This is a genomic window from Streptomyces sp. NPDC100445, from assembly GCF_044759735.1.
Classification (GTDB): Bacteria; Actinomycetota; Actinomycetes; order Streptomycetales; family Streptomycetaceae; genus Streptomyces.
The window spans coordinates 1-115343 of sequence record NZ_JBIVZV010000009.1 but is presented as its reverse complement, the minus strand read 5'-3'; the positions used below and the strand labels follow the sequence as shown (position 1 = coordinate 115343).

Below are 115343 nucleotides of genomic sequence, written 5' to 3'. Positions count from 1 at the left end.
GCTGTTCGCGCTGCCCATCCTGATCCTCTTCATCTTCCTCCAGCGCAAGGCAGTCAGCGGTCTCACCGACGGCGCCGTGAAGGGATGACGCCCCGATGACCACCATCCCCACCACCGCCTCCGGCAGCGGCTCCACCGCGGGCGACACCCTCGCCCGGGACGCCCTCGCGGTGCTCCAGCCCGGCTTCGACGGCACCACCGCCCCCGACTGGGTGCGCCGCCGCATCGACGAGGGCCTCGCCTCCGTCGCCCTGTTCGGCCGCAACGTCGTCAGCGAGGAGCAGGTCACCGCCCTCACCGCCCAGCTGCGCGCCGAACGCGACGACCTGCTGGTCGCCATCGACGAGGAGAGCGGCGACGTCACCCGACTCGACGTGCGCACCGGCTCCTCCTTCCCCGGCAACCACGCCCTCGGCGCCGTCGACGACCCCGGCCTCACCCGGGCCGTCTCCCGCGAACTGGGCCGGCGCCTGGCCGCCTGCGGCGTCAACTTCGACTGGGCGCCCTCCGCCGACGTCAACGCCAACCCCGACAACCCCGTCATCGGCGTCCGCTCCTTCGGCGCGAGCCCCGACCTGGTGGCCCGGCACACCGCCGCCTGGGTCGAGGGACTCCAGTCCACCGGCGTCGCCGCCTGCACCAAGCACTTCCCCGGGCACGGCGACACCAACGTCGACTCCCACCACGCCGTACCCCGCATCGACGTCGACGCCGACACCCTCTACGCCCGCGAACTGCCGCCCTTCCGCGCCGCCATCGCGGCCGGCACCCGGGCCGTCATGAGCGCGCACATCCTCGTCCCGGCCCTCGACCCGGACCGCCCCGGCACCCTGTCCCGGCGCATCCTGACCGAGCTGCTGCGCGGCGAACTGGGCTACCAGGGCCTCATCGTCACCGACGGCATGGAGATGCGCGCCATCTCCGGCACCTACGGCCTGGAACACGGCGTGGTCCTCGCCATCGCGGCCGGCGCCGACGCCATCTGCGTGGGCGGCGGACTGTGCGACGAGCGGACCGTGCTGAACCTGCGGGACGCGCTCGTGGCCGCCGTGCGCTCCGGCGAACTGCCCGAGGAGCGGCTGGCCGACGCGGCCGGCCGGGTGCGGGCGCTGGCCGCCTGGACCGCCGCCGCCCGCGGTGACGCGGAGCGCACCCCGGCCGACCCGGAGATCGGCCTGGTCGCGGCCCGCCGCGCGCTGGCCGTCACCCGCTCCGGCGCCGCCGCACCCCTCACCGCCCCCGTCTACACCGCCCAGTTCAACCCGGAGCCGAACATCGCCGTCGGCGACCAGACCCCCTGGGGCGTCGCCGCCGAACTCCAGCGGCTGCTGCCCGGCAGTGCCGCCGGCTCCTTCACCGGCGAAGACGCCGGTGCCGCCGCCCTCGCCGCGGCCGGCGGACACCGGATCGTCGCCGTGGTCCGCGACGCGCACCGGCACGACTGGATGCGCTCCGCGCTCGACACCCTGCTCACCGCCCGCCCCGACACCGTCGTGGTCGAGATGGGCCTGCCGCAGGACCCGCCCCGCGGCGCCCTGCACATCGCCACCTACGGCGCCGCCCGCGTCTGCGGCGTCGCGGCGGCCGAGGCCGTCGTCGCCGGCTGATCCCCGGCCGCGCCGGGCCGCCCGCCCCCGGGCGGGCGGCCCACTCCTGCCTCCCCGCGGCACCCGGCGGCCCACCGCGCTCCGGCGCTTGCCACCGGCACATGTCTCACGCCCGACCCGAAGGTGTTCCCGTTCCACCCCGGAGTGATCGCATGCAGACACCCGCCCCCTACCTGCACCGAGCGGCGACCGGCCGCCCCTACTTCAGCGCCGACGGCGAGACCTACCTCGCCCCCACCCCCCTGCGCGACCTCGAGAAGACCCAGCCCCTGCGCGTGCTGTCCGAGGAGGACCTCGCCTTCTGGCAGACGTACGGCTACGTCGTCGTCCGCGAGGCCATCACCCCCGGCGAGGCAAAGGAACTGCTGGACTTCGCCTGGGAGTTCCAGGGCCTGGACCCCGACCGTCCCGACACCTGGTACACCGAGCCGGAGTTCCGCTCCGAACTGGACCGGCACCTCTACATCTACGGCTTCGTCGAGGCGTACCACCACCAGCTGCTCTGGAACAGCCGCCAGAACCACCGGGTCCACGGCGCCTTCGCGGACGTCTGGGACAGCGACGAACTCTGGGTCACCCTGGACCGGCTCAACCTCAACCCGCCCAACCGGTCGACCCGTTCCCGGTCCCTGATCGAGCCCACCGACGAGGGCTTCGACATCGAGCTGCACTGGGACGTCGACACCACCCTCGCGGTGCTGCCGCAACGGGTCCAGGGCATCATCGCGCTCAACGACACCCGGCCCGAACTCGGCGGCTTCCAGTGCGCGCCCGAGCTCTTCCGCCGCTTCGAGGAGTGGCGCGTCGCCCAGCCCCCCGGCCGCGACCCGGTACGGCCCGCGATCGACCGCTCCGAGTTCCCCGTCGTCCGCCCCGACCTCCAGGCCGGCGACCTGCTGATCTTCAACGGGCTGCTCGCCCACGGCGTCGCGCCCAACCTCTCCGACAACGCTGTCCGAGCCGTCCAGTACCTGTCGATGATGCCCGCGCTGGAGGAGCACACCACCCTGCGCGACTCCCGCGTGGAGTCCTGGCGCACCCTCGCCACCCCCGACTGGAACGCCACCCTGCTCGGCGACGCCCGCACCCCCGAGGCCCTGCGCTACGGCCCCGCCGAACTGGACGGCCTCGGTCGCAGGCTGCTCGGCCTCGACTCCTGGGCCCCCGTGGCAGGCGACCGGTGAACCGCGTCTGCCTCGCCCTGCCCACCAACCGGTCCTGCTCGCCCACCCTCACCGCCGTACACGCCGAAGCCGTGTACGCCGCCCGCCACTTCGGTGCCGACGTCCAGCTGCTCGTCCTGGACTCCGCCGACGAGCGCACCCGGGCCGGGCACGCCCGCACGGTCGCCGCCCTGCCCCCGGAACCGGGCGTCACCGTGCACCACCTCGACGAGGAACGGCAGCGCGCGTGGCTGCGCCGCACGATCACCCGCGCCGGCCTGCCCGACCCCGACCGCCTGCTCCGCCTGATGCTCCCGTCCGCCGTCTCCTACGGCGCCTGCACCAACCGCGCCTTCCTGCTGGCCGCCGCCCTCGGCTGCCACTCGGTGCACCGCAGGGACTCCGACAGCGCCTACCAGGTCCACGCCGGCGAACCGGTGTTCCCGGTCCACCACGAGTTGCCCTGGCTGGGCCGGCCCGCCGCCGACGCCTCGGCCGCCGGCACCGCCACCGACCTCGCCCCGGCCCTGGCGCACCGCCCGGTCTCCCTGGCCGGGGCCTCCTTCATCGGCGAACTCTCCGTCGACATCGCGGAGATACGCCGGCTGGACGAAACCGTCTACCACGACGTGGTCGGCCTCTGGGCGCCCGGCGACTGGCCCGAGGAGCGCACCCGCGCGCTGGTCGAGGAGTCCTTCACCGGCGCCGGCACCGCACCCTTCACCGGGGACCGCTCCACCCTCACCGTGGTCGACCCCATGCGCGTCGACATGTGCAACGTCGCCTTCGACCGGTCGGTCTACGAACGCGTCCCGCTGCCCCCCGCCACCGACACCATCGGCAGCGACTACTTCCTCCTCCACCTCGTGCACGACGCCCGACTGCCCGGCATCCTGCACAACCGGCACATCGCCAACTTCCACACCCCCGAACGCCGCACCGACACCGGATTCCCCGCCTACCAGCGGCGGTTCGTGAAGTTCCTGCTGTCCATGCTCTACTTCCACCACGTCTACGACCGGATGGCCGCCGAGGGCGACCGCCTCCTGGACGCCGGTTCCCGCGTCCGCCCCGAGGCCGTCACCGCCCTGCTGCGCGAGAGCACCGGACTCGACCGCGCCGAGAACCTCTGGCGGCTCGACCGCGTCGACACGGCATACCGCAAACTCGGCGGACGGTACGCGGCCTTCGCCGACCGGCTCGCGGCGGAACGCGGCCGGTTACTCGACACGGCCGAGTCCGACATCGCGGCCTTCGCCGACCTGACCGAGGCCTGGCCGGCACTCGTCGAGGCGGCCCGCGCATGAACATCCCGCACCGGCAGGGGGAACCGCGCCCGCGACCGGACATGGACGGCCACCGCGCACATCTCCCCGGCACCCGCGGCGACACCCTCGCCACCGCGCTGGCCGACGCGGACACGGACCGCATCGTCTACGACCTCGGCGGCGTGGCGCGTCAGTACGACGAGCTGCTGGCCGAACTGCCCGGGACCCGTGTCCACTTCGCCCTCAAGGCATGCCCCGTGGACGACGTCCTGCGCCTCCTGGCCGCCCGCGGCGCCGGGTTCGACGCGGCGAGCCCCGCCGAGATCGCCCAGGCCCTCGCCGCCGGCGCCCCCGCCGGCCGCGTCCACTACGGCAACACCGTCAAGTCCGACCACGACATCGCCGAGGCCCACCGCCTGGGCATCCGCGACTTCGCCACCGACAGCGTCGAGGACGTCACCGCCATCGCCCGGCACGCCCCCGGCGCCCGCGTGTTCTGCCGCCTCGCCACCAGCGGGCAGGGCGCCCTGTGGGGCCTGAACCGCAAGTTCGGCTGCACCCCGGACGACGCCGTCCGCGTCCTGGAGACGGCCCGCGCCGCCGGGCTGACCCCCGCCGGACTGTCCGTGCACGTCGGCTCGCAGCAGATGACCGGCGAGGCCTGGCAGGAGGCGTTCGACACGCTCGCCGGGACCCTGACGGCGCTGGCCGCGCGCGGGATCGCACCGGACCACGTCAACCTCGGCGGCGGGCTGCCCGCGCTCGGCTACCGGGACCGCCACGGCGAACCCCTAGACCCGCCCCTCGACAAGATCTTCGCCGTCATCCGCGAAGGCACCGACCGCCTGCGCGGCCTCACCGCCGCCCCCCTCGCCGTCGTCATGGAACCGGGCCGCCACCTCGTCGCCGACCACGGCGCCGTCCGCGCCCACGTCCTGCGGCTGACCCGGCGCCGGCAGCCGGACGGCGAGGACAGCCACTGGCTCTACCTGAGCTGCGGGAAGTTCAACGGCCTGTACGAGATGGACCAGGTGACGCACCGGCTGGTCTTCCCCACCCACCACGAGGACACCGACCACGTCCGGGCGGTCGTCGCCGGCCCCACCTGCGACAGCGACGACGCCTACGGCGGCGGCCGGCACCCCGTCCCGGTGCCCCGCGCCGCAGCCTCCGGCGACCCCGTCTGGATCCTCTCCGCCGGCGCCTATGCCACCAGCTACACCACCCAGGGGTTCAACGGCATCGACCCGCTGCCGTGCGTCTGCGTGCCCGGCACCACCCCCGACGCCCCCGCAGCACGGCACTGAAAGGACACCCCATGCGCATACGGGGGATCACCGAGGCCGACTGGCCGCGGCTGGCCGCCCTGGAGAGCGAGGCGTACACGGACCTCTCCCTCGCGGAGGGCGAGGAACTGCTGCGCTCACGGGCCCGCGCCTCGGCCGGCACCTGCTTCGTCCTCGACCACGACGGCCGGCCCGAGGGCTACGTCCTCGCCCTGCCCTACCCGCCGTTCCGCTGCCCCGACCCGGCCCGCCCCGAGCGGACCGTCCACCGCACCACCAACCTGCACCTGCACGACCTCGTCGTCAGCGCCCCGCTGCGCCGCCGCGGGCTCGGCACCCGGCTCGCACACCACCTGGCCGGTGCGGCCCGCGCCCAGGGCTTCGCGACCATGTCGCTCGTCGCCGTCGCCGGCAAGGAGGCGTTCTGGCGGGCCAACGGCTACCGCGCCCACCGCACGGCGCCCGTCCCGCCGGGTTACGGCGCCGACGCGGTCTACATGTCGGCCGCGCTGGCCACCGCACCCCGCCCGCACCAGGCCCGGGAGGCCGTGTGACACCCGAACCCTCCTTCACGCGCGCCAAGTGGTCCATCGCGGCGCTGTTCTGCTTCCTCGGTCTCCAGTACGGCACCTGGGTCGCCCGCCTGCCCGCGCTCAAGACCCGCCTCGACCTGGGCGCCGGCGAGATCGGCCTGCTGCTGATGGCCTGCGGCGCCGGCGCGGCGGCCTCCTTCCCGCTCGTCACCGCCCTCATGCGGCGGCTCGGCTCCCGGCGCCTGTCCCTCGCCTCCGCCGCCTGCCTGATCGCCGTCCTGGCCGCCCTGTCCGTCGTACCGGACTACCCGCTCGCGCTGCTCGTCGTCGCCGTCGACGGCGTCGCGGTCGGCTGCCTCAACGTCGCCATGAACGCGCAGGGCGCCGCGCTGGAGAGCGCCCACGGGCGTACGGCCATGTCCCAGCTGCACGCCACCTTCAGCGGCGGCCTGCTCGCCGCCGCGCTGATCGCCTCCGGTGTCACCGCCCGGACCTCCTCCGTCACCGCCCACTTCGCGCTGGCCGCGGCCCTGCTGCTGCTCCTGCTCGGCGCCGCCCGCCCGGGCCTGCTGGCGCACCGGGAACCGGCCCCCGCCGCCGGTGACGGGCCGGCGCGGGCCGCCCGCCGCCGCCTCCCCTCCGGCACGACCCTCCTCCTGGGCTGCGCCATGGCGTTCGGCACGATCACCGAGGGCGCCATGAACGACTGGTCGACGCTCTACCTGAAGGACGAGGTCGGGGCGTCCGCGGCCGTCGCCCCGCTCGGCATCGCCGTGGTCTCCGTGATGATGCTACTGGCCCGCCTCCGGGCGGACCGCTGGCGCAGCCGCTGGGGCGACGGACGCGTGGTCCGCGCCGGCAGCGCGGTGGCCGCCGGCGGCCTGGCCGTCGCCCTGCTCACCGGGGGAGTGGTGCCCACGCTGCTGGGCTTCGCCTGCGTCGGCCTCGGCGCCGCGGCGATCACCCCGTGCGTGTACGTGGCGGCGGCCGGACACGGCTCCGGCGCCCTCGCGCTGGTCGCCGCGATGGGCACCACGGGCCTGCTGGCCGGCCCCGCCCTGATCGGGTTCGTCGCCGGCGCGGCGAACCTGACGGCGGGCATGGCCACCGTCGCCGTCTCTGCGCTGATCGTCACCCTGACCGCCCTGCGCATCCCGTGGCGGACCCACGCCACCGACCCCGAACCCACTCCCGGAACCGACCCGGAGCCCGACCCCGGCCACCTACCGGGCGAGGCCCCGGCCCCGGCCGGGTGACGGGGGGAGCGTAGGGGCCCGGCGGGTACCCCGGCGACGCGATTCCGGCACTGGTCGGGGGAGCGTACGGGTCCGGTGGGGGTCGGTGGTGCGTTCCTGGCACCGGCCGACTGTTGGGGGAGCGCACGGACCCGGCGCGAACCGGCGTCGCGTCCCCGGCACCACCGGCCGACTGCATACGGGCCCGGCGTCGAGTGGCGGCGCATCCCCGGCGCAGGCCGGGTGACCGGGGGAGCGCACGGGCCTGGCGGGAACCGGTGGCGCACCGGTACCCGCCGGGTGAGGGCGGGGGGAAGGCCGCCGCGCGGTCCGGGACGGCGTGCCGACCGCCGTCCGGGGCGGTAGCGTCCCCCTAGGGGCCGACGTCACCGGCGCGGTGTCCCGCGCCGCCGGCCCGAGCCCCACCGCGGTGACTTCCCGGAGTCGCCGCTGCCAGGCTGGAGGCGCCTCGTGACGAGTGCGGGTGGTGGGGCGACGGACGCGGAGGCGCGCGACGCCGCGTTCGCCGACACGGTGCGCCGGGCGGGCGCCTCCATCGGCGCCCTCTACCTCCTCACCCCGGACGGACAACAGCTCGCCCTGGACGTGCTCTACGGGGCACCCGCCGACTTCGCGGCCCCGTGGGCCCGGATCTCGGTCGGCGCGCCCGCGCCGGTGGCCGACGCGCTGCGCGGCGACCGCATGGTGTGGGTGGCCAGCCAGGAGGAGATGGCCCGCGGTTACCCGCGCACCGCGATGGCGCTGCCGTACCCGCTCGCACTGGCCGCCGCGCCCGTCACCGGCATCCGCCGCTGGGGGGTCCTGCTGCTGATGTGGCCGGCCACCCGGCCGCCCTACATGACCCAGCGGGAGCGCGGACACATCGCCGCCGGCTGCGGACGCCTGGCCCGGCTGATCGAGGAGGCCGTCGACCACGGTGGCCTCCCGGTCGCCGGCGACCGGCCGCGCGTGCCCGCCGCCGACCGGGTACGCCGCTCCGCGGGCCCGGAGATGGCCGCGGCGGACTTCGTCGAGCGGCTGCCCGGCGGCAGCTGCGCCCTGGACCTGGACGGCAACTTCACCTACCTGAGCGCGGGAGCCTGCGACCTGCTGGGCCGCGACGCCGGTGAGCTGCTGGGGACGCTGCCCTGGCAGTCCCTGCGCTGGCTGGACGAACCGGTCTACGAGGACCGCTACCGCGCCGCCGTCATCAGCCGCGAACCCGTCGTCTTCACCGCGTGCCGCCCGCCCGACCGATGGTTGGACTTCCACCTCTACCCGGACGCCAGCGGCATCAGCGTCCGCATCGTCCCCAGCGGCGGCCGAAGACCGTCCTCGCCGGCGTCCCCGTCGTCCTCCCGCACCGTCCCGGCGACTCGCGCGGGCCGCCTCTACCAGCTCATGCACCTGGCGGCCGCGCTGACCGAGGTCGTCGGCGTCCAGGACGTCATCGACCTGGTCGCCGACCAGGTGATGCCCGCCTTCGGCGCCCAGTCCCTGGTGCTGTCCGCCGCCGACGCCGGACGGCTGCGGATCACCGGCTACCGCGGCTACGACCCCGGCACCATCGAGCGGCTCGACGGACTGCCCATCGACACCCCGTTCACCCCGGCCGGACGGGTCCTGCGCAGCGGCATCCCCCTGTTCTTCGCCGACCAGCGGGAGATGCGGCGCAGCTACCCCGAGGCCTCCGGGATCAGCGGCAAGCAGGCCTGGGCCTTCCTGCCGCTCATCGTCTCCGGTCGGCCCGTCGGCTGCTGCATCCTCTCCTACGACCAACCCCGCGCGTTCCCGGCCGAGGACCGCGCCGTCCTGACCTCGCTCGCCGGCCTCATCGCCCAGGCCCTGGACCGGGCCCGCCTCTACGACACCAAACGCGACCTCGCCCACGGCCTCCAGCAGGCGCTGCTCCCGCGCACCCTGCCCACGGTCATCGGTCTGCGGGTCGCCGCCCGATACCTGCCCGCCACCCGGGGCATGGACATCGGCGGCGACTTCTACGACCTGATCCCCCTCGGCGACAGCGCCGTCGCGGCCGTCATCGGCGACGTCCAGGGCCACGACGCGGCGGCCGCCGCGCTCATGGGGCAGGTCCGCACCGCCGTCCACGCCCATGCGGCCTTCGGCGGCACGCCGGACCAGGTGCTCGCCGGCACCAACCGGCTCGTCACCGATCTCGCCCCGGACCTGTTCACCAGCTGCCTCTACGCCCACGTCGACCTCGCCGGCCGCCGGGTGACCCTGGCCAGCGCCGGCCATCCGCCCCCCGTCGTACGGCTGCCCGGGCACGGTGCCCGGCCCCTCGTCGTGCCGCCCGGGCCCCTCCTGGGCATCGATCCCGACGCCGCCTATCCCGTCACCGAGATCCCGCTCACCCCCGGACTCATGCTGGTCCTCTACACCGACGGCCTCGTCGAACGCCCGGGAGCCGACCCCGAGGACTCCATCGCCACCCTCGCCCACCACCTCGCCCAGTCCCGCACGGACGACCTGGAGGCCCTCATCGACATCCTCGTCGGCAAGGCCGGCACCAGCTGGCAACGCACCGACGACATCGCCCTGCTGGTCCTCCAGGAGGGGTCCTTCAGTCGTCGAGGAGTTCGGTGAGGGCCAGAGCGGGGTCGTGCCGGGGCGGTCCGGCGGGCCACCAGGTGCCGGACCGTTCGCGGTACGGGTACCAGCGGCCGTCTCGCCCGTACCGCAGCTCCAGGCCCCGCCCGGACAGCGTCCACCGGTTGTCGCGGACGACGAGTCCGGGCGGCTCCTCGTCCTCCCAGCCCGTGGTGAGCGCCGTGCGCGCCCGGGCGACGTCGGCCTCCCGGGGCCGCCACGCCTCTTCGAGCACCGCCAGTCCGGCGGCTCCGCCGCACCAGCCGGTGGAGCCCGCGCGCCTGGTAGTCGCGCAGGGGCGCGGCGAGCCCGGCGGGCTGCCCGACGGGCGCGTCCCCGGCGGGATCGGTCAGCAGCGCGCGCAGGGCCCGCGGCCAGGGGCCGTCGGCGACGGCCACCTGCTCGCCGCGGATCTCCGCGTACCCGGTGAGGGCGACCGCGAGCGCCTCCACGGCGGTGAGCGCGGGCAGCACGCGGTCCCGCAGGTCACGGGCGAGACCGGGACCGACGAACACCCGGCCGCCGCGCACCCGCACCACCGGCCGCCCCGCGTCGGCGACGGCCGCCGTCTCCTCCTCGGTCAGCGGGTCCCCGTCGAGGCAGAACCGCCGGCGGAGCGCGACGGTGCCGCCCCCGCCGAGGAAGGAGCGCATGTCGGCCGGCGGGTCACCGTCCGCACCCACCGTGACCCGCGCGGTCAGCCGCCGCGCCGCCTCCTCCGGCCAGTGCACGTCGACGCCGTGCGCCCGCAGCCTGGCCGCCGCGCCGCCCAGCAACTGCCCGAACTCCTCGTCGAAGAGGTCGAGTCGGCGGGGCACCGGCAGCAGCCGGGCGAGCGGTTCCCACACGGCGGCGGCGCGGCGCACGGCGAGGACGGTGTCGGCCCGGGCGACCGGTCCGAGGGCGTGCGGGGCGCCGTCGAACAGGTCCGTGGCGGTCAGTTCCACGGTCGGGTCCGCGAGATCGGACACCAGCGGGACGACCTGGCCGGCCGGCGCGCCGTCCGCCCCGTCGCCCAGCCGCACGGCCAGCGAGACCCGCACCCCCGAGTCGACGCCCACCGCGATCCTTTCCGCCCAGGAGCGCAGGTGCGGCACGTGCTGGGGCTCGGCGGCGGCGTACGCGGCCCGGCCGGTGGCCGCCTCGGCGGCGGCGGTGCGCGGCAGCGTGTCGACGACGGCGTCCAGGAAGGCGCGCAGCGCTGGTTCCGCGGGCGGCAGCAGCTCGGTCCCGGGCAACGGCACGGCGAGGGCCTCCGGCGGGGCGGCGGCCGCCAGCTCGCGCAGGCGCAACACGTCCGCGGGGTCGAGCGGGCCGACCCGCCAGGCGTCGTGGCCACCGGCGGACACGCCGGGGAGGAGTCGCTCACGGGCGGCCAGATGCAGCGCCGACGCGGTGGCCGCACCCCAGAAGGCCGCCGCGGGGTGCACCGCCGCGTCGCCGTACTCGCGCCGGGCCAGCGCCAGGACCGGCAGCGCGTCACCGACGGACAGCCGCACGACGGGGACCGGGCGCGGCCCTTGCGCCGTGACGAGCCGGGCCTCAGCCGCGACGGTGCCGGGCAGTTGGGGCAGATCGCCGGGCAGTTCGGGCGGATCCCCGCCCTCCGGATCCCAGAAGGCCATCCGTCCGGTACGGGGAGGGTCACCCGGCTCGAAGGCGACCACGTACCGCGTCAGCCGGCCGGCGCACTCACGCCCGATCCGCACCATGGACCCCGTTTCACATAGTCAAGCTTGACTACTGATCTTCAGGGAAGCTAACGCCGGTCGGGTGATTAGTCAAACTTGATTAGAGGAAAGGGTGGCGGCTGGATCAACCGGGGTGGCGGGCGAGGTGGCTCGGCGTCGAGCCCGCCGGAATCCCCCGCGCCGGTCACTCCCGGCGCGCTCCGCTGCGCAGGCCCGCCATGACCAGGTCGAGGAGTCTGGCGGCGCGGGGGCGCCAGTCGTCACCGGGGTCGAGCTGCCACAGGCCCGCGATGGCGAGGAGGAAGTCGTCCGCGGTGACCGCGGGGCGGATGGTGCCCGCCTCCTCGTTGGCCCGGAGCAGCAGTTCCGCCGCGTCCGCCACCGGGGTGGGGGACGGTTTGGCGGGACCGCCGGGCGCGCCGGTGACCTGCCGTATCGCGTCGGCCAGTCCCGCCTTGGCCATGGCGAACTCCGCGAGTCGGTCCATCCAGGCGCGCAGGGCCTCGTCGGGGGCGCGGGTGGCGAGCAGGTGTTCCGCGTTCTCCGCGACCTGCCGCATCTCATGGCGGTAGATCTCCAGGACGAGGGATTCGCGGTTGGGGAAGTTGCGGTAGAAGGTGGCCTGCCCGACGCCGGCCTTCTTGGCGATCTGGCTCAGCGGGGTGCCGGCGCAGCGCGACAGTTCGGTGAGCGCCACCTCCAGGATGCGCTCGCGGTTGCGCTGTGCGTCCGAGCGCCGGGCTGAGTCCTTGTCCTGCGGCACTCGTCCTCCTCGAGGCGTGGCCGAACCTCGCCCTTGCTAAGCGGACAACTGTCCGTTACGTTTTTCTTGAGCGGACAGTTATCCGGTTACGTTCACCATAGCGGCGTCGGCGGCCCCACGGGAGCCGTCGGCCGCCCCCGTGGGACCCCGCTCCCCGCACCTTCCCCGCACCTGCGTTTCGCCCCGCCCCGCGGCACCACCGCACGACGTACTCCCCGCGCCGCCTCTCCGGCCGCCGGCCCACCGTCCGTCCCGGAAATGCGAAAGAAGCAGCTCATGGCCTCATCGACGTCCAGTGTCATCACCTTGAGGATCAACGGAGAGAAGCACACACTGCCCGTCGACCCCCGCACCACCCTGCTCGACGCCCTGCGCGAGCGCCTCGATCTCACCGGCACCAAGAAGGGCTGCGACCAGGGGCAGTGCGGGGCCTGCACGGTGCTGCTGGACGGACGCCGGTCCGTGGCCTGCCTCCAGCTGGCCGTGGCGGCCGAGGGCCGGGAGATCACCACCATCGAAGGCGTGGCCGACGGCGACCGGCTGCACCCCGTCCAACAGGCCTTCCTCGACCTGGACGGATTCCAGTGCGGCTACTGCACACCGGGCCAGATCTGTTCGGCGATCGGCATGCTCGAGGAGCACGCGGCGGGCTGGCCGAGCGCCGTCACCGAGGACGTCCGCCCCGAAGCGGCGCCCCCACCCCTGACCCCGGAGGAGATCCGCGAGCGGATGAGCGGCAACCTGTGCCGCTGCGCCGCCTACGTCGCCATCGTCGACGCGGTGGGCCGCGCCGCCGGGACCCGGCCGGACGAGGGACGCGTGCAGCCCGCGACGGGCACCGAGGAGGCTGTGGCATGAGGGAGTTCGACTACCAGCGGGCGCACGACGTCGCCGGGGCCGTCGCCCTGCTCGGCACCGATCCGGACGCCCGCTACCTCGGCGGCGGCACCAACCTGGTCGACCTGATGAAGACCGGTGTCGAGCGGCCCGCGCGCCTCGTCGACATCCGCGAACTCCCGCTGGACGCCGTCGAGATCACCCCGGAGGGCGGGCTGCGGATCGGGGCCACCGTCACCAACGGCGACCTGGCCGCCCACCCCGAGGTGCGGCGCCGCTACCCCGCGCTCGCCCAAGCGGTGCTGGCCGGTGCGTCCGGCCAGCTGCGCAACATGGCCACGGTCGGCGGCAACCTGCTCCAGCGCACCCGCTGCGGCTACTTCACCGACGTCTCCCAGCCCTGCAACAAGCGGGTCCCCGGCAGCGGTTGCCCCGCCGTCGAGGGCGAGCACCGCAACCACGCGATCCTGGGCGCCTCCGACCACTGCGTGGCCGTACACCCCTCGGACATGGCCGTGGCCCTGACCGCCTTCGACGCCGTGGTCCGGTTCGAGACGGCGGACGGACCCGGACAGCTGCCGCTCGCCGACTTCTACCTGCCCGTCGGGGACACCCCGCACCGGGAGACCGCCCTGCCGCCGGGCGCGCTGATCACCGGCGTGACGCTGCCGCCCGCCCCGGTCGCCGCCCGCTCCCGCTACCGCAAGGTCCGCGAGCGCGCCTCCTACGCCTTCGCCATCGGCTCCCTCGCCGCCGCGCTCGACGTCCGGGACGGCGTCGTCCGGGACGCGCGCCTCGCCCTCGGCGCCGTCGCCTCCCGTCCGTGGCGGGCCGCCGCGGCCGAACGCGTCCTGATCGGCGCGCCGGCCACCGCCGAGACCTACGCCGCCGCGGCGGACGCCGAGCTGGCGGCGGCACGGCCGCTGCCGCACAACGGACACAAGGTGCACCTCGTCCGCAACCTGGTGGTGTCCGTCCTGACCGAACTCACCGAGGAGGCCGCACGATGAGCGCCGTCACCACCGGAACACCCGCGCAGGCGCCCTCCGTCGGCACCGGACACACCCGGGTCGAGGGCAGGGACAAGGTCACCGGAGCGGCCCGCTACGCGGGCGAGGTGCCCTTCACCGACCTCGCCCACGGCTGGCTGGTGCTGTCCACGGTCGCGCGGGGCCGCGTCCGCGCCCTCGACACCGAGCCCGTCCTCGCCATGCCGGGCGTGATCGCCGTACTGGACCACCGCAACGCCCTGCGCCTGGACACCGACTACACCGGCCTGCTGGGCATGCGCCCCGACCCGACCTGCGCGGTATTCCAGCACGACCGGGTGCCGCATCGCGGCTGGCCGGTCGCGCTGGTCGTCGCGGAGACCTCCGAGCAGGCCCGGGAGGCCGCCGAGACGCTCGTCGTGCACTACGAACAGGAGCCGCACGACAGCGTGTTCACCGGCGAGCGGCCGGACGCGTACCCGCTGGACGGCCACATGCCGGCGGTGACGGAGAAGGGGGACCTCGACGCCGCGCTCGCCTCCTCGCCCGTCGTCGTGGACGCCGAGTACACCACCCCCGAGGAGCACCACAACCCGATGGAGCCCCATGCGGCGACCGCCCGCTGGGACGACGGGCAGCTCGAGGTCGTCGACTCCAACCAGGGCGTCACCTGGGTCGCCGGCGAACTCGCGAACCTCTTCTCCCTGGACCCGGCCTCCGTGCGCGTCCGCTCCGAGCACGTCGGCGGCGGCTTCGGCAGCAAGGGGGTCCGCGCCCACCAGGTCGCCGCCGTGATGGCCGCGACCGTCCTGCACCGGCCCGTACGGGTCGTCCTGACCCGTCGCCAGATGTTCTCGCTGGCCGGCTACCGCAGCCCCACCACCCAGCGCGTCCGGCTCGGCGCCGACACCGCCGGACACCTGCGCGCCCTGGAACACCGGGCCGTCAGCGCCACCTCCACGGTGCACGAGTTCATCGAACCGAGCGCCGGGGTGGCGCGGGTGATGTACGACGCCGAGGCCCACCACACCGCCAACCGCCTCGTACGCCTCGACGTGCCCACCCCCACGTTCATGCGCGCCCCGGGCGAGGCACCCGGCTCGTTCGCGCTGGAGGCGGCGCTCGACGAACTCGCCGAGAAGTGCGGCCTCGACCCGGTCGAGCTGCGGCTGCGCAACGAACCGGACAAGGGCCCGGTGTCCGGCCTGCCGTTCACCGGCCGCCACCTGGCCACCTGCTTCCGGGAGGGCGTCCGTCGGTTCGGCTGGGCGGACCGGGACCCGCGTCCCGGGGTGCGCCGGGACGGCCGCTGGCTGCTCGGCACCGGTACGGCCGCCGCCTCCTTCCCGGCGGGCGCCGCGCCGTCCACCGCCGCCGTCACCGCGCACCCGGACGGCGCCTTCACCGTGCGGATCTCCGCGGCCGACATCGGCACCGGCGCCCGGACCGCGCTCACCCTGGTCGCCGCCGACGCGCTCCAGGTGCCGCCGGAGCGCGTCCGGGTGCGCATCGGGGACAGCGCCTTCGGCCCCGCGATGATCGCCGGCGGCTCCATGGGCACCCGCTCCTGGTCCTGGGCCGTCCAGGCCGCCGCCGGTGACCTGCGCGAACGGCTCGCGTACGGCGCCGACATCCCGCCGGAGGGCATCACCGTACGCTCCGACACCACCGCGGCCGTCGCGGCGCTGCCGCCCGCCGAACGCCACTCCTACGGCGCGCAGTTCGCGGAGGTCGCCGTCGACGTCGGCACCGGCGAGGTGCGGGTGCGGCGCATGCTCGGCATCTTCGCGGCGGGCCGCATCGTCAACCCGCTCACCGCCCGCAACCAGTTGCTCGGCGGCATGATCTGGGGCATCTCCATGGCCCTGCACGAGGAAGCCGTCCGGGACCGCGCCTCGGGCGGCCATGTCGGCGCCGACCTCGCGGGCTATCACGTCGCCACCCACGCCGACGTGCCCCGTGTCGAGGCGGACTGGCTCGACGACACGGACCCCGACGACCCGGTCGGCATCAAGGGCATCGGAGAGATCGGCATCGTCGGCGCCGCGGCGGCGATCGCCAACGCGGTCTGGCACGCGACCGGCGTACGCCACCGCGACCTGCCCATCCGGCCGGACCGCGTGCTGTCGGCCGCCACGGGAGCCCCGGATGCTTGATCTGGCCGCGGAACTGCGCCGGTGGACCGAGGAGGGCCGGGAGTTCGCCGTCGCCACCGTGGTGTCGGTCACCGGCAGCGCGCCGCGCGGTCCCGGCGCGGCCCTCGCCGTGGACAGCGCCGGCACGGTCATCGGCTCGGTCTCCGGCGGCTGCGTGGAGGGCGCGGTGTACGACCTGTGCCGTGAGGCGCTGCGGACCGGGGACAGCGTGCTCGAACGGTTCGGCTACAGCGACGACGACGCCTTCGCCGTGGGGCTGACCTGCGGCGGGACGATCGACGTACTGGTCACTCCGGTGGCCGCCGAGGCCCGCGTGCGCACCGTCCTCGGGTCGGCGCTGTCGGCCGCCGCGCAGGGCGAGCCGGCGGCCCTCGCCCGGGTCGCCCGGGGCCCCGCCGAACTCCTCGGCCGGGCCCTGCTGGTCCGCTCCGACGGCACGGTCGAGGGCACGCTCGACGACCGGCCGGAGCTGGACCGGGTGGCGGCGGCCGAGGCCCGAGCCCGGCTGGAGGCGGGCCGCACCGGCACGGTGGAGCTGTCGGCGGACGGAACGGGAGGGGGCGGCTTCCACTGCCCCGGCGGCCTGACACTGCTGGTCGAGTCCAACGTGCCGCCCCCGCGCATGATCGTCTTCGGTGCGGTGGACTTCGCGGCGGCGCTGGCCCGGGCCGGCCGGTTCCTCGGCTACCACGTCACCGTCTGCGACGCCCGGCCGGTCTTCGCCACGCCGGACCGCTTCCCGGACGCCGACGAGGTCGTCGTCGACTGGCCCCACCGCTACCTGCGGTGCACCGCGACCGACGCCCGTACGGTCCTGTGCGTGCTCACCCACGACGCGAAGTTCGACGTACCACTGCTGAAGATGGCCCTGCGGATGCCGGTCGCGTTCGTCGGGGCGATGGGTTCACGCCGCACCCACGAGGACCGCAACCGGCGCCTGCGCGCGGAAGGCGTCACCGATCGCGAACTGTCCCGGCTCCGCTCACCGATCGGCCTCGACCTCGGCGCCCGCACACCGGAGGAGACCGCCCTGTCCATCACGGCGGAGATCGTCGCCACCCGCCACGGTGGCACGGGAGCCCCGCTGACCGACGCGACCACCCCGATCCACCACACCCCCCACCCGGCGGTCGCCTGACACCCCGATGAGCCCGGAACGGGCCCGGCGGACCTCGCAGCCGCTGCCCGGAGTCCCCGCGGAAGGCGTGCCGTCCCGCACCTGTCGAACTTCCCGCTCGCCCGGCTCGTCCGGATGCGAGCCCGCAAGAAGCACGGCCGACCGTACTTCTGCCGGGGCAACCGCCTGGGCTGCGCAGACCGCAGGTGATCGACTGAAGGCAGGCGCGGACGCCCCGGGCACCCGCTGCCGCACGGCCACCGGCCGGGCGGTGCAACTGGGAACCGCGGGACATCAGCAGCACTCTTCTTCAGCCGACGGCACAGGGCCGCGGCTCCGCACCACTCACGGGGAACTCGCCATGAACACCAAGCGCTCAACCTTGCTCGCCGTCGCGGGCACGGTCTTCGCGCTGTCCCTCACCACCTGCCAGGCGACACGGACGGCAAGCCGGCGTCCTAGGGCACCGCTCCGGCCGCCGCTTCGGCGTCCTCCTCGGCGACCGTGGCGGCGGGGAATGAACTGACCGCCGCCCCGCCGCCCCGCCGCCTTCGGGCTTCCGCACGGCCATCACCGTGAGGACGGCGCGGCCTAGGACCGCGAGCTGGCAGTGGCATCGGCGGACAGGCGGGTCCGGCAGGGGCGTCGCCCCCGGGGCAGGTGAGCTGCACCGTCCAGAAGGGTCCGTCGTGCCCGTGACCGCCGTGAACGACGTGGCCGAGTGCGGAGCTGACCGCCGCCGAACTCCCAAGGAGGGCGTCAGGGGAGACGGCGCCAGGCCGAGCCCCGTACCTTCCCAAGGTCACTGTGGGAGCCCTGCCGTCCATGACCGGGCGACAGGGCTCAGGCTTGGCGTACGACCGTCAGGCCTCCCCGACGAACCCCGCCCACGCCTCACGCGACACCCGGACGACGGGTCCGGTCACCGCCTTGGAGTCACGGATGTGTACGGATCTCGTGTCCGCAGCTATCTCGACGCACTGACCGCCTTCGGTTCCGCTGTAGCTGCTCTTGAACCAAACGAGGTCCGACGTGACGGTTGAGGACTCAGCGTTGCTCATAGCGATCCCAACAACCCTTCGATCAACTTCAGCGACTCTCGCGGAGTGAGAGCTTGCGATCGGATAATCCCATAGCGGGCGGCGGCGAGAACCGTCTGCTCCGGGTCGGTCTCGAGGGTGCTGGTCGCATGTGCCTCGGAGTATACGAACTTCGTGCTGTCCTTCTGTGTGAGCACGGTGAACGGTCCATTCACGCCCGCGTTGTCCTCGCAATCGACCGGCATGACTTGGATCTCCACGTTCCGCTTGTCGCCGATCAGCAGAAGATGCTCCAACTGGCCCCGTAGTACTTCCTTGCCGCCGTAGCGGTGTCGCAACACCGCCTCGTCCGTCACGAAGCTCAGCAGTGGTGCGGGCCGACGCTCTAAGATGTCCTGCCGGGCCAGTCGGGCGGTCACTCGCTGCTCGATCGTTTCCTGGTCAAGGGGTGGGCACCGCATTGCGAGCATGGCCCTCATGTAATCCTCGGTCTGCAGCAGGCCGTTGACGACATGAGTGTCGTACATGAGCAGCTCAAGGGCCTCCTTCTCCAGCGTCGCCATCCCCTGGAAGAACACCGGATACTGAGCCCGTTCCACCTGCTCCTTCCACACCGCCAGCAACCCGCCCGCATCCAGGACCTCGTCCGCCCGCTCGATGGTCCGGGGCGACGGGATCCGCCGCCCCTGCTCGTACGACGCGACCGTGGACGCCGAGTACCCGATCCGCCGTCCGAACTCCTCGCGCTCCAGGCCCGCCCGCATCCGCAGCGTCTTCATCGTCTGCCCGAACGCGACGACCACGGCCTGGCCGGACGTGTCCGCCGTCGCCCGTCCCGCGTCGTCCGCCACCACGGCCTCGGCCCTCTCGTGCGTACCCTCGGTCATCGCTACCGCCTCCCTGACCCAACGCCGTTGCGGCGGCCTCGTCACGCCGCGCAGCACGTACGCCTACCGCCACAGCGAGTACAAGGAGCTGCGTCGGTGCGTCACCGCTGGTCACGACAAGCGGCGGAGGACACCGTTGTCGGCGTGACGAACCAACTCCCCACCCCCGTCAGCGCCTCTCGACCCGTCCGTGCCGGCGATGACTCCAGCCATACCTTCGAGATGCGCTTCACCTCCACCCCGCGCGGCGCCCGCCTCGCCCGCAGGCTGGCCGCGCACCGGATGGACACCTGGGGCATCCCCTACGGGACCGGTCCGCACGAGGAGATCGCGCTGGTCCTCGGTGAGCTGACCGCCAACGCCGTACGGCACGGCCACGTCCCCGGCCGGGACTTCCATCTGCTCCTGCGCATGACCGCACCCGCCCGTACGATCAGGATCGAGGTCACGGACACCCGTACCGAACGCACGCCGCCCCGACCGGAAGCGCTGCCCGCTCCCGGCCCCGAGGGCACCGACGGTCGAGGGCTGCTCCTGGTCGCGGCACTCGCCGCCCGCTGGGGCTGGCACCTCCGGTCCGCAGGCCCGGGCAAGACGGTCTGGGCGGAGTGCGTGTTCGCAGCCCACAGGTGACGCTTTGACCTTGAAATGACACTCGCGACGCTCACCTGACGCCTGCGCTGACGGTGCATCAGACAACCTGTCGGCAGGTCGGACCGCTATCCCTCCCCGGAGGCCGCCCGGCGCGATGAACTGACCGCGTACGCAGACCATTTGCTGAGCAGCGCCCGGGACCAGTTACTCAGCCCCTTCGTCCCCGTCTCCCTCGCCGAACTGGTCGGCGGGACGCGTGACGAGAATCTGCGGGCAGGGCTGGCCGGCCTCTTCGACACGATCCGGGGTGTCCTCCCCCCGCTCTCGTCGGAAGACATCGGATTCCGCACGATGGAGGGCGGTACCGACAATCCGGGGTGGTTCGCACGGAGCAGTTCGCTGGATCGGCCCACCGTCGTGAACCGGAACATCTCCGGTGGAACCCTGCGTCATCTCCGGTGGAACCCTGCGTCCTCTGCGGCGCCCCTCGCCGATCTGTACGGGGATGCCGGGCCTTCGGCGCGGCCGTCGAGCACCAGAAGACGGCACTCGGTCTCGATGCGGTGCGCGGGCGCCTGCGCGGCGGCAGTGGAGGACGCCGAACTCCACGAGATGAGATGCCGCCGCGCCCTTCCCTGGCCTGCTGAACAGCAGGTCTGATGGGGCGTGGCGGCATCCGCACATCAGATGTCCCGGAAGATCTCGATCTGGGCGCCGATCGAGTTCAGGCGTTCGGCGAGGTCCTCGTAGCCGCGGTTGATGACGTACACGTTGCGCAGGACCGACGTGCCCTCCGCCGCCATCATCGCCAGGAGCACGACCACCGCGGGGCGCAGAGCCGGCGGGCACATCATCTCGGCGGCGCGCCAGCGGGTCGGACCCTCGACCAGTACCCGGTGCGGGTCCAGGAGTTGGAGCCGGCCGCCGAGGCGGTTGAGGTCGGTGAGGTAGATCGCGCGGTTGTCGTAGACCCAGTCGTGGATGAGGGTCTGGCCCGAGGCGACCGCCGCGATGGCCGCGAAGAACGGGACGTTGTCGATGTTCAGGCCCGGGAACGGCATGGGGTGGATCTTGTCGATCGGGGCTTCGAGCTTGGAGGGGCGGACCGTGAGGTCCACCAGCCGGGTGCGGCCGTTGTCCGCGAAATACTCGGGGCTGCGGTCGTGGTCGAGCCCCATCTCCTCCAGGACCGCCAGCTCGATCTCCAGGAACTCGATGGGCACCCGGCGCACCGTCAGCTCCGACTCGGTCACCACGGCGGCGGCGAGCAGGCTCATCGCCTCTACCGGGTCCTCGGAGGGGGAGTAGTCGACGTCGGTGTCGATGTTCGGCACGCCGTGCACGGTGAGCGTGGTGGTGCCGATGCCCTCCACCTTGACGCCCAGCGCCTCCAGGAAGAAACACAGGTCCTGGACCATGTAGTTGGAGGACGCGTTGCGGATGACGGTGACGCCGTCGTGCCGGGCGGCGGCCAGCAGCGCGTTCTCGGTCACGGTGTCGCCGCGCTCGGTCAGCACGATCGGCCGGTCGGGGCGGACCGTGCGGTCGACCCGCGCGTGGTACTGGCCCTCGGTGGCCGCGATGTCGAGACCGAACCGGCGCAGCGCGATCATGTGCGGCTCGATGGTGCGGGTGCCCAGGTCGCAGCCGCCGGCGTAGGGCAGCTTGAAGTGGTCCACGCGGTGCAGCAGCGGGCCGAGGAACATGATGATCGAGCGGGTGCGGACGGCGGCCTCGGCGTCGATCGCCGCCATCTCCAGCTCGGCGGGCGGGACGAGTTCCAGGTCGACGCCGTCGTTGATCCAGCGGGCGCGCACGCCGATGGAGCTGAGGACCTCCAGGAGGCGGTACACCTCCTCGATCCGCGCGACCCGGCGCAGCACCGTGCGCCCCTTGTTCAGCAGCGAGGCGCACAGCAGGGCCACGCAGGCGTTCTTGCTCGTCTTGACGTCGATGGCGCCGGACAGGTGGCGTCCGCCGACCACGCGCAGGTGCATCGGACCCGCGTAGCCGAGGGACACGATCTCGCTGTCGAGGGCCTCGCCGATGCGGGCGATCATCTCAAGGCTGATGTTCTGGTTGCCGCGCTCGATGCGGTTGACCGCGCTCTGGCTGGTGCCGAGCGCCTCCGCGAGCTGCGTCTGCGTCCAGCCCCGGTGTTGCCGGGCGTCACGGATGAGCTTGCCGATGCGTACGAGGTAGTCGTCTGACATGAGATTGAGGCTATCTCAGATATGAGATGGCGCCCGTCGGGGGGTCCATTCGGGTGACGGCCCTTCGGGTGGCCCCCTGGTGACGGGAGGTCAAGCCCGTACCGGCCCGGATGTCGCATTCGGCTCATACAAGGGCATTCATGCCTGCCGGGCGCGTCTCGGGCGTGTCTCGGACGACTCGAGGTCGCACTCCGGGTGTGCGCCGGGCGTGCCTCGGGTGTGCGTCAAGCGCGTCTCGGTCGTATCCCGGGCGCGCGCCCGCAAGGGACTTCCCACCCACCCCGGACCCCGTCCTCGTCGGGTCGGGCATGACCATCCGGCGCCCATGTACTAGAGTTATCTCGACATCGAGATATCTGCCGAGGCGCACCGCAGCCGCCATGCCTGTAAGGGTGACCTAACTTAGCCTGACCTTAGCGGATCGGCCCGGCCGGCGTGGCGGCAGGATTGACGGTGGTACGCGCACATCAATGAAGGAGACTGTCGTGTCGGCGAACAGCTTCGACGCCCGCAGCACGTTGCCGGTGGGCGACGAGTCGTACGAGATCTTCCGGCTGGACAAGGTGGAGGGCTCGGCCCGCCTGCCGTACAGCCTCAAGGTCCTGCTGGAGAACCTGCTCCGCACGGAGGACGGCGCGAACATCACCGCCGACCACATCCGCGCGCTCGCCAACTGGGACTCCCAGGCCCAGCCCTCCCAGGAGATCCAGTTCACGCCGGCCCGCGTGATCATGCAGGACTTCACCGGCGTTCCCTGCGTGGTGGACCTCGCCACGATGCGTGAGGCCGTCAAGGAGCTGGGCGGCGACCCGGCCAAGATCAACCCGCTGGCGCCGGCCGAGCTGGTCATCGACCACTCCGTCATCGCCGACAAGTTCGGCACGAACGACGCCTTCAAGCAGAACGTCGAGCTGGAGTACGGCCGCAACAAGGAGCGCTACCAGTTCCTGCGCTGGGGCCAGACCGCGTTCGACGAGTTCAAGGTCGTCCCGCCGGGCACCGGCATCGTCCACCAGGTGAACATCGAGCACCTGGCCCGCACGGTCATGGTCCGCGGCGGCCAGGCGTACCCCGACACCCTCGTCGGCACCGACTCGCACACCACCATGGTCAACGGTCTCGGTGTGCTCGGCTGGGGTGTCGGCGGCATCGAGGCCGAGGCCGCCATGCTCGGCCAGCCGGTCTCCATGCTCATCCCGCGCGTCGTCGGCTTCAAGCTGACCGGTGAGCTGCCCACCGGCACCACCGCCACGGACCTCGTGCTCACCATCACCGAGATGCTCCGCAAGCACGGTGTGGTCGGCAAGTTCGTCGAGTTCTACGGCGAGGGCGTCGCCGCCACCTCCCTGGCCAACCGCGCCACCATCGGCAACATGTCGCCGGAGTTCGGCTCCACCGCAGCGATCTTCCCGATCGACGACGAGACCCTGAACTACCTGCGCCTGACCGGCCGCTCGGCGCAGCAGGTCGCCCTGGTCGAGGCCTACGCCAAGGAGCAGGGCCTCTGGCTGGACCCGCAGGCCGAGCCGGACTTCTCCGAGAAGCTCGAGCTGGACCTGTCGACGGTCGTCCCGTCCATCGCCGGCCCGAAGCGCCCGCAGGACCGCATCGTCCTCGCCGAGGCCGCCCAGCAGTTCGCCAAGGACGTCCTGAACTACGTCGAGGCGCCCGTCGGGCAGACGCCGGCCGCCTCCGCCTCCCCGGTCGACGAGGCCAGCGCCGAGTCCTTCCCGGCCTCCGACGCCCCGGCCTACGGCCACCAGGAGAACGGCGCCGGCGCGCCGCGGCACGGCGAGGGCACCGGTGCCGTGCCGTCCAACCCGGTCCAGGTCACCGCCCCCGACGGCACCACCTACGAGCTGGACCACGGTGCGGTGACGGTCGCGGCCATCACCTCCTGCACCAACACCTCCAACCCGTACGTCATGGTCGCCGCCGCCCTGGTCGCCAAGAAGGCGGTCGAGAAGGGCCTGACCCGCAAGCCGTGGGTCAAGACCACCCTCGCCCCGGGTTCCAAGGTCGTCACCGACTACTTCGACAAGGCGGGCCTGACCCCGTATCTCGACAAGGTCGGCTTCAACCTCGTCGGCTACGGCTGCACCACCTGCATCGGCAACTCCGGCCCGCTGCCGGAGGAGGTCTCCAAGGCCGTCAACGACCACGACCTCGCGGTCACCTCGGTCCTCTCCGGCAACCGGAACTTCGAGGGCCGCATCAACCCCGACGTCAAGATGAACTACCTGGCCTCCCCGCCGCTGGTCGTCGCGTACGCCCTCGCGGGCTCCATGAAGGTGGACATCACCAAGGACGCCCTGGGCACCGACCAGGACGGCAACCCGGTCTTCCTGAAGGACATCTGGCCCTCCGAGGCCGAGGTCAACGGCGTCGTCGCCAACGCCATCGGCGAGGACATGTTCAACAAGTCCTACCAGGACGTCTTCGCCGGCGACGCCCAGTGGCAGGCGCTGCCGATCCCGACCGGCAACACCTTCGAGTGGGACCCGCAGTCGACGTACGTGCGCAAGCCCCCGTACTTCGAGGGCATGACCATGGAGACCACCCCGGTCTCCGACATCACCGGCGCCCGCGTCCTGGCCAAGCTCGGCGACTCGGTCACCACCGACCACATCTCCCCGGCCGGCGCGATCAAGGCCGACACCCCGGCCGGCCAGTACCTCACCGAGCACGGTGTGGAGCGCCGCGACTTCAACAGCTACGGCTCCCGCCGCGGCAACCACGAGGTCATGATCCGGGGTACGTTCGCCAACATCCGCCTGCGCAACCAGATCGCGCCGGGCACCGAGGGCGGCTACACCCGCGACTTCACCCAGGACGGCGGCCCGGTCTCCTTCATCTACGACGCCTCCCGCAACTACATCGAGCAGGGCGTGCCGCTGGTCGTCCTGGCCGGCAAGGAGTACGGGTCCGGCTCGTCCCGTGACTGGGCGGCCAAGGGCACCGCGCTGCTCGGTGTGAAGGCCGTCATCGCCGAGTCGTACGAGCGCATCCACCGCTCGAACCTCATCGGCATGGGCGTCCTGCCGCTCCAGTTCCCGGAGGGGCAGAACGCGGAGTCCCTCGGCCTGACCGGTGAGGAGGCCTTCTCCATCGCCGGCGTGACCGAGCTGAACGACGGCACCACGCCGCGCACGGTCAAGGTCACCACCGACACCGGTGTCGAGTTCGACGCGGTCGTCCGCATCGACACCCCCGGTGAGGCCGACTACTACCGCAACGGCGGCATCATGCAGTACGTGCTGCGCAGCCTGATCCGCAAGTAAGCGGTCGGGCGGCAGGACGAGCCGGCGGTACGGCACAGCCGTCCAGGGCCGCATCCCCGAGCCGGGGGTGCGGCCCTCGCCGTCGCCGGCCCGCTCACTCCGCCAGGAGCGCCGACAGGTCCGGGAGCGCCAGCTCCGCCCAGATCACCTTGCCGTGCGGGGTGTACCGGGTGCCCCAGCGCTCGGCCAGCTGGGAGACCAGGAACAGTCCCCGGCCGCCCTCGTCGGTCGTCGCGGCGTACCGCAGGTGCGGTGAGGTGCTGCTGCCGTCGGCCACCTCGCAGATCAGCGTGCGGTCGCGGATCAGCCGTACGTGGACGGGGTCGGAGCCGTACCGGATGGCGTTGGTGATCAGCTCGCTCAGCACCAGTTCCATCCCGAAGCCCAGCTCCGACAGCCCCCACTCCTCCAGCCGGTCGGAGACGGCACCGCGCATCCGCGACACGGCGGCCGGGTCGCGCGGCACGTCCCAGTCGGCCACCTGCTCGGGCGGCAGCGCCCGGGTGCGGGCGACCAGCAGGGCCACGTCGTCCTTGGGGCGCTCGGGCAGCAGCTCCCGGAGCACCGCCCGGCAGCTCTCCTCCGGCGACCGGTCGGGGTGGCCGGCCAGCGACCGGCGCAGCAGCTCCAGCCCCACGTCCAGGTCCCGGGCGCGGTCCTCGACCAGGCCGTCGGTGTACAGCACGAGCTGGCTGCCCTCGGCCAGCTCCAGCTCGGCCGTCTGGAACGGCATGCCGCCCAGGCCCAGCGGCGGACCGGCCGGCAGGTCGGGGAAGACGACGCTGCCGTCCGGATGGACCAGCGCGGGCGCCAGATGGCCGGCCCGGGCCATGACGCAGCGCCGCGTCACCGGGTCGTAGATCGCGTACAGACAGGTGGCGCCGACGATCTCGGTGGTGTCCGCGTCGGCCTCGTCCTGGTCGATGCGGCCGACCAGGTCGTCCACGTGGTGGAGCAGCTCGTCGGGCGGCAGGTCGAGGGTGGAGAAGTTGTGCACCGCGGTCCGCAGCCGGCCCATCGTGGCGGCGGCGTGCAGGCCGTGCCCGACCACGTCGCCGACGGCCAGCGCGACCCGGCCGCCCGGCAGTGGGATCACGTCGAACCAGTCACCGCTCACCCCGGACTGCGCCGGCAGGTAGCGGTAGGCGACGTCGAGCGCGCTCTGCTCGGGCAGGGCCCGCGGCAGCAGGCTGCGCTGGAGCGTCACCGCGAGGGCGTGTTCCCGGGTGTAGCGGCGGGCGTTGTCGATGCTGACCGCGGCACGGGCCACCAGCTCGTCCGCCAGGGACAGCTCCTCCGCGTCGAAGGCCTCCCGTTTGGCGCGCCAGAAGTTGGCCATGCCCAGCACGACCCCGCGCGCCTGGATCGGGGCGGCGATCAGCGAGTGGATGCCGTAGTCCAGGATCTGCCGGGTCCGCTCCGGGTCCTGCACCCGCCAGCCGTCGGCCGCCGACAGGTCCGTGACCAGTTCGGAGCGTCCGGCGCCGTAGCCGCGCGCCTGCGGGGTGGAGGGCAGGAAGTCGATCAGCCGGCCCTCCTCGTAGAGCGGGTGGTCGTCCCGGATGCCGCTCACCGCGACCCGCCGCATGTCCGTCGCCGCCGGCATGGTGTCCCGCGCGGCCGGCGCGGGTTCCTCGCCGTGCAGCACGGCGTCGGCGAGGTCGACGGTGACGAAGTCGGCGAAGCGGGGGACGGCGACCCGTGCCAGCTCGTCGGCGGTGCGGACGACGTCCAGGCTGCTGCCGATGCACAGCCCCGCGTCGTACAGCAGCTCCAGGCGCTCCCGGGCGGTCTCGGCGCGGCCGGACACGGCTTGGAGCTCGGTGGAGTCGCGCAGCGTCACGACGGTGCCCCCGGGGCCGCCGGCCCGGTCGGTGGGGCGCTGGTTGACCGCGAGCAGCCGGCCCTTGGCGAAGTGCACCTCGTCGGTGGCCTCGCGCCCGGAGGCGAGCAGCTCCACCGTCGCCGGTTCGAGGTCGGGCAGCTCGTGCACCGTGCGTCCCTCGCTGTTCGCGGGCAGCTCCAGCAGGCGTCGGGCCTCGTCGTTGACGAGCAGCAGCCGGCCGTCGGGGCCCACGATGAGCACGCCCTCGCGCACCGAGTGCAGGACCGTGTCGTGGTGCTCGTACATGCGGGTCATCTCGTCAGGGGCGAGGCTGTGGGTCTGCCGCCGCAGCCGGCGGCCCACCAGCGCCGTCCCGCCGGTCGACACCAGGAGCGCGCCGGCCCCGGCGCCCAGGATGATCGGCAGTTGCCGGTCCAGCTCGCTGGTGACGTGCCGGACCTTCAGGCCGGCGGAGACGAGGGCGATCACCTTGCCGCGGTCGTCGTCGACGGGCACGGTGGCCTGCACCTCGTGGCCGAGCGGCCCGTGGACGCTCTCGGTGTAGACCTTCCCGGCGAGCGAGGGGCCGATGGTGCCCACGAACCGCTTGCCTATCCGGCTGGGTATCGGGTGGGTGTACCGGATGCCGTGCGTGTCCATGACCACGATGAAGTCGACGCCGGCGGTCTTGCGCGCCGCCTCGGTGAGCGGCTGGAGCACCACGGACGGATGGGGCCGCTCCAGCGCCTGCTGGAGGCCCGGGGCGTGGGCGAAGGTCTCGGCGACGGCGACGGACCGGCGCCGGGCCTCCGTGGTGGTGTCCCGCCGCGACTGGAGCACGAGGGCGAGGACGGCACAGAGCACGAGCAGCACCACCAGCGCCACCTGGAGCAGGAAGACCTGGCCGGCGACGCTGCGGGGACTTTTGCCGATCACAGTGCGCCATGCGAGGCGCCTGAATCGGGCAGATGTGTCCGGCATGCGGTATTTGTAGCACTGGGGATTTCGGGCTGGCTATGGCCCGTCCACGAGATGGACGGTCCGGGGCCGTCCCGGGGCTCGGTGTCCCGGGTCCGGCGTCTGCTGTCCAGCATCCACCCGCCCCGCCCGACGGGCCAAACGGCCCCCGGCGGGAGCGGGGTGACATCCTCCCGGGGAGGGCCGGGACCGTGCGTGGCTTGTGCGCCGCCGTGGCCGCGCGACATCGTTGTCAAAGGTGTGTACCTGACTCTACCGCCGCAACGGACAACGATGTCAAGCCACTTGACCGGTCCGGCCGGGTGAGGCGGGAGCGCGCCTGCCCGGACGCGGGCGGTCTTCCGTGGTACCGCTGACCCACGCTACTGTCCCTGCGGCTTGTGCGACCCGTGTGCGCGACCCGTCCGTGAGGAGGAAGGGCCGCGTCATGCGTTTACGACCCACGTCCCTGCTGCTGGCCGCGCTCCTGGCGACCGCCGGCACCGCGACACCCGCCCACGCAACCCCCGACCGCGCGGCGTCCGCCGCGCCACCCCGTCTCGTCGAGGACCCCACGCCGTACGTCGACCCGCTGATCGGCACCAGTGGCGGCGGCGACGTCTTCCCCGGCGCCGTCGTGCCCTTCGGCATGCTCTCCTGGAGCCCGGAGAACACCCGCGGCGACGCCACCAGGACGGCCGCCCCGGGCGGCTACCAGTACGACGCCACCCGCGTCCGGGGCTTCAGCCTCACCCACATGTCCGGCACCGGCTGCGCCGGCGGCAGCGGCGACATCCCCTTCTTCCCGTACGCCGGCGAGGTCACCTCCTCCCCGGCGAGCGACACGACGAACGCCGTCTACGCCTCCGACTTCCGCCACGACGACGAGACCGCCGAACCCGGCCACTACAAGGTCGCCCTGGCCTCCGGGGTCACCGCCGACCTCGCCGCCACCGCCCGCACCGGCTCCGCCCGCTTCACCTTCCCGGCCGGCTCGCCCGCCTCCCTGCTGGTGCGCACCTCCGACTCCGAGGTGGGGTCCGAGGACTCGGAGGTCTCCATCGACCCCGACACCCGCACCGTCTCCGGCTCGGTCACCTCCGGGAACTTCTGCGGCTACCTCGATCCCGAGGGCCGCCGCGCCTACTACACCCTGCACTTCACCGCCCGCTTCGACCGCGCCTTCCGGGCCACCGGCACCTGGCACGACGACACGCTCCGGCCCGGCTCCCGGGAGGCGTCCGGCGGCACCGGCGGCTTCTCGCACGGCGGCCGGCCCGTCGCGGGCAAGGGCGCGGGCGGGTACGTCGAGTTCGCGCCCGGCGACGGTCCGGTGACCGCCCGGGTCGGCATCTCCTACGTCAGCGGGGCCGCGGCCGAGGCGAACCTCGCCGCCGAGAACCCGCCGGACCGCACGTTCGACGCCGTCCGCGACGCGGCCCGGCGCGCCTGGCGCGAGCGGCTCGGCGCCGTCCGGGTGGGCGGCGGCACGGACGCCGAGCGCACCACGTTCTACACCGCGCTGTACCACGCGCTGCTGCACCCCAACGTCATCAGCGACGCCGACGGCGGCTACCGGGGGTCCGACGGCCGGGTGCACACCGTCGGCGGCGGGGACGGCCGGGGTGCCGGGCGCCACCGGCACGCGCAGTACGGGACCTTCTCCGGCTGGGACGTCTACCGCGGCCAGCTCCAGCTCCTCACCCTGCTCGACCCGGACACCGGCTCCGACATCGCCCGCTCGCTGTACACCCTGGCCCGGCAGAACCACGGCGTCTGGGACCGCTGGCTGCACGGCGCGAGCGGCACCCACGTCATGAACGGCGACCCGGCGGCGACCGCGCTGGCCGGCATCCGCGCCTTCGGCGGCACCGGGTTCGACCTGAAGGGCGCCCTGCGCTCGCTGGTCGGGGCGGCGACCGTGCCCACCCCGGAGGACCTGTCCGCGGCCGGCAGGCCCGTGCTCTCCGCCGGCCAGCGCCCCTCGCTCGACAAGTACCTGAAGCTGCACTACATGCCCAGCGTGTCCAACGCCTGGGGCGGCGCCGCGGAGACCCTGGAGATGTCCACCGCGGACTTCGCGATCTCCGAGCTCGCCCGCGCGGCGGGGGACAGGGACACCCGGGCCCGCTTCGCCCGCCGCGCGCAGTGGTGGGAGAACAACCTCGACATCGCCGCCGCGCCCGGCGGCGCCTACATGGCCGACCGCGGGGCCGACGGCAGCTGGGTGCCCGGCTTCACCCCGGACACCGGACGCGGCTTCGTGGAGGGCACCGCGGCCCAGTACACCTGGATGGTCCCGCACGACCCTGCGGGCCTCTTCGCGGCGCTCGGCGGCCGGGAGCGGGCGCTGGCCCGGCTGGACGACTTCTTCCACGACGCCCGCGGCGACTGGGCGTTCACCGGCGGCGACGGCACCGAGGCCGAACTGGACAACGAGCCGTCGATCGACGTCCCGTACCTGTACGACTACGCGGGCGCCCCGTACAAGACGCAGGAGACCGTCCGCGCGGCGATGCGGCGGCTCTGGTCCGACCGGCCCGGTGGCATCCCGGGCAACGACGACCTCGGCGCGATGTCGGCCTGGTACGTCTTCTCCGCCCTCGGCATGTACCCGCAGGTGCCGTCGCGGGCCGAACTGGTCCTCGCCTCACCGCTGTTCGAGCGCATCGAGATCAGCCGCCCGCACGGCGACGACATCTCCGTGCACGCGGCCGGAGCGGCGGCCGACGCACCGTACGTACGGTCCCTGCGGGTCGACGGCCGCCCCGGCGACCGCCCCTGGCTGCCCGCCTCCTTCGTCCGGGACGGCGGCCGGCTCGACTACACCCTCGGCCGCACCCCGGACCGCGCCTGGGGCGCGGACAGCCCGCCGCCGTCCTTCCGGCAGGGCGAGCGGCCGTACCTGACCGGTGTCGGACCCACCGCCGCCACCCTCGCGCCCGGCGACAGCACGACGGTCACCGTCCGGGCACGGTCCCTGGCCGGCGGCGCCGGCCCGCGGGCGCGGTTCCGGGTGCAGACCCCGCCCGGGATCACGGCCACGCCCGCCGCGGGCACGGTCACCGGCGGCGCCCGCGCGATCACGCTCACGGCGGCCCCGGACGCCGGGCAGGGCTTCGCCGACGTCACCGTCACGGTCACCGCGGGCGGCACCTCCGCCCGGCAGCCGGTGACCCTCACCGTGGCCGCCCCGGGCACGCTGCTCGCCGCCTACGACGACACGGGCGTGTCCGACGACTCCGGCGACCACGGCGAGGCCGACTTCGACGGCGGCGGCTGGAGCTACTCACGCCAGGCGCTCGCCGCCGCCGGGCTCACCGGGGGCGCCCGGGGCACCGTCGGCTCACTGGCGTTCACCTGGCCCGCCTCACCCGGCGGCCGCCCCGACAACGCCACGGCCGACGGGCAGACCGTCCGGCTGGCGGAGCCCGCGCAACGGCTGGCCTTCGTGGGCAGCGCGGTCGACGGCGACCGCAGTGCCGCCGCCACCGTCACCTACACCGACGGCACCACCGGCACGGTCGCCCTGGCCTTCACCGACTGGACCCTGGGCGGCGGGGGCGGCGCCGTGCGGTACGGCAACCAGGTCGTCGCCCGGACCGCGTACCGCAACGTCACGGGCGCGGACCGGGACCCGGTGCCGACGTACGTGTTCGCCACCGAGCCGTACCGGGCCCCGGCGGGCCGGGCCGTCGCGAGCGTGACACTCCCGCACGACCGGGGCCTGCACGTGTTCGCCCTCGCGACCGGCTGAGCCCCGCGCGGCGAGGCGGCCCGCCCCCTTCCCGGGGGGCGGGCCGCCTGCCTCGTGTCCCGGGCGGTCAGCCCAGCAGTTCCACCTCCGCCAGGGCCGACTCGCCGTCCAGGACCAGGCGGTACCTCGTGTACGTGCCGGGCGCGGCGACGGTGAAGGCGCGGGTCTGCCGGTCCCAGGCGAACGTCTCACCGGAACGGTGGTCCAGGGTCCGCCAGTCCGTGCCGTCGGTGGAGCCCTGGAGGGTCCAGCCGGTCGGCGCCCGGGTGTGGTCCGCCGAGGTCAGCGTGTACTGCACCGGCCGCACGGCGCCCTGGACCGGCAGGTCCGCCGAGACCAGCGTGGCGCTCGTCGCCGAGGTGTCGTCGAAGAGCGGGCCCTCGCCCTTCAGGACGTCCGACCTGGGCGCCGGCACCTTGTCGTCCCGGGTGACGGAGACCGGTGCCGCGTCCTTGCCCGTGCCCCACGTCGAGGGCTCGGCGCCCATGGCGAACTCCAGCACCCCGCCCCTGGACAGCAGCGAGTGGGGGAGCGAGGTCGAGGTCCAGGGACGGCCGTCGAACCGGACGCCCTGGACGTAGACGTTCCTGGCGCTGTTGCGCGGCGCCTTCACCACCAGGTCGCGGCCGTTCTCCAGGTGCACGGTGACCTGCTTGAAGAGCGGGGAGCCGATGGAGTACTCGCCGCTGCCCATCACCAGCGGGTAGAAGCCGAGCGCGGAGAAGAGGTACCAGGCCGACTGCTCGCCGTTGTCCTCGTCGCCGTGGTAGCCCTGCCCGATCTCGCTGCCGGTGTAGAGCCGGGACAGTGCCTCGCGGACGCCGGCCTGCGTCTTCCAGGGCCGGCCGGCCGCGTCGTACATGTAGAGGACGTGGTGCGCGACCTGGTTGGAGTGGCCGTACATGCCCATGCGGACATCACGCGCCTCGGTCATCTCGTGGATGACCCCGCCGTAGGAGCCGACGTAGTCCGGCGAGGCCGTCTCCGGGGTGGCGAAGTAGGTGTCGAGCTTGTCCGCGAGGCCCTCGCGGCCGCCGTAGAGGTTGGCCAGGCCCCGGCTGTCCTGCGGGACGCTGAAGGCGTAGCCCCAGCCGTTGGTCTCGGTGTAGTCGTAGCCCCACACGCGCGGGTCGTACCGGTCGGAGTCCACCCGCCAGTGGCCCTCGGCGTCCCGGCCCTGGAAGAAGCCGGCCCGGGAGTCGAACAGCTTCACGTAGTCCCGCGCCCGGTTGAGGAAGTACGCCGACTCCTCCCGGTAGCGCTGGTGGCCCGTCCTCTTGTACAGCGCCTCGCCCATCCTCGCGATGCCGTAGTCGTTGACGTAGCCCTCCATCGCCCAGGACAGGCCCTCGGGGGTGCCGGTGCCGGTGTAGCCGAGGAAGGGGGAGGTGCTCATGCCCTTGCGGCCGACGCCCGGCATCGGCGGGACGACGGTGGCGTTCTTCACGGCCGCGTCGTACGCCGCCGCCGCGTCGAACCGCACGCCCTTGACGTAGGCGTCGGCGAACGCCACGTCCGAGGATGTGCCGGTCATCAGGTCGGCGTAGCCGGGCGAGGACCAGCGGGAGGTCCAGCCGCCGTCCTTGTATTGCTGCACGAACCCGTCGACCATCCGGCCCGCCTGGGTGGGCGTCAGGAACGAGTACGCCGGCCAGGTGGTGCGGTAGGTGTCCCAGAAGCCGTTGTTGACGTACACCGTGCCGTCCACGATCTTCGCGCCGGTGTGCGTCGGGGTGTCCGGCCCCGGCATCGGGGAGAACGGTGAGGCGTACCGGTCGCGGCCGCCGGCCTTCTCGAAACCGGAGTTGGGGTAGAGGTACAGCCGGTACAGCCCGGAGTACAGCGTGGTCAGCTGGTCCGGGGTCGCGCCCTCCACCTCGACCTTGCCGAGCAGCCGGTCCCAGACGCGCTGGGCCCGTGCCTTCACCGTGTCGAAGGACGCGCCGTCCGGGACCTCCTGGCGCAGGTTGTCCTTCGCCTGGTCGACGCCGATGAGCGAGGTCGCGATCCGCAGGGTGACGGTGCGGTCGGCGCCCGCGTCGAAGCGCAGGAAGCCCTTCACCCCGCTCGACGAGCCGTCCGTCACCGGCTTGTCGAACTCGCCGTACACGAACAGCCGGGTCGCGCCGGCGGACAGCCCCGACTTGACGTCCGAGTAGCCGGTGACGGTGCCGTGCTCCTTGTCGAGCGTGAGGCCGGCCTGCTCGGTGACGTTGTCGAAGAGCACGCTCGCGTCGTCACCGGGATAGGTGAAGCGGAGGACGGCCGCGTGGTCGGTCGGTGTCATCTCGGCCTTGAGGCCGTTGTCGAAGCGGACGCCGTAGTAGTAGGGCCGCGCGGTCTCGTTCTCGTGCCGGAAGGGCAGCGCCCGGGCCTCGCGCCCGGTGTCCGGGGTGCCGGACGCGGCCGACGGCATCAGCTGGAAGGTCTGCCGGTCGCCCATCCACGGACTCGGCTCGTGGCTCGCGCTGAACGCCTGGACGGTCGGCCGGTTGTCGGCGTTGTTGGCGCGCGCGTACTCGTATAGCCAGCTCAGCGAGGAGGCGTTGGTGACCGGCGTCCAGAAGTTGAAACCGTGCGGCAGGGCTGTCGCGGGGAAGTCGTTGCCGCGCGAGAAGCTGCCGCTGGAGTTGGTGCCGCGGGTGGTCAGGGCGTAGTCCGACAGGTGCGCCTTCGGCCGCTCCGGTGCCACGGGCCGCAGCGACACGTCGTCGATCCAGCCGCGGAACTTCGCCGGGCCGGCGGGGGAGTCGTACGCCACCAGGATGCGGTCGACCGTCCGGCCCGCCGCCACCGCGCCGATCCGCGCGTCCACCTCGTTCCACTGGTTGACGTACAGCGACTTCGACTCACCCTGTCCGCGCGGCGAGAGCGGGAAGCCGTGCTGGTCCCGCGCGCCGAGGCCGCTCAGGTAGGTGCCGTCGGTGAAGGCCAGGTCGAGGGAGACGTAGGTGGCGTCGTAGTCGCGGTCGCCGTCGGCCATCGAGGGGAAGACGCGGTAGGACAGCCGGGTGTCGCGGCCGACCTTCACGTCCACGTCGAAGACCTTGTTGTACGAGTACGCCCGCCCGGCCGCCGTGTGCCGTCCGGCGTAGCGCAGCGCCCGCTGCCCGGTGAATCCGGCCCGCGCCTTGGCGGTCGGCGAGCCGCTCGGGCCCCGGTCGGTCAGGGTCAGCATGTCCTGCGGCACCGGACCGCCCCCGCCGCCGGTGGAGAACTGCACGTCGGCGAGTTGGAGGAGGTCCGGGGCGCCGTGGTTCCGGGTCACCTCCAGCCGGAAGTGCCGGTACTCGGCCGGTTCGGCGAGGTCGTAGGACCTGGTCTGGAACCGTTCGGCGAACGTCTCGCCCGAGCGGGTGTCGAGGGTCTTCCAGTCCTTGCCGTCGGTGGAGCCCCGCAGCGTCCAGTCCGCAGGGTCCCGTTCGGCGTAGTCGTTGGCCGAGGTGAGGGCGTACGTCGTTATCCTGACGGGCTTGTCCAGGTCGAACTCCGCCCAGCCGGTGGGCGCGAAGGTCAGCCACTTGGTGCCGGGCTCGCCGTCGACGAGGTTCTCCTTGACCTCGCCGGCGCCCGGGTTCTCGCCGCTCGCCCGTACGTCGGTGACGTGGTCGGTGACGTTGCCCGGGATGCCGGTGCTGTACCCGCCGTCGACACCCGAGGCGCGCTTGCCGCCGTCCGGCCCGGTGTCGACGGTGTTCAGCCAGTCCGGCGCCGGATCGCCCGCCTCGAACGAGGACGCGAACTCCCGGTCGGCCGCCGCGGCCCGCGCCGGCAGGGCGACCGCCGCGCCCTGCGCGCCGACGGCCATGACAAAGGCGGCCGTGAGGACGGCCGCCGGACCCCAGCTGTGCCGAGTTCTCCGCTGCATCTACGGAATTCCCCTCCTGCACCCTCTGCCGGACAACGTTGTCAGTTACGGGGCGCAGAAACCAGTAGGTGGTCAAGTGGCCGGAGATGTCAAGGGTGTTGGCTGTGGCATTCAGGGCGTTATGCCGTTGGTTTTCCGGGGATGCCGCACATCGGCGCCGCATATTTCCGCGAGGTCTCAACTCGGAAAAGACCCGAGGCCAACCTTGCGCTCGATCTTGCTCCGTCGGCGGAAAGTGGACTATACCTGTCGGCGCCCGGTACAGAATCGCTCTCCCGGCAGCACACGTACTGCGTACTTCCCGCACCACCCAGCTTGACCCGACCGCGGTGCCGGGCAGGATCCGGTTCACCGCCTCCTGGAGAAGGCGAGGACTTGAGCATGGGATCCACTTCCGAGGGGGACCACGACCGCGCGGGCGTCGGCCGCCGCGCGCTGATCACCCGGTCCGCCGCACTCGGCCTGGCCGGTGTCCCGGCGATGGGCCTGCTGTCCGCATGCGCCAGCGGCGGGGGCGACGACTCCGGTGGCGGCACCGCCAAGGGGAAGACGTCCAAGGACAACCCCTTCGGCGCCGCGAAGGGCGGCAAGCTGGACGTCGTCGTCTTCAAGGGCGGCTACGGCGACGACTACGCCAAGGCGTGGGAGGCCGACTTCGACAAGAAGCTCGGGGTCACTTCCAGCCACACCGGCACCCAGGAGATCACCGGCAAGCTCCAGCCGCGCTTCAACGCGGGCAACCCGCCGGACATCGTGGACGACTCGGGCGCCCAGAAGATCAACATCGATGTCCTGTACAAGAACGGCCAGCTCCTCGACCTCGCCGAGGTCCTGGACGCGCCCTCGGTCGACGACCCGGCCCGCAAGGTCCGCGACACCCTCATCCCCGGCACGCTCGACCCGGGCCTCCAGGAGGGCAAGATCGTCGCGCTGAACTACATCTACACCGTCTGGGGCCTGTGGTACTCCGGCAAACTCTTCCGGGACAAGGGCTGGCAGCCGCCCAAGACCTGGGACGACTTCCTCGCCGTGTGCAAGGACGCCCGGTCGCAGGGGATCGGCGGCCTCGCCCACCAGGGCAAGTACCCGTACTACATCAACGTCGCCATCATGGACCTGATCGCCAAGAAGGGCGGTCTGGACGCCATGAAGGCCATCGACAACCTGGACCCCAGGGCGTTCGTCGGCTCCGACGCCGCGCGGGCCGCCGTCGAGGCCGTCTACGAGGTCGTCGAGAAGGGCTACCTGATGCCCGGCACGAACGGTCTGACCCACACCGAGTCGCAGACCCGCTGGAACCAGTACAAGGCCGCCTTCATCACCTGCGGCTCCTGGCTGGAGAACGAGCAGCTCAAGCAGACCCCGACGGACTTCGACATGAAGTTCCTGCCCATGCCGCTGCTCTCCGGCAGCGTCCTGCCGTTCGAGGCGATCCGGGCGGGCTCGGGCGAGCCCTTCGTCATCCCGTCGAAGGCCCGGAACCTGCCGGCGGCCAAGGAGTTCATGCGACGCATGCTGTCCAAGGAGTGGTCGACGCTCTTCGCCAAGCAGGCCAACTCGCTCACCATCCTCAAGGACGGCGTCGACCCGGACGTCCGGCTGCGCCCGGGCACCCAGTCCACGGTCGAGGCCTCCAAGGCGGCCGGGGACCACACCTTCCGCTACCTGTACACCGAGTGGTACGGCGAGATGGGCACCGCCATCGAGGCCGCGTCCAACGAGCTGATGGCCCGGCGTATCCAGCCGAAGGAGTGGCTGAAACGGTGTCAGGCCGCGGTGGACAAGCAGGCCAAGGACCCCGCGTCGAAGAAGAACCACCGGGACTAGCGTCTTTCGTTCGGATCGGGCCGGATCAGGGAGCGGGGGCTGGTGCCGTGGATCGCAAGGCGGAGGAGGGCGTCATGGCGGAACCATGGCAACCGACGACAACGCGGTGAGGCGCGGTGCCAGGGCCCGTGAGCCCGGCATGATCCGAACGAAAGACCTCAGGTCCGCCGGACCGCCCCCGGGACGCGGGGGGCGACCGCGGACGCCGGCCGTCGTGGCGGGCCGTGGTTCCCCGCGCTCCCCGGGGCGCCGGTACGGGCCGAGAATGTCAGGGGCAGGTATGCGCAAAGGGCAGTACCGGTTCGTCGCGGGGTTTCTCCTGGTCCCCGTGGCGCTTTATCTGATCTTCGTGATCTGGCCGTACATCCAGACCATCGGTTATTCGCTGACCGACTGGAAGGGCGAGTCGCAGACCTTCGGCTTCGTCGGTCTGGCCAATTACCGGGCGCTGTTCCAGGACGACATCTTCCTGGAGGCCGTCTGGCACAACATCCTCTTCCTGGTCTTCATCCCGGTGATCACGATCCTGCTCGCCCTGTTCTTCGCGTTCATGCTGAACGCGGGCGGACGCAGCCGGGCCGGCGGGGTGCGGGGAGTGGCCGGAGCGGCGTTCTACAAGATCCTCTACTTCTTCCCGCAGGTGCTGTCGCTGGCGATCCTCGCGGTGCTCTTCAACGCCGTGTACCGCAGCGACGGCGGCGGCCTGCTCAACGGCCTGCTGATCAAGACCGGTCTGGTCGACGCCGACAACCCCGTGGAATGGCTCAACGAGCCGAACATGGTGCTCTGGGCGCTGATGCTGGTCGTGGTCTGGCACGGCGTCGGCTTCTACCTGGTGCTGTTCTCCGCCGCGATGCAGTCCGTCCCGCGCGACATCTACGAGGCCGCCCTGATCGACGGGGCGAGCCGCGGCCAGTCCTTCTTCCGCATCACCCTGCCGCTGCTGTGGGACTCGGTGCAGACCGCCTGGGTCTACCTCGGCATCGTCGCCATGGACATGTTCGTCCTGGTCTCGGCCATGACCCAGAACATGGGCGCCTACGGCGGCGGTCCCGACCACCACAGCGACGTGATGTCGACGGTGATGATGCGCAACTTCCTGTACTACGGCAAGAGCGGCTACGCCTGTGCCATGGGCGTCGTCATGCTCCTGCTCACGCTGGTCCTGTCCGTGGTCACGTTGCGCGCCACCCGCCGTGAGCGCATCGAGTTCTGAGCGGGAGAGACGACGATGAGCACACCCGTCAAGGAAACCGCCCCCGCGCCGGCCGAGCGGCCCGTCGCCGGGGCCACCCCCCGCTCCGGCGGCCGGCGCGGCGAGGGCGTGGTCCTGAACGCCTTCTCCCACGGCTTCCTCGCCCTGTGGGCCCTGCTGATCGTGCTGCCGCTGGTGTGGCTGGTGCTCAGCTCCTTCAAGACCGACGCCCAGATCGGTGGCTCGGCCTTCGGCTGGCCCCGGCACTGGTCCCTGGACGTCTTCGCCCGGGCCTGGGACAAGGGCATCGGCGACTACTTCCTGAACACCCTGATCGTCCTGGTCTTCTCCGTGCCGCTGACCATGCTCCTCGGGTCGATGGCCGCGTACGTGCTGGCCCGGTACCCGTTCCCGGGCAACCGGCTGCTGTACTACTTCTTCGTCGCCGGCGCGATGTTCCCGGTGTTCCTGGCCCTGGTCCCGCTGTTCTTCATGGTCAAACGGCTGGACATGCTGAACACCTACCAGGGGCTGGTCCTGGTCTACATCGCCTACTCGATGCCGTTCACGGTCTTCTTCATGCACGCCTTCTTCCGGACCCTGCCCACCGCGGTCTTCGAGGCGGCGGTCCTGGACGGCGCCTCGCACACCCGGACGTTCTTCCAGGTGATGCTGCCCATGGCCAAGCCGGGACTGGTCAGCGTGGGGATCTTCAACACTCTGGGTCAGTGGAACCAGTTCATCCTGCCCACGGTCCTCATGCAGCCGCAGAGCGGTTCCGACCCCGAGCGGTACGTCCTCACCCAGGGCCTGATCCAGCTGAACCAGCAGCAGGGCTACGCCGCCGACCTGCCGGTTCTCTTCGCGGGTGTGACCATTGCCATGATCCCGATGCTGGTGGTGTACCTGTCCTTCCAGCGCCAGGTGCAGGCGGGGCTGACCTCGGCGACCCTGAAGTAACCGCGCCCCGCGACCGTCGGCCGCACGCCGTTCCCGGCCCCGGGAGCGGCGCGCGCCGGTGTGTCCGAACCCGTGGAAACGGTTCAACCTCTTGACGGGAGTCACCCCGAACGGCTCAGCTTAGAGTTCACTAGTTGGACATACACGGGGCCTCGCCGAAGCGGCCCCGCGCTCAGGAGGTCGTCGTGGAGACTCCAGGGTCGCAGTCATCACTGCACCGAGCCAACCTGGAGCGGGTCGTCCGGGCCGTGCGCCTGGCCGGGTCCCTCACGCAGGCGGAGATCGCGCGGACGACCGGCCTGTCGGCCGCGACCGTCTCCAACATCGTGCGGGAACTGAAGGACGGCGGGACCGTCGAGGTCACGCCCACGTCGGCGGGCGGGCGGCGGGCCCGCAGCGTGAGCCTCAGCGGCGACGCCGGCATAGTCATCGGTGTCGATTTCGGCCACACCCATCTGCGTGTCGCGGTCGGGAACCTCGCCCACCAGGTGCTGGCCGAGGAGGCCGAGCCGCTGGACGTGGACGCCTCCGCCGACCAGGGCTTCGACCGGGCCGAACAGCTGGTCAGCCGGCTGATCGCGGCGACCGGGGTGGACCGGTCCAAGGTGGCCGGCGTGGGGCTCGGCGTGCCCGGCCCGATCGACGTGGAGTCGGGGACGCTGGGGTCGACCGCGATCCTGCCCGGCTGGGGCGGCACCAAGCCCGCCGAGGAGCTGCGCGAACGGCTCGGCGTGCCCGTGCACGTGGACAACGACGCCAACCTCGGTGCCCTCGGCGAGCTGGTCTGGGGCAGCGGCAAGGGCGTGCGCGACCTGGCGTACATCAAGGTCGCGAGCGGTGTGGGCGCCGGCCTGGTGATCGACGGGAAGATCTACCGCGGCCCGGGCGGCACGGCGGGCGAGATCGGGCACATCACCCTCGACGAGTCCGGCCCGGTCTGCCGCTGTGGCAACCGCGGCTGCCTGGAGACCTTCGCGGCGGCCCGCTACGTGCTCCCGCTGCTCCAGCCGAGTCACGGCGGCGAGCTGACCATGGAGGGCGTCGTACGGCTGGCCAGGGAGGGCGATCCCGGCTGCCGCCGTGTGGTGGCCGACGTGGGCCGGCACATCGGCAGCGGAGTGGCCAATCTCTGCAACCTGCTCAATCCCAGCCGGGTGGTCCTCGGCGGCGATCTCGCCGAGGCCGGCGAGCTGGTCCTCGGGCCCATCAGGGAGTCCGTCGGTCGCTACGCCATCCCCAGCGCCGCACGTCAACTGTCCGTGCTTCCCGGGGCACTTGGCGGTCGCGCGGAGGTGCTGGGGGCGCTCGCCCTCGCGCTCAGCGAGATGGGTGATTCGACCCTTTTGGAGGGGGCGCTGCCGGTGGCGGCCCCTGCCTTCACTTAGAGAACGGATGGCACCGTTGCCATCTCGTTAAGGATTTACTTCTTGACGTCGCACGTGTGGCCGAGTTGACTTCCAGCCACCTCGGCCGCAACGACGCGGCCTCGTCAGGGAGGTTTCTCAAGTGAATGCACGTATGCGTCGTGCCGCCGTTGTCGTCGCCGCCGGCGCCATGGCCGTCTCGCTGGCCGCCTGTGGCAGTGCCAAGGAGTCCAAGGGCAACAGCGACCACACCGGCTCCGGTTCGAAGAAGGGCGACGACATCACGGTCGGCCTGCTCCTTCCGGAGAACCAGACCGCGCGGTACGAGAAGTTCGACAAGCCCATCATCGAGAAGCAGGTCAAGGACCTGACGAACGGCAAGGGCAAGGTCGTCTACGCGAACGCCAAGCAGGACGCCACCACGCAGAACCAGCAGGTCGACACGATGGTGACCAACAAGGTCGACGTGCTGATCGTGGACGCGGTGGACTCCAAGGCCATCGCCAGCTCGGTCAAGAAGGCCAAGGACTCCGGCATCCCGGTCATCGCCTACGACCGCCTGGCCGAGGGCCCGATCGACGCCTACACCTCCTTCGACAACGAAGAGGTCGGCCACACCCAGGGCAAGGCCCTCCTGAAGGCGCTGGGCGCCAAGGCCAAGCCCTCCTCCAAGATCGTCATGATGAACGGCGCGATCACCGACCCGAACGCGGCCTTCTTCAAGAAGGGCGCGCTGGCGGAGCTCAAGGGCAAGGTCGACATCGCCAAGTCGTACGACACCAAGGAGTGGAAGCCGGAGAACGCCAACGCCAACATGGAGGGCGCCATCTCCGCCCTCGGCAAGAAGAACATCGTGGGCGTCTACTCCGCCAACGACGGCATGGCCGGCGGTATCATCACCGCCCTCAAGGCCGCGGGCATCAGCGTCCCGGTGACCGGCCAGGACGCCGAGCTCGCCGGTGTGCAGCGCATCGTCACGGGTGACCAGTACATGAGCGTGTACAAGTCCTACCCGCAGGAGGCCGCCGTGGCCGCTAAGATGGCCGTCGCGCTCGGCAAGGGTGAGAAGCTCGACTCCGTCGCCACGAGCAAGGTCGACAGCCCGACCACGAAGCAGGTCCCCTCGGTCATCGTCCCGGTCGTCTCGCTGACCAAGGACAACATCAAGGAGACCGTCATCAAGGACGGCTTCTACACGATCAGCGACATCTGCACCGACAAGTACAAGTCGGCCTGCGACAAGATCGGTCTGAAGTAAGCAGCCCGCACGACTCTCGCCGCGCCCGCGTTCCCCGAGGATCCCCCGGCGGACGCGTGCGGTGACAAAGCCCCTCCGGCGCCCCGCATCCACCAGCCCCGCAAAGCTAGGGCGGGGCGCCGGACGGACCCCCCTTTCCACACTTCTGCACAACCTCCCGCCGGGTCAGGCGGCGAAGGAGATGGTTCACGTGTCCGCTACGCCCGTGCTGGCGTTGCGCGGGGTCTCCAAGCGGTTCGGTGCCGTCCAGGCGCTCACCGACGTCGAGCTTGAGGTCCACGCCGGTGAAGTGGTCGCCCTGGTGGGCGACAACGGCGCCGGAAAGTCCACGCTGGTCAAGACGATCGCCGGCGTGCATCCCATCGATGAGGGCGTCATCGAGTGGGACGGCAAGGCCGTCTCGATCAGCAAGCCGCACGACGCCCAGAACCTGGGCATCGCGACCGTCTACCAGGACCTCGCGCTGTGCGACAACATCGACGTCGTCGGCAACCTCTACCTGGGCCGGGAGCTGCGCAAGCGCGGCGTCCTGGACGAGGTGGAGATGGAGCGCCGCTCCCGTGAGCTGCTCACCACGCTGTCGATCCGCATCCCCAGCGTGCGCATCCCGATCGCCTCGCTCTCCGGCGGTCAGCGCCAGACCGTGGCCATCGCCCGCTCCATGCTCGGCGAGCCCAAGCTGGTCATCCTCGACGAGCCCACCGCGGCCCTCGGTGTCGAGCAGACCGCGCAGGTCCTCGACCTGGTCGAGCGGCTGCGCGAGCGCGGCCACGCCGTCATCCTCATCAGCCACAACATGGCCGATGTGAAGGCCGTGGCGGACAAGGTCGCCGTGCTGCGCCTGGGGCGCAACAACGGCGTGTTCGAGGTCAAGTCCACCTCGCAGGAAGAGATCATCTCCGCCATCACCGGTGCCACGGACAACGCCGTGACCCGACGTGCGGCGCGCAACGGGGAGGCTCAGAAGTGAGCATCGACAAGACCTCCGCCCCTGCCGGCTCCCACATCGTGGAGAACCCGGAGGCCGCCGCCGGCTCCGACGTGGCCGTCGACCCCCGGCTGCTCGTGCGCGAGCAGGGCTTCGCCGGCTACGTCGGCGAGTTCAAGCGCAAGATCCGCGCCGGTGACCTCGGCTCCATCCCGGTCGTCGTCGGCCTGATCGTCATCTGGGCGATCTTCGCGAGCCTGAACTCCAACTTCCTCACCGCGGGCAACCTGTCCGACATCTCCGTGGCCATGGTCGGCACCGGCATGATCGCCGTCGGTATCGTCTTCGTCCTGCTGCTCGGCGAGATCGACCTGTCGGTCGGTTCGGTCAGCGGTGTCGCGGGCGCCACCTTCGCCGTCCTCAACATCACGCACGGCATGGCCGAGTGGCTGGCGCTGATCCTCGCCATCCTGACCGGCGCGGTCGCGGGCGCGATCCACGGCTTCTTCTTCGCCCGGGTCGGTGTCCCGGCCTTCGCGGTCACCCTGGCGGGCCTGCTGTTCTGGAACGGCTTCATGCTCCAGATCCTCGGCAGCAACGGCACCATCAACCTGGACGACAGCGGCCTGGTCGCCAAGCTGAGCGGCTACTACTTCAGCGACGTGGCGGCCGCCTACGGCCTCGCCGTCGTCGCCGTCGTGGTGTTCTTCCTCACCGCGTTCTTCGACAACCGCCGCCGCGAGGCCGCGGGTGTGCCGTCCCGTCCGCTGAGCGAGATCGTCGTCCGCACGGTGCTCCTCGCCGTCGTGGCCTTCGCCGCCGCCGCCGTCTTCAACCAGTACAAGGGCCTGCCCCTGGCCGTGGTGCTGTTCCTGGCGGTCCTGGTGATCACGGACTTCGTGCTGCGCCGCACGGCGTACGGCCGCAAGATCTTCGCGCTCGGCGGCAGCATCGAGGCGTCCCGCCGGGCCGGTATCAACGTCGCGGCGGTCCGGATCTCGGTCTACGCGATCTCCGGCACCTTCGCCGCCATCGGCGGTCTGTTCATCGCCTCCAAGATCACCTCGGCCAACCAGGGCGCCGGCGGCGGTGACCTGCTGATGAACGCCATCGCGGCGGCCGTGATCGGCGGCACGTCCCTCTTCGGCGGCCGGGGCCGGACCTGGAACGCGCTCCTCGGCGTGCTGGTGATCGTCTCGATCCAGTACGGCCTCGCCCTCCAGGGCATCGCCTCGCCGGTCCAGTACATGATCACCGGCGGCGTCCTGCTGGCCACCGTCGTCATCGACGCGGTGACCCGCAAGACCCAGAAGTCGGCCGGACGGGCGTAACCGCACCCGCACGACCCGAGTGCCCGGCGCCCCGCGAGGTGCCGGGCACTCCGTGTCTTGCACCCGGACACCACCAGCGAAGCCGGAACATTAGACTCGTCAAGCCCGGCAAAGCTCGATCAGCTCTACTGCAAGGAGGCACGGGTGCCGCTGCTGACCCGTATCACGGGACCGCGCGATCTGGACCGGCTCAGCCTGGAGGAGCTGGACCAGCTGGCAGGGGAGATCCGGACCTTCCTCGTCGACGCGGTTTCCAAGACCGGCGGCCACCTCGGCCCGAACCTCGGTGTGGTGGAGCTGACCATCGCCCTGCACCGGGTCTTCGACTCGCCGAAGGACAAGGTGCTGTGGGACACCGGCCACCAGTCCTACGTGCACAAGCTGCTCACCGGCCGGCAGGACTTCTCCCGGCTGAAGATGAAGGGCGGCCTGTCGGGCTACCCCTCGCAGGCCGAGTCCGAGCACGACGTCATCGAGAACAGCCACGCCTCCACGGTCCTCGGCTGGGCCGACGGCATCGCCAAGGCCAACCAGCTGCGCGAGCGGGACAGCCGGGTCGTCGCCGTCATCGGTGACGGCGCGCTGACCGGCGGCATGGCCTGGGAGGCGCTGAACAACATCGCCGAGGCCAAGGACCGCCCGCTCGTCATCGTCGTCAACGACAACGAGCGCTCCTACGCCCCGACCATCGGCGGACTCGCCAACCACCTGGCGACGCTGCGCACGACCGAGGGCTACGAACGCTTCCTGGCCCGCACCAAGGACATCCTCGACCGCACCCCGGTCGTCGGACGGCCGCTGTACGAGACGCTGCACGGCGCCAAGAAGGGGCTGAAGGACTTCATCGCCCCGCAGGGCATGTTCGAGGACCTGGGCCTGAAGTACGTCGGCCCGATCGACGGGCACGACATCGAGGCGCTGGAGTCGGCGCTGGCCCGGGCCAAGCGGTTCGGCGGCCCGGTGATCGTGCACTGCCTGACCGAGAAGGGCCGCGGCTACCAGCCCGCACTCCAGGACGAGGCCGACCGCTTCCACGCCGTCGGCAAGATCCACCCCGACACCGGGCTGCCGATCGCCTCCTCCGGCGCCGACTGGACGTCCGTGTTCGGCGAGGAGATGGTGCGGCTCGGCGAGGAGCGCGACGACATCGTCGCGATCACCGCGGCCATGCTCCAGCCTGTCGGCCTGGACAAGTTCGCCAAGCGCTTCCCCGACCGGGTGTACGACGTCGGGATCGCCGAGCAGCACGGCGCCGTCTCCGCGGCGGGCCTCGCCCACGGCGGGCTGCACCCCGTCTTCGCGGTGTACGCCACCTTCCTCAACCGCGCCTTCGACCAGGTCCTCATGGACGTCGCCCTGCACCGCTGCGGGGTGACCTTCGTGCTCGACCGGGCCGGGGTCACGGGCACCGACGGCGCCTCCCACAACGGCATGTGGGACATGTCCCTCCTCCAGGTCGTGCCGGGGCTGCGGCTGGCCGCGCCGCGCGACGCCGACCAGGTCCGCGCCCAGCTCCGCGAGGCCGTCGCCGTGGCGGACGCGCCGACCGTGGTCCGCTTCTCCAAGGGCGCCGTCGGACCCGCGGTGCCGGCCGTGGGCCGGGTCGGCGGCATGGACGTGCTCCGCGAGCCCGGCACCGAACGCCCGGACGTGCTGCTGGTCTCCGTGGGCGCCCTGGCCCCGATGTGCCTGGAGGTCGCCGCCCTGCTGGACCGGCAGGGGATCTCCACCACCGTGGTCGACCCGCGCTGGGTCAAGCCCGTCGACGAGGCCATGGCCCCGCTGGCCGAGCGGCACCGGGTCGTCGTCACCGTCGAGGACAACAGCCGCGTCGGCGGTGTCGGCTCCGCGATCGCCCAGGCACTGCGCGACGCGGGCGTGGACGTGCCGCTGCGCGACTTCGGCATCCCGCCGCGCTTCCTCGACCACGCCTCGCGCGCCGAGGTGCTCGCCGAGATCGGGCTGACCGCGCCCGACATCGCCCGCCAGGTCACCGGGCTGGTCGCCAAGCTGGACGGCCGGTTCGACCGCCCGGCCGCCGCGGTGGACTCCGTGGAGCCCGCGCGCGACTAGAAGTACCCGCTCCCGCGAGCCGGCTCCGCCACGCCAGGTGGCGGAGCCGGCGTTTTTGCGTGAACCTGCCTGTGCCGGACTACACGTCCCCGGCCCTCTCGAATCATGTCGAGGACGACAAGCGCGTGGGAGGTAGGCCCGTGAGCAGCACCCTCTTCCGGACGAAGAAGGTCGAGCAGTCCATCCTCGACACCGAGGAGCCGGAGCACGCGCTCAAGAAGTCCCTGTCCGCGCTGGACCTGACGGTGTTCGGTGTCGGCGTCATCATCGGCACCGGCATCTTCGTCTACACCGGGTCCGTCGCCAAGACGACCGCCGGCCCCGCGATCTCCCTGTCGTTCGTGGCAGCGGGCGTGGCCTGCGCACTCGCCGCCCTCTGCTACGCGGAGTTCGCCTCCAGCGTGCCGGTGGCCGGGTCCGCGTACACCTTCTCGTACGCCTCGATCGGCGAGCTGCCCGCCTGGATCATCGGCTGGGACCTGGTCCTGGAGTTCGCGCTGGGCACGGCGGTGGTCGCCGTCGGCTGGTCGGGCTATTTCCGGTCGTTCCTCGACACCAACATCGGCTGGCACGTCCCGGCCGTGCTCGGCGGCCGGGACAACGCCCACGGCTTCGGGTTCGACATCTTCGCCGCCCTGCTGGTGCTGGCGCTCACAGCCGTGCTCGTCGTCGGCATGAAGCTGTCCGCGCGCGTCACCCAGGTGGTCGTGGCGGTCAAGGTGACCGTCGTGCTCATCGTGATCATCGCGGGCTCGTTCATCGTCAACACGGTCAACTACCACCCGTACATCCCGCCGGCGCAGCCCGCCCAGGCCGGCGGCAACCTCAAGGCCCCGTTGATCCAGCTGATGTTCGGCTGGGCACCGTCGAACTTCGGCGTGATGGGCATCTTCACCGGCGCCTCGATCGTCTTCTTCGCCTTCATCGGCTTCGACGTGGTGGCCACGGCCGCCGAGGAGACCCGCAACCCGCAGCGCGACATGCCCCGCGGCATCATCGGCTCCCTCGTCATCTGCACCCTGCTCTACGTGGCCGTGTCGATCGTCGTCACCGGCATGCAGAAGTACACGAAGCTGTCCGTGGAAGCCCCGCTCGCCGAGGCCTTCAAGGCCACGGGGCACCCCTGGTACGCGGGTGTGATCAGCTTCGGCGCCACCATCGGCCTCATCACCGTCTGCATGATCCTGCTGCTCGGCCAGACCCGGGTGTTCTTCGCGATGAGCCGGGACGGACTGCTGCCGCGGTTCTTCTCGCGCACCCACCCCCGCTTCCGCACCCCGTACCGGCCGACGATCCTGCTCGGCGTCATCATCGCGATCGTCGCGGGCTTCACCAGCCTGACCACCCTCGGCGAACTGGTGAACATCGGCACGCTGTTCGCGTTCATCGTCGTCGCGATCAGCGTCGTCATCCTCCGCCGGACCCGCCCCGACCTGCCCCGCGCGTTCCGCACCCCGTGGGTCCCGGTCATCCCCGTCCTGTCGGTGTGCGCCTCGCTGTGGCTGATGCTGAACCTGCCCGCCGAGACCTGGCTGCGCTTCGCCGTCTGGATGGTCATCGGCTTCGCCGTCTACTTCCTCTACGGCCGTTCGCACAGCCGCCTCGGCCAGCGGGAGCAGGAGGCGGCCGCCCGGACCGCCGGGCCGCCGAGCGGGGACACCGCCTGACCGCACGCGTCGTGGGCCGGTCCCGTATGTCCGCCACGGCACGGACCGCGGGGCCGGATAGCGTGCCGACCATGCTCGCCGCCCCGCTCGCCCCCGCACGGCCCGCGGCCCCCCGGACGGCGTACTGGCCTCGGCTGCTGCCCCTCCTCGCGGCCCTCGCCTGCGCCACCCGGATCCCCTCCTTCCTCCGGCCGGTGTGGAACCCCGACGAGGGGTACCTCGCCGTACAGGCCGGGCTGCTGCTCCAGGGCGGCCGGCTGTACGACACGGTGGTGGACCGCAAACCACCGCTGCTGCCCTGGCTGTACCAGGCGGCGTTCGCGCTCTGCGGACCGGACTCCCTCACCCCGCTGCGGGTCCTCGCCGTCCTCGCCCAGCTGCTCACCGCCGTCGCGCTGGCCTCCCTCGCCCGCCGCCGCTGGGGCGACCGGGCGGGCCGCACCGCCGGGGTGCTGTACCTGCTTATCTCCGTCGGCCTCAACCCCGAGGACGCGCAGGCCGCCACCTTCGAGGTGTTCATGCTGCCCGGCACGGCCGCCGCCCTGTGGTGCGCCGACCGGGAGCGCTGGGGCGCGGCCGGCACCGCCGTCGCCGCCGCGTTCCTCACCAAGCAGACCGGGGCAGCCGTCCTGCTGCCGGTGGTCTGGCTGCTGTACCACCGGGGCGGCACGCGCGCGGACGCGGCCCGGCTCGCGGCCGGCTGCGCCCTGCCGGCGCTTCTCGCGGCCCTGCTCACCGGCCCTGCCGACTTCCTGTTCTGGACGGTGACCGGCTCGGCCGCCTACGCCTCCTGGACCGGTTCCGCACTCCACGTGCTGGCCCGCGCGACCGCCAGCGCCGCGCTGCTGGCCGGGGCGTCGGCGGGCCTGCTCCCGCCCGTCGTACGGGCGCTGCGCACCGCCCGCTCCCCGGCGCCCGAGCTGTGGCTGTGGCTGGCCTCCTCGGCCGCCGCCGTCGCCGCCGGCTTCCACTTCTTCGGCCACTACTACCTCCAGCTCACCCCGCCGCTGGCCCTCCTGGCGACCGCCGCGCTCCAGCTCCCGCCCGGGGACCGGCACCGGACCGCCGTGCGCGTCTCCGCCTGCGCCTGCGCCCTCTTCGTCGCCTGGGGCCTGCTCGCCCCGCGCCCCGAACTCCGGCACGCCCAGCGGCTCGCCGCCGCCCTCGCCCAGCGCACCGGGCCCGCCGACCGGGTCCTCGTCTGGGGCATACACCCGGAGACGTACTGGCTGGCCGGCCGCACCCCCGCCACCCGCTACCTCACCGCGGGCCTGCTCACCAACTACAGCGGCGGCCGCGACGGCCCGCGTGTCGGCGAGGAGTACGCCGTCGCCGGCGCCTGGCCCGTCTTCCGCCGGGAACTGGCCGCACACGCCCCGGCCCTCGTCGTGGACGACTCCCGGGGCGGGCCGTACGCCCCCGACCGCGTCCCCAGCCTGCGCCGGCTGCTGGCCGCCGGGTACACGCGGGCCGGCCGGGTGGACGGGGCGGTGCTGTACACCCGGGTGGCGGCGGAGCGGGCGCGGCTCAGCCCAGCACGGTACGCGGACCCGCCACCTCGGCGCCCAGCGCCGTCACCCGGCGCCGCAGCTCACGGTCGGCGGTGATCACCAGGCGGGTCCGGCCGGCGCCCTCCTCGGCCAGCTCCACGATCCGGTCGTCGCCGCTGCCCGGCGCAGCCTCCACCCGCACGCCCGGCACCGGCGCCACCCCGCGGGCCGCGCCCTCCACCACGAGCACGATCTCCACCGGCTCCGTCCGCCCGGGCAGACCCCGCTCCGCCAGCCGGTCCCGCAGCCGCTCGGCCGCCCCCCGCCGGTCCCGCCACCAGCCGTCGGGACGCGAACCGACGACGTTCGCGCCGTCCACGATCACCAGCAGCGGGGCCGGGGCGAGCGGGGTGTCCAGGGGCTCGGTCATGCGGCCAGGGTGCCACGGCGGCGGGCGGGGGCCGGGCCCCGGGGCCGCCGCCGGGCGTCTTAGAGTGAACCGGTGAACGGCGACTGGCTCCTCCGCGGCCGAGACGGCCGGCTCAGCGTCTACCGGCTGTCGGGCGACGCCGTCCTGTGCCGGGCGGAGCGCGGCCCCGGCGGCCCTTGGTCCGCCCCCCGCCGGATCGGCGGCGACCAGCGGCTGCACCCCGTCCTCGCGGTCGGCCGGGGCGCCGACGGGTACGCCCATCTGGTCTCCTGGCGGCCCACCGCCAAGGGCGAGTCCGGGCTCGTGCACTCCACCCACTTCCGCCCGCACCTGGCCGCCCTGGACTGGAACCCGGTCGGCCACCCGCGCAAGAAGGGCGGGCGGACCGGCACCCCCGCGGTCGCCGTCGACGCCCAGGGCCGCGCCCACGTCCTGGTGCCGAACGGCGACGGCGGGGTGAGCCTGCTCGCGCAGAAGGAGAAGGGCGGCTGGGAGCCTTGGCGGGACCTGGAGGGCGCCGAGGTGATCGACCAACTCGCCGCGATCACCGGGGAGTCCGGCACGATCGAGCTGTACGCGGCCGTGCCGCAGGGCCTGTTGTACTGGCGCCAGGAGGAGCCGGGCGGCCGGCCCGTGCTCCGGGAGACCCTGCGGGCCCCGGTACGTCCGGGCACCCTGCGCGCCCTCGCCACCTCGCCCGACCGGACGACCGTCTTCTACACCGACACCTCCGGCGGACTGTGCGCCTGGCGCCCCGGCGACGAGCCGGCCACCCTGCTGCCGGCGGCGGGCCCCGGCCCGGTCGCGGCGGTGCGCTGCGCGCTGGACGGCTACGACTGCACCCTGCTGGCCCAGCGCTCGGCGGGCGGACGCGTCGCGTTCGCCGCGTACCCGACCGAGGTGGAGTCGGCCGGGGCCTGGTGGACCGAGTCGGGCCCGCAGCTCCCGGCGGACACGCTGGTGTGTCTCGCGGCCGACGAGGAGGACCGGGTGGTGGCGGCGCTCTTGTCCCCGTCGACCGGGCGGCTCCTGCTGACCCGGCGCAAGGACGAGCCGGGGCTCGCGCTGGAGGCGTGGCAGGAGATGTGAGCCCCGGCCGGCGGCCCACCAGCGGGGGGAACGGCGGCGGAAACGCCGGATGCCCGCACTCCGGCAGGAGCACGGGCACCCGGGGTGCGACCGGTGGGGTGTTACGCGGGCACGCTCGCCACGCCCGGCGCCAGGAACGGCTTGCCGTTCACGCGCTCCGAGACGCCCTCACGGTCCAGGTACGGCGTGATGCCGCCCAGGTGGAAGGGCCAGCCGGCGCCCGTGATCAGGCACAGGTCGATGTCCTGCGCCTCGGCGACGACGCCCTCGTCGAGCATGAGCCCGATCTCCTGCGCCACCGCGTCCAGCACCCGGGCCCGCACCTGCTCCTCGGTGAGGACGCTGTCGCCCTGCTTCAGCAGCGCGGCGACCTCGGGGTCCAGCTCCGGCTTGCCGCTGTCGTAGACGTAGAAGCCGCGCTTGCCGGCCTCGACGACCGCCTTCAGGTTCGGGGAGACGGTGAAGCGGTCCGGGAAGGCCCGGTTGAGGGTCTCCGAGACGTGCAGGCCGATGGCGGGGCCGACCAGCTCCAGCAGGACCAGCGGGGACATCGGCAGACCGAGCGGCTCGACGGCCTTCTCGGCGACCTCGACCGGGGTGCCCTCGTCGATGACGTTCTGGATCTCGCCCATGAAGCGGGTCAGGATGCGGTTCACCACGAACGCCGGGGCGTCCTTGACCAGCACCGCGGTCTTCTTCAGCTTCTTGGCCACCGCGAACGCGGTCGCCAGCGAGGCGTCGTCCGTCCGCTCGCCGCGGACGATCTCCAGCAGCGGCAGCACCGCGACCGGGTTGAAGAAGTGGAAGCCCACGACCCGCTCGGGGTTCTTGAGCTTCGACGCCATCTCCGACACGGACAGCGAGGAGGTGTTGGTGGCGAGGATCGCGTGCGCCGGGGCGACCGCCTCGACCTCCGCGAACACCTGCTGCTTGACGCCGATCTCCTCGAACACGGCCTCGATGACGAAGTCCGCGTCCGCGAAGCCCTCGGCCTTGTCCAGCACACCGGTGACCAGGGCCTTGAGGCGGTTGGCCTTGTCCTGGTTGACGCGGCCCTTGGCGAGCAGCTTGTCGATCTCGGCGTGGACGTAGCCGACGCCCTTGTCGATGCGCTCCTGGTCGATGTCGGTCAGGACGACCGGCACCTCCAGGCGGCGCAGGAACAGCAGGGCGAGCTGGCTGGCCATCAGACCGGCGCCGACGACACCGACCTTGGTGACCGGGCGGGCCAGGCTCTTGTCCGGGGCGCCGGCGGGACGCTTGCCGCGCTTCTGGACCAGGTTGAACGCGTAGATGCCGGAGCGCAGTTCGCCGCCCATGATCAGGTCGGCGAGGGCCTGGTCCTCGGCGTCGTACCCCTGCTGGAGGTCGCCGTTCTTCGCGGCGGCGATGATGTCCAGGGCGCGGTAGGCGGCCGGGGCCGCGCCGTGCACCTTGGAGTCGGCGACGGACCGGCCGCGGGCGACCGCCTGGTCCCAGCCCTCGCCGCGGTCGATCGCGGGGCGCTCGACGGTGATGTCGCCCTTGAGGACCTGGGCGGTCCACAGCAGCGACTGCTCCAGGAAGTCGGCGCCCTCGAACAGGGCGTCGGCGATGCCCAGTTCTGAGACCTGCGCGCCCTTGAGCTGCCTGTTCTGGTTGAGGGAGTTCTCGATGACGACCGAGACGGCCTTGTCGGCGCCGATCAGGTTGGGCAGCAGCGTGCAGCCGCCCCAGCCGGGGACCAGGCCGAGGAAGACCTCGGGCAGGGAGAACGCCGGGATCGCCTTGGAGACGGTCCGGTAGGAGCAGTGCAGGCCGACCTCGACGCCGCCGCCCATCGCCGCGCCGTTGTAGTAGGCGAACGTCGGGACGGCCAGCTTCGACAGGCGCTTGAAGACCTCGTGGCCGCCCTTGCCGATGGCGAGCGCGTGCTCGTGCTCCTTCAGCAGCTCGACGCCCTTGAGGTCGGCGCCGACCGCGAAGATGAACGGCTTGCCGGTGATGCCGGCGCCGACGATCTCGCCGTCGGCGGCCTCCTTCTCCACCTGGTCGATCGCGGTGTCGAGGTTGGCGAGCGAGGCGGGCCCGAAGGTGGTCGGCTTGGTGTGGTCCAGGCCGTTGTCCAGCGTGATCAGCGCGAAGCGGCCGGCGCCGAACGGCAGGTCGAAGTGGCGTACGTGCGCACTCGTGACGACCTCGTCGGGAAACAGCTCCGAAGCCTGCTTCAGAAGCTCGGTGGTGGTGCTCACTTGTCCCCCTCGAAGTGCGGGTTCTCCCAGACGACCGTCGCGCCCATGCCGAAGCCGACGCACATGGTGGTCAGGCCGTATCGGACGTGCGGCTGCTCCTCGAACTGGCGGGCCAGCTGCGTCATCAGACGGACGCCGGAGGAGGCCAGCGGGTGGCCGTAGGCGATGGCGCCGCCGTACTGGTTGACGCGCTCGTCGTCGTCCGCGATGCCGTAGTGGTCCAGGAAGGCCAGGACCTGGATGGCGAAGGCCTCGTTGATCTCGAACAGGCCGATGTCGGAGATGGACAGACCCGCCTGGGCGAGGGCCTTCTCCGTGGCCGGGATCGGGCCGTAGCCCATGACCTCCGGCTCGACGCCCGCGAAGGCGTAGGAGACGAGGCGCATGCGGACCGGCAGGCCGTTCTCGCGGGCGAAGTCCTCGCTCGCGATGATCGACGCGGTGGCGCCGTCGTTCAGGCCGGCCGCGTTGCCGGCGGTGACCCGGCCGTGCACCCGGAAGGGCGTCTTGAGGGTCGCCAGGTTCTCCAGCGTGGTGCCCGGGCGCATCGGCTCGTCGGCGGTGACCAGGCCCCAGCCGGTCTCGCCGCCCTGGGGGTCGGTGCGCCGCACGGAGATCGGCACCAGGTCCTGCTGGATCTTGCCGTTGGCGTACGCCTTGGCCGCCTTCTCCTGCGAGCGCACCGCGTACTCGTCGGTGCGCTGCTTGGTGATGTGCGGGTAGCGGTCGTGCAGGTTCTCCGCGGTCATGCCCATGAACAGGGCGGACTCGTCGACCAGCTTCTCGGAGACGAAGCGCGGGTTGGGGTCCACGCCCTCGCCCATCGGGTGGCGGCCCATGTGCTCCACGCCACCGGCGATGACGGCGTCGTAGGCGCCGAACGCGATCGAGCCTGCGGTGGTCGTCACGGCCGTCAGGGCGCCGGCGCACATCCGGTCGATGGAGTAGCCGGGGACGGACTGCGGCAGGCCCGCGAGGATGCCGGCGGTGCGGCCGAGGGTCAGGCCCTGGTCACCGATCTGCGTGGTCGCGGCGATGGCGACCTCGTCGATCTTCTTCGGGTCCAGCCCGGGGTTGCGGCGCAGCAGCTCCCGGATCGCCTTCACGACGAGGTCGTCGGCACGGGTCTCGTGGTAGATGCCCTTCGGGCCCGCCTTGCCGAACGGGGTGCGGACGCCGTCGACGAAGACGACATCCCTGACGGTACGAGGCACGATTGGCTCTCCTCCAGGGTGCGGGATGGCACTGCTGCGATGCGCTGAGCGCGCGCTCAGGACCCATGCTACTTATGAGTAACGTAGCTGCACAGTCCTGCCGCCCCAAGCGGTGAACGTCACACCGCCGGCCGGTACGGGAGTACGGGAGCAGCACGGAGCCCCGCGCGCCTCCCAGGATCTTGGCGCGATCTCGACGCTCGCGACGGCTGTCCGGGGGAACGGCGCGCGGCGGCACCCGGAAGGGTCAGGCGCCGCGCGCGGTCAGCGCGTCCACCAGCACCGGCGTCACCAGGCCGACCTGCCACGGACGCGCGCCGTACCCGGCGAGCGCGGCGGCCACGGAATCGGCGTCGACGGTCCCCGGCGGCTCCCAGCAGATCCGCCGTACCGTGTCCGGGGAGATCAGGTTCTCCTGCGGCATGGTCACCCGCTCGGCCAGCGCCGAGACCGCCGCCCGCGCCGCGGACAGCCGGGCCGCGGCGGCCGGGTCCTTGTCGGCCCACGCCCGGGGCGGCGGCGGGCCGGTGACCGGCTGGCCCGGCTGCGGCAGCGCGCTCTCGGGCAGCGCCTTGGCCCGGTCCACGGCCGCCTGCCACTGCTCCAGCTGCCGGCGGCCCGTCCGGTGCCCGAACCCGTTCAGCGCGGCGAGCGCGTGGACGCTGCCGGGCAGGGCGAGGGCGGCCTCCACGATGGCCGTGTCGCTCAGCACCTTGCCCGGTGACACGTCGCGCCGCTGGGCGATCCGGTCCCGGGTCTCCCACAGCTCCCGCACGACGGCCAGCTGCCGGCGCCGGCGCACCTTGTGCATCCCGGACGTACGGCGCCAGGGGTCCTTGCGGGGCTCGGCGGGCGGCGCGGCGGCGATCGCGTCGAACTCCTGGCGCGCCCACTCCAGCTTGCCCTGCCGGTCGAGCTCCTTCTCCAGCGCGTCCCGCAGGTCGACGAGGAGTTCCACGTCGAGCGCGGCGTACCGCAGCCAGGGCTCGGGCAGCGGCCGGGTCGACCAGTCGACGGCGGAGTGGCCCTTCTCCAGCACGTACCCGAGGACGCCCTCCACCATCGCGCCGAGCCCGACCCGGGGGAACCCGGCGAGCCGGCCGGCCAGCTCGGTGTCGAACAGGCGGGTCGGCACCATGCCTATCTCGCGCAGGCAGGGCAGGTCCTGGGTGGCCGCGTGCAGCACCCACTCGACATCCGACAGGGCCTCGCCGAGGCCGGACAGGTCCGGGCAGGCGACGGGGTCGATCAGCGCGGTGCCGGCGCCCTCGCGGCGCATCTGCACCAGGTAGGCGCGCTGGCCGTAGCGGTAGCCGGAGGCGCGCTCGGCGTCCACGGCGACCGGCCCGGTGCCGGCGGCGAAGGCGGCGGTCACCTCGGCGAGGGCGGCCTCGTCGGTGATCACGGGCGGGATGCCCTCGCGGGGTTCCAGCAGGGGGGTCGGCGCCTCCGTCACAGAAGATCCGGCGTCGTCGGGAGGCGTGCCTCCGGTGATGCGCAGGGCGTCGTCTGCTGCGGTGTCTTGGGCGTCGGTCACCTGTCAAGGGTATCCGTGTGTGGACGGCGCCCGTCGACGGAACGTTCCGCCGATGGGCGCCGGAGGGGCGTAAACCAGTCATCCCGGGGCGGCACGGGGTTCGCCCGGGTGGACGGTGATTCCGCCGGAAGGGGTATCCGGAGGGTCAGTGGATGATCCCGGTGCGCAGGGCGACGGCCACCATGCCGGCCCGGTCACCGGTGCCCAGCTTGCGGGCGATGCGGGCGAGGTGGCTCTTGACGGTCAGGGCGGACAGGCCCATGGAGACGCCGATGGCCTTGTTCGACTGGCCCTCCGCGACCAGCCGCAGCACCTCGACCTCGCGGCCGGACAGCTCCCGGTAGCCGCCCGGGTGGCTCGGGGCACCCGGGGGGCGGCGGTGCATCCGGGCGGCGGCACCGAGGGGAGCGGCGCCGGGCCGGGAGGGCAGTCCGATGTTGGTGCGGGTGCCGGTGACGACGTAGCCCTTGACGCCGCCCGCCAGCGCGTTGCGGACGGCGCCGATGTCGTCGGCGGCGGAGAGGGCGAGTCCGTTGGGCCAGCCCGCGGCGCGGGTCTCGGACAGCAGGGTGAGGCCGGAGCCGTCGGGGAGGTGGACGTCGGCGACGCAGATGTCGCGGGGGTTGCCGATGCGGGGACGAGCCTCCGCGATGGACGAGGCCTCGATGACGTCGCGCACCCCGAGCGCCCACAGGTGGCGGGTGACGGTGGAGCGGACGCGGGGGTCGGCCACGACCACCATGGCGGTCGGCTTGTTCGGGCGGTAGGCGACCAGGCTTGCGGGTTGCTCGAGGAGAACGGACACCAGGCCTCCTGGGTGGGGGGACGGGGCCGGCTTGTGGGGAGGAAGCCGGGGACGAACCGTGCTTTCAAGGTCACAGTCGTCTTCGGCAGCAAACTCGTCCGCCTTTAGAGAATGATCACGATCTAGTGAGTAACAATCCGTGCAATTCGGACACGCGATCGATCATCCGAAGATCGAGTCGGTTCGTCCGAGTGCGATTCGAGTACAGAAAGTGGTCGTATCGACAAAGACATGGTCAATCGGCCGCCCACAAGGGTGAAGTGGTCCGGACGGTGGTGTCACGTCACCGGGACTGCGGCCCCCGGCGCTGCGGCAGCGTCACCACGGAGGCGTCGCCCGGACCGGCCGGCGGCAGGCCGGCGACCTGCGCCAGCAGGTCGCACCAGGCCGCCAGGTGGGCCGCGGTGTCCGGCACCCCGCCCAGACCCTCGCGGGGCGTCCACGACGCCCGGATCTCGATCTGCGAGGCGGCCGGCCGCTCGGCCAGCCCGCCGAAGTAGTGCGAACCGGCGCGCGTGATCGTGCCGCTCGGCTCGCCGTACCCGAGCCCGCGCGCCTGGAGCGCCCCCGTCAGCCAGGACCAGCACACCTCGGGCAGCAGCGGATCGGCCGCCATCTCCGGCTCCAGCTCCGCGCGCACCAGGGTCACCAGCCGGAAGGTGCCCTGCCAGGCGTCGTGCCCGGCCGGGTCGTGCAGCAGCACCAGCCGCCCGTCGGCCAGCTCCTGCTCGCCGTCGGCCACCACCGCCTCCAGCGCGTACGCGTGCGGGGCGAGCCGCTGCGGGGCGGGCGTCGGCTCCACCTCGACCTGCGGCCGCACCCGCGCGGTGCGCAGCGCCTCGACCGCGGACCGGAACGCGGCGGGCAGCCCGCTGTCCGCCCGCCCCTGCGCGGTGTCCTCCGCGTCGTCCATTCCGTCAGCGCCGTCAGCGCCGTCCGACAGTCGTCCCTGAGCCGCAGCCATGCGGGGAAGAGTAAGGGGAAGCGGGGCCCCGTGCGGGGCAAGACACCCCGCGCCGCCGGTCACCGATGTCGTGCGAGACTTGCCCCGTGACCGCCAACGACATCCCCACCACGGGCCGGCAGCCCGCAGCGACGTACGACAGCGCCTTCCTCCGGGCGTGCAGGCGCGAGCCCGTGCCGCACACCCCCGTGTGGTTCATGCGCCAGGCCGGCCGCTCCCTGCCCGAGTACCGCAAGGTGCGTGAGGGTGTGCCCATGCTGGAGTCCTGCATGCGGCCCGAACTGGTCACCGAGATCACCCTCCAGCCGGTGCGCCGGCACGACGTCGACGCGGCGATCTACTTCAGCGACATCGTCGTCCCGCTGAAGGCCATCGGCATCGACCTCGACATCAAGCCCGGCGTCGGCCCGGTCGTCGAGAAGCCCGTGCGCAGTCGCGCCGACCTCGCCCGGCTGCGGGACCTCACCCCCGAGGACGTCCCGTACGTCACCGAGGCCATCGGCCTGCTCACCGGCGAGCTGGGCGCCACCCCGCTGATCGGTTTCGCCGGCGCGCCGTTCACCCTGGCGAGCTACCTGGTCGAGGGCGGCCCGTCGCGGACGTACGAGAACGCCAAGGCGATGATGTACGGCGACCCCGAACTGTGGGCCGACCTGCTCGACCGCCTCGCCGAGATCACGGCCGCCTTCCTGAAGGTCCAGATCGAGGCCGGCGCGAGCGCCGTCCAGCTCTTCGACTCCTGGGCCGGCGCCCTGGCCCCCGCCGACTACCGCGCGTCGGTCATGCCGGCCTCCGCGAAGGTCTTCGACGCGGTCGCCGGGTACGGCGTCCCGCGCATCCACTTCGGCGTCGGCACCGGTGAGCTGCTGCGCCTGATGGGGGAGGCCGGCGCGGACGTCGTCGGCGTCGACTGGCGGGTCCCGCTGGACGAGGCCGCGCGCCGGGTCGGGCCCGGCAGGGCGCTCCAGGGCAACCTCGACCCGACGGTGCTGTTCACCGACAAGGACACCGTCGAGGCCAAGGCCCGCGAGGTGCTCGACGCCGCCGCGGGCCTGGAGGGGCACGTCTTCAACCTCGGCCACGGCGTCCCGCCGAACACCGACCCGGACGCCCTCACCCGGCTCGTGGAGTACGTGCACACCGCGACCGGGCGCTGACTCACCAGGAGTAGTGGGGCCGTGCCCGCCTGCCGAAGAGCAGGCCGGGCGGCTCCGGCGGGGGCGGTGTGCCGGGCTTCAGCGGCCAGGCGAGGAGCATGCCCGCCACGAAGCCGACCACGTGCGCCGCGTACGCCACCGTGCCGGCCCCGGACACGCCGTGCCCGGAGGAGTACACCGCCTGGAGCGCGAACCAGAAGCCCAGCACCAGCCAGGCGGGCAGCCGCAGCGGCAGGAAGACCAGGAACGGCACCAGCACCCACACCCTGGCCCTCGGGTACAGCACCAGATAGGCGCCCAGCACCCCGGCGATCGCGCCCGACGCGCCGATCAGCGGGGCACCGGAGCCGGCGTTGACCAGGGCGAAGCCGTAGCCGGCCGCGTAGCCGCAGACGACGTAGAAGAGGAGATAGCGGATGTGGCCCATCCGGTCCTCGACGTTGTTGCCGAAGATCAGCAGGAAGAGCATGTTGCCGAGCAGGTGCAGCCAGCCGCCGTGCAGGAACATCGCCGTGAACACCGACAGCGCGGGCGACTTGTCGTAACCGGGCGGCGCCACGACACAGCCGGGGCCGTGCGCGCCCACCGCGACGCCGCCGGTGGGCACGAGCCGGGGCAGCTGATGGTGGATCAGTTCGCGGGGGACGGCTGCGTAGTGGTCCATGAAGGCCTGGAGGTGGCACAGCTGGGCCAGATCACCGCCGCCCGCCACGGCACCGGCGATGCCGGGCGTGTTCAGGAACACCAGCACGTCGGCGGCGATGAGCGCGTACGTCACCCAGGGGGTGCGGCGCACCGGATTCACGTCATGGACGGGTATGACCACACAGGAGTAGTGCCCGCGATGAGGTGGGTGAATCGGTGAACACCGCCGGGCGCCCGTCCGTATCCCCTCGCAACCGACGTGAGGATCAGGCGATGAGTGCGAACGCTCCGCAGGTACCGGCGATGCATGCCCTGCCCGACGGCGAGGCCGAACTGTCCTTGGTGCTCCGGCTCCCCTGGGAGGACGTGGCGCGGCTCGGCCAGGAGGCCGGGCGCCTCGCCTCGCAGATGCAGCGGCCGGTCACGCTGGACGAGGCGGTGAGCTACCGGCTGCGGTCCACCCGGCCTCCGGCGTCCCACGCCAAGCCCGCCGGCGAGCAGCCCACGGCCGTGACCTCGGCCGCGGCCGTGACCTCCCTGCCCCGCATCAGCGGAACCGCCTGAGCGGGGGCGTCCTCAGGCCGTCGCCCGCACCTTCGCCGTCGCCTTTCTCGCCGCCACCAGGACGGGGTCCCACACCGGCGAGAACGGCGGGGCGTAGCCCAGGTCCAGGGCCGTCATCTGCTCCACCGTCATCCGCGCGGTCAGCGCCACCGCCGCGACGTCGACCCGCTTGGCGGCGCCCTCCCGGCCGACGATCTGCACCCCCAGCAACCGGCCCGTGCGGTGTTCGGCGATCATCTTGACCGTCATGGGGGCGGCGCCGGGGTAGTAGCCGGCACGGCTGGTCGACTCGATGGTGACCGCCTCGAACCGCAGGCCCACCCGGCGCGCGTCCTTCTCCCGCAGCCCGGTGCGGGCGATCTCCAGGTCGCAGACCTTGCTGACCGCCGTGCCGACCACACCCGGGAAGGTGGCGTAGCCGCCGCCCGCGTTGGTGCCGATGACCTGGCCGTGCTTGTTGGCGTGCGTGCCCAGCGGGACGTACTGCTCCTGCCCGGAGACCAGGTTCAGCACCTCCACGCAGTCACCGCCCGCCCAGATGCCGTCATGGCCGCGCACCCGCATCGCGAGGTCGGTGAGCAGGCCGCCGTGCGCGCCGAGCGGAAGACCGGCGGCCCGGGCGAGGCCGGTCTCCGGGCGGACGCCGATACCGAGGACCACCAGGTCCGCGGGGTACTCGGCGTCCCGCGTGGCCACCGCCCGGACCCGGCCGTCGCCGCCGGTGAGCACCCCGGTGACCTCCGTGTCGTTCACCATGGTGATGCCCAGGCCCTCCATGGCCCGGTGCACCAGCCGGCCCATGTCCGGATCGAGCGTCGACATGGGCTCCTTGCCGCGGTTGACGACCGTCACCTCGAAGCCCCGGTTGATCAGCGCCTCGGCCATCTCCACGCCGATGTAGCCGGCGCCCACGACGACCGCGCGGCGGCCGCGCACGCCGGCCAGCGTGTCCAGCAGGGCCTGGCCGTCGTCCAGGGTCTGCACGCCGTGCACGCCGGGGGCGTCCGCTCCCGGCAGGTCCGGGCGGACCGGGCGGGCCCCGGTGGCGATCACCAGCTTGTCGTACGGCGTCCAGGACTCGGCGCCGGAATCGACGTCCCGCGCGCGGACCCGCTGCCCGGCCACGTCGATCTCCGTGACCTCGGTGCGCAGCCGCAGGTCGATGCCGCGGGCCCGGTGCTCCTCGGGCGTGCGGGCGACGAGCCGGTCCCGCTCGGCGACCTCGCCGCCCACCCAGTACGGGATGCCGCACGCCGAGTAGGAGGTGAAGTGGCCGCGCTCGAAGGCCACGACGTCCAGCTCCTCCGGGCCCCGCAGCCGGCGGGCCTGTGACGCCGCGGACATGCCCGCGGCGTCACCGCCGATCACGACCAGCCGTTCCCTGCCTCCGGCACCGCTGCCGCCGCGCGCCTCGCTCATGCTCATGGGGAACACGCTACGGGGCACGCCGACTTCACTTCCGCCCGGCCTGCCCCGGGTCCACCGGGCGGGCCGACGGCAGCGGGCCGGGCCCGGCCGCCGCGGGCACGGCGCGGCGCGGCAGCCGCGGGCGTACGACGCGCCGCCACACCAGCGTGAGCAGTGCGCCGAGCGCCGCGAACGGCAGCACGGCGCCCAGCGCCAGCGCGATCCAGCGCAGCACGGAGACGAACGCGTGCCAGCCGCCCGCCAGCGCGTCGGCGAAACCCGGCGAACCGTCACCGGACGCCTCCGCCACCCGCGTCCGCGACAGCGACAGGGTGATGGTGGCCAGGCTCGTGCGGTCCTTCAGGGACGCCTGCCGGGCGAGCAGCGCCTCCAGGTCGGCCTGACGGCTGCTCAGCTCGCCCTCCAGCGAGACCACGTCACTGAGTTTGTCCGCCTTGTCCATCAGCTCGCGGATCCGGGCCACGCTGGCCCGCTGCGAGGTGATCCGGCTCCGCACGTCCACGACCTGGTCGGTGACGTCGACGGCCTTGGCCGTGCGGTGCGTCACCCGGCCCGCGCCCTGGAGGCCGGCGAGTACCTCGTCGTACCGCTCGGTGGGCACGCGCAGCACGACCCGGGTGTGCTCGTGGCCGTCGCGGTCCCGGCTGGTGGTCTCCGTGCCGACGTAGCCGCCCGCCTCCCCGACGGCCGTACGGGCCGCCTCCAGCGCCTTGGCCACGTCCTTCACCTGGACGCTGAGGGTCGCGGTGCGGATGATCGCGTCCTGCGCCAGCCGGGGCGTGCCCCGGACGGCCCTCGCGCCCTTCGCCCCGCCGCCGTACCCGCCCGGCATCCGCTGCGGGGCGTCCGCGGCGTCGGCCGCCGCGGCGGACTTCGCCGAGGCGTCGCCCCCGTCGCCCCCGCCGGCGCACCCGGCGAGCGCGAGGGAGGCGGCGAGCAGTGTCCCGGCCAGGACCCGCGCGGGCCGGGCGGAACGGGTGACGTGTGGTGTGCGCATGGGTGGTACCCCCGGTGGCTGTCGTGTGTGGCGCTCCTTCGACGGCGGGCCCGGTGGGAACGTTCGGCCCCGCCGGTCCCGGTGCGGTCACGGTCCGGACTCGGACCGGACACCGGGGCCCGGCGGGAGCGCCGGCGGGGTCTGAGAGAGTGGGGGGCATGAGCACAACGGGTAACGGTGCGGCGGGCAGGGGCCTCGGGCACGTCGTCGTCGTCGGAGCCGGCGTCGCCGGACTGGCCGCGGCGCACCGGCTGCTGGAGCGCGGGGCGCGGGTGACGGTCCTGGAGGCCGGCGACCGGGTCGGCGGCAAGCTGCTGCCGGGCGAGATCGCCGGGGTACGCGTCGACCTGGGTGCCGAGTCCATGCTCGCCCGCCGCCCCGAGGCGGTGGCGCTCGCCCGCGAGGCCGGCCTCGGCGACCGGCTCCGGCCGCCGGCCACGGCGACCGCCGCGATCTGGACCCGTGGCGCCCTGCGCCCCATGCCCAAGGGGCACGTGATGGGCGTCCCCGGCACCGCCGCCGCCCTCGCGGGCCTGCTGTCCGACGAGGGCCTCGCCCGCATCGACCGCGACGCCGGCCTGCCCCGCACGGAGACCGGCGACGACGTCGCCGTGGGGGAGTACGTCGCGGCCCGCCTCGGCCGGGAGGTCGTGGACCGCCTGGTGGAGCCCCTCCTCGGCGGGGTCTACGCGGGCGACGCGTACCGCATCTCCATGCGCTCGGCCGTCCCGCAGCTCTTCCGGGCCGCTCGGACCCATGCCTCGCTGACCGAGGCGGTCCGCGACATCCAGGCGAAGGCGGCGGCGGCCGGGCAGACCGGACCGGTGTTCCTCGGCATCGAGGGCGGCGTGGGCTCGCTGCCGCTCGCGGTCGCCGACTCGGTGCGGGCCCGCGGCGGCGAGATCCTGACCGGCACGCCGGTGCGGGAGCTGCGCCGCCGCGGACCGGCCCGGCCGGACGCCGCCGACGGGGAGCACGGCGCCTGGCACGTCCTCGCCGGTGACCGGGTGCTGCGCGCGGACGCCGTCGTCCTCGCCGTCCCCGCCCGCCCGGCCGCCGACCTGCTGCGCGCCGAGTCCCCCGGGGCCGCCGCCGAACTGGCCGCCGTCGAGTACGCCTCGATGGCCCTGGTCACCCTCGCCTACCGGCGCGCCGGACTGCGGCTGCCCGAGGGCAGCGGCTTCCTGGTGCCGCCCGTCGACGGCCGCACCGTCAAGGCCGCCACGTTCGCCTCCCAGAAGTGGGGCTGGGTCGCCGCCCAGGACCCGGACGTGGTCGTGCTGCGCGCCTCCGTCGGCCGGTACGGCGAGACGGCGGTCCTCGGCCGGGACGACGCCGGCCTCGTCGAGGTCGCCCGGCACGACCTGCGCGAGGCGACCGGCCTGGACGCCGAGCCCCTGGAGACCCGCGTCACCCGCTGGACCGACGGCCTGCCGCAGTACCCCGTCGGGCACCACGCGCGCGTGGCCCGCGTCCGCGCGCACGTCGCCGCCGTCCCCGGCCTCGCGGTGTGCGGCGCGCAGTACGACGGGGTCGGCATCCCCGCGTGCGTCGCGAGCGCCTACGCGGCGGTCGACCAGCTGGACGGCGACCCGGCCGGTGCCGCCGAGCTGACCGCCCACCCGGTGCAGAGCCTGCACGGCGGAGCGGGAGAATAGGGACCATGAGTGACGACGCCCCCACCACCGAGTCCGGCAGGATCCCGAACAAGGGCAAGCTGGCCAAGGACCTGAACGAGGTCATCCGCTACACCCTGTGGTCCGTCTTCCGGCTGAAGGACGTGCTGCCCGAGGACCGCACGGGATACGCCGACGAGGTCCAGGAGCTGTTCGACCAGCTCGCCGCCAAGGACGTGACGATCCGCGGCACCTACGACGTCTCCGGCCTGCGCGCCGACGCCGACGTCATGATCTGGTGGCACGCCGAGACCAGCGACCAGCTCCAGGAGGCGTACAACCTCTTCCGCCGCACCCGGCTGGGCCGCGCGCTGGAGCCGGTGTGGTCGAACATGGCCCTGCACCGCCCCGCCGAGTTCAACCGCGCGCACATCCCGGCGTTCCTCGCCGACGAGACGCCCCGCGACTACGTCAGCGTCTACCCGTTCGTGCGGTCCTACGACTGGTACCTGCTGCCCGACGAGGACCGCCGCCGCATGCTCGCCGACCACGGCAAGATGGCCCGCGGCTACCCCGACGTACGCGCCAACACCGTCGCCTCGTTCTCCCTCGGCGACTACGAGTGGATCCTCGCCTTCGAGGCCGACGAGCTGTACCGCATCGTCGACCTCATGCGCCACCTGCGCGCCTCCGAGGCTCGGATGCACGTCCGCGAGGAGGTGCCGTTCTACACGGGCCGCCGCAAGGACGTCGCCGACCTGGTCGCCGGACTGGCCTGATCCGGGCGGAAGACCCTACCGCCGGGCGGTCCCGCCCTTCAGGGCGTCCCGCGGGGACGGGCCGGGGGCGGGGGCGGCCGGGGTGTCCGGCCGCGGTTCCGGGCGCGGCGCGCACGACGTGTGCCGCGCCGGGAGGCGGCCCTGGAGCAGGTAGGCGTCCAGGTACGCGTTGACGCACGCGTTGGGGCCGCCGCCGACGCCGTGCGTGCCCGCGTCCCGCTCGGTCACCAGCACCGAACCGGCCAGCCGCCGGTTGGTCTCCAGGGCCCCCTGGTAGGGCGCCGCCGCGTCCCGCTCCGCCGCCAGGATCAGCACCGGCGGCAGCTCACCCGGGGCGGTCCGCACGTCCAGCGGACGCTGCCGGGGCGCCGGCCAGTAGGCGCAGGGCAGGTTCGCCCACGCGTTGTCCCAGGTCTCGAACGGCGCCACCCGGGCGAGCCGCGTGTTGTCCCGGTCCCACACCTCCCACCGCGTGGGCCAGGGCGCGTCGTTGCACTCGACGGCCGTGTAGACCGCGCTGCCGTTCTCCGCCTCCACCGCCGTGTCCGGTCTCGGCGCGGCCAGCCGCACCAGCGGTTCCGGGTCGCCGCGCAGGAACGCCGCGAGGGCCTCGGCCCGGCTCGGCCAGAAGTCGTCGTAGTACCCGGCGGACAGGAACGCGTTCTGGAGCTGGCCGGGGCCGACCTTGCCGTCCGCCGCCTTCGCGGCCAGCCGCTCGCGCGCGGTGTCGTAGGCGCGCTGCACCTTCGCGGGCGTGTCACCGAGTCCGTACGCGTCGTCGTGGCGGGCGATCCACTCGCGGAAGTCCGCCCAGCGGTCCTCGAAGGCGGCCGACTGGTCGAGGTTGTCGCGGTACCAGACCTTCTCCGGGTCCGGGTCCACCGCCGAGTCCAGCACCATGCGCCGCACGTGCGAGGGGAACATCGCCGCGTACAGCGTGCCGAAGTAGGTGCCGTACGACGCGCCCATGAAGGTCAGCCGGTCCTCGCCGAGCGCGGCGCGCAGCACGTCCAGGTCCCGTGCGTTGGCCAGCGAGGTGTAGAACCGCAGCCCGCTGCCGGACCGCCGGGCGCAGCCGCGCGCGTACGCCTTCGCCTGTGTGATCCGCTGCCGCTTGTACGCCTGCGAGGGGTGGACCGGCGACGCGGTGGGCGCCTTGAAGAAGTGCCTCGGGTCCACGCACGACAGCGGCGCCGAGCGTCCCACGCCGCGCGGGGCGTAGCCGACCAGGTCGTAGGCGGCGGCGGTCGGCTTCCACCGCGGGACCGCGCCGATCAGCGGGAAGTACATGCTGGAGGCGCCCGGGCCGCCCGGGTTGTAGACGAGGGCGCCCTGCCGGGGGACCTTCCGCTTGCTGTTGCGCGGGTCCTTCTGGGTGGCCCGGGACCGGCTGACCGTCAGCCTGATCTTCTTGCCGTCGGGGTGGGCGTAGTCCAGCGGGACGGTGACCGTGCCGCACCGCACCTCGGCCGGAGCCTGCGGCAGGTCCGCGGCGGAGCACGGGCCGAAGTGGATGCCGGCCGCCCGGGCCCGGGCCGCCGCCACCGCGGTCCCGCGCAGCTCGGCCGCGCCGGGGGCGCCGGAGCCGCCCGGGGCGCCGCCCGCCGGGACCGCGGCCAGGCCGGTCAGCAGCAAGGACCCGGCGGCCGAGTAGAGGGCGGCAGCATGCATCGCGTGTCCCTTCGGTGCGCGGCGGCGATGGCACGGCTGCCACGGCCCGGCGACGTCACCAGGGATGCTTCGGCCGGCCGCCGGAGAACGCAAGCACCGCCCGGCCGGTGTCGGCGGCAATGCTCCCCGTGCGCCCCCGGAAGGAGCCCGCGCTCCGGGGAGGGGGCGTCACTCCCGCCAGGGCCGGTCGCGGTGGGTGAGGGCCGCCCGCAGTCCCGGTTCCCCGATGGCGCGGACACCGCGTACGGCGACGGCCGTCAGGAACGACCGCTCCTCCCCGGCGGGTCCGCCGGCCAGCGCGCCCAGCAGCCGCTGCCCGGCCGGGGAGGCCCAGCGCGCGTACGGGTGGACCTCGAACCGGGCGATGGCCAGGCAGCTCAGCGACAGGACGAGGGGCAGGGCGAACCACAGGGCCATCAGCGGGCGCGGCGTCCCGGTCGGCACCGGCAGCAACAGCGCGGTCGCACCCAGCGCCACCACGGCCACCGCGGCGGCCCGCACCAGCAGCACGGCGGCCCCCACCGTGCCCCCGGTGCCCTCGGGCACCGCGAGCCCGGCGCGCACCAGCCCCTCGGCCAGCCGGCGCACCGCCTCGGCGCCGGCCGCCCGGGCCCGCACCGGCGCGATCCGGGACTGGCCGCCGGGCCCTATGGCCCCTATGACGGACCGCTCCATCTCGTCGCGGCCCCGCGGGTCGACGACCGTGGCCCAGCCGGTGTGGGCGAGCAGCAGCCGCCGCTGGCGGGCCATGGAGACCAGGGTGACGTCGGCGACCCGCGCGGGCCCGCCGGACAGGAACGCCGCCTCGTACAGCGTCAGACCGCGCTCCCGGCCCACCGGTGTGCCACGCGCCTCCACGGCCGCCGCGCGGACGGCGGCAAGGCACAGCCGGGTGCAGGCCGTACCGGTGAACGCCCAGGCCAGAAGCAGGAGAAGGAGCCAGAACATGAAGATTTTCTACGCCGGCGACCGGGGTGGGCGCCATGCCCTGTTCACGATCCGGACACAGGGTCGCCATGCTGTGACGTTCCGTCCGCCGGTGGGCCGGACGGCCGTCATGGACCGCCCGTCGCCGGCGGCGGGCCGGCCGTGGCCGGTGGCAGGGCGTACGTCTCGCCCGGCGAGGGGGTGACCGGCACCGCGGCGCCGGGGTCGGTCTCCGGGGGCGTCGGCACCGGGGACGCCGGGGCGGCCAGCTCCCGGGCCAGCGCCGCGAAGTCGACGTACCCCGTCGCCTCCAGGATCCTGATGTGGTCCAGCACGGTGGTGTTCGCGTCGTCGGCGAGATCCCGGACCAGGGAGTTCTGGGTGCCGGCCCGGACCTCCGCGACCAGGGAGAACACCCGGCCGTGCGCGAGCCGCAGGAGGCCGGCGAACCGCCGGTCGAAGTCCTGGCCGTCCGCCGCGTCCAGGGTGGCCAGCCACTGCCTCTGCTGCGCGTTGGGCTCGTTGGGCAGGGGCAGGCCGAGCTGGGTGGCGACGGTCCGCACGTGCGCGTCCAGCGAGGTGTGGCCGTCGACGAGGTGCCGTCCCGCCGTGCGGACGGCCGCCGTGGTGCCCTTGCGCTCCGCCAGCTCCCCGGCGGTCAGCTCCCACAGGCCCGCCAGCCGCACCTTGGTGACGAAGTCCCGGTCCCGCGCGGACAGCGGACCGTACGGCGTCGTCACCGTCGCCGCGCTCAGTACGTTCGCGCTCGCCGGGTCCGGCCGGCCGGCGTAGGACCACAGCGGCACGAGCAGCGCGACGACCGTCGCCGCCAGACCGGCGACGATCAGTCCGGTACCGCTGAAGATGCCTCGGCCCTCGATCGGGGGTCGCGGTCGCATGCTGCCTCCTGCACCGCGCGCCGTGGTCTGCTCGGGATGGCCGCGGGGCTGGCATCGTACTGCGGACCGGAAGAACACCGTCCGCCTGCCCTCCGCCCGCCCGCAAGGCGGGAGACCCCGCGGTCGGCCGCCTCCGGACGGTCAGGCGCGGTGCCGCAGCAGTCCCCGGACCAGCCGCGTCGTCGCGGACGCCCGCCGTGGTGCCGGTCCGGCCCGGTCCAGCCACCACTCGCGCAGCCTGCGCCGCGCCCCCGCGTCCGCCGGGTGCCCCAGCTTCAGCAGGTGGCCCGCGAACTCCAGCGCGTCCCGCCGGTGCCCCGCGGTCATCGGCCGCTGCCGGGCGTACGCGAGGAACGCCTCCCGGTACCGCGCCCCGAGGATCACGGGCAGCTCGGGCGCCACCTTCGCCACCACGTCCGCCCGCTTCGCCGCCAGGGCCCGCGCCTGCACCCGCATCCGCGCCCGGTCGAACCCCTCCGGCACCGGCGTCCCCGCCACCAGCGCGGACAGTACGGCGGTCTGCGCCACCCCGAGCCGTTCGCGGGCCCGGGCCACGGGCGGCGCCAGGACACCGACACCCCCGGCCCCCGCACCGGCGGCGCCCCCCGACGCCGTACCCGTCGCCGCCGTACCGCCCACGGCGCGGGACCGCCCGGCGTCCACCGCCTCCCGTACGGCGTCCAGCTCCCGTGCCAGTTCGGCCGGCGCGGGGAAGTCGTCGTCGCGCTCCAGGAGCACCCCGGGAGGTGCGACGCGGCCGGCGAGGGCGGTCAGGATGTCGAGCACCGGGCGCGGCACGGGGTGGGCGTGGCTGTCGTGCCAGACGCCGTCGCGTTCGACACCGCCCGCGACGTGCACGTAGGCGAGCGCCTCCAGCGGCAGCGCGGCCAGCGCCTCGGCCGGGTCCTCGCCCCGGTTGACGTGGTTGGTGTGCAGGTTGGCCACGTCGATGAGCAGGCGTACGCCGGTCCGCTCGACCAGCTCGGACAGGAACCGGCCCTCGGTCAGCTCCTCGCCCGGCCAGGAGAACAGCGCGGCGATGTTCTCCAGCGCCAGCGGCACCGGCAGCGCGTCCTGCGCGATGCGGACGTTCTCGCACAGCACGTCCAGCGCGTCCCGGGTGCGCGGCACGGGCAGCAGGTGCCCGGCCTCCAGGGGCGGGGAGGCGGTGAGCGCCCCGCCCGCCCGGACGAAGGCGATGTGCTCGGTGACCAGCGGCGCCCCCAGCGCCTCCACCCGCTCGGCGAGCGCCGCGAGCCGCCCCTCGTCGGGACGGTCCGCGCCGCCGAGGCCGAGGGAGACGCCGTGCGGGATCACCGTCACACCGCGCTCGCGCAGCCGTGACAACGACTCCGGGAGGTGACCGGGGCAGACGTTCTCCGCCACGACCTCCACCCAGTCGATGCCCGGCATCCCCTCCACGGCGTCCGCGATCTCCGGCCGCCATCCGATCCCGGTCCCCAGTCGCCCCGTCATGCGTGTCCCCCTCCTCGGCGCGCGTACGTGCCCCGAGCGAGGAGGGTATGGCCCCGGCGGCGAACCCCGAACCCCTTTCCGGCGGCGTTCAGAGCAACATTTGAGGTTGGTTCCCGGGCCGTCGTCGCACCGGGAGGGGACCTGCGGTCAGCCGGCGGGGCGCAGTGCCGGGTGGTCGGCCACGACCGTGCACGATCCCGGGGCGATCTCGGTGAACCCGGCGTCCCGGACGAGGGGCAGCCCGCTCCCGGTCAGGCGCGGCCAGTCGGCGCGGGCGGCGGTGCGGACGGTCAGCGCAAAGCCGGCGTCCCGCCACGCCCGGCGGTCCGCCTCGCCCAGCGCCCACCAGGCCAGCTGGGCGCCGTGGCCCGCCTGGGCCATGGCCTTGCCGGCGGACATCTCCAGCTCGGGATTGAGCCACAGCACCGGCTGGGCCGGCCCGGCAGCGGCGGGCGGCTCCGGGTCGTCCAGTTCCGTGCCCGACACCTGGAGCTTCGCCAGGTCCTTGGGCCAGCCGTCCAGTGGGATCGGCGGGAAGACGCGGACCTCCGCGGCCGCGCCGGTCACCGTGATCCCGGGCAGGGACGCGGCGCGCCGCCACTCGGCGCCCCTGGCCCGCCGGACCACCTTGCGGATGCGGGCGTCCTCCCAGCTCCGCACGGCCTCGGCCCACTCGCCGTCGTCCCGGGTCCGCTCGTCGCCGAGCAGGACGAGCACGGCCCGCGCGGCCGTCTCCAGCGCGTCGGTGCGGGCGGGGGGCGCCCCGCGCTCGATCCGCACGACGAGCGGCAGGACGAACTGGGGGGCCCGGTCGCGGGTGTCGCGCGGGGGATCGGCAGGGCTGTCGGCACGAGGGGCGGATGTGTGGCTCACGACAGCCCAGCCTACGAACCCGGTGGCGGGCGGATCAACGCGCCCACCGGGCCGCGCTCACCCGGAGCACGCGGTGCGCTGCGCCTCCTGCCACTCGCAGACGGGGCACAGGGTCACGCCCTTGTGCGACTCCGGGTACTCCGTCGGTTCACGGCACAGCACGCACTCCGCGAACGGCGGCCCCGCGGCCTCCACGGGCTGCGTCCCCCCGGCTCCGGCACGGTGCTCCACGTCGCTCATGCCCCCAGCGTAGGACGGTCAGCGGTGTCCGCCGCTCTGGCCGATCAGCTCGGACACCTTGACGAACCGGTAACCGCGCCGGCGCAGCTCCGGCACGACCGCGCGGACGACCCGCTCGGTGGTCGGGGCGGCGCTGCGGGTGCAGTGCATGACGACCACCGAGCCCGGCTTCACCCCGTCGAGCACCTGGCGGGTCACCGCGTCGGCGTCCGTGGCGAACGCGTCGCCGCTCACCACGTCCCACTGCACCGCGGTCACCCCGAGCCCGCTCAGCTCCCGCAGGGCCCGCTGGTCGTAGCAGCCGCCGGGGAAGCGGAAGTAGGGCATCGGGTGGGCCACGCCGGCCGCGCGCAGGGAGGTGTACGCCCGCTGGACGTCCGCCCGCATCCCGTCGGCGTCGACGGTCGGCAGGCCGTAGCAGTCGGCGGTGAACGCGTAGTGGCTCCAGGAGTGGTTGGCCACCTCGAAGCGCGGGTCGCGGCCGAGGTCGTGGGCCTCGGCCGGGTACTGGTCGGCCCAGCGGCCGGTCATGAAGACGGTCGCCGGCACCTTCAGCGCGCGCAGGGCGCTGATCAGGCCGGGGTTGTCGAAGTGCTCGCCGGAGGCGGCGCGGGGCCCCTGGTCGGCGGTCATGTCGGCGTCGAAGGTGAGCGCCACCGTCTTGCCCCGGGTGCGCGGGCCGTGCTCGAAGACGGGGGTCAGCCCGCCGGGGCCCGGTGCGAGCACCGGCGGGCGGGTGGCGGAGGGGGACGCGGAGACGGGGGAGACGGCCGGGGCGGGGCGCCCACCGCCCGCGGTGCCGCAGGCGGTGAGCACCGCGCCCAGCGCGGCGCAGACAGCGGTGATACGTCGTACGTGTGGGATCACCGTACGAACGTAGAGCTTGATGTCCGTCAATAAACTGATATGACTCGTGGCGCGTCGGTGCGGTCACCCACGCGGCGGCGGGTGGCCCCGAGCCGGTGGGTGGCCCCCGGGCCGGCGCCGGTCAGTCCGCCTCCGGCCCGGTCCCGTCGCTCCCGTTACTCCCGTCGAGGTCGCGCCGCTCCAGCGGGCTGACCGCCGGACCCTCGATCACCGCACCGTCCACGTCGAAGCGGGACCCGTGGCAGGGGCACTCCCAGGCGCGTTCGGCCCGGTTGAAGGAGACCAGGCAGCCCATGTGGGTGCAGCGGGCCGACACGGCGTGCAGGGCGCCCGCCTCGTCGCGGTGCACGGCGACCCGTTCCCCGCCGCACCGCACCAGCGCGCCGTCGCCGGGGGCCAGCTCCTCCACCGACGCCGGCGCTTTCAGCCGGTCGCCGACGAAGTGCCGGGCCACCTCCGCCTGCGTCTTCAGCAGCGACGGCGCCTCACGCACCACCGGCTTCAGCCGGCGCGGATCGTACAGCTCCCGCCAAGCGCTGTCCCGGCCGGTGATCAGGGCGGTCAGCAGCAGCCCGGCCATGATGCCGCCGCTCAGGCCCCAGCCGCCGAAGCCGGTGGCGACGTACGTGTGCCGGGCGCCCGGGTGGAAGGGGCCGACCAGCGGGACCGTGTCGGTGGACTCGTTGTCCTGCGTGGCCCAGGCGTGGTCCAGGTCCACCCCGGGGAAGTGCTCCTCCGCCCAGGCGGCGAGCCGTGCGAAACCGGCCTCCGGGTCGCCGGTGCCGGGCGTGAAGTGCTCCCCGGTGACGACGAGCATCCGCTGTCCGTCCGGGCCGAGGGGCGCGGTGCGCACCGAGCGGGTGTTCTCGTCCGGCGTGATGTACATGCCGTCCGGATCGGGGCCGGGGCCCATCGGACCCGCGACGACCAGTTCCCGGCGCGGCGAGAGCCGGCTGAACAGCAGGGCCCGGTCGAACACCGGGTAGTGGGTGGCGACCACGACGTCCCGGGCGGTCACCACGAGGCCCCCCTCGGTCGTCAGCCGGCACGGCTCGCCCTCCGTGAGACCGGTGACCCGGGTGTGCTCGTACACCCGGCCGCCGTGCGCCAGCAGGTCGGCGGTGATCGCCCGCAGGTACTTGACCGGGTGGAACTGCGCCTGGCCGCTCACCCGGACCGCACCGGCCACCGGGAACGGCAGCCCGGTCCGCGTGGTGAACACCGCCGGCAGGCCCGCCTCCCGGGCGGCCTCCGCCTCCGCGCGCACCTCCTCCACCCGCGCCGGGTCCCGTACGTAGGTGTACGCGTCCCTGGTCTCCCACTCGCACTCGATGCCCAGCTCGTCCACCAGCGCCGCCGCGTGCTCGATCGCCTCGGTCTGCGAACGGGCGTACAGCCGGGCCCCCTCCGCGCCCCGGGTCCGCCGGAGCCGGTCGTAGACCAGGGTGTGCTGGGCGGTCAGTTTGGCGGTGGTGTGCCCGGTGACGCCGGCCGCGGTCCGCCCGGCCTCCAGCACCGCGACCCGCAGCCCGGCGCGGGCCAGTTCACGGGCGGTGCTCAGCCCGGCGATGCCCGCGCCGACGACGGCCACGTCGACGTCGAGGTCCTCGGCCAGGGCGGGATGGGCCGGACCGGGGGCGGTCCGCAGCCAGTACGAATCGGTGACCTTCCGCTGCTCGTGCATGGACGCCGGGTACCCCGGCCCGCCCGGGTCACATCCGCTCCAGCAGCCGCAGCCGGCACTCCGCCACGTCGAACCCGGGCTCGGGGTAGCGCGGATCGAGCTCCCGCAGGTGCTCCAGGAGCAGCCGGCCGATCGCCCAGTCGCGGTACCACTTGCGGTCCGCCGGCACCAGGTACCACGGCGCGTACGGCGCCGAGCAGCGCGTCAGGGCCAGCTCGTGGGCCTCCTGGTGGGCGGACCACCGGGCACGTCCGTCGAGGTCGGCGGGGTCGAACTTCCAGCGTTTGTCGGGGCGGTCCAGGCGGCGCAGCAGCCGGCGCCCCTGCTCCTCGGGGGAGAGGTGGAGGAAGCACTTGACGAGGGTGACGCCGTCCTCGGCGAGGGAGCGCTCGAAGTCGTTGATCAGGCCGTACCGGCTGCCGATCTCGGCCGGCCGGGCCAGGTGTCGCACACGGGCGATGAGCACGTCCTCGTAGTGCGAGCGGTCGAAGACGCCGATCTCGCCGGCCTCGGGCAGCGCGCGCCGCACCCGCCACAGGAAGTCGTGCCGCCGCTCCTCCTCGGTGGGCACCCCGAACGCCGTGATCCGGCAGCCCGCCGGGTTCAGCCGGCCGATGACGTGCTTGACCGTGCCGCCCTTGCCGCTGGTGTCCATGCCCTGGAGCACCAGCAGCACCCGGCGGTGGTCGCCCGCCCTGCCCGCGGCCCACAGCCGTTCCTGGAGCCGAGCCAGGCGCCGGCCGGTCCGGGCGGTGTCCGCGAGCCCCGCCCGCCTGCCGCCCGGCGCGCCGGGGGTGGCCCGGGCGTCGTACCCGGCCAGCTCGACGCGTTCGCCCGGCGGGAGGCGCAGCAGGGCCCGCAGTGCCTCGCCGTTCTTCCTGGCCGGGTGCTTCGGCACGGGTGGCGGGTCCTTTCCGTCGGGGGCGCGGCGCGGGCGCTATCCGGGGTGGGGTCCGCCGTCGGTGTGGGGCGCGGGCCCGGGTGGCACCGTCTCCGGGACCTGCTGCGGGGCCGTGTCCGGCAGCCGTTGCGGGGCCTGCTGCTGGGGCTGTTGCACGGGTTGCGGCTGGCCGGCCCGCTCCAGGAAGTGCAGCAGTTCCACCGGGATGGGCAGGACCAGCGTCGAGTTCTTCTCGGCCGCCACCGCCATCACCGTCTGGAGCAGCCGCAGCTGGAGCGCGGTCGGCGTCCCGGCCATCTGCTGGGCGGCCTCGGCGAGCTTCCGGGAGGCCTGGAGTTCGGCGTCGGCGTTGATGATGCGGGCCCGGCGCTCGCGGTCCGCCTCCGCCTGGCGGGCCATGGACCGCTTCATCGTGTCCGGCAGGGAGACGTCCTTGATCTCGACCCGGTCGACCTGGACGCCCCAGCCCACGGCCGGGCTGTCGATCATCAGCTCCAGGCCCTGGTTGAGCTTCTCGCGGTCGGCGAGCAGGTCGTCCAGCTCGCTCTTGCCGATGATCGACCGCAGGGAGGTCTGCGCCATCTGGGACACCGCGAACTTGTAGTCCTCGACCTTCACCAGGGCGCTCACCGCGTCGACCACCCGGAAGTAGACCACCGCGTCCACCCGGACGGTGACGTTGTCCCGGGTGATGCCCTCCTGGGCCGGGACCGGCAGCGTCACGATCTGCATGTTGACCTTCTGGAGCCGGTCCACGAAGGGGATGATCAGATTCAGACCCGGCGTCCGTACCTCACCGCCGACCTGGCCGAGCCGGAAGAGCACACCCCGCTCGTACTGTTTGACCACCCGCGCTGCCATCGCCAGGTAGACCAGTGCGGCGGCACACACCGCCAGCACGGCCACCACAACCACACCGACCATCGTGACCTCCTCGCCCCGAGGCGAGCCGGGTTTGTCCACTGTTGCCACGATAGGCCCGTAAGGCCGGGATGCCGAGAGGTTTCGGCGTCCCGGCCGCGGGGGCGGGCCGTCAGGCCGCCGTGACCAGCTTCACCGGCTCGGTGCCGGCCGCGCTGTGCCGTGCGGCCCAGTTCTCCAGGGCCGTGCGGCAGGCATGGTCCAGGTGGTGCAGCCCGGACAGGTCGAGCCGGACCGGACGGTCCTGGGGGAGCGACTCCAGGGTGTCCAGGATCTTCGGCAGCCGCAGGAAGGTCGCGTTGCCCGACAGGTGCCCCTCGACGGGGCCCGCGCCCGCGTCCGTGACCTCGAGCCGGATGTGCGAGGCCTCCCAGGCGGTCTTCACGATCGCCAGCGCCAGACCGATGAGCACGCCCTCGAACATGCTGACCGTCACGATGGAGACGGCCGTGACGGCCAGGACCACCGCCTCCCCGCGGTGCTCGCGCCACAGCCCGGCCAGCGCCCGGACCGGGATGAGCTTGGCGCCGGCGTGCACGAGGATGCCCGCGAGGGCCGGGATCGGGATGAGGGCGAGCACGCCCGGCAGCAGCGCCGCGAACAGCAGCAGCCACAGGCCGTGCAGCACCCGGGAGGCCTTCGTACGGGCTCCGGCCTGCACGTTGGCCGCGCTGCGCACGATCACCGCGGTCATCGGCAACGCGCCGAGCAGGCCGCACACCGCGTTGCCCGCGCCCTGGGCGAGCAGTTCCCGGTTGTACTGGGTGCGCGGCCCGGAGTGCAGCCGGTCCACGGCCGCCGCGCTGAACAGCGACTCGGCCGACGCGATGAGGGTGAAGGCGACCACCGTGCCCAGCAGCCCGAGGCCGGCCAGTCCGCCGAACGCGCTCAGCGGCGGCGGCTGGACCGAGTCGAGCAGGCCCCGCACCTCCACGGTCGCGACGGGCAGGTCCGTCACGGCCGCGGCCAGTGTGGCGAGCCCGACCGCGGCGAGCGGACCCGGCACCGCACGCACCTTCGCCGGGGCGTGTCTCCACAGCAGCAGCACCGCGACCGTGCCCGCGCACACCGCGAGCGAGGCCAGCGCCCGGCTGTCGCCGAAGGCGTCCACGAACGCGCCGGGCAGCCCGGCCATCTTGCCCAGGCCGGAGTCGGGGGCCTTCGCCGCCAGCGCCGGGTAGAGCTGCCCGGCGATGATCACCAGGCCGATGCCGGCCAGCATGCCCTCGACGACGGAGACCGAGATGGCGCGGAAGTAGCGGCCGAGGCGCAGCAGGCCCATGGCGATCTGGACCAGCCCGGCGCTGAGCACGATCACGCCGAGCGCCGGCAGCCCGAACTCCTCGACCGCCTCGAAGACGAGGACGGTCATGCCGGCCGCCGGGCCGGACACCTGGAGGCTGCTGCCGCGCATCATCCCGGTGACGAGGCCGCCGACGATGCCGGTGACCAGGCCGAGTTCGGCCGGGACACCGGAGGCGACGGCCACGCCGACGCACAGTGGCAACGCCACCAGGAAGACGACGAGCGAGGCCGCGAAGTCCTGCCGCAGGTGCGGGGGCCCGGGGATGCGGGAGAGCCGGGAAAGGCGGGATATGAGGGTGCGGTCGTCGGTCATCGGGGCGCTCACAGCGCTTCGAAGGTGTCGGTCCGCGGGCGGTGCGCCCGTACGGCGCCGGTGTGCACCTCGTAGTACCAGCCGTGCAGGCCGAGCCCGCCCTCGGCGAGCTTCCGCTCGACGCAGGGGTACGAGCGCAGTCGCAGCAACTGGGTCAGGACGTGACTCTGCACGCCCTCGGCGACCTCCGGGTCCTCGGCCGCGCCGGCCGGGCGCGGGGTGGCGTGCGCCAGCCAGTCCCGCACGGCCGGGACGGCGGTCAGGTCGTCGCCGCGCACCAGGGCGCCGACGGCCCCGCAGTGCGAGTGGCCGCAGACCACGATGTCTCGGACGCCGAGGACCTCCACGGCGTACTCGATGGTGGCCGCCTCGCCGGTGGGGTGCGCGGAGGCGTACGGCGGGACGATGTTGCCCGCGGTGCGCAGCTCGAACAGCTCGCCGGGGCGGGCGCCCGTGATCAGGGCCGGGACGACCCGGGAGTCGGAGCAGGTGATGAAGAGCACCTGCGGGGACTGTCCCTCGGCGAGTCCGGCGAACTCCTCAGGGCGCTGTCCGAACGTACGGGCGTTGTCGATGAGGGGCTGCATGATGTGGTCCTCCTGGCGCGCCTGCCTGGCGCGTCGGGCTCGAACAACGGTCGTGGGGGTGAGGTGGAGCGGTGGACCCGGCTCTCAGCAGCGGAAGACCTGGAGGGCTGCCGGGGTGTGCGCTCCGCGGGCTCCGGGTGCGTGGGGGTGCCGGCCGCCGGCGGGGGAGTGCGGGGCCGTGCCGGCCGTCCGGCCGGATATGAGGGGGTGTTCCTGCGCGGAGGACGAGGCCGGGCCACGGTGCCGGTGGGTCGGCTGCGGCAGCCCCACGGGCCGGCCCGGACGGTCCGGGGGGCGGACGGTCTCCGTGCCGTCGTACGCCGGTGGTACGGAGAGGCGGGTTCCGGTCTCGGTCGTGGCCAGTGCCTGACCGGCCGTGTGCGCGGATGCGAAGGTTCCGGCGGGGGCGAAGAGCTGGAACGCGAGCAGGGCGGCGCCGAGGAGGACGAGCAGGGTCCGGGCCGTCGTACCTCGGGACATGAGCCCCCCTCCGCCACGATCACGTCTCTTGTCCAGACCAAGTACTGGTCAATGGATGGTCAAGAAGCACGGTAGCCCGACGGAGGGCTTTGCAGGATTAACAGCGCGTTACACGCCCGAGAGAGCGTGAAAAACGCGGGTGACGTGGCGTGAACCCGACCCCGGCCACGGCCGTCCGGGGCCGCCGGTCAACCGCCGACCAGGCCCTTCGCGTCCCGGGCCAGCGCGGTGAGCCGGGATATCGCGCGGAAGTACTTCTTGCGGTAGCCGCCGTTCAGCATCTCCTCGCTGAACAGCCTGTCGAACGGCTGCCCCGAGGCGAGCACCGGGACCTCGCGGTCGTAGAGCCGGTCGGCGAGCACCACCAGCCGCAGCGCCGTCGACTGGTCCGGCACCGGCCGCACCCCGGTCAGGCAGACCGCGCGCACCCCGTCGGTCAGCGCGCCGTACCGGCTCGGGTGGACCCGCGCCAGGTGTTCCAGCAGGCCCGTGAAGTCGTCCAGCGAGGCGCCCTCGGTGGTGAAGGCGGCCTTGGTGACCTCTTCGTCGGAGAACGGCGCCGGCGCCTCGGGCAGGCCGCGGTGGCGGTAGTCCTCGCCGTCGATGCGCAGGGCGCGGAAGTGAGCCGACAGGCCCTGGATCTCGCGCAGGAAGTCGGCGGCGGCGAACCGCCCCTCGCCCAGCTTGCCCGGCAGCGTGTTGGAGGTGGCGGCGAGTGCCACCCCCGCCTCGACCAGCCTGCCGAGCAGCGTCGAGACGAGGACCGTGTCACCGGGGTCGTCCAGCTCGAACTCGTCGATGCACAGCAGGCTGTGCCCGGACAGCGTCTGCACGGTCTGCTGGAAACCCAGCGCGCCGACCAGGTTCGTCAGCTCCACGAAGGTGCCGAAGGCCTTGCGGGAGGCGTCGGCCGGAGCGGCGTGCCACAGCGAGGCCAGCAGATGCGTCTTGCCGACGCCGTAGCCGCCGTCCAGGTACACGCCGCGCGGGCCCGCCGGGGCCTTGGGCGCCCTGGACCGGCCGAGGCCGAACAGGCCACGCCGGCCGTTGCCCGCGGGCGCGGCGCCGAGCCCGGCCGCGAAGCCCTCCAGGACCCGGACGGCCTCGGTCTGGCTCGGCTGCCCGGGGTCCGGGATGTACGTGGCGAAGCGGACCGAGTCGAAGCGCGGGGGCGGCACCATCTCCGCGACCAGACGGTCGGCGGGAACGCGCGGCTCACGGGCGCACAGGGACACGGGGCCCGCGTCCGGCACGGGGCTGGATCCGGGGGCGGTGGAGGAGGACGACACAATCCTCCATGCTAAGCGCCGTGCCACACTGCACGACATGCGACGCCTGTTCCCTGTGACCGACGAAACAGCAGCCCAGGCCCCCGGCGCCGGGGCGCACGGCGCGCCCGCGGCCGCCGACCGCGAGTGGAGCCTCGCCGAGCTGGCCGCCGCCTACGCCTACCCGGAGCCCGCCCCGGGCGACCCGCGGCCCTGGCTGCGGGCCAACATGGTCTCCTCCCTGGACGGCGCCGCCCAGCACGAGGGCCGCTCGCAGCCCATCTCCGGCGCCACCGACATGCGCGTCTTCGGCACACTGCGGGCGCTCGCGGACGTCGTCCTGGTGGGCGCGGAGACGGTACGGCAGGAGGGGTACCGCCCGGCACGCGTGCGCGCGGAGTTCGCCGGCGCGCGCGAGGCGGCCGGACAGCACCCGGTCCCGGCGATCGCGATCGTCAGCGCGAGCCTGGAGCTGGACTTCACCCTGCCGCTGTTCACCTCGCCCCTGGTGCCCACGCTGGTGCTGACCGGGGCCGCGGCGGCCGCCGACCGGGTCACCGCCGCGGAGAAGGCCGGCGCCCGGGTGCTGGTCGCCGGGGAGGGCGCGGGCGTCGATCCCGCGCGCGCGGTGGGGGCCCTCGCGGAGCTGGGCCACACCCGGCTGCTGACCGAGGGCGGCCCCCGGCTCCTGGGGCAGCTGATCGCCGCCGGGGTGCTGGACGAGCTGTGCCTGACCGTGTCGCCGACGCTCACCGCGGGGGACGCGCAGCGCATCGCCGGGGGACCGGGGGTCGCCGTGCCGCGGCGGTTCGTCCTCGCGTCCCTGCTGGAGGAGGACGGCTTCCTGTTCGGCCGCTACCTTCGGCCCTGACACCGGCCCCCACGCCGGCGGAATGCACTCTTCCGACCGGTCCGGGGGGCAGACTCTGTCGGCAGTACCCGTGCGATCACGGGGAAGGATGGTTTCCGCAGGGGCCCTGCCCGGGTCCCGCAGGACAGCGGGCCCCGCGGGCCCTCGCAGGAGAATGAAGAGGCGCCTGGTGTTCACAAGCGTTCTGATGATCGAGAAGGCCCTGACCTCGGCCGACGTGGAGTTCGTCACCACCCTGCACGGGGACGAGGCCGTCTCCTTCCACGTGCTGCTCCAGCCTCGCGGCGACCAGGCGGACCGCCTGCTGCGGGCCATCGACGACATCGCGCTCGGCGAACTCGACGAGGCGGTGCGCGAGGGAGAGACCCCCGAGGGACAGGACGCGCGGAGCGTCGGGCAGCGGGCCCTGGACGTGTCGCTCCAGGCGCTGCGCTCGGCGGGCAGCACGGCACGGGGCCGGCTGGTCGAGGACCACCCGCTGGACGCGCTGAAGGACGTCGTGACCGAGGTGGACGCCGACGAGGTGATCGTGCTGACCGACCCGCACTACGTCGAGGAGTTCTTCCACCGGGACTGGGCCTCCCGGGCCCGGCACAAGGTGGGCGTGCCGGTGCTGAAGCTGTTCTCGCACAGCGAGGCGTAGCCGCGGCGGCACCCGGCCGGCCGCCTCCCCGCGCGGCGTCCGGTGCTCCAGCGCATAGGCTAGGCGTGCTCTGGCTCGTACCGTCTCTGGGGAGAAACGCATGGCACCCGGCCTTCCTGCCGCCATGGACCGACCGCACTTCATCGGCATCGGCGGCGCCGGGATGTCGGGCATCGCCAAGATCCTCGCGCAGCGCGGGGCGCGGGTGGCCGGCAGCGACGCCAAGGACTCGGCGACCGCGCGGGCCCTGCGGGAACTCGGCGTCACCGTGCACATCGGGCATGCCGCCGGGCACCTCGCGGACGACGCCAGCTGCGTCGTCGTGTCCTCGGCGATCCGCACGGACAACCCGGAGCTGGCCCGCGCCGCCGAGCTGGGCATCCCGGTGGTGCACCGCTCCGACGCCCTCGCCGCGCTGATGGAGGGGCTGCGTCCGATCGCGGTGGCCGGTACCCACGGCAAGACGACCACCACCTCGATGCTGGCGGTCTCCCTGACCGAGCTGGGCCTGCGGCCGTCGTACGCGATCGGCGGCGACCTGGACGCCCCCGGCTCCAACGCGCTGCACGGCGAGGGCGACATCTTCGTCGCCGAGGCCGACGAGTCGGACCGCAGCTTCCACAAGTACGCCCCCGAGGTCGCCATCGTCCTCAACGTGGAGCTGGACCACCACGCGAACTACGCGTCCATGGACGAGATCTACGAGTCGTTCGAGACGTTCGTGGACCGCGTCACCGACGGCGGCACCCTGGTGGTGTCCGCCGACCACGAGGGCGCCCGCGAACTGACCCGGCGTGTCCGGGAGCGCGCGGTGCGGGTCGTCACCTACGGCGAGGCCGAGGACGCCGACGTGCGCGTCCCGCGGATCGTCCCGCAGGGCCTGAAGAGCGAGGTCACCGCGGTCCTCGACGGTCGGGAGCTGACCTTCGTCGTCTCCGTGCCGGGCCGGCACTACGCCCTCAACGCCGTCGCCGCGCTCGCCGCCGGCGCCGCCCTGGGCATCCCGGCCGCCGAGCTGGCACCCGCCCTCGCCGCCTACACCGGCGTCAAGCGCCGCCTCCAGCTCAAGGGCGAGGCGGCCGGCGTGCAGGTGATCGACTCCTACGCGCACCACCCCACCGAGATGACCGCCGACCTGGAGGCCATGCGCGCCGCCGCCGGTGACGCCCGCATCCTCGTCGTCTTCCAGCCGCACCTGTTCTCCCGCACCCAGGAGCTGGGCAAGGAGATGGGGCAGGCGCTGGCCCTGGCCGACGCCTCGGTGGTCCTGGACATCTACCCGGCCCGGGAGGACCCGATCCCCGGCGTCACCAGCGCGCTGATCGTCGACGCCGCCCGCGCGGCCGGCGCCGACGTCACCCCCGTCGCCGACAGCGCGGAGATCCCGGCGCTGATCGCGGGAATGGCGAAGCCCGGTGATCTCGTTCTCACCATGGGCGCGGGTGACGTGACCGACCTGGGCCCGCTGATCCTGGACCGCCTGGCGCAGTGAGAGGGGCTGAGAACTGATGTCGTACGACGTCGAGAAGCCGGACGAGCAGTGGCGCGCGGAGCTGAACCCGGCCGAGTACGCCGTCCTGCGCCAGGCCGGCACCGAGCCGGCCTTCACCGGTGAGTACACGGACACCACGACCGAGGGCGTGTACTCCTGCCGGGCGTGCGGCGCCGAGCTGTTCACCTCGGGGACCAAGTTCGCGTCGCACTGCGGCTGGCCGTCCTTCTACGACCCGAAGGACACCGACGCCGTGGAGCTGGTCCAGGACCGCTCCCACGGCATGGTCCGCACCGAGGTGCGGTGCGCCCGCTGCGGTTCCCACCTCGGGCACGTCTTCGAGGGCGAGGGGTATCCGACCCCGACCGACCAGCGGTACTGCATCAACTCCGTCTCCCTGCGGCTGAGCCCCGACGAGGGCTGACCCGGCCGGCGTGCCCGGCGGCCGGGGAACGCCGGCCGCCGCGCCGCCGGACCCCGGCGGCGCGCGCCGTCTAGACTCAACGCCCGTCGGCCCGCGCGGCGAACCACGTGGCGGAAGCGGGCGGAAACCGGCCAAATCCGAAGGGTGCCCGGCGTTTTGATACGGATCGAGTCAGTCACGAAGCGGTACCCGGACGGCACGGTCGCGGTCGACCGGCTCTCGCTGGAGATACCCGACCGCGCCATCACCGTCCTCGTCGGACCCTCCGGCTGCGGCAAGACCACGACCCTGCGGATGATCAACCGGATGGTGGAGCCCAGCGAGGGCAGCATCCTCCTCGACGGGCAGGACGTCCGGCGGCAGCCGGTCAACACCCTGCGCCGTTCCATGGGCTACGTCATCCAGAATGCCGGCCTCTTCCAGCACCGCACCATCCTCGACAACATCGCCACCGTGCCCCGCCTGCTGGGCTGGGGCAAGCACAAGGCCCGGGCCCGGGCCGCCGAGCTGATGGAGCGGGTGGGACTCGACCCCGCCCTGGCCCGGCGGTACCCGTACCAGCTCTCCGGCGGCCAGCAGCAGCGCGTCGGCGTGGCCCGCGCCCTCGCCGCCGACCCGCCGGTCCTGCTGATGGACGAGCCGTTCTCCGCCGTCGACCCCATCGTCCGCAAGGGCCTCCAGGACGAGCTGCTGCGCATCCAGCAGGAACTGGCCAAGACCATCGTCTTCGTCACCCACGACATCGACGAGGCGATCAAGCTGGGCACCAAGGTCGCCGTGCTGCGCACCGGCGGCCGGCTCGCCCAGTTCGCGCCGCCCGCCGAACTGCTCAGCGCGCCCGCCGACTCCTTCGTGGAGGACTTCCTCGGCGCCGACCGCGGCATCCGCCGGCTGTCCTTCTTCCCGTCCGCCTCGCTCGCCCTGGAGACCGCGCCCGTCGTCCCCGTCGACGCGGACGCCGGGCAGCTCGCCGCCCGGGCCGCGGCCCCCTGGCTCCTCGTCACCGACGCCGACGGCAGGCCGCTCGGCTGGAGCGAGCCGGCCCGGCTGACCGCCGGCTCCGTGGACGTCGACCGGCTCCTGCCCTACGGCCGGCCGTTCGTGCCGGGCACCGACTCGCTGCGCGCCGCGCTCGACGGCGCCGTCCTCTCCCCGACCGGCTGGGCGGTCGCGGTGGACGGCGAGGGACACGCCGTCGGTGTCGTCTCCCAGCAGGCCATCGGCGAGGCGATCCGCGCCGCCCACGACCGCGCGGCCGAGCACGCCGAGGTGAACGCCGGGTGATGAACGGCTTCTTCGACCTGCCCAGCGACCTCCAGCACAGCTATCTCGGCCTCGTCGGACTGCACCTGCGCGAGGCCCTGCTGCCGGTGCTGGCCGGACTGCTCGTCTCGCTGCCGGTGGCCCAGGTGTGCGTACGGTTCCGCTGGACGTACCCGCCGGTCCTCGGCGTCACCACCGTCCTCTACGCCATTCCGTCGCTGGCCTTCTTCGTCGTGCTCATCGACTACTTCGGGCAGAGCGAGACGACGGTGATGGTCCCGCTCGCCCTCTACAGCCTGGTCGTGCTGGTCCCGGCCATCGTCGACGGTGTCCGCTCGGTGCCGCCGGAGACCCTGGCCGCCGCGCAGGCCATGGGCTTCGGAGCCGTACGGCGCTACTTCCAGATCCAGCTGCCCATCGCCGTGCCCGCGATCATCGCCGGCCTCCGGGTGGCGACCGTCTCCAGCATCTCCTTGGTCAGCGTCGGCATGCTCATCGGCAACCAGGGCGCCCTCGGCAACATGCTCTACGACGCCCAGACCTACCACCGCCCCGCCCTCGCCGTGAACTCGGTCCTGACCATCGCCGTGCTGGGCATCCTCGCCGATGGCGTGCTGGTGCTCCTGCGGCTCCTCCTGACGCCCTGGATGCCGCGGAAGGGGGCCACCCGGTGAACATCCTGGACTACGCGCACTCCTTCTTCGGCGTCGGCGCCCACTGGCACGGCTACGACGGCATCCCCACCCGGTTCGCCGAGCACCTCAGGTACTCGCTGGAGGCGCTGCTGATCGCCGCCGCGATCGGGCTGCCCGTCGGCCTGCTCACCGGCCACACCGGGCGCGGCGGCAACGCGCTGGCCCTGCTCGCCACCGCCGGCCGCGCGCTGCCCAGCTTCGGCCTGCTGGTGCTGATGTTCCTCTGGATCGGCTTCGGCCTGCTGCCGGTGATGATCCCGCTGGTGGTGCTCGCCGTACCGCCGATCCTGGTCACCGCCTACGAGGCGGTCCGCTCGGTCGACCCGTCGCCGGTGGACGCGGCCCGCGGCATGGGGATGTCCGAGTCCCGTGTGCTGCTCCAGGTCGAACTGCCGGTCGCGCTGCCGCTGGTGCTCAGCGGGCTGCGCACGGCGGCCATCCAGATCGTCTCGACCGCCACCATCGCCGCCTACGTCAGCCTCGGCGGGCTGGGCCGGTACATCATCGACGGCCTCTACCAGCGGAACTACGACAAGGTCGTCGGCGGTGCCACCCTGGTCGCCGGGCTGGCCCTCGCGACCCTCGGCCTGTTCTGGGCGGTGGCCCGGCTGACGGTGTCCCCGGGTGTACGCCGCAGCGGCGGCTGACGACCGTACCCCGTACCCCGCACCCTCACCCGGCCCCCGAGGCCCCCGGAGCCGGGGCGGCGCGGGGGCCGTCGGCGACCCCGCGCGGCTCCGGCGCGCGCCGCCCCGTCACGGATCGACGCCAATCGGTGATCGGAAGGACTTGACTGACCGAGAACCGGCTGGCTTGGATCGACAGGTGACTGACACGACCCACTTCAGCAGGTTCATCCGGAAGAACCGAGGCGCGGCGGTGGTCGCCCTCACGGCGGCGACGGCTCTGCTGGCGGGCTGTTCCTCCGGCGACAAGGGCGGTAACCCCCTCGACGACACGGCGAGCGGCGGCGACAGCGTCGTCGTCGGCTCCAACAACTTCCCCGAGAGCACCCTGCTCGCCGACATCTACGGCGAGGCCCTCAGGGCCAAGGGCTTCAGCATCACGTACAAGCCGAACATCGGCAGCCGGGAGACCACCTACGGGCTGCTCAAGAACGGCGCCGTGACCGTGCTGCCCGAGTACAACGGCGCGCTGCTGGCCTACCTCGACCAGAAGGCCGCGCCGAAGACGGCCGGCGGGACGACGGACGCCATCAACGCCAAGCTGGACCCGAAGCTGACGCTGCTCGACCCGGCGCCGGCCCAGAACAAGGACTCGGTGACCGTCAACCCGGCCACCGCCGCCAAGTACCACCTCACCGGCAAGTCGTCCGTCGCCGACCTGAAGGGCATCGCGAAGGACCTGGTCATCGGCGGCTCGCCGGAGTTCCAGACCCGGCAGCAGGGACTGGTGGGACTGAAGTCCGTCTACGGCCTGGAGTTCAAGTCCTTCAAGGCGCTGGACGCCGGCGGCCCGCTCACGCAGGCGGCGCTGGAGAAGGGCGACGTGCAGGTCGCGGACCTGTTCACCACCGACCCGAACATCTCCAAGGAGAAGTTCGTCGTCCTCCAGGACCCGAAGAACCTCTTCGGGTTCGAGAACGTCCAGCCGCTCGTCCACAAGAAGACCCTGTCGCAGAAGGGCGTCGACGCGCTCAACGCGGTCTCGGCCAAGCTCGACACCGCGACCCTGCTGGACCTGGACACGCAGGCGCAGGTGCAGAAGAAGGACCCGCTGGACGTCGCCAAGGCCTGGCTCAAGTCCGCCGGTCTCGCCTGAGACCCACCGCCGGCCACACCCGTGGCCGGTGACGACACGGGGGCCCCGGAGCATCGGGGCCCCCGCCTCGTCCCCGGGGCGCCTGAGCCCTGGGGACGCACAGCCCGTCAGGTCGTGCTTTCCGCGCCCTCGGGCGCGGGCGCCCGGGCCGCCGCCCGCGCCTTCCTGCGGCGCGCCCGGCGGCCGACGCGGGGCTGCTGGTCGGGGAGCCAGCCGAAGGCCAGGCAGCTGCCGGTGGCGCCGAGGAGGAGGCCGACGAAGAAGCCGCCGAGGTTGGAGGTGAGCCAGGTGCCCAGCGACAGCAGGATGCCGGTGATCGAGTAGAACAGGCGCTGGGAGGGGTTGAAGAGGATCAGCAGGCCCAGCAGCACCATCAGCCCGGGCAGCAGGTAGCCCGCCAGGCCCTGCATGCCGATGTGCAGGACGACCTTCAGCGAGGCCTTCTCGGTGAGCAGGATCTCGCCTCCGCCCAGGGCGAGGAGCAGTCCGCCCCAGAACGGCCGGCGGGCCCGCCACCCGCGGAAGGCGGACCCCGGTCGACGTCGTGGACGGTGGGACACGGCGGTCAGCAACCCGAGTCGCTGAAGCTCAGCTTCAGACCCGGCAGCTTGAACACACCCGCCGTGGTCGCGTAGTTGGTCTGCCGCAGGTTGGCGATCCGCACGGTGTCGGCCTGCTGGCTGAAGACCCCGATCGGGCCCTTCACCCCGGCCTTGGTCAGCGTGCTGGCGTCATTGCCGATCTCGATGTTGCGGAACGCGGCGTCACCCGAGAGCTCGGTGGAGTCGGTGGTCAGGTCGCGTGCGGAGACCTTCTCCTTCCCACTGCCCGCCTTGATCAGCAGGTTGGTGCCGCCGAGGTCGACGCTCTGGCACAGCTTGGTCAGCGTGGCCTTCTTGATCGCCGAGGTGATGACGAGCACCTGGCCGCCGCTGTCCCCGGCGTTGGGGCTGCCGTCCGCCATGTTGTCGAGCGTGCCGAACTGTTCGAAGCCGGTGCCCTTCAGCTCGGTCGCGGTGACCGTGAACGGCATGCCGGAGATGGCGAACTGCACGCCGAGCGCGCCTTGTGCGGTGAGGACGGCGAGGCCGGCGGCGACCAGCGTGGCGGGTACGGCCATCACCGCCGCCCGGCGGGCCCGGACGCGGCCCCGCCGTTCACCGCCGGTGGCGGTCCCGGCGTCGTGCGCGATGTCGGAGGGTGAACCGCTTCCGTGGTTCTCGGAGGTGTTGCCGTCGGACGGAACGTCCGGGGACGAGGCCATAACTGCTCCCATGGGCACGGATCAATGCGATGCGGGCTTCAGTGGCGCGGTGTCCTGGCGCGGACAAGAGGGGCGACCGCGTACGCCTCCTCGCACTCCCGGTGGGCGCAAGGGCTTTCTGGTTACGCGGCAGTAGCCTTTCGAGGAAGTTACCGCCGGTTACATTGAAGGGTCAAGGGAGATGTGAAAAAAGGGTGCCGGATGTGCGCGGGCCGCCTCCGCCTGGCACAACTCGGCCCGTAGGTCTTGACGTTGACGATCCATCAGGTCTACAACTTCCCCTGTTTCCACGGATCCGTGGCGCCGGATCCGGCAAGCGGCACCAGCCGTGTCCCGGCGCGGTGTCCAGCGCGTCCGCCCCGCGGCGCAAGGCCGCGTTCCCGGCCCTGTCACGGCACCCGATCCACGCACAGCGCGGCTCCGCCACGGTCGTCCCCCCTGTGGTCCCGTGTCGGCCGCCCCCCTTTCGCCGGCGCGGCCGGAGGTCCTCCCCCGAGGCCTCCGGCCGCGTCCGGTCCGCCGCCGTCGCCGGTCCGTCGTGTACGGAGAAGGCACAACGGCCCCGCGTCGGCGGCACCCCGGCACCGCCCCACCCCCCACCTCACCCCCAGCTGTCCCCCCACCCAGGAAGAGAGGCACTCGCATGCGCAAGCGCTCCCTCCTCGCCCTCGCCGGCACCGCCACCGCACTCGCCCTCGCGGCGGCCACGCCGGCCTCCGCGGCCGGCGCGGTGCTCACCACCGGCAGCGCCGGCGGCACCGCGGTCGCGGTCGGCGACACCCTCACGGCGCCACTGGCCTCCGGCACGTCGGCGACGTTCTACTCCAGCGCGACCGGCACCAGCGGCGTCAAGTGCACGGGGTCCCAGTTCACCGCCAAGGTCACCGGCAACCCGACCGCCCCCGGCACGGCCACCGAGTCCGTCACCGCGCACACCTTCGACAGCTCGACGTGCACCAGCAACGTCACCGGCGTGCTCGGGGTCAACGGCATCACGATCGACAACCTGCCCTACGCGGCGACGGTCGCCTCGGACGGCACCCTCTCCGTCACGCCCCCGAGCGGCTCCGTCATCCAGGCCACGGTCAAGCTGCGCACCCTGCTGGGCAGCGTCACCTGCGTCTACCGGGCGCCCGGCCTGACCGGCAAGGCCGGCAACGCCGACAGCAGCATCACCTTCACCAACCAGCAGTTCACGAAGTTCTCCGGCTCGTCGCTCTGCTTCGCCAACGGCTTCTTCACGGCGAAGTACGCGCCCGTCACCGACGGGGGCGTCCGGGTCTACGTCAACTAAGTCTCCGTAGACCCCCGTTCAGCGTCGCCGCAGCCACAGGGCGAGGGCGGCGCCCCCGGTGAGCACCAGCACCGCGGCGGCGCCGCCCGCCAGCAGCGGCGCCGAGACCCCCGAGCCGTCGCGGGTGACGTCCACCACCGGCGACCCGTCGCCCGCGGCGGCCTCGGGACGCCCGTCCGCCCGCCCGGGCACGGCGGCCGGGCTCGCCGGTGCCCCGCCCGCCGTCCGCGCCGGGCGGGGGCGCGACGGCGTCGCGGCCGTCGCCGCCGGTGTCGCCCCCGTGGCCGCGCCGGCGGCTTTCCCGCGCCCCGGGAACACCACGTCGGAACACGAGTAGTACGTGTCCGGCGTGCTGCTGTTCTGCCAGACCGTGTACAGCAGCTGACGCCCCGTCCGGTCCGCCGGCAGCTTCGCGCCGATGTGGTAGGCGCCGTCGCGCAACGGCGGGTCGGTGACCTCGGCGAAGGGCCGCTCCGGCAGGTCCGACCAGGTCAGCGGCTTCGCCGGGTCGTAGCCCGGCAGGGTCAGGTAGAGCCGGAACGTTCCGGTGTGCGCGATGGTCGAGGCGTACGTCAGCGTCAGCCGGGCCCCCGGCTCCAGCCGTGTCGCCGGCCAGTCCGGCCGGGCCAGGTCCAGCCCCCGGTACGCCGGCAGGCCGCCGCTGCACAGCCGGCCGTCCGGTATCACCCGCCGGTCCCGGCCCCCCACCCCCGCCACGCGCAGGTCGTCCCACGCGGTGAACGACGCGCCGTTCGCCGCGACGGCGGCCCGGCAGGCCGCCGACCGGGCGGCGGCACCGCCCTCGGGGGAGCACGCGTAGACCCGGCTGACCGGATCCGTCGGGGCGCCGTGCGCGAACGCCGGCCCCGCCGCCCACGGCAGGAGGAGGAGCGGGGCCGCCACGGCGGCGGCCACCCCGGCACTCGGGCGGACGGTCGTCCGGGTCATCGGGACCTCTCCTCGGCAGGCGCGGGAACGGGGGCTGTGGCCTCCTGTACGGCGCCGGCGCCCGGCCCGTTCACCCGGACCCGTGGAGGGGCCGTCGACGGGCCGTCAGCGGGCCGGGAGCGGGCGGGAGCGCCGACCGCTCCCGCTGTTCCGCGCCCGCCCGGCGTTCCCGCCGGGAAGTGCGCCACCGGCTCCCGTCCGCCGGCCGGGACGCCGGAATCCCGTTGCCGTTCGGTGAGTTATCGTATGCAAGGGGTTAAAAACAAACCGCATGTCCTGTTCGTTTCCCGTGCGAGGAGGGGTCCCACGATGGCAAGGCAGTTACGCGCCGAGCAGACCCGGGCAACCATCATCACGGCCGCCGCCGACCTGTTCGACCGGCAGGGCTACGAGACCACCAGCCTCAGCGACATCGTCGCACACGCGAAGGTCACCAAGGGCGCCCTGTACTTCCACTTCGCCGCCAAGGAGGACCTGGCCCAGGCCATCCTGGAACTCCAGTCCCGGGCCGCGCAGCGGGTCGTCGCCGACGTCGAGAGCCGCGGCTGCTCCTCCCTGGAGTCCCTGATGCGCACCACGTTCGGCATCGCCCGGCTCGCCGTGGAGGACCCGGTGCCGCGCGCCGGACTCCGGCTCGCCACCGCCGACATCGCCGTACGGCCGCCGCTGCGGCACCCGTTCACCGAGTGGCTGGAGTACGCCACCCGCAAGTTCGGCGGAGCGGTGCGGGAGGCCGACGTGCACGGCGAGCTCGACGTCGGCGCCGTCGCCCACTCCCTCGTCTGCTTCTTCATCGGCACCCGGGTCGCCGGCCGCTCCCTCGAACCCGTCGGACGGCTCCCGCGCCGCGTCGCCGAGATGTGGCACCTGATGATCCGGGGCCTCGTCCCCGTGCACCGCCGCCCCCGCTACGTCACCCTCGCCACCCAGCTGGAGCGGGAGACCAGAGCCGCCTGACCCGGGCGGTACGGTGACGGACATGCCCGACACCCCCCTCGCACCCCTGATCCGCGGCGACGAACCCGGCACCTTCCCGCACAGCGTGCTGGCCGAGCGGCACCCCGCGATCATCCGGCAGGTGCGGGACGCCTTCCCCTACGGCCCCGCGCAGCACACCGCGCTCGACGAACTGCTGAGGAACTGCGCCGAGGGCACGATCGAGCCGTTGCCCGCCGACGCGCCGGACCGGGAACTCTGGCACGCCTGGGGCCTGCCCGAGCACATCGGCCGGTCCTGGTACGAGATCCCCTGGCTGTGGGCCGAGAGCTACTTCTACCGCCGGCTGCTCGACGCCGTCGGCTACACCGGCCCGGGCGCCTGGCGGGGCATCGACCCCTTCCGCCCCTTCAAGCGCGCCGAACTCGACGCTCCCGAGACCGACGCGGAACTGGCCGCCGCGGACGGCCTGCGGGACCTGCCCGAGCGGGAGCGGGCGCGCGCCCTGCTGCACGGCTCGCTGTGGGGCAACCGCGCCGACCTCGGCTTCCGGCTCTCCGCCGCGGACGCCGGGTCCCGGCAGCCGGTCCCCGCGCTCGTCGCCGACGACAGCGAGACGCTGTGGTCGCTGCTGCCGCCGACCGGAGCCGGCACCCTGGTCCTCGTCGCGGACAACGCCGGCCGCGAACTCCTGCCCGACCTCCTGCTGATCGCCCACCTCCTCACCGAGGGCCGGGCCGCGCGGGCCGTCCTGCACGTCAAGCCGCACCCCTACTACGTCTCCGACGCCACCACCGCCGACGTGGTCGACGCCCTGGACCGGCTGCGTACGGCCCCCGGCGCGGCGGCCGGGTACGGGCGCGTCCTGTGGTCCGCCATGGCCGACGGCCGCCTCACCGTCCGCGCCCACCCCTTCTCCTGCGCCCCGCTGCCGTACGCCGACATGCCCGAGGACCTGCGCGCCGAGTTCGCGGCGGCGACCCTGACCGTCTTCAAGGGCGACCTCAACTACCGCCGCCTGGTGGGCGACCGGCGCCGGCCGCCCACCACGCCCTTCCGGGAGGCGACCGCGTACTTCCCCGGTCCGGTCGCCGCGCTGCGCACCCTGAAGTCCGAGGTGATCACCGGGCTGACCGCCGCCACCGAGGCCGCGCTGGTGGCCGCCGAGGGGCAGAGCTGGCGGACGAGCGGAACCCACGCGCTCATCCAGGCCGACCCGTCGGGCGGCGCACGGCGGCCGTGACCCGACGCCACCACCGCCACCGCCACCGACGCCGCCGGCACCGCGCGGCCCCGGCGCGGGCACGGGCGGCCACCCACGGGACCACTCCGCGCGCGGAATTCCGCGTTTCCCGGGTGGTTCACGCGATGGTGTGATCATGTGCGGCCGGGTGGATGCGCCTGCGGGGGCGCGGGTAGGGCCCGGCCATGACGCAGCCGTTTCAACTTCCGCGCTTCTACATGCCGTACCCCGCGCGCCTCAACCCGCACCTGGACGAGGCCCGCGCCCACTCGACCGGGTGGGCGCGGGAGATGGGCATGCTGGAGGGCTCCGGGATCTGGCAGCAGGCCGACCTGGAGGCGCACGACTACGGGCTCCTGTGCGCCTACACCCACCCCGACTGCGACGGCCCCGCGCTCTCGCTGATCACCGACTGGTACGTGTGGGTGTTCTTCTTCGACGACCACTTCCTGGACATGTTCAAGCGCACCCCGGACCGCGCCGCCGGAAAGGCCCACCTGGGCCGCCTGCCGCTGTTCATGCCGCTCGACCTCACCACCCCCGTGCCCGAGCCGGAGAACCCGGTCGAGGCGGGCCTGAAGGACCTGTGGGCGCGCACGGTGCCGTCGATGTCCGCGGACTGGCGGCGCCGCTTCGCCGTCGCCACCGAGCACCTGCTCAACGAGTCGATGTGGGAGCTGTCCAACATCGACGAGGGGCGGATCGCCAACCCCGTCGAGTACATCGAGATGCGCCGCAAGGTCGGCGGCGCCCCCTGGTCGTCCGGGCTGGTCGAGTACGCGACCGCCGAGGTGCCCGCCGCCGTCGCCGGCACCCGGCCCCTGCGCGTCCTGATGGAGACGTTCTCCGACGCCGTGCACCTGCGCAACGACCTCTTCTCCTACCAGCGCGAGGTCGAGGACGAGGGCGAGAACAGCAACGGCGTCCTCGTCCTGGAGAGGTTCTTCGGCTGCACCACCCAGGAGGCCGCCGACACCGTCAACGACGTCCTCACCTCCCGGCTGCACCAGTTCGAGCACACCGCGCTGACCGAGGTCCCCGCCGTCGCCCTGGAGAAGGGGCTCACCCCCGGCGAACTCGCCGCGGTCGCCGCCTACACCAAGGGACTCCAGGACTGGCAGTCCGGCGGCCACGAGTGGCACATGCGCTCCAGCCGCTACATGAACCAGGGCGCCCGCGTGACGTCGCCCTGGCAGGTCCCGGCCGGCCCCGGCACCTCGGCCGCCGACATCGGCGCCCTGCTCGTCACCGCCGCCCGGGAACGCCTGCGCGCCCACCGCCACGTGCCCTTCCAGAAGGTCGGCCCGTCCGTCGTCCCTGACCTGTACATGCCCTTCCAGGTGCGACTCAGCCCCCACCTGGACCGCTCCCGGTCGCACCTCGTGGAGTGGTGCGACCGCATGGGCATCCTCCAGGAGGGCGTCTGGGACCTGGACAAGCTCGGCGCCTACGACCTCGCGCTGTGCTCCGCCGGCCTGGACCCGGACGCCACGCCCGAGGCCCTCGACCTCAGCGCGCAGTGGCTGGCCTTCGGCACCTACGGCGACGACTACTACCCGCTGGTCTACGGCCACCGCCGGGACGTCGCCGCGGCCCGGCTGACCACCGCCCGGCTCTCCTCGTGCATGCCCGTCGACGACGAGCCGGTCCCGGCCCCCGCCAACGCCATGGAACGGTCCCTGACCGACCTGTGGGCCCGTACGACGGCCGGGATGACCGCCGATCAACGGCGCACCCTGCGGACCGCCGTGGACAAGATGACCGAGAGCTGGGTCTGGGAGGTGACCAACCAGCTGTACAACCGCGTCCCCGACCCCGTCGACTACCTGGAGATGCGCCGCTCCACGTTCGGCTCGGACCTCACCCTGAGCCTGTGCCGGATGGGCCACGGCCCCGCCATCCCCCCGGAGGTGTACGCCAGCGGCCCGGTGCGCTCCCTGGAGAACGCGGCCATCGACTACGCCTGCCTGCTCAACGACGTCTTCTCCTACCAGAAGGAGATCGAGTACGAGGGCGAGATCCACAACGCGATCCTCGTCGTGCAGAACTTCTTCGGCGTGGACTACCCGACCGGACTCCGTGTCGTCCACGACCTGATGACCCAGCGCATGCACCAGTTCCAGCACGTCATCGCACACGAACTGCCCATCCTGTACGACGACTTCGACCTGTCGCCCGAGGCACGGGCCACCATGGACGGCTACGTCCTCGACCTGGAGAACTGGCTGGCCGGCATCCTCCACTGGCACCGGGAGGTCGACCGGTACAAGGCCGAGTGGCTCGGCGGTCGCGTCCACGGCTTCCTGCCCGACCGCGCCCCCGCCGTGCCCGCCCTTCCCCGCGGCTGACCGGCGCCGAATCTTCTCGTACGGAATCGGGCATTCAGGGAACTTCGGGGCGCCCCGGGGAGTCTTGTGGAGCAAGGGGAGCGACGAACCACAGAACTCACACGGGGGTGTCCGATCTTGACCGAGATCATCGAAAGGCCCGTCGCGGCGACCACGCACGAGCAGGCGCCGCGAGCGGCCGAACTCACGCCGTACATGGCGCCGTTACCGGTCCCGCCGGTCCTGCGGCCCGCGGCGGACGACGTGCTGCGGGAGACCGAGATCGCCCTGCGCCCGGCCTGGGTGCGCCTGCACCCGCAGCTGCCGCCCACGCTGATGTGGGGGTACGACGGCCACGTCCCGGGCCCGACCATCGAGGTCCGGCGCGGACAGCGGGTCCGCATCGCCTGGACCAACCGCATACCGAAGGACAGCGAGTACCCGGTCACCTCGGTGGAGGTGAAGCTGCGCACGGACGGCCGCCCGCAGGCCACCACCGAGCCCGGGCGGGACGGCGTCGAACCCGACAAGGACGTCGCCGCCCTGCCCGCCTGGTCGGTGACCCACCTGCACGGCGCGCAGACCGGCGGCGGCAACGACGGCTGGGCGGACAACGCCGTCGGCCACGGCGACGCCCAGCTGTCGGAGTACCCGAACGACCACCAGGCGGTGCAGTGGTGGTACCACGACCACGCCATGAACATCACCCGGTGGAACGTGATGGCGGGCCTCTACGGCACCTACCTCGTCCGCGACGACGAGGAGGACGCCCTCCACCTGCCCTCCGGCGAGCGGGAGATGCCCCTGCTCATCGCCGACCGCAACCTCGACACCGATGAGGACGGGCGCCTCAACGGGCGCCTGCTGCACAAGACACTGATCGTCCAGGAGAAGAACCCGGAGACCGGGAAGGCGGTCTCCGTGCCCTTCACCGGCCCGTACACCACGGTCAACGGCCGCATCTGGCCCTACGCCGACGTGGACCCCGCCTGGTACCGCTTCCGGCTGGTCAACGCGTCCAACGCGCGCATCTTCGACCTGGTCCTGATCGACGAGGACGGCGAGCCGGTGCCGGGGACCGTGCACCAGATCGGCAGTGACGGCGGCCTGCTGCCGCGTCCGGTCCCGGTCGACTTCGACGAGGACCTGCCCACGCTGACCGCCGCACCGGCCGAACGCTTCGACCTGTTGGTCGACTTCCGCGCGTTCGCCGGCCGGACCCTGCGCCTGGTGAACAAGGGCGGCAACCAGCCGGCCGGCGTGCCCGACCCCGCCGGGGACGTGCCGTTCCCGGCCGTGCTGGAGTTCCGCGTCCGGGAGGACTGCGGAGAGGACACCTTCGAACTGCCCGAGGTGCTCTCCGGTTCCTTCCGCCGCCTCAGCCACGACATCCCGCACGGCCACCGCCTGGTGCTGCTCACCCCGCCCACCACCAAGGGCGCCGGCGGCCACCCGGAGATCTGGGAGATGACCGAGGTCACCGACACCGCCGGCCTGCGGCTCCCGGCCGACGGCATCGTCCAGCTCACCGGCCCGGACGGCACCACGAAGACGTACCGGCGCACCTCCCGGACGTTCAACGACGGACTCGGCTTCACCGTCGCCGAGGGCAGCTACGAGCAGTGGAGCTTCCTCAACCTCGCGGCCATCGTGCACCCCATGCACATCCACCTGGCCGACTTCCAGCTGCTGGGCCGCGACGCCTACGACGTCTCGGGCTTCGACCCGGCGGTGGGCGGCACCCGCACCCCGATCCGGTACGACACGGGCCGGACGATCCCGCTCGCGCCCAACGAGCGGGGTCACAAGGACGTCTTCCGGGTGCCGGGCGACCAGATGGTGCGGGTCATGGGCCGCTTCGACGGCGCGTACGGGCGGTTCATGTACCACTGCCACCTGCTGGAGCACGAGGACATGGGCATGATGCGGCCCTTCGTCGTCATGCCGCCCGAGGCGCTGAAGTTCGACCACGGCGGTGCCCACGGCGGCCACGGCGGCGGTCACACGGGCTGAGGCCGCCCGCCACCACCCTCCGGTCAGTCTCACCCGTTCGTGTCTCGTCACGGCCCGGTGGCGCGGGTAGAGCACCACCGGAGGCGAACGAACCATGGAACAGAGCGCATTGCGTCCCAAGCCGATGCCGGGCCGGGGCAGGAGGACGGGCGGCACGCCCGGCACCGCCGTCCGCCCGCACGCCGCGCGCCGGCGCCGACGGCGGCTGCGGCCCCTGCTGGGCCTCGGCGCCGGCGTCCTGCTGGTGCTGACCGGTGCCGGCCTCGGCGCGTTCGGCGCCACGGTCACCGGGACGGGCGGGACCGCCGCACCGGCGGCCCGGACCAGGCCGCACGTCCCCCCGGTCACGGCCGCCCCCGCGGCCGGCCGGGGCCCGGCCCCCGCACCGGGCGCGGCGTCCCTCGGCGTGGAGGCCGCGGACGCCCGGGAAGCGGGCGCCACGGTGGTGGGCGTGCACGTGCCCGGCCCCGGCTACGCGGCCGGCCTGATCCGCGGGGACGTCGTGCTCCGGTTCGGCACGGCCCGCGTCGACACCGCCGCCGACCTCGCCCGGGCGGTCGTCCGCGCCCGCCCCGGCAAGCCGGTGCTCCTCACCGTGCGCCACGCCGGCGGCGGCCACCAGCGGCTGACGGTGGTCCCCGCGGTCGTGACCTGACCGGGCCCACCCGTCGCACCCCGCGGCACACCGGTTCCCGTGACCGGCTCGCGTGGCGCCGTCCGGGCGGGCAGGATGCTCCCCGAGACGCCCCGCCCGCCCCGCCCGTCCCGGAGGCCCGGATGACCGGTACCACGCCCGCGCCCTTCACCGCCGCCGACCACGCGGCCCGCAGGGAACGAGCCGTGCGCTCCGCCGCCGACGCCGGCCTCGCGGGGCTGCTCGTCGCCCCAGGACCGGACATGGTGTGGCTCACCGGCTACACGCCCACCGCCGTCACCGAACGGCTGACGGTGCTGGTCCTCACCCCGGGCCGGGACCCCGTGCTCGTGGTGCCCACCCTGGAGGCCCCGGACGCCGAGCACGCGGTCGGCGGAGCCACGGTGACCCTGCGGGACTGGACCGACGGCGCGGACCCCTACGCCGTCACCGCCGCCCTCCTCGACGGCACCGGGCGCTTCGGCATCAGCGACAACACCTGGGCGATGCACCTGCTCGGCTTCCAGCGGGCGCTCCCCGGCACCTCCTACGCCTCCCTCACCGAGGCCCTGCCGATGCTGCGCGCCGTCAAGGACGCCGCCGAGGTGGAACTGCTGGCCGCCGCCGGCGCGGCCGCCGACGCGACGTTCGAGGAGATCCGCCGGGTGCGCTTCGCGGGGCGCCGCGAGTCGGACGTCGGCCGGGACCTGGCCGACCTGCTGCGCCGTTTCGGTCATTCCCAGGTCGACTTCACCATCGTCGGCTCCGGCCCCAACGGCGCCGACCCGCACCACGAGGTGGGCGACCGCGTCATCCGCGGCGGCGACATGGTCGTCCTCGACTTCGGCGGCCTGAAGGACGGCTACGGCTCCGACACCACCCGCACGGTGCACGTCGGCGAGCCGACCGAGGAGGAGCGCCGGGTCCACGACGTCGTGCGCGCCGCCCAGGAGGCCGGCTTCCGGGCGGTGCGCCCGGGCGCGGCCTGCCAGGACGTCGACCGCGCCGCCCGCGCGGTGATCACCGACGCGGGGTACGGCGCCCGCTTCATCCACCGCACGGGACACGGCATCGGCGTCACCACCCACGAACCGCCGTACATGATCGAGGGTGAGGAACAGCCCCTGGTGCCCGGCATGTGCTTCTCCGTGGAGCCCGGCGTCTACCTGCCCGGCCGCTTCGGGGTGCGCATCGAGGACATCGTCACGGTCACCGGGGACGGCGGTCGCCGCCTCAACAACACCACGCGTGAGATGGTCATGGTGGACTGAGAGCACTGGAGAGACCCCGACCCCACCGGAACGGCGACGTGCGATCCATGACCCAGGCACCGACACCCACCGCGGACACCGTCCGCCGACTGGTCCGCTCGCTGCTCGAGGAGGGCGGTGACGGCACCGGGGGACCCGAGGTGCGGCCCGTGTCCGAGGAGCGGGCGCACACCTGGTGGGTCGGCGCCCGGCACGTGCTGCGGCTCGCACCCGACCGGGAGGCCTCCCTGCGCCGCCGCCGGGAACTGCGCGTGCGCGAGCTGGTCCGGCCGCACCTGCCCGTCGCCGTCCCGGTGAGCGTCGCGCACGGCGACTGGGCGCCCGGCCTCGCCTACACCCTGGACACCAGGCTGCCCGGCGGCACGGCCGACGAGCACGACGTCTCCGCCGTCGGCGAGGCCGACCTCGCCGGACTGCTCGGCGGGCTGCGCGCGGTGCCCGTGCGCCCGGCGGAGGCGCAGGGGGTGCCGCGGGCCGCGCCACGCTCGCTGGAGGCGCTGCGCCGGATGGCCGTGCACGCGGCCGGACGACTCGCCGCGGCCGACGAGTTCGACGCCGCCCGGCTGCGCCAGCTCACCCCGGCCGGCGCCGCCCAGCTCGCCGCGCAGGCCGGCACCGCCGTCCTCACCCACCACGGGCTGACCGGCGCGCACGTGCTGGTCAGCGCCGACGGCCGGGTGCGCGGCGTCCTGGACTGGACCGCGGCCACCGTGGGCGACCCCGCCGAGGACATCGCCGGGCTGGCCCTCGCCGTGGGCTCCCCGGCCGCCGTCCGCGCCGCCACCCTGGCCGGTTACGGCGCCCGCCCCTGCCTGCGCGGCCTGTGGCTGGCCCGCTGCGACACCGTCCTGCGCCTCACCGGACGCCTGGAGGGCCGCACCGGCGGCTCCCTGTCCTTGCTGCGGGTCCAGCTGGCGCGCGTCTGGGAGCCGATCCTGCTGGAGCGGGTGACGGACCTCCAGGAGGACGGGCCGGAGCCCTGAGGGAGCCGCCGGCGCCCGTTCAGGGCTGGGTCAGCACCACGCAGGACTCCCCGGGCACCTGGAGCAGTCCGTCCGGTCCCGGCTCCTCGACCCGGCCCCAGGCGGCGAGGACCTCCACCCGGCCGGTGCCCAGCGGGATCGCCGCCGGCTCCTTGCCCAGGTTCACCGCGACCCGCACGTCGCCGCGCCGGAAGGCCAGCCAGCGGGCCTCGGTGTCGTAGGCGACCTTGGTGTCGGCGAGGTCGGGGTCGGTGAGGTCGGGCTGTGCGCGACGCAGCGCGATCAGCTGCCGGTACCAGGCAAGCACGCGCGCGTGGGGTTCGCGTTCCGGCTCCGACCAGTCCAGGCAGGACCGGTCCCGGGTCGCCGGGTCCTGCGGGTCGGGCACGTCCTCCTCGGCCCACCCGTGCTCGGCGAACTCCCGCCGCCGGCCCCGCCGAACCGCCTCGGCCAGCTCGGGGTCGGTGTGGTCGGTGAAGAACTGCCAGGGCGTGCCCGCCGCCCATTCCTCGCCCATGAACAGCATCGGGGTGAACGGCGCGGTCAGGGTGAGGGTGGCCGCGCAGGCCAGCAGGCCGGGGGAGAGGCGGGCGGAGAGCCGGTCGCCCTGGGCGCGGTTGCCGACCTGGTCGTGGGTCTGGCTGTAGCCGAGCAGCCGGTGCCCGCCCACCCGCGCGCGGTCCAGCGGGCGGCCGTGGTGGCGGCCCCGGAAGCTGGAGTACGTGCCGTCGTGGAAGTAGCCGCCGGTCAGCGTCTTGGCGAGCGCGGCGAACGGTTCGCGCGCGAAGTCGGCGTAGTAGCCCTGGGACTCGCCGGTCAGCGTGGTGTGCAGGGCGTGGTGGAAGTCGTCGTTCCACTGGGCGTGCAGTCCCAGGCCGTGCTCCGCGCGCGGGGTGATGAACCGCGGGTTGTTCAGGTCGGACTCGGCGATCAGGAACAGCGGCCGGCCCACCTCCCCGGCCAGGGCGTCCACGGCGGCCGACAGCTCCTCCAGGAAGTGGCTCGCGCGCGTGTCGTACAGCGCGTGCACCGCGTCCAGCCGCAGGCCGTCCAGCCGGTAGTCCCGCAGCCAGGCCAGGGCGCTGCCCAGGAGGAACGCGCGCACCTCGTCCGAGCCGGGCGCGTCCAGGTTCACGGCCGAGCCCCACGGCGTGCTGTGCGTGTCCGTGAAGTACGGTCCGAACAGCGGCAGGTAGTTGCCCGACGGGCCCAGGTGGTTGTGCACGACGTCCAGGACGACGCCGAGCCCCAGGGCGTGCGCGCGGTCGACGAAGCGCTTCAGGGCCTCCGGGCCGCCGTACGGCTCGTGCACCGCCCACAGCGACACCCCCTCGTACCCCCAGCCGTGCCGCCCCGGGAACGGGCACAGCGGCATCAACTCGACGTGCGTCACGCCGAGTTCCACCAGGTGTTCCAGCCGCTCGGCGGCCGCGTCCAGGGTGCCCTCGCGGGTGTACGTGCCCACGTGCAGCTCGTACAGGACCGCACCCGGCAGCCCGCGTCCGGCCCACTCGGTCCGCCACGCGTACCGCCCGTGGTCCACGACCGCGCTCAGCCCGTCCGGGCCGTCGGGCTGGCGGCGGGAGCGCGGGTCCGGCAGCACCGGCCCGTCGTCCAGCGCGAATCCGTACCGGGTGCCGTCCCCGGCCTCCGCCTCACCCGCCCACCAGCCGGCCCGCCCGGTTTCGCGCGTCAACGCGCTCGTGCCGTCCCCGCAATGGAGCGTCACTCGGTCTGCCTGCGGTGCCCACACCTCGAACTGCACGGACGGTTCCCCTTCGTCTACCTGTGTCGGTGCGTCTGCCCACCGTGATGTCCCGCCTTCCCATCGTGCCGCTCCGCAGACCGGTCCGCCCCACGAATGGCGACGTTTCCTGGCGGGTGTCGGGGAAGTACCCGTCCACCGGCAACGCTCCCCCCTTTTCTGGACACCCGCCGTCCACTGCCCGACAATCACCTGTGTGACGTCGTCCTTCGAGTTCTCCACCTACCCCGCGCGTCCGTCCGACGTGGAGCGCGACAAGGCGATCCAGGTGCTGCGTGACGGCGTCGCCCTGGGCCGGCTCTCGCACGACACGTTCCTGCGCCGCATGGAACTGGCCCTGGTGGCCCGCCGCTCGGACGAACTGGCCGTGCTCGTCGCCGACCTGCCCCGGGAGAACCGGTTCTCCCGCGCCGTGCTCGGCTCGGTCGAGGCCGTGTCCGGGTTCACCGTGCGGCTGCGCCGGGCCTGGCAGGCCGAGCGGCTGCCCAAGCTGCTGCTGCCGCACCCGGCGCACACCCATCCGCTGCGCATCGGCCGCGACCCCGCCAGCGGGCTGCGGCTGAACCACGAGACCGTCTCCCGGGTGCACGCCGAACTCCGCCGCCAGGGCGACCTGTGGGTCCTGCGCGACCTCGGCTCGACCAACGGCACCACCGTCAACGGCCGCCGGGTGACCGGGACGGTCGTGGTCCGCGAGGGCGACCAGGTCGCCTTCGGCCGGATCGCGTTCCGGCTCGCGACGACCTGAGCCGTGTGGCCGGACGCGTTCGAACAGAGGTGCACCGGCGTCCGTCCGACGCACCGATCGGGTGAGCCGGACTGCGGAAGACGGGCCGCCGTGCCGATGCAACGGACATGACCTACCTCACCAGAGCGGCAGCGGCGGCCGGCGCCCTGCTGGCCGCGGCCGGCCTCCTCACCGCCGGCCCGGCCCACGCCGCCTCCCGCGACATCCGTCCGGACAACTGGCTCTACCTGACGATCACCAGGGGCGACGCCCGCTCCAGCGACACGCGCGGCACCGTCCTGCTGTGCGACCCGCCCCAGGGACACGCCCACGCGGCCGACGCGTGCGCCGAACTGGACGCCGCCGACGGCGACGTCGGCCGCATCCCCGCCAAGGAGGTGTTCTGTCCGATGATCTACGCCCCGGTGACCACCCACGCGCGCGGGCAGTGGAACGGTCGGGCGGTCGACTTCCAGCAGACGTACACCAGCGCGTGCGTGATGAACGCCCGCACGGGGTCCGTCTTCGCCCTGGACGGCTGACCGGGGCGCGGCGACCGGGTGGCGCGGGCCGGCACCGGCTTCACGCCGCCCGGTCACGCGCCTGCTGCGCCGCCACCAGCACCGTCCGCGACTGGTGCTCCACCTGGTGCTCCAACGGCACCCAGCGGGCCCCGAAACGCCCCGCGAAGGCGTCGCACCAGGTGGCCACCAGCTCCTGGAGCCGGGGCGCCGCCCGGTCGTCCGCCTCCCGCAGCACCCGCAGCAGCATCGACGCCGCCCGCAGCGGCAGCCGCCGCCCGAAGGCGTCCACACTGCCGACGTACGCCATCGTGGTGCCGGCCGGCGGCGTGTGGATCCAGTCCTCGGCCAGGCCCGGGACCAGCTCCAGCGCCCACCGCGCGGCCCGCAGCAGGGGCCCGTCCCGGCCGTCGAGCCGGGGCAGCGCCTCGGCGAGGACCCGCTCCACCTCCCGCGCGTCCCGCAGCAGCCGCGCCGCCAGCCGCTGTATGGCCGCGGCGGGCGCCGGGTGCGGGGCCGGGTCGTCCACCAGGTCGCTGGCCCACATCGGCACCTCCACCACCGCCGTCAGGCCGCCGTAGCGGTGCGCGTGGTACCAGGTGCTGTGCCGGGCGTCGTCCGGCATGCTCGGGTAGGCCACGCCCGCCTCCGGGGCGGGCATCACGTGCACCCCGGGGCCGGAGGCCGGCCACAGCGCCGCGTCCGAGGCGCCCGTCTCCACCGGGATGCGCAGCTCCGCCGCGGACTTGGCGAACGGTTCGGCCAGCCCCGGCACGTCCTTCGTCAGCTGCACCCAGCTGCCGCCGAGGTCGGTGCCGTGCAGCGTCACCTGGAGGTACGGGCGCAGCTCGTCGATGACCCCGGTCAGGGTCCGCGTCTCCGGCGGCAGTCGGTCCGGGGGGAGCACCGACGGCGACCACTCCGGCTGCTCGGCACCGGTCGGCCGGTAGAAACCGAGGTGGTAGTCGAGCAGGCTGCGCGGCGCCGGGGTCACGTGCAGGCTCGCCCCGTCAGGGTCCGCGCACAGCAGGAAGTGCCAGGAGGTGTCGTCCCGCAGCTCCCGCTCGGCCAGCACCCGCTCGGCCAGCACCCGCAGGGTGGACCCGCCCGCCGGCTCGTTGGCGTGGGCGCCCGCCACGACCAGCACCGCGCGGCGGGCGTGTCCCACCGACAGCAGGTGCAGGGGTCTTCCCGCGCGCGAGACACCGACCTCGCGCAGCGCGCACAGACCGGGTTCCCGAGCGGCCAGCGTCCGCGCGCTGGCGACCAGTTCGGGAACGCTCGGATAGCGCAGCTCCGGCAGAAGACTCACCCCCGACTGGTTCCGCCCGGCTTCGCCCTCTCAGTCCCGCACGGCGGGGGTGAACTGTCAAGGAGGCGGCGGACGCGGCCCTCCGGCGGTACCAGGCTCCCTGTCGGGCGGCGTGCGGTACGCGGGCACGCGCCGCGCCCGACCGACGCGGCCCGGAGTACGCGGGCACGCGCCGGCCCCGTCCGACCGACTCCGGCACGCGCGGGCCGGGCACCCGGTGAGCGCCCGCGCGCACGAGCCGCCCCCGGCTCCGCCGCCCCCTCATGACCTCCCGCGGTCCCCGGGCCCAGGTGCGACCCGCCGGGGCCACCGAGGCGCTCGTGAAACCCCCCGTGGGCCGTGGCCGCGGCTCCCTCGCGGACCTCCGCGGTCCCCTCGCGGGACCTCCGCGGTCCCCGAGGCGTTGGCGGACCTGCCGCGAACCCCGAGGCCTACGCGCACCTTTCACGGGCCGAGAGGGCCTTCGTGGACCTGCTGCCGGCCGTCCGGCCGGGGCCGGGCGCCACACCGGTCCACCGGGGCCGGTGGCGCCGGCCGTTCCTGGTCCGGCGGGGGCCGTGTGGTGCCCGCCCTTCCCGGTCCGGTGGGGACCGGCGGCGGGAGGCGTTCGTGGGCCTTCCGCGGTCCCCGAGGGGCCTTCGTGGACCTCCCGCCGGCCGTCCGGCCGGGGCCGGGCACCACCGGTCCACTGGGGACCGGGGCCGGGCGCCACACCGGTCCACCGGGGCCGTGCGCCGCCCGCCGTTCCCGGTCCGGTGGGGGCCGTGTGGTGCCCGCCGTTCCCGGTCCGGCGGGGGCCGTGTGCCGCCCGCCGTTCCCGGTCCGCCCGGGACCGTGGGCGACCGCTGCCGGGGGGCCGTTGCCTCAGTCCTGCGGGGCCCGTTCCAGCAGGGTCACCGGTGACCGGTCGAAGAGGTCCGCCACGCGCGCGTGACCGGTGAACTCCCGCTCGGGGGCGAGGACGTCCACCCAGCGCCCGGGCGGCAGCTCCAGCCGCGTGTCCTGCCAGCCCCCCGCCTCCGCGAGCCGCAGCGACAGCCGGGTCACCGCCGTGACGACCTCGCCGGAGCGCGCGAACGCCAGGCAGTGCCCGGCCGCCGGACCCTCGGCGGCCAGCGGCGCGTACGACGCGCCCGCGCCGAACGCGCCGGGCCGCCGGGCGCGCAGCCGCAGCGCCGCCGCGGTCAGCGCGTCCTTCTCGCCCGGCCCCTCCGGCGGGAACGCCACGGGCCGCCGGTTGTCCGGGTCCACCAGCGCCCGGTACTCGCCCTCCGTCCCCTGGTACACGTCCGGCACGCCCGGCATCGTCAGGTGGACCAGCGCGGTGCCGAGGACGTTGGCCCGCACGTGCGGTTCCAGCGCCTTGCGGAACGCCGCCACGCGCTCGCCGGGCGGCCCGCACGGCCCCGCGGCCACGAAGGCGGTCACCGCCTCCTCGTACGGCGGCTCCTGCTCCGTCCAGCTGGTGTACATGCCCGCCTCGCGCACGTGCTTGAGCAGCGCCTCCCGGACCCGCTCCTCCTCGGCCGGCCCCAGTCCGAACACGGTCTGCCAGGCGGCCCAGGCGAGCTGCCCGTCCGGCACGCCCTCCTCGGCCCGTGTCATCTCGGTGAGCAGCTCCGCCCAGCGCTCCGGGCACTCGGTGAGCACGGCCAGCGCGGCGCGCACGTCGGCGCTGCGCTTGGTGTCGTGGGTGGTGACGACGGTGCCGGTGTGCGGCCAGTCGCGCTGCACGCGCGCGCAGTACGCGTGGAAGTCCTCCGGGGACACGCCCGGGCTGCCCGGGTCGCCGCCCACCTCGGTCGCCGACAGCAACGGCACGTAGCGGTAGAAGGCGGTGTCCTCGACCGCCTTGGCGCGCAGCGCCGACGCGGTCTGCGCGAACCGGGTGCGGAACTCCACCCGGTCGGCGTGGTCCGGCGCGGCCGGGTCGCCGAGCGGCTCCACCAGCAGTTGCCGCACGATGTCGACGGCCTCGGCCTCCTCCGGCACCACGAAGGCCAGCCGGGCCTCCTCGGCGGCCTCCCGGGTGACGACCGCGGCGGCGTCACCGGAGGCGTAGGGCCGGTAGACGCGCAGCCGGACCAGCAGTTCCTCCACGGCCGTGCGCAGCGCCCAGGGCGCCCGGTCGCGCAGCGACAGGTCGGGGGAGCCGGCGCAGAGCCGGGTGGCGACCCGGGTGAGCCGGTCGGTCTCGGTGGCCAGTTCGTGCGTGAGCACCTTGTAGGCGGCCCGCCGGACCGTGGCCTCCCAGTTGCCGCCCCGGTCGGTCTGGGGCGCCGCGAAGGCCCGGTAGCGGCCCAGGAGCCCGTACGCCCCGGCGCGGTCCGTGAACAGGCCGTCGATGTGGCGCAGCGCGTCGTAGCCCGTGGTGCCCGCGACGGGCCAGGACGCCGGGAGGTGCTCGCCGTCGGCCAGGATCTTCTCCACGACCGTCCAGCGCCCGCCGGTCGCCTCGTGCAGCCGGGCGAGGTAGCCGTCCGGGTCGGCGAGCCCGTCGGGGTGGTCGACGCGCAGTCCGTCGAGCACCCCCTCGGCCAGCAGCTGGAGGATCTTGCCGTGGGTGGCGTCGAACACCCCGGGGTCCTCCACCCGCACGCCGATCAGCTCCGAGATGCTGAAGAAGCGCCGGTAGTTCAGCTCGGTGCGGGCCAGCCGCCACCACACCGGGCGGTACCACTGGGCGTCCAGCAGTTCGGGCAGCGGCAGGTGCGCGGTGCCGGCGCGCAGCGGGAGGACGTGGTCGTGGTAGTGCAGCACGTCGCCGTCGACCCGCAGGTGCTCCAGCTCGGAGCCGACCGGCCCGCCGAGCACGGGCAGCAGCACCCGGCCGCCCTGCGCGTCCCAGTCGATGTCGAACCAGGGCGCGTAGGGCGAGCCGGGGCCCTCGCGCAGCACCTCCCACAGAGGGAGGTTGTACCGGGGTGCCATGGCCATGTGGTTGGGCACGATGTCCGCCACCAGGCCGAGGCCGTGCTCCCGCGCGGTACGGGCCAGGGCGCGCAGGCCGTCCTCGCCGCCCAGTTCCTCGCGCACGCGCGTGGGGTCCGTCACGTCGTAGCCGTGGGCGGAGCCGGGGACGGCCTCCAGGACGGGGGACAGGTGCAGGTGCGAGACGCCGAGCGACGCCAGGTAGGGGACGGCCGCCGCGGCGGCCGCGAACGGGAACGCGGGCTGGAGCTGGAGCCGGTAGGTGGCCGTGGGCACCTCCGGTCCGGGGCGCGCAGAAGTCATGGGAACCTACGTACCCCGCTCGCCGTGTTTCGTGTCACCCCGGCACCGATCCGCGCGCGCCCGTCCGGTGCCGGGCGGGGTGCGGGGCGCCCGGTGCCGGGACGCGCGCTGGGCCGAACGGCCCACCGGCCGCCGGCGGCCCCGCACGGAGGCGGGCGCCCCGGATCCTCCCCGGTGGCGCCCGCCTCCCCGCGGCCCGGTGCTCAGGTGGGGCGCTGGAGCACGGTCAGGCTGCGGTCCGGCAGGGTGATCCGGTCACCGGCCTCGATCTTCTCGCCCGTGTTCGGCGGCACCCCCTCCGGGCGGGCCGTGTCGACCACGACCTGCCACTGCCGGCCGAGGTCGGCCGGCACCAGGAACTCGAGCGGCTCGGGGGAGGCGTTGAACATCAGCAGGAAGGAGTCGTCGGTGATGTGCTCCCCGCGCGGGCCGGGTTCCGAGATGGCGTTGCCGTTCAGGAACACCGTCAGCGCGGACGCCGGCGCCGAGTCCCAGTCCTGCTGGGTCATCTGCCCGCCGTCGGGGGTGAACCAGGCGATGTCGGACAGCTCGTCGTGCGTGCCCTCCACCGGACGGCCGTGGAAGAACCGGCGCCGGCGGAAGACCGGGTGGTCCCGGCGCAGCCACACCATCGCGCGGACGAACTCCAGCAGGTCGCTCTCCAGGCCGTCCGGCCAGTTCACCCACGACAGCTCGTTGTCCTGGCAGTAGGCGTTGTTGTTGCCGCCCTGGGTGCGGGCGAACTCGTCGCCGTGGCTGATCATCGGCACGCCCTGGGACAGCATCAGCGTGGCGACGAAGTTCCGCATCTGCCGGGCCCGCAGTCCCAGCACGTCCGGGTCGTCGGTCTCGCCCTCCGCCCCGCAGTTCCAGGACCGGTTGTGGCTCTCGCCGTCCCGGTTGTCCTCGCCGTTGGCGTCGTTGTGCTTGTCGTTGTAGGCGACGAGGTCGTGCAGCGTGAAGCCGTCGTGACAGGTGACGAAGTTGATGGAGGCCAGCGGGCGGCGGCCGTCGTCCTGGTAGAGGTCCGAGGAGCCGGTGAGCCGGGAGGCGAACTCCGCCAGGGCGCGCGGTTCGCCCCGCCACATGTCCCGCACGGTGTCGCGGTACTTGCCGTTCCACTCGGTCCACATCGGCGGGAAGTTGCCCACCTGGTAGCCGCCCTCGCCGACGTCCCACGGTTCGGCGATCAGCTTCACCTGGGAGACCACCGGGTCCTGCTGCACCAGGTCGAAGAAGGACGACAGCCGGTCCACCTCGTGGAACTGCCGGGCCAGGGTGGCCGCGAGGTCGAAGCGGAAGCCGTCGACGTGCATCTCGGTGACCCAGTAGCGCAGCGAGTCCATGATCAGCTGGAGCACGTGCGGGGAGCGCATCAGCAGTGAGTTGCCGGTGCCCGTGGTGTCCATGTAGTAGCGGGGGTCCTCCGTCAGGCGATAGTACGACGGGTTGTCGATGCCCTTGAAGGAGAGCGTCGGGCCCAGGTGGTTGCCCTCGGCGGTGTGGTTGTAGACGACGTCCAGGATGACCTCGATGCCGGCCTCGTGCAGGGCCCGGACCGCCGACTTGAACTCCAGCACCTGCTGGCCGCGGTCGCCCCAGGAGGCGTACGCGTTGTGCGGGGCGAAGAAACCGAGGGTGTTGTAACCCCAGTAGTTGTTCAGCCCCATGTCGACCAGCCGGTGGTCGTTCACGAACTGGTGGACGGGCATCAGTTCCAGCGCCGTCACGCCGAGCTTGGTCAGGTGCTCGATGACCGCCGGGTGGGCGAGTCCCGCGTAGGTGCCCCGCAGCTCCTCCGGGAGCCCGGGGTGCTGCATGGTCAGGCCCTTGACGTGGGCCTCGTAGATCACCGTGCGGTGGTAGTCCGTGCGGGGCGGCCGGTCGTCGCCCCAGTCGAAGTAGGGGTTGATGACCACCGACGCCATGGTGTGCGGCGCCGAGTCCAGGTCGTTGCGCCGTTCCGGGTCGTCGAAGTGGTAGCCGTACACCTCCTCGCCCCACCGGATGGACCCGCTGACCGCCTTCGCGTACGGATCGAGCAACAGCTTCGCCGAGTTGCAGCGCAGCCCGCGCGCGGGGTCGTACGGGCCGTGCACCCGGAACCCGTAGCGTTGTCCCGGCATCACGCCCGGCACGTACGCGTGCCGCACGAACGCGTCGCTCTCGCGCAGTTCCACGGCCGTCTCCGAGCCGTCGTCGTGCAGCAGACACAGTTCTACTCGGTCCGCGGCCTCCGTGAAGACCGCGAAGTTTGTTCCGGCGCCGTCATAGGTGGCGCCGAGCGGATACGCCTCGCCAGGCCAGACCTGCATGGATACGACTCTCCCAGGTGTGCTGCCGCCGGGAGCCGTGTTGACCCCCGAATGTGCCCGAAAGTGGCGGAACCTTCCGCGACTTACGTCCCTCTTACCCACCGACCAGTGCGTACGGCGGTTCTGGTACCCGCCCTGCGCCGAACCAGCGGGTCGGAACACGTACTCCCGAAGATCACCGGCAGCAGGGGGATGATGTGCGCGAGACAGTCCACCGTCACCTGGGGAAGTTACTGACGGGTGCCGCCCTCGCGGCGGCGGGCACCGCGGCGATGGCCGCGGTCACCCTGCCGGGCACGGCGGGCGCGGACGACTCCGGGGGCGCGGGGACGGGCGGTGTCCGGGCCGCCGGACAGGCCGCCCGGGACCCGGACGCCGTCCCGCCGGGCGTCGTGGAGCGGGCGCCCGCACAACGGGCCCGGGGCACGGGCCGAGACCCGCTCACCGACTACGAGATCCGGAGCGCCGAGAGGGCCGCCGTGACCGGGCGGCTGTCGGCCGGCGGGCGGGACGTCGCCGGAGGCGGCGGGCCGCAGCCCCTCACCGTCGACCTCGCCGAGCCCGGGGCCGGCCAGGTCGACCAGCCGGACGCGCCGCGCCGCGCCGAGGTGACCTCGTACGACTACCGGACCGACACCCTGGTCACCACGACGGTCGACCTCGGCACCGGGAAGGCCGGACGGACCGTCGCCCGGCGTGGTGTCCAGCCGCCGCCGAGCCGCGCCGAGAACGCCGAGGCGGCCCGCCTCCTCATCGCCGACCCGCTCGGCGCGGGCCTGCGGGAGGACTACAAGGACGCCACCGGCAGGGACCTGACCTCCCCTGACCAGCTCGAACTGAGCGGCGGCGTCTACCGGGCGGCGCCCGGCGCCCAGCCGGCGGTCCTCGGCCGCTGCGGGGTGCACCGCTGCGTGCGCCTGTTCTCCAAGGTGCGCAACGGCCCCTGGATCGACACCCGCGACCTGGTGATCGACCTCAGCGCTCGCAGGGCCGCCGCCCTGGACCGGGACTGACCGGCCTCCGTACCCGCCCCCCGACCGACCTCCGGCAAGGGAGTCACCTCGTCATGCCCGCACAGCACCTGCCCGGCGGCGTCCGGGCGCAAGCCGCCGGCCGTGTCCGCAGGGCGGCGGCCGCCGCCCTGTCCCTCGCCGCGCTGGCCGTCGGCGCCACCACGGCCGCCGGGCCGGCCTCGGCCGTCCCGCGCACCGCGGCCGCGCCGGCCGCCGGATGCGGCGCCGCCCACCGGATCGAACAGAAGCTGTCCACCGGCACCACCTGGCGGATGTGCTGGCACTACGACAGCAAGGCCGGCCTCGTCCTGGAGGACGTCTCCTACCGGCCCAAGGGCGAGCCGAGACCCATCAAGATCCTCAACAGCGCCAGACTCGGCCAGATCCACGTCCCCTACGACGACGGCGAGCACGAGTACGACGACCTGACCGGCCAGGGCTTCGCCCAGGGGCTGATGGAGCTGGCTCCCGGCGAGTGTCCCGGCGGCAGCATCAAACCGGTCAGGGTGCCCGACGGCGACCCGCGCCACCCCGACGTCAAGGGCCTGTGCACCACCACCCGTTCCCGCGGCCACGCCTACCGCATGTCGGACCTCGCCACCGGCCGGCCCCACCAGACCCAGGGCAAGGACCTGCTGGTCTACACGGTCAACCAGGTCGGCTGGTACGAGTACATCACCGAGTGGCGGTTCAGGGACGACGGCACCGTCGACATGAACGTCGGCGCGACCGGCAGCCTCTCCTTCGACGACTACGACGCACGGGACGGGCGCGGCTGGCCCATCGGCAAGGGGGCCGCGGACTACTCCACCAGCCACAGCCACAACGTGTTCTGGCGGCTCGACTTCGGCCTCGACGGCTCCTCCCGGAACAGGGTCGAGCAGTACGACTCGACCGTCAGCGCCCCTGCCGGCCACCAGGAGGGCCCGTCCGCCAGGACCACCCGCACGAAGATCACCAAGGAGCTCGCCGCCGACCACCGCACGTACCGCTGGTGGCGCGTGGTCAGCGCCACCGGCCGGAACAAGGACGGCCACGCCCGTTCCTACGAGCTCGTCCCCGGGCCCTCCACCCGGTACCCGGGCCGCAGCTTCACCCGGCACGACATGTACGTCACCCAGTACGACCCGTGCGAGCTGTTCGCCAGCAACAACCCCGGGTGCGCCGCCGGCCACCCCTCGTCCGTCGACAAGTGGGTCGGCGGCCAGACCCTCACGCACCCGGTGGTCTGGATGAACGTCGGCTTCCACCACATCGCGCGGGACGAGGACCAGCAGCCCATGCCCGTGCACTGGCAGGGCTTCTCCATCGCCCCCCGGGACGTCACCGCCATGAATCCGCTCACTCCCGCGGACCTGGCATGGCAGAACGGTCACTGGAAATGGCGCGGTTGAGCACCGCGGCCGGGAAACCGACCTGACCGTCCGGCTGCACCGCCGACCCCTCGCGGAGTACCCTTCCTTGATCGTTGGGACGGGGAAGGCCCGGGGGGTCGGAAGGCGGTGCGCGGGTGGGCTCGGGAGGGCTGGAGCTGCCTTCTGGTGACGAGGGTCACGAGGGGAACTCCACAGACGTCCCGCCCGGCGCGGTGTCCCTGGCCCGGCCGATGGACGCGGGATCCATCGGGCCGGAGCTGGACTGGGACGCCGACGCCTGGCGCGAGGTGCACACCCGCGCCCAGCGGGCGGGCCGGGCCTACATCTGGCTGAACCTCGTCGAACAACGGCTGCGCGCGGTCGTGGCCGCCGTGCTGCGGCCCGTCTACGAACCCGTCCACGGCGACGAGTGGGTGGTCGCCGCGGCCGGCCCGGCCGGGCAGGAATGGGTGCAGCGCGCGGTCGCCGTACGCGAGGTGAGCCGCCGCAAGGGCTATCTGCTCGACCCGGCCGACGACAACGTGCTCAGCTTCCTCACCCTGCCGCAGCTGCGCGAGCTGGTCGTGCAGCACTGGCCGTGCTTCGAGCCCTACTTCGACGAGCGCCGGGACCTCGAACTCGCCCTGGACGAGCTGGAGGTGACCCGCAACGTCGTCTCCCGCAACCGGGCCCTGTCCGAGGCCGTGCTCGGCCAGGCCGAGCGTGCCTCGGCGCGGCTGCTGGAGATGCTCGGCGCCGGCGGCGACGTGCCCTCGGCGCGCCGGCTGCCCGTCGACGCGGTCGAGGACCTGGTCGGCGACCGGTACGCCGACGTCGTCGCCGTCCACTCCGACCGGGTGCGGCTGCTGCGGCAGTTCCCGGCCGAGGACATCTTCGACGGCGCCCGCCGGCTCGACGCCGTCGGCATCGGGCTGAACCTGCTGGTGCAGAACTTCTCCGGGCGCCGCCTGGTGCGGCTCGCCGAGTCGGGCTGCCGGGTGCGGCTGCTCTTCCTCAACCCGGCCTCCAGCTCGGTCAAGCGCCGCGAACGCGAACTCGGGATGAAGCGGGGAGAACTGGGCCGCTCGGTGGAGATGAACATCCTGCACATGCGGCGGGTGCGGTCCAGGCTGCGCGACCCGGGCGCCTTCGAGATCCAGGTGTACGACGAGACGCCCCGCTTCAGCGCCTACCTGGTGGACGGCGACGGCGCCGACGGGGTGGCCGTCGTGCAGTCCTACCTGCGCGGGGCGCGGGGGATGGAGTCGCCGGTGCTGGTGCTGCGCAACGGCAGCCGGACGGTCAGACCGGACCAGGCCGGCGACACCGGCCTCTTCCCGACATACCGTGAGGAGTTCGAGCAGGCCTGGGCGGATTCCCGCCCCGTCTCCTGACCGGCTCCCCGCGCAGAAGCGGAACGCGACCCCCCGATTGTCAGTGGCCCGTGCGAGGGTGAAGACCACTGGGGGAGAGCACCACCGAGAAGGGGGGCCGCCGATGGGCTGGCACCAGGAGCTGCTGATCGGCTTCGACCTGGAGACGACCGGGACCGATCCGCGCGAGGCGCGCATCGTCACCGGGGCCGTGATCGAGGTGCGGGCCGGTCGGCCCATGGGGCGTCGGGAGTGGCTGGCCGATCCGGGCGTGGAGATCCCGGCCGACGCGGTCGCCGTGCACGGCATCAGCAACGAACGTGCGACGACCGAGGGCCACCCGGCCGACCGGGTCGCCGACGCCATCGCGGCCGTCCTGGCCTCCTACTGGACGGCGGGCGTCCCGGTCGTCGCCTACAACGCGGCCTTCGACCTCAGCCTGCTCTCGGCGGAGCTGCGCCGCTACGGCCTGCCGTCCCTCGCCGACCGGCTGGGCGGCGCGCCGCCCGCCCCGGTCATCGACCCGTACACCATCGACCGCCGGGTCGACCGCTACCGCCGCGGCAAGCGGAACCTGGAGGCGGTCTGCGCCGAGTACGGCATAGTCCTCGGCGCGGCCCACGACGCCTCCGCCGACGCCCTGGCAGCCGCCCGTCTCGCCGCCGCGATAGCCGACCGCCACCCGAAGATCGCCGCCCTCGGTCCGGCGGAGCTGCACCACCGTCAGATCGAGTGGTACGCGGCCTGGGCGGCGGACTTCCAGGCGTTCCTGCGCCGCAAGGGGGACGCCGGGGCCGTGGTGGACGGGGTGTGGCCGCTGCGGGAGCCGGCGGACGAGCGGGTCTGAGCGGGGCGGCGCGGACTCAGAACGGATACCAGCGGACCGTCTCGTCACCCTCGCGCAGGGACGCCACCCGGCGCCGGAACTCGGCCAGCGCGTTCGGGTCGGCCGGCGCGTGCTGGGCCACCCAGGCGCAGCTGGCCGTCTCCCGGGCGCCCCGCAGCACCGCGCAGCCCTCCCACTCCCGCACGTCCCAGCCGTAGGCGGAGGTGAAGGAGTCGTAGGCCTCGGCGGGCAGGCCGTACCGGTCGCGGGAGAGTGCCATGACCACCAGGTCGTGCTCGCGCAGATCGGCCGAGAACGTCTCCAGGTCGACCAGGACCGGACCCTGCGGCCCGACGTGCACGTTGCGGGGCAGCGCGTCGCCGTGGACCGGGCCCGGGGCCAGGTGCGGGGTCAGCGCCGCCGCCTGTGCCGCGAAGCCGTCGCGGCGCGCGCGGAGATAGGCCGCGTCCTCGGGGTCGATGGCGTCACCCGCGAGCCGCAGCCAGCGCTCCACCCCGCCCAGCAGTTCCCGCGGCGGCAGGGCGAAGGGCGGGGCGGGCAGCGCGTGCACGATCCGCAGCAGCCCGGCCAGGTCCCGCGGTTCGGCGGGGCGCACGGCGTCGGGCAGCCGGTGCCAGACGGTCACCGGATGACCGTCCACCAGCAGCGGCTCGGGTTCGGCGGCCCGCACCGCCGGCACGCCTTCCCGGGCCAGCCAGCCGGCGACGGCCAGTTCGCGCCGGGCCCGCTCCAGCAGCTCGGCGTCGCGGCCGACCTTGACCACCAGGTCACCGGCGGCGAACACCGCGTTCTCGCCGAGCGCCAGGAGCCGCGCGTCCCGGACCGGGCCCGCCCCCACCCCCGCCAGGGCCAGTACGTCCCGCGCCCGTGCCTCGTCCATCGTCCCGCCTCCGTGCCGTCTTCCGCGCGTCCCGTGGGGCCACCGCGCGTACCGGACGCGGGGCGCCGCCCCCGGCCAGTCTCCCATCCACCCCCCCGGCGGCGGCCCGTCCCCGCCCCCGCGACGTGGGGGGGGGGGGGGGGGGGGCGGCGGGCCCCCCCCCCCCCCCCCCCCCCCCCCCCCCCCACGTCCGGGGCAACCGGCACGTGAGACGCGGTTCGCCCTCGGCGGCCCGCCCGCGTTAGGTTTTCCCCCATGACCGACTCTGCTTCCCGCACCA

Annotated in this window: 90 protein-coding genes and 1 pseudogene (1 of these 91 running past the window's edge); 53 read left to right on the top strand and 38 right to left on the bottom strand. The window is 73.4% G+C overall.

The features are described 5' to 3' along the window. From ACIQVT_RS21860 to ACIQVT_RS21825, 8 genes and pseudogenes are all read left to right on the top strand, one after another. On the top strand, positions 1–88 hold the end of the coding sequence (locus ACIQVT_RS21860; RefSeq protein WP_403756182.1) for a carbohydrate ABC transporter permease. The gene continues 743 nt to the left of window position 1, outside the view; 88 of the gene's 831 nt are visible here — the last part of the coding sequence; its start codon lies off the left edge, out of view; its stop codon occupies positions 86–88. A gap of 7 nt (positions 89–95) precedes the next feature. Continuing rightward, the gene (locus ACIQVT_RS21855; protein ID WP_403756179.1) at positions 96–1607 is read left to right on the top strand and encodes a glycoside hydrolase family 3 protein; all 1512 of its coding nucleotides are present in this window, start codon (positions 96–98) and stop codon (positions 1605–1607) included. Positions 1608–1759: 152 nt separating this feature from the next. Further along, complete coding sequence (locus ACIQVT_RS21850; protein ID WP_403756176.1) at positions 1760–2791, top strand: phytanoyl-CoA dioxygenase family protein; 1032 nt, start codon at positions 1760–1762, stop codon at positions 2789–2791. Then, on the top strand, positions 2788–4077 hold the full coding sequence (locus ACIQVT_RS21845) for a DUF6271 family protein (protein ID WP_403756173.1): 1290 nt from the start codon (positions 2788–2790) through the stop codon (positions 4075–4077). The genes ACIQVT_RS21850 and ACIQVT_RS21845 overlap by 4 nt, the downstream gene beginning before the upstream one ends. Positions 4078–4118: 41 nt before the next feature. Further along, complete coding sequence (locus tag ACIQVT_RS21840; RefSeq protein WP_403756817.1) at positions 4119–5345, top strand: type III PLP-dependent enzyme; 1227 nt, start codon at positions 4119–4121, stop codon at positions 5343–5345. An 11-nt stretch (positions 5346–5356) separates the two neighbouring features. Then, complete coding sequence (locus ACIQVT_RS21835; protein ID WP_403756170.1) at positions 5357–5878, top strand: GNAT family N-acetyltransferase; 522 nt, start codon at positions 5357–5359, stop codon at positions 5876–5878. Then, positions 5875–7113: an MFS transporter gene (locus ACIQVT_RS21830; RefSeq protein ID WP_403756167.1), complete on the top strand. Its 1239-nt coding sequence runs from the start codon at positions 5875–5877 to the stop codon at positions 7111–7113. The genes ACIQVT_RS21835 and ACIQVT_RS21830 overlap by 4 nt, the downstream gene beginning before the upstream one ends. 681 nt (positions 7114–7794) lie before the next feature. Beyond that, positions 7795–9606, top strand: a pseudogene (locus ACIQVT_RS21825) (SpoIIE family protein phosphatase); the annotation flags it as partial. Here the strand turns inward: ACIQVT_RS21825 and ACIQVT_RS21820 are convergent. Both ACIQVT_RS21820 and ACIQVT_RS21815 read right to left on the bottom strand, forming a co-directional pair. Then, positions 9489–11414 carry an SNF2 helicase-associated domain-containing protein gene (locus tag ACIQVT_RS21820; protein WP_403756164.1) on the bottom strand — a complete coding sequence of 642 codons (1926 nt, stop codon included), beginning with the start codon at positions 11412–11414 and terminating at the stop codon, positions 9489–9491. The pseudogene ACIQVT_RS21825 and the gene ACIQVT_RS21820 overlap by 118 nt on opposite strands. Before the next feature lie 163 nt (positions 11415–11577). Continuing rightward, on the bottom strand, positions 11578–12156 hold the full coding sequence (locus ACIQVT_RS21815) for a TetR/AcrR family transcriptional regulator (protein ID WP_403756161.1): 579 nt from the start codon (positions 12154–12156) through the stop codon (positions 11578–11580). 276 nt (positions 12157–12432) lie between these two features. On the opposite strand from ACIQVT_RS21815, the gene ACIQVT_RS21810 reads away from it, so the two are divergent. From ACIQVT_RS21810 to ACIQVT_RS21795, 4 genes are read left to right on the top strand one after another with little or no spacing between them, the layout of a single operon-like run. Next, positions 12433–13014 carry a (2Fe-2S)-binding protein gene (locus tag ACIQVT_RS21810; RefSeq protein WP_403756159.1) on the top strand — a complete coding sequence of 194 codons (582 nt, stop codon included), beginning with the start codon at positions 12433–12435 and terminating at the stop codon, positions 13012–13014. Beyond that, positions 13011–14003 carry an FAD binding domain-containing protein gene (locus ACIQVT_RS21805; protein WP_403756156.1) on the top strand — a complete coding sequence of 331 codons (993 nt, stop codon included), beginning with the start codon at positions 13011–13013 and terminating at the stop codon, positions 14001–14003. The genes ACIQVT_RS21810 and ACIQVT_RS21805 overlap by 4 nt, the downstream gene beginning before the upstream one ends. Continuing rightward, a complete protein-coding gene (locus ACIQVT_RS21800; RefSeq protein WP_403756153.1) occupies positions 14000–16138 on the top strand; it encodes a xanthine dehydrogenase family protein molybdopterin-binding subunit in 2139 nt (712 codons plus the stop codon). The genes ACIQVT_RS21805 and ACIQVT_RS21800 overlap by 4 nt, the downstream gene beginning before the upstream one ends. Beyond that, a complete protein-coding gene (locus tag ACIQVT_RS21795; RefSeq protein ID WP_403756150.1) occupies positions 16131–17276 on the top strand; it encodes an XdhC family protein in 1146 nt (381 codons plus the stop codon). The genes ACIQVT_RS21800 and ACIQVT_RS21795 overlap by 8 nt, the downstream gene beginning before the upstream one ends. An 842-nt stretch (positions 17277–18118) precedes the next feature. Here the strand turns inward: ACIQVT_RS21795 and ACIQVT_RS21790 are convergent. Next, a complete protein-coding gene (locus ACIQVT_RS21790; protein WP_403756146.1) occupies positions 18119–18316 on the bottom strand; it encodes a DUF397 domain-containing protein in 198 nt (65 codons plus the stop codon). Next, on the bottom strand, positions 18313–19182 hold the full coding sequence (locus ACIQVT_RS21785) for a helix-turn-helix domain-containing protein (protein ID WP_403756141.1): 870 nt from the start codon (positions 19180–19182) through the stop codon (positions 18313–18315). The genes ACIQVT_RS21790 and ACIQVT_RS21785 overlap by 4 nt, the downstream gene beginning before the upstream one ends. Positions 19183–19326: 144 nt before the next feature. Here ACIQVT_RS21785 and ACIQVT_RS21780 point away from each other — a divergent pair, with 144 nt between their 5' ends. Together ACIQVT_RS21780 and ACIQVT_RS21775 are read left to right on the top strand one after the other, a co-directional pair. Then, complete coding sequence (locus ACIQVT_RS21780; RefSeq protein ID WP_403756138.1) at positions 19327–19815, top strand: ATP-binding protein; 489 nt, start codon at positions 19327–19329, stop codon at positions 19813–19815. Between the two features lie 141 nt (positions 19816–19956). Then, the gene (locus ACIQVT_RS21775; RefSeq protein WP_403756135.1) at positions 19957–20436 is read left to right on the top strand and encodes a hypothetical protein; all 480 of its coding nucleotides are present in this window, start codon (positions 19957–19959) and stop codon (positions 20434–20436) included. Positions 20437–20459: 23 nt separating this feature from the next. Here the strand turns inward: ACIQVT_RS21775 and ACIQVT_RS21770 are convergent, their stop codons facing one another. Continuing rightward, a complete protein-coding gene (locus ACIQVT_RS21770; RefSeq protein ID WP_403756132.1) occupies positions 20460–21989 on the bottom strand; it encodes a helix-turn-helix domain-containing protein in 1530 nt (509 codons plus the stop codon). Between the two features lie 485 nt (positions 21990–22474). Here ACIQVT_RS21770 and ACIQVT_RS21765 point away from each other — a divergent pair, with 485 nt between their 5' ends. Further along, a complete protein-coding gene (locus ACIQVT_RS21765; RefSeq protein ID WP_403756129.1) occupies positions 22475–25270 on the top strand; it encodes an aconitate hydratase in 2796 nt (931 codons plus the stop codon). 94 nt (positions 25271–25364) lie between these two features. Here ACIQVT_RS21765 and ACIQVT_RS21760 read toward each other — a convergent pair whose 3' ends face one another. Next, positions 25365–28076, bottom strand: coding sequence for a SpoIIE family protein phosphatase (locus ACIQVT_RS21760; RefSeq protein WP_403756126.1), 2712 nt, complete (start codon positions 28074–28076; stop codon positions 25365–25367). 424 nt (positions 28077–28500) lie between these two features. Here ACIQVT_RS21760 and ACIQVT_RS21755 point away from each other — a divergent pair, with 424 nt between their 5' ends. After that, a complete protein-coding gene (locus ACIQVT_RS21755) occupies positions 28501–31809 on the top strand; it encodes a GH92 family glycosyl hydrolase (RefSeq protein WP_403756123.1) in 3309 nt (1102 codons plus the stop codon). Positions 31810–31876: 67 nt separating this feature from the next. On the opposite strand, the gene ACIQVT_RS21750 is transcribed toward ACIQVT_RS21755, so the two are convergent. Continuing rightward, positions 31877–35677: a GH92 family glycosyl hydrolase gene (locus ACIQVT_RS21750; RefSeq protein ID WP_403756120.1), complete on the bottom strand. Its 3801-nt coding sequence runs from the start codon at positions 35675–35677 to the stop codon at positions 31877–31879. A 381-nt stretch (positions 35678–36058) separates the two neighbouring features. Between ACIQVT_RS21750 and ngcE the strand changes: the two genes are divergently transcribed. From ngcE to ACIQVT_RS21700, 10 genes are all read left to right on the top strand, one after another. Continuing rightward, a complete protein-coding gene (ngcE, locus tag ACIQVT_RS21745; RefSeq protein ID WP_403756117.1) occupies positions 36059–37504 on the top strand; it encodes an N-acetylglucosamine/diacetylchitobiose ABC transporter substrate-binding protein in 1446 nt (481 codons plus the stop codon). Positions 37505–37784: 280 nt separating this feature from the next. Continuing rightward, positions 37785–38720 carry a carbohydrate ABC transporter permease gene (locus ACIQVT_RS21740; RefSeq protein ID WP_403756112.1) on the top strand — a complete coding sequence of 312 codons (936 nt, stop codon included), beginning with the start codon at positions 37785–37787 and terminating at the stop codon, positions 38718–38720. Between the two features lie 15 nt (positions 38721–38735). Continuing rightward, entirely contained in the window at positions 38736–39659 is a 924-nt protein-coding gene (locus tag ACIQVT_RS21735) for a carbohydrate ABC transporter permease (protein ID WP_403756107.1), read from the top strand. A gap of 185 nt (positions 39660–39844) precedes the next feature. Further along, a complete protein-coding gene (locus tag ACIQVT_RS21730) occupies positions 39845–41044 on the top strand; it encodes an ROK family transcriptional regulator (protein ID WP_403756104.1) in 1200 nt (399 codons plus the stop codon). 133 nt (positions 41045–41177) lie between these two features. Continuing rightward, complete coding sequence (locus tag ACIQVT_RS21725) at positions 41178–42281, top strand: substrate-binding domain-containing protein (RefSeq protein WP_403756812.1); 1104 nt, start codon at positions 41178–41180, stop codon at positions 42279–42281. A 181-nt stretch (positions 42282–42462) separates the two neighbouring features. After that, the gene (locus ACIQVT_RS21720) at positions 42463–43251 is read left to right on the top strand and encodes an ATP-binding cassette domain-containing protein (protein ID WP_345051877.1); all 789 of its coding nucleotides are present in this window, start codon (positions 42463–42465) and stop codon (positions 43249–43251) included. Further along, positions 43248–44540 carry a sugar ABC transporter permease gene (locus tag ACIQVT_RS21715; RefSeq protein WP_403756099.1) on the top strand — a complete coding sequence of 431 codons (1293 nt, stop codon included), beginning with the start codon at positions 43248–43250 and terminating at the stop codon, positions 44538–44540. Before ACIQVT_RS21720 ends, ACIQVT_RS21715 begins: the two co-directional genes overlap by 4 nt. 144 nt (positions 44541–44684) lie before the next feature. Beyond that, entirely contained in the window at positions 44685–46613 is a 1929-nt protein-coding gene (dxs, locus tag ACIQVT_RS21710) for a 1-deoxy-D-xylulose-5-phosphate synthase (RefSeq protein ID WP_403756096.1), read from the top strand. Between the two features lie 140 nt (positions 46614–46753). Continuing rightward, positions 46754–48280 carry an amino acid permease gene (locus ACIQVT_RS21705; protein WP_403756093.1) on the top strand — a complete coding sequence of 509 codons (1527 nt, stop codon included), beginning with the start codon at positions 46754–46756 and terminating at the stop codon, positions 48278–48280. A gap of 71 nt (positions 48281–48351) precedes the next feature. Further along, a complete protein-coding gene (locus ACIQVT_RS21700; RefSeq protein WP_403756090.1) occupies positions 48352–49887 on the top strand; it encodes an ArnT family glycosyltransferase in 1536 nt (511 codons plus the stop codon). Here ACIQVT_RS21700 and ACIQVT_RS21695 read toward each other — a convergent pair. Then, on the bottom strand, positions 49808–50200 hold the full coding sequence (locus ACIQVT_RS21695) for an NTP pyrophosphohydrolase (RefSeq protein ID WP_403756087.1): 393 nt from the start codon (positions 50198–50200) through the stop codon (positions 49808–49810). The genes ACIQVT_RS21700 and ACIQVT_RS21695 overlap by 80 nt on opposite strands. A gap of 72 nt (positions 50201–50272) precedes the next feature. On the opposite strand from ACIQVT_RS21695, the gene ACIQVT_RS21690 reads away from it, so the two are divergent. Next, on the top strand, positions 50273–51289 hold the full coding sequence (locus tag ACIQVT_RS21690) for a hypothetical protein (protein ID WP_403756084.1): 1017 nt from the start codon (positions 50273–50275) through the stop codon (positions 51287–51289). A 101-nt stretch (positions 51290–51390) separates the two neighbouring features. Here the strand turns inward: ACIQVT_RS21690 and ACIQVT_RS21685 are convergent, their stop codons facing one another. The 5 genes from ACIQVT_RS21685 to ACIQVT_RS21665 all read right to left on the bottom strand — a co-directional run bounded on the left by ACIQVT_RS21685 (position 51391) and on the right by ACIQVT_RS21665 (position 58040). Continuing rightward, positions 51391–53520, bottom strand: coding sequence for a 3-hydroxyacyl-CoA dehydrogenase NAD-binding domain-containing protein (locus ACIQVT_RS21685; RefSeq protein ID WP_403756081.1), 2130 nt, complete (start codon positions 53518–53520; stop codon positions 51391–51393). After that, positions 53517–54734: a thiolase family protein gene (locus ACIQVT_RS21680; RefSeq protein WP_403756078.1), complete on the bottom strand. Its 1218-nt coding sequence runs from the start codon at positions 54732–54734 to the stop codon at positions 53517–53519. The genes ACIQVT_RS21685 and ACIQVT_RS21680 overlap by 4 nt, the downstream gene beginning before the upstream one ends. A gap of 247 nt (positions 54735–54981) precedes the next feature. After that, positions 54982–56271, bottom strand: coding sequence for an HRDC domain-containing protein (locus tag ACIQVT_RS21675; protein ID WP_403756075.1), 1290 nt, complete (start codon positions 56269–56271; stop codon positions 54982–54984). Positions 56272–56416: 145 nt separating this feature from the next. Next, entirely contained in the window at positions 56417–57076 is a 660-nt protein-coding gene (locus ACIQVT_RS21670) for a response regulator transcription factor (protein ID WP_161290719.1), read from the bottom strand. Between the two features lie 283 nt (positions 57077–57359). Further along, the gene (locus ACIQVT_RS21665) at positions 57360–58040 is read right to left on the bottom strand and encodes a DUF3000 domain-containing protein (protein ID WP_403756070.1); all 681 of its coding nucleotides are present in this window, start codon (positions 58038–58040) and stop codon (positions 57360–57362) included. An 86-nt stretch (positions 58041–58126) separates the two neighbouring features. On the opposite strand from ACIQVT_RS21665, the gene hemE reads away from it, so the two are divergent. Further along, positions 58127–59197, top strand: a complete 1071-nt coding sequence (gene hemE / locus ACIQVT_RS21660; RefSeq protein WP_403756067.1) for a uroporphyrinogen decarboxylase — start codon at positions 58127–58129, stop codon at positions 59195–59197. 1 nt (position 59198) lies between these two features. On the opposite strand, the gene ACIQVT_RS21655 is transcribed toward hemE, so the two are convergent. Next, complete coding sequence (locus ACIQVT_RS21655) at positions 59199–60023, bottom strand: rhomboid family intramembrane serine protease (RefSeq protein WP_403756064.1); 825 nt, start codon at positions 60021–60023, stop codon at positions 59199–59201. A 122-nt stretch (positions 60024–60145) separates the two neighbouring features. Between ACIQVT_RS21655 and ACIQVT_RS21650 the strand changes: the two genes are divergently transcribed. Next, the gene (locus tag ACIQVT_RS21650) at positions 60146–60406 is read left to right on the top strand and encodes a hypothetical protein (protein ID WP_403756809.1); all 261 of its coding nucleotides are present in this window, start codon (positions 60146–60148) and stop codon (positions 60404–60406) included. Positions 60407–60418: 12 nt separating this feature from the next. Here ACIQVT_RS21650 and ACIQVT_RS21645 read toward each other — a convergent pair whose 3' ends face one another. Next, the gene (locus ACIQVT_RS21645; RefSeq protein ID WP_403756061.1) at positions 60419–61831 is read right to left on the bottom strand and encodes an FAD-dependent oxidoreductase; all 1413 of its coding nucleotides are present in this window, start codon (positions 61829–61831) and stop codon (positions 60419–60421) included. A gap of 28 nt (positions 61832–61859) precedes the next feature. Then, positions 61860–62831: a DUF4349 domain-containing protein gene (locus tag ACIQVT_RS21640; RefSeq protein WP_403756058.1), complete on the bottom strand. Its 972-nt coding sequence runs from the start codon at positions 62829–62831 to the stop codon at positions 61860–61862. A gap of 158 nt (positions 62832–62989) precedes the next feature. Between ACIQVT_RS21640 and hemG the strand changes: the two genes are divergently transcribed. Together hemG and hemQ are read left to right on the top strand one after the other, a co-directional pair. After that, complete coding sequence (gene hemG / locus ACIQVT_RS21635; RefSeq protein WP_403756055.1) at positions 62990–64489, top strand: protoporphyrinogen oxidase; 1500 nt, start codon at positions 62990–62992, stop codon at positions 64487–64489. A 5-nt stretch (positions 64490–64494) separates the two neighbouring features. Next, complete coding sequence (gene hemQ, locus ACIQVT_RS21630) at positions 64495–65226, top strand: hydrogen peroxide-dependent heme synthase (RefSeq protein ID WP_403756052.1); 732 nt, start codon at positions 64495–64497, stop codon at positions 65224–65226. A 15-nt stretch (positions 65227–65241) separates the two neighbouring features. Here hemQ and ACIQVT_RS21625 read toward each other — a convergent pair whose 3' ends face one another. The 14 genes from ACIQVT_RS21625 to zapE form a co-directional block, all read right to left on the bottom strand. Further along, positions 65242–66897, bottom strand: coding sequence for an alpha/beta hydrolase (locus ACIQVT_RS21625; RefSeq protein WP_403756049.1), 1656 nt, complete (start codon positions 66895–66897; stop codon positions 65242–65244). A gap of 168 nt (positions 66898–67065) precedes the next feature. Then, positions 67066–67845, bottom strand: coding sequence for a TIGR04222 domain-containing membrane protein (locus ACIQVT_RS21620; RefSeq protein ID WP_403756046.1), 780 nt, complete (start codon positions 67843–67845; stop codon positions 67066–67068). A gap of 107 nt (positions 67846–67952) precedes the next feature. After that, complete coding sequence (locus tag ACIQVT_RS21615) at positions 67953–68723, bottom strand: DUF4142 domain-containing protein (RefSeq protein WP_403756042.1); 771 nt, start codon at positions 68721–68723, stop codon at positions 67953–67955. Positions 68724–68864: 141 nt separating this feature from the next. Continuing rightward, complete coding sequence (locus tag ACIQVT_RS21610; RefSeq protein ID WP_403756038.1) at positions 68865–70199, bottom strand: DUF692 domain-containing protein; 1335 nt, start codon at positions 70197–70199, stop codon at positions 68865–68867. 147 nt (positions 70200–70346) lie between these two features. Next, complete coding sequence (locus tag ACIQVT_RS21605; protein WP_403756035.1) at positions 70347–71072, bottom strand: aminoacyl-tRNA hydrolase; 726 nt, start codon at positions 71070–71072, stop codon at positions 70347–70349. Positions 71073–71129: 57 nt separating this feature from the next. Next, on the bottom strand, positions 71130–71312 hold the full coding sequence (locus tag ACIQVT_RS21600; protein WP_403756032.1) for a hypothetical protein: 183 nt from the start codon (positions 71310–71312) through the stop codon (positions 71130–71132). Positions 71313–71330: 18 nt separating this feature from the next. Continuing rightward, entirely contained in the window at positions 71331–72179 is an 849-nt protein-coding gene (locus ACIQVT_RS21595; protein ID WP_403756029.1) for a polysaccharide deacetylase family protein, read from the bottom strand. 121 nt (positions 72180–72300) lie between these two features. After that, on the bottom strand, positions 72301–73863 hold the full coding sequence (locus ACIQVT_RS21590) for an FAD-dependent oxidoreductase (RefSeq protein ID WP_403756026.1): 1563 nt from the start codon (positions 73861–73863) through the stop codon (positions 72301–72303). A gap of 28 nt (positions 73864–73891) precedes the next feature. Continuing rightward, positions 73892–74761, bottom strand: coding sequence for a PPK2 family polyphosphate kinase (locus ACIQVT_RS21585; protein WP_403756023.1), 870 nt, complete (start codon positions 74759–74761; stop codon positions 73892–73894). Between the two features lie 39 nt (positions 74762–74800). After that, positions 74801–75688 carry a slipin family protein gene (locus ACIQVT_RS21580; RefSeq protein ID WP_403756020.1) on the bottom strand — a complete coding sequence of 296 codons (888 nt, stop codon included), beginning with the start codon at positions 75686–75688 and terminating at the stop codon, positions 74801–74803. A gap of 109 nt (positions 75689–75797) precedes the next feature. After that, positions 75798–77303: a SulP family inorganic anion transporter gene (locus ACIQVT_RS21575; protein ID WP_403756018.1), complete on the bottom strand. Its 1506-nt coding sequence runs from the start codon at positions 77301–77303 to the stop codon at positions 75798–75800. A gap of 8 nt (positions 77304–77311) precedes the next feature. Continuing rightward, positions 77312–77890: a carbonic anhydrase gene (locus tag ACIQVT_RS21570; RefSeq protein WP_403756016.1), complete on the bottom strand. Its 579-nt coding sequence runs from the start codon at positions 77888–77890 to the stop codon at positions 77312–77314. An 84-nt stretch (positions 77891–77974) separates the two neighbouring features. After that, positions 77975–78370: a hypothetical protein gene (locus ACIQVT_RS21565; RefSeq protein ID WP_403756013.1), complete on the bottom strand. Its 396-nt coding sequence runs from the start codon at positions 78368–78370 to the stop codon at positions 77975–77977. Between the two features lie 188 nt (positions 78371–78558). Further along, positions 78559–79659, bottom strand: a complete 1101-nt coding sequence (gene zapE / locus ACIQVT_RS21560; RefSeq protein ID WP_403756010.1) for a cell division protein ZapE — start codon at positions 79657–79659, stop codon at positions 78559–78561. Positions 79660–79696: 37 nt separating this feature from the next. On the opposite strand from zapE, the gene ACIQVT_RS21555 reads away from it, so the two are divergent. The 8 genes from ACIQVT_RS21555 to ACIQVT_RS21520 all read left to right on the top strand — a co-directional run bounded on the left by ACIQVT_RS21555 (position 79697) and on the right by ACIQVT_RS21520 (position 86808). Continuing rightward, positions 79697–80509, top strand: coding sequence for a pyrimidine reductase family protein (locus tag ACIQVT_RS21555; protein WP_403756007.1), 813 nt, complete (start codon positions 79697–79699; stop codon positions 80507–80509). A gap of 169 nt (positions 80510–80678) precedes the next feature. Further along, entirely contained in the window at positions 80679–81152 is a 474-nt protein-coding gene (locus tag ACIQVT_RS21550; RefSeq protein WP_403756004.1) for an indole-3-glycerol phosphate synthase, read from the top strand. A 100-nt stretch (positions 81153–81252) separates the two neighbouring features. Next, a complete protein-coding gene (murC, locus tag ACIQVT_RS21545; RefSeq protein WP_403756001.1) occupies positions 81253–82644 on the top strand; it encodes a UDP-N-acetylmuramate--L-alanine ligase in 1392 nt (463 codons plus the stop codon). A gap of 16 nt (positions 82645–82660) precedes the next feature. Then, positions 82661–83068, top strand: coding sequence for a peptide-methionine (R)-S-oxide reductase MsrB (msrB, locus tag ACIQVT_RS21540; protein WP_403755998.1), 408 nt, complete (start codon positions 82661–82663; stop codon positions 83066–83068). Positions 83069–83224: 156 nt separating this feature from the next. After that, on the top strand, positions 83225–84352 hold the full coding sequence (locus ACIQVT_RS21535; protein WP_403755995.1) for an ABC transporter ATP-binding protein: 1128 nt from the start codon (positions 83225–83227) through the stop codon (positions 84350–84352). Beyond that, on the top strand, positions 84352–85005 hold the full coding sequence (locus ACIQVT_RS21530; RefSeq protein ID WP_403755992.1) for an ABC transporter permease: 654 nt from the start codon (positions 84352–84354) through the stop codon (positions 85003–85005). The genes ACIQVT_RS21535 and ACIQVT_RS21530 overlap by 1 nt, the downstream gene beginning before the upstream one ends. After that, on the top strand, positions 85002–85673 hold the full coding sequence (locus ACIQVT_RS21525) for an ABC transporter permease (protein ID WP_403755989.1): 672 nt from the start codon (positions 85002–85004) through the stop codon (positions 85671–85673). Before ACIQVT_RS21530 ends, ACIQVT_RS21525 begins: the two co-directional genes overlap by 4 nt. A gap of 178 nt (positions 85674–85851) precedes the next feature. Next, positions 85852–86808 carry an ABC transporter substrate-binding protein gene (locus tag ACIQVT_RS21520; protein ID WP_403755986.1) on the top strand — a complete coding sequence of 319 codons (957 nt, stop codon included), beginning with the start codon at positions 85852–85854 and terminating at the stop codon, positions 86806–86808. Between the two features lie 107 nt (positions 86809–86915). Here the strand turns inward: ACIQVT_RS21520 and ACIQVT_RS21515 are convergent, their stop codons facing one another. Beyond that, positions 86916–87368 carry a DUF6114 domain-containing protein gene (locus ACIQVT_RS21515; protein WP_403755983.1) on the bottom strand — a complete coding sequence of 151 codons (453 nt, stop codon included), beginning with the start codon at positions 87366–87368 and terminating at the stop codon, positions 86916–86918. Positions 87369–87373: 5 nt separating this feature from the next. Next, positions 87374–88072 carry a DUF6230 family protein gene (locus tag ACIQVT_RS21510; RefSeq protein WP_403755980.1) on the bottom strand — a complete coding sequence of 233 codons (699 nt, stop codon included), beginning with the start codon at positions 88070–88072 and terminating at the stop codon, positions 87374–87376. 643 nt (positions 88073–88715) lie between these two features. Here ACIQVT_RS21510 and ACIQVT_RS21505 point away from each other — a divergent pair. Beyond that, positions 88716–89366: a Tat pathway signal sequence domain protein gene (locus ACIQVT_RS21505; RefSeq protein WP_403755978.1), complete on the top strand. Its 651-nt coding sequence runs from the start codon at positions 88716–88718 to the stop codon at positions 89364–89366. A gap of 18 nt (positions 89367–89384) precedes the next feature. Here ACIQVT_RS21505 and ACIQVT_RS21500 read toward each other — a convergent pair whose 3' ends face one another. Next, positions 89385–90314 (bottom strand): lytic polysaccharide monooxygenase, encoded by a 930-nt coding sequence (locus ACIQVT_RS21500; RefSeq protein ID WP_403755975.1) that lies wholly within the window; start codon positions 90312–90314, stop codon positions 89385–89387. Positions 90315–90623: 309 nt separating this feature from the next. On the opposite strand from ACIQVT_RS21500, the gene ACIQVT_RS21495 reads away from it, so the two are divergent. The 7 genes from ACIQVT_RS21495 (at position 90624) to ACIQVT_RS21465 (ending at position 99721) form a co-directional block, all read left to right on the top strand. Then, complete coding sequence (locus tag ACIQVT_RS21495; protein ID WP_403755972.1) at positions 90624–91271, top strand: ScbR family autoregulator-binding transcription factor; 648 nt, start codon at positions 90624–90626, stop codon at positions 91269–91271. 22 nt (positions 91272–91293) lie between these two features. Beyond that, on the top strand, positions 91294–92493 hold the full coding sequence (locus ACIQVT_RS21490) for a damage-control phosphatase ARMT1 family protein (protein WP_403755969.1): 1200 nt from the start codon (positions 91294–91296) through the stop codon (positions 92491–92493). A 185-nt stretch (positions 92494–92678) separates the two neighbouring features. Then, entirely contained in the window at positions 92679–94841 is a 2163-nt protein-coding gene (gene cyc2 / locus ACIQVT_RS21485; RefSeq protein WP_403755966.1) for a germacradienol/geosmin synthase Cyc2, read from the top strand. A 117-nt stretch (positions 94842–94958) separates the two neighbouring features. Beyond that, positions 94959–96833, top strand: a complete 1875-nt coding sequence (phsA, locus tag ACIQVT_RS21480) for an O-aminophenol oxidase PhsA (protein WP_403755963.1) — start codon at positions 94959–94961, stop codon at positions 96831–96833. Positions 96834–96927: 94 nt separating this feature from the next. Further along, a complete protein-coding gene (locus tag ACIQVT_RS21475; RefSeq protein WP_403755960.1) occupies positions 96928–97488 on the top strand; it encodes a PDZ domain-containing protein in 561 nt (186 codons plus the stop codon). Between the two features lie 122 nt (positions 97489–97610). Further along, on the top strand, positions 97611–98738 hold the full coding sequence (locus ACIQVT_RS21470; RefSeq protein ID WP_403755957.1) for an aminopeptidase P family protein: 1128 nt from the start codon (positions 97611–97613) through the stop codon (positions 98736–98738). 47 nt (positions 98739–98785) lie between these two features. Then, positions 98786–99721: an aminoglycoside phosphotransferase family protein gene (locus ACIQVT_RS21465; RefSeq protein WP_403755954.1), complete on the top strand. Its 936-nt coding sequence runs from the start codon at positions 98786–98788 to the stop codon at positions 99719–99721. Positions 99722–99740: 19 nt separating this feature from the next. Here the strand turns inward: ACIQVT_RS21465 and treZ are convergent, their stop codons facing one another. Further along, positions 99741–101486, bottom strand: a complete 1746-nt coding sequence (gene treZ, locus ACIQVT_RS21460) for a malto-oligosyltrehalose trehalohydrolase (protein WP_403755951.1) — start codon at positions 101484–101486, stop codon at positions 99741–99743. Positions 101487–101682: 196 nt separating this feature from the next. Between treZ and ACIQVT_RS21455 the strand changes: the two genes are divergently transcribed. Together ACIQVT_RS21455 and ACIQVT_RS21450 are read left to right on the top strand one after the other, a co-directional pair. Further along, entirely contained in the window at positions 101683–102234 is a 552-nt protein-coding gene (locus ACIQVT_RS21455; RefSeq protein WP_403755948.1) for an FHA domain-containing protein, read from the top strand. Between the two features lie 107 nt (positions 102235–102341). Continuing rightward, positions 102342–102755: an SSI family serine proteinase inhibitor gene (locus tag ACIQVT_RS21450; RefSeq protein WP_403755945.1), complete on the top strand. Its 414-nt coding sequence runs from the start codon at positions 102342–102344 to the stop codon at positions 102753–102755. A gap of 40 nt (positions 102756–102795) precedes the next feature. Here ACIQVT_RS21450 and ACIQVT_RS21445 read toward each other — a convergent pair whose 3' ends face one another. The 3 genes from ACIQVT_RS21445 to glgX all read right to left on the bottom strand — a co-directional run bounded on the left by ACIQVT_RS21445 (position 102796) and on the right by glgX (position 109595). Beyond that, positions 102796–104046, bottom strand: a complete 1251-nt coding sequence (locus ACIQVT_RS21445; RefSeq protein WP_403755942.1) for a M14 family zinc carboxypeptidase — start codon at positions 104044–104046, stop codon at positions 102796–102798. Positions 104047–104910: 864 nt separating this feature from the next. Next, positions 104911–107280: a malto-oligosyltrehalose synthase gene (gene treY / locus ACIQVT_RS21440; RefSeq protein ID WP_403755939.1), complete on the bottom strand. Its 2370-nt coding sequence runs from the start codon at positions 107278–107280 to the stop codon at positions 104911–104913. Between the two features lie 203 nt (positions 107281–107483). After that, a complete protein-coding gene (gene glgX, locus ACIQVT_RS21435) occupies positions 107484–109595 on the bottom strand; it encodes a glycogen debranching protein GlgX (RefSeq protein WP_403755936.1) in 2112 nt (703 codons plus the stop codon). 197 nt (positions 109596–109792) lie between these two features. Here glgX and ACIQVT_RS21430 point away from each other — a divergent pair, with 197 nt between their 5' ends. From ACIQVT_RS21430 to ACIQVT_RS21415, 4 genes are all read left to right on the top strand, one after another. Beyond that, on the top strand, positions 109793–110608 hold the full coding sequence (locus ACIQVT_RS21430; protein ID WP_403755933.1) for a Tat pathway signal sequence domain protein: 816 nt from the start codon (positions 109793–109795) through the stop codon (positions 110606–110608). A 53-nt stretch (positions 110609–110661) separates the two neighbouring features. Further along, positions 110662–112002 (top strand): copper amine oxidase, encoded by a 1341-nt coding sequence (locus ACIQVT_RS21425; RefSeq protein WP_403755931.1) that lies wholly within the window; start codon positions 110662–110664, stop codon positions 112000–112002. A 116-nt stretch (positions 112003–112118) separates the two neighbouring features. Further along, positions 112119–113357 carry an SAV2148 family HEPN domain-containing protein gene (locus tag ACIQVT_RS21420; protein ID WP_403755928.1) on the top strand — a complete coding sequence of 413 codons (1239 nt, stop codon included), beginning with the start codon at positions 112119–112121 and terminating at the stop codon, positions 113355–113357. A gap of 103 nt (positions 113358–113460) precedes the next feature. Continuing rightward, positions 113461–114183 (top strand): 3'-5' exonuclease, encoded by a 723-nt coding sequence (locus tag ACIQVT_RS21415; RefSeq protein ID WP_403755923.1) that lies wholly within the window; start codon positions 113461–113463, stop codon positions 114181–114183. A 16-nt stretch (positions 114184–114199) separates the two neighbouring features. On the opposite strand, the gene ACIQVT_RS21410 is transcribed toward ACIQVT_RS21415, so the two are convergent. After that, positions 114200–115063 (bottom strand): phosphotransferase enzyme family protein, encoded by an 864-nt coding sequence (locus ACIQVT_RS21410; RefSeq protein WP_403755920.1) that lies wholly within the window; start codon positions 115061–115063, stop codon positions 114200–114202. Positions 115064–115343 lie beyond the last annotated feature (280 nt).

Excerpts from the sequence above, each read along its gene's own strand:
- ACIQVT_RS21795 (WP_403756150.1), top strand. The coding sequence starts at position 16,131 with ATGCTTGATCTGGCCGCGGAACTGCGCCGGTGGACCGAGGAGGGCCGG.
- ACIQVT_RS21800 (WP_403756153.1), top strand. The coding sequence starts at position 14,000 with ATGAGCGCCGTCACCACCGGAACACCCGCGCAGGCGCCCTCCGTCGGC.
- ACIQVT_RS21570 (WP_403756016.1), bottom strand. The coding sequence starts at position 77,890 with ATGCAGCCCCTCATCGACAACGCCCGTACGTTCGGACAGCGCCCTGAG.
- ACIQVT_RS21505 (WP_403755978.1), top strand. The coding sequence starts at position 88,716 with ATGCGCAAGCGCTCCCTCCTCGCCCTCGCCGGCACCGCCACCGCACTC.
- ACIQVT_RS21720 (WP_345051877.1), top strand. The coding sequence starts at position 42,463 with ATGGTTCACGTGTCCGCTACGCCCGTGCTGGCGTTGCGCGGGGTCTCC.
- hemG (WP_403756055.1), top strand. The coding sequence starts at position 62,990 with ATGAGCACAACGGGTAACGGTGCGGCGGGCAGGGGCCTCGGGCACGTC.
- ACIQVT_RS21695 (WP_403756087.1), bottom strand. The coding sequence starts at position 50,200 with ATGACCGAGCCCCTGGACACCCCGCTCGCCCCGGCCCCGCTGCTGGTG.
- ACIQVT_RS21725 (WP_403756812.1), top strand. The coding sequence starts at position 41,178 with ATGCGTCGTGCCGCCGTTGTCGTCGCCGCCGGCGCCATGGCCGTCTCG.
- ACIQVT_RS21615 (WP_403756042.1), bottom strand. The coding sequence starts at position 68,723 with ATGCGACCGCGACCCCCGATCGAGGGCCGAGGCATCTTCAGCGGTACC.
- ACIQVT_RS21750 (WP_403756120.1), bottom strand. The coding sequence starts at position 35,677 with ATGCAGCGGAGAACTCGGCACAGCTGGGGTCCGGCGGCCGTCCTCACG.
- ACIQVT_RS21650 (WP_403756809.1), top strand. The coding sequence starts at position 60,146 with ATGCATGCCCTGCCCGACGGCGAGGCCGAACTGTCCTTGGTGCTCCGG.
- treY (WP_403755939.1), bottom strand. The coding sequence starts at position 107,280 with ATGACTTCTGCGCGCCCCGGACCGGAGGTGCCCACGGCCACCTACCGG.
- ACIQVT_RS21575 (WP_403756018.1), bottom strand. The coding sequence starts at position 77,303 with ATGACCGACGACCGCACCCTCATATCCCGCCTTTCCCGGCTCTCCCGC.
- ACIQVT_RS21805 (WP_403756156.1), top strand. The coding sequence starts at position 13,011 with ATGAGGGAGTTCGACTACCAGCGGGCGCACGACGTCGCCGGGGCCGTC.
- ACIQVT_RS21665 (WP_403756070.1), bottom strand. The coding sequence starts at position 58,040 with ATGGCTGCGGCTCAGGGACGACTGTCGGACGGCGCTGACGGCGCTGAC.
- ACIQVT_RS21510 (WP_403755980.1), bottom strand. The coding sequence starts at position 88,072 with ATGGCCTCGTCCCCGGACGTTCCGTCCGACGGCAACACCTCCGAGAAC.
- ACIQVT_RS21410 (WP_403755920.1), bottom strand. The coding sequence starts at position 115,063 with ATGGACGAGGCACGGGCGCGGGACGTACTGGCCCTGGCGGGGGTGGGG.
- ACIQVT_RS21495 (WP_403755972.1), top strand. The coding sequence starts at position 90,624 with ATGGCAAGGCAGTTACGCGCCGAGCAGACCCGGGCAACCATCATCACG.
- ACIQVT_RS21735 (WP_403756107.1), top strand. The coding sequence starts at position 38,736 with ATGAGCACACCCGTCAAGGAAACCGCCCCCGCGCCGGCCGAGCGGCCC.
- ACIQVT_RS21475 (WP_403755960.1), top strand. The coding sequence starts at position 96,928 with ATGGAACAGAGCGCATTGCGTCCCAAGCCGATGCCGGGCCGGGGCAGG.
- ACIQVT_RS21840 (WP_403756817.1), top strand. The coding sequence starts at position 4,119 with ATGGACGGCCACCGCGCACATCTCCCCGGCACCCGCGGCGACACCCTC.
- cyc2 (WP_403755966.1), top strand. The coding sequence starts at position 92,679 with ATGACGCAGCCGTTTCAACTTCCGCGCTTCTACATGCCGTACCCCGCG.
- ACIQVT_RS21490 (WP_403755969.1), top strand. The coding sequence starts at position 91,294 with ATGCCCGACACCCCCCTCGCACCCCTGATCCGCGGCGACGAACCCGGC.
- ACIQVT_RS21415 (WP_403755923.1), top strand. The coding sequence starts at position 113,461 with ATGGGCTGGCACCAGGAGCTGCTGATCGGCTTCGACCTGGAGACGACC.
- glgX (WP_403755936.1), bottom strand. The coding sequence starts at position 109,595 with ATGCAGGTCTGGCCTGGCGAGGCGTATCCGCTCGGCGCCACCTATGAC.
- ACIQVT_RS21590 (WP_403756026.1), bottom strand. The coding sequence starts at position 73,863 with ATGCACGAGCAGCGGAAGGTCACCGATTCGTACTGGCTGCGGACCGCC.
- ACIQVT_RS21640 (WP_403756058.1), bottom strand. The coding sequence starts at position 62,831 with ATGCGCACACCACACGTCACCCGTTCCGCCCGGCCCGCGCGGGTCCTG.
- ACIQVT_RS21470 (WP_403755957.1), top strand. The coding sequence starts at position 97,611 with ATGACCGGTACCACGCCCGCGCCCTTCACCGCCGCCGACCACGCGGCC.
- ACIQVT_RS21565 (WP_403756013.1), bottom strand. The coding sequence starts at position 78,370 with ATGTCCCGAGGTACGACGGCCCGGACCCTGCTCGTCCTCCTCGGCGCC.
- ACIQVT_RS21700 (WP_403756090.1), top strand. The coding sequence starts at position 48,352 with ATGCTCGCCGCCCCGCTCGCCCCCGCACGGCCCGCGGCCCCCCGGACG.
- ACIQVT_RS21625 (WP_403756049.1), bottom strand. The coding sequence starts at position 66,897 with ATGCATGCTGCCGCCCTCTACTCGGCCGCCGGGTCCTTGCTGCTGACC.
- ACIQVT_RS21850 (WP_403756176.1), top strand. The coding sequence starts at position 1,760 with ATGCAGACACCCGCCCCCTACCTGCACCGAGCGGCGACCGGCCGCCCC.
- ACIQVT_RS21645 (WP_403756061.1), bottom strand. The coding sequence starts at position 61,831 with ATGAGCATGAGCGAGGCGCGCGGCGGCAGCGGTGCCGGAGGCAGGGAA.
- ACIQVT_RS21530 (WP_403755992.1), top strand. The coding sequence starts at position 84,352 with ATGAACGGCTTCTTCGACCTGCCCAGCGACCTCCAGCACAGCTATCTC.
- ACIQVT_RS21555 (WP_403756007.1), top strand. The coding sequence starts at position 79,697 with ATGCGACGCCTGTTCCCTGTGACCGACGAAACAGCAGCCCAGGCCCCC.
- ACIQVT_RS21855 (WP_403756179.1), top strand. The coding sequence starts at position 96 with ATGACCACCATCCCCACCACCGCCTCCGGCAGCGGCTCCACCGCGGGC.
- ACIQVT_RS21620 (WP_403756046.1), bottom strand. The coding sequence starts at position 67,845 with ATGTTCTGGCTCCTTCTCCTGCTTCTGGCCTGGGCGTTCACCGGTACG.
- ACIQVT_RS21740 (WP_403756112.1), top strand. The coding sequence starts at position 37,785 with ATGCGCAAAGGGCAGTACCGGTTCGTCGCGGGGTTTCTCCTGGTCCCC.
- murC (WP_403756001.1), top strand. The coding sequence starts at position 81,253 with ATGGCACCCGGCCTTCCTGCCGCCATGGACCGACCGCACTTCATCGGC.
- ACIQVT_RS21450 (WP_403755945.1), top strand. The coding sequence starts at position 102,342 with ATGACCTACCTCACCAGAGCGGCAGCGGCGGCCGGCGCCCTGCTGGCC.
- ACIQVT_RS21500 (WP_403755975.1), bottom strand. The coding sequence starts at position 90,314 with ATGACCCGGACGACCGTCCGCCCGAGTGCCGGGGTGGCCGCCGCCGTG.
- ACIQVT_RS21580 (WP_403756020.1), bottom strand. The coding sequence starts at position 75,688 with ATGGTCGGTGTGGTTGTGGTGGCCGTGCTGGCGGTGTGTGCCGCCGCA.
- ACIQVT_RS21810 (WP_403756159.1), top strand. The coding sequence starts at position 12,433 with ATGGCCTCATCGACGTCCAGTGTCATCACCTTGAGGATCAACGGAGAG.
- ACIQVT_RS21425 (WP_403755931.1), top strand. The coding sequence starts at position 110,662 with ATGCCCGCACAGCACCTGCCCGGCGGCGTCCGGGCGCAAGCCGCCGGC.
- ACIQVT_RS21600 (WP_403756032.1), bottom strand. The coding sequence starts at position 71,312 with ATGAGCGACGTGGAGCACCGTGCCGGAGCCGGGGGGACGCAGCCCGTG.
- ACIQVT_RS21755 (WP_403756123.1), top strand. The coding sequence starts at position 28,501 with ATGCGTTTACGACCCACGTCCCTGCTGCTGGCCGCGCTCCTGGCGACC.
- hemQ (WP_403756052.1), top strand. The coding sequence starts at position 64,495 with ATGAGTGACGACGCCCCCACCACCGAGTCCGGCAGGATCCCGAACAAG.
- ACIQVT_RS21820 (WP_403756164.1), bottom strand. The coding sequence starts at position 11,414 with ATGGTGCGGATCGGGCGTGAGTGCGCCGGCCGGCTGACGCGGTACGTG.
- ACIQVT_RS21785 (WP_403756141.1), bottom strand. The coding sequence starts at position 19,182 with ATGACCGAGGGTACGCACGAGAGGGCCGAGGCCGTGGTGGCGGACGAC.
- ACIQVT_RS21835 (WP_403756170.1), top strand. The coding sequence starts at position 5,357 with ATGCGCATACGGGGGATCACCGAGGCCGACTGGCCGCGGCTGGCCGCC.
- ACIQVT_RS21760 (WP_403756126.1), bottom strand. The coding sequence starts at position 28,076 with ATGCCGGACACATCTGCCCGATTCAGGCGCCTCGCATGGCGCACTGTG.
- ACIQVT_RS21770 (WP_403756132.1), bottom strand. The coding sequence starts at position 21,989 with ATGTCAGACGACTACCTCGTACGCATCGGCAAGCTCATCCGTGACGCC.
- ACIQVT_RS21790 (WP_403756146.1), bottom strand. The coding sequence starts at position 18,316 with ATGAGCAACGCTGAGTCCTCAACCGTCACGTCGGACCTCGTTTGGTTC.
- ACIQVT_RS21465 (WP_403755954.1), top strand. The coding sequence starts at position 98,786 with ATGACCCAGGCACCGACACCCACCGCGGACACCGTCCGCCGACTGGTC.
- ACIQVT_RS21610 (WP_403756038.1), bottom strand. The coding sequence starts at position 70,199 with ATGACGGGGCGACTGGGGACCGGGATCGGATGGCGGCCGGAGATCGCG.
- msrB (WP_403755998.1), top strand. The coding sequence starts at position 82,661 with ATGTCGTACGACGTCGAGAAGCCGGACGAGCAGTGGCGCGCGGAGCTG.
- ngcE (WP_403756117.1), top strand. The coding sequence starts at position 36,059 with ATGGGATCCACTTCCGAGGGGGACCACGACCGCGCGGGCGTCGGCCGC.